At 54.1% G+C, this 113,278-nt stretch carries 112 protein-coding genes and 2 tRNA genes (2 of these 114 cut by a window edge); 72 read left to right on the top strand and 42 right to left on the bottom strand.

Translation table 11 applies throughout. From position 1 onward, the window contains the following. Positions 1-230 carry the start of an MDR family oxidoreductase gene (locus ACLJRE_RS03410; RefSeq protein WP_001148254.1) on the bottom strand. Its footprint begins 745 nt before the window's first position, so 230 of the gene's 975 nt are visible here — the first part of the coding sequence; it begins with the start codon at positions 228-230; the stop codon falls past the left edge of the window. Between the two features lie 203 nt (positions 231-433). Here ACLJRE_RS03410 and csrD point away from each other — a divergent pair, with 203 nt between their 5' ends. The 8 genes from csrD to tldD all read left to right on the top strand — a co-directional run bounded on the left by csrD (position 434) and on the right by tldD (position 12,895). Next, positions 434-2,374: an RNase E specificity factor CsrD gene (gene csrD, locus ACLJRE_RS03405; protein ID WP_001241381.1), complete on the top strand. Its 1,941-nt coding sequence runs from the start codon at positions 434-436 to the stop codon at positions 2,372-2,374. Positions 2,375-2,681: 307 nt separating this feature from the next. Continuing rightward, complete coding sequence (mreB, locus tag ACLJRE_RS03400) at positions 2,682-3,725, top strand: rod shape-determining protein MreB (protein ID WP_000913396.1); 1,044 nt, start codon at positions 2,682-2,684, stop codon at positions 3,723-3,725. 64 nt (positions 3,726-3,789) lie between these two features. Then, complete coding sequence (gene mreC / locus ACLJRE_RS03395) at positions 3,790-4,842, top strand: rod shape-determining protein MreC (RefSeq protein WP_000802538.1); 1,053 nt, start codon at positions 3,790-3,792, stop codon at positions 4,840-4,842. A gap of 2 nt (positions 4,843-4,844) precedes the next feature. Beyond that, positions 4,845-5,333, top strand: a complete 489-nt coding sequence (gene mreD / locus ACLJRE_RS03390) for a rod shape-determining protein MreD (RefSeq protein WP_000179403.1) — start codon at positions 4,845-4,847, stop codon at positions 5,331-5,333. 8 nt (positions 5,334-5,341) lie between these two features. Continuing rightward, positions 5,342-5,935, top strand: coding sequence for a Maf family protein (locus ACLJRE_RS03385; protein ID WP_000210306.1), 594 nt, complete (start codon positions 5,342-5,344; stop codon positions 5,933-5,935). Continuing rightward, positions 5,925-7,394, top strand: a complete 1,470-nt coding sequence (rng, locus tag ACLJRE_RS03380; protein WP_000123188.1) for a ribonuclease G — start codon at positions 5,925-5,927, stop codon at positions 7,392-7,394. The genes ACLJRE_RS03385 and rng overlap by 11 nt, the downstream gene beginning before the upstream one ends. Positions 7,395-7,504: 110 nt before the next feature. Beyond that, positions 7,505-11,305, top strand: coding sequence for an AsmA2 domain-containing protein YhdP (gene yhdP / locus ACLJRE_RS03375; protein WP_023212677.1), 3,801 nt, complete (start codon positions 7,505-7,507; stop codon positions 11,303-11,305). Positions 11,306-11,449: 144 nt separating this feature from the next. Then, positions 11,450-12,895 (top strand): metalloprotease TldD, encoded by a 1,446-nt coding sequence (tldD, locus tag ACLJRE_RS03370; RefSeq protein ID WP_023212678.1) that lies wholly within the window; start codon positions 11,450-11,452, stop codon positions 12,893-12,895. A 121-nt stretch (positions 12,896-13,016) separates the two neighbouring features. Here tldD and aaeR read toward each other — a convergent pair whose 3' ends face one another. Next, positions 13,017-13,946: an HTH-type transcriptional activator AaeR gene (gene aaeR / locus ACLJRE_RS03365; protein WP_000440300.1), complete on the bottom strand. Its 930-nt coding sequence runs from the start codon at positions 13,944-13,946 to the stop codon at positions 13,017-13,019. Positions 13,947-14,127: 181 nt separating this feature from the next. Here aaeR and aaeX point away from each other — a divergent pair, with 181 nt between their 5' ends. From aaeX to ACLJRE_RS03345, 4 genes are all read left to right on the top strand, one after another. Next, on the top strand, positions 14,128-14,331 hold the full coding sequence (aaeX, locus tag ACLJRE_RS03360; protein WP_000051840.1) for a p-hydroxybenzoic acid efflux pump operon protein AaeX: 204 nt from the start codon (positions 14,128-14,130) through the stop codon (positions 14,329-14,331). A gap of 7 nt (positions 14,332-14,338) precedes the next feature. Beyond that, positions 14,339-15,271, top strand: a complete 933-nt coding sequence (gene aaeA / locus ACLJRE_RS03355; RefSeq protein WP_000855138.1) for a p-hydroxybenzoic acid efflux pump subunit AaeA — start codon at positions 14,339-14,341, stop codon at positions 15,269-15,271. 5 nt (positions 15,272-15,276) lie between these two features. Then, entirely contained in the window at positions 15,277-17,244 is a 1,968-nt protein-coding gene (aaeB, locus tag ACLJRE_RS03350; protein WP_023212679.1) for a p-hydroxybenzoic acid efflux pump subunit AaeB, read from the top strand. Between the two features lie 171 nt (positions 17,245-17,415). After that, complete coding sequence (locus ACLJRE_RS03345; RefSeq protein ID WP_001103887.1) at positions 17,416-17,688, top strand: hypothetical protein; 273 nt, start codon at positions 17,416-17,418, stop codon at positions 17,686-17,688. 59 nt (positions 17,689-17,747) lie between these two features. Here the strand turns inward: ACLJRE_RS03345 and yhcN-B are convergent, their stop codons facing one another. The 3 genes from yhcN-B to argR form a co-directional block, all read right to left on the bottom strand. Beyond that, on the bottom strand, positions 17,748-18,014 hold the full coding sequence (gene yhcN-B / locus ACLJRE_RS03340; RefSeq protein ID WP_000853277.1) for a DUF1471 family stress response protein YhcN-B: 267 nt from the start codon (positions 18,012-18,014) through the stop codon (positions 17,748-17,750). A gap of 103 nt (positions 18,015-18,117) precedes the next feature. Continuing rightward, on the bottom strand, positions 18,118-18,381 hold the full coding sequence (gene yhcN, locus ACLJRE_RS03335) for a peroxide/acid stress response protein YhcN (protein WP_001022820.1): 264 nt from the start codon (positions 18,379-18,381) through the stop codon (positions 18,118-18,120). Positions 18,382-18,745: 364 nt separating this feature from the next. Continuing rightward, on the bottom strand, positions 18,746-19,216 hold the full coding sequence (gene argR, locus ACLJRE_RS03330) for a transcriptional regulator ArgR (RefSeq protein WP_001257852.1): 471 nt from the start codon (positions 19,214-19,216) through the stop codon (positions 18,746-18,748). A 414-nt stretch (positions 19,217-19,630) separates the two neighbouring features. Between argR and mdh the strand changes: the two genes are divergently transcribed. The 10 genes from mdh (at position 19,631) to ACLJRE_RS03280 (ending at position 29,254) form a co-directional block, all read left to right on the top strand. Continuing rightward, a complete protein-coding gene (gene mdh / locus ACLJRE_RS03325; protein WP_000861586.1) occupies positions 19,631-20,569 on the top strand; it encodes a malate dehydrogenase in 939 nt (312 codons plus the stop codon). A 119-nt stretch (positions 20,570-20,688) separates the two neighbouring features. Continuing rightward, a complete protein-coding gene (locus ACLJRE_RS03320) occupies positions 20,689-21,318 on the top strand; it encodes a GntR family transcriptional regulator (RefSeq protein ID WP_000723776.1) in 630 nt (209 codons plus the stop codon). Then, positions 21,305-21,970 (top strand): GntR family transcriptional regulator, encoded by a 666-nt coding sequence (locus ACLJRE_RS03315; RefSeq protein WP_001171581.1) that lies wholly within the window; start codon positions 21,305-21,307, stop codon positions 21,968-21,970. The genes ACLJRE_RS03320 and ACLJRE_RS03315 overlap by 14 nt, the downstream gene beginning before the upstream one ends. Positions 21,971-22,180: 210 nt before the next feature. Continuing rightward, entirely contained in the window at positions 22,181-23,449 is a 1,269-nt protein-coding gene (locus ACLJRE_RS03310) for an SLC13 family permease (protein ID WP_000433390.1), read from the top strand. Positions 23,450-23,481: 32 nt separating this feature from the next. Further along, positions 23,482-24,381 (top strand): L(+)-tartrate dehydratase subunit alpha, encoded by a 900-nt coding sequence (gene ttdA / locus ACLJRE_RS03305; RefSeq protein ID WP_023207399.1) that lies wholly within the window; start codon positions 23,482-23,484, stop codon positions 24,379-24,381. After that, the gene (gene ttdB / locus ACLJRE_RS03300) at positions 24,381-24,998 is read left to right on the top strand and encodes a L(+)-tartrate dehydratase subunit beta (RefSeq protein ID WP_000162405.1); all 618 of its coding nucleotides are present in this window, start codon (positions 24,381-24,383) and stop codon (positions 24,996-24,998) included. The genes ttdA and ttdB overlap by 1 nt, the downstream gene beginning before the upstream one ends. Positions 24,999-25,154: 156 nt before the next feature. Continuing rightward, a complete protein-coding gene (locus ACLJRE_RS03295) occupies positions 25,155-25,397 on the top strand; it encodes an oxaloacetate decarboxylase subunit gamma (RefSeq protein WP_023207397.1) in 243 nt (80 codons plus the stop codon). A 16-nt stretch (positions 25,398-25,413) separates the two neighbouring features. After that, positions 25,414-27,189, top strand: a complete 1,776-nt coding sequence (oadA, locus tag ACLJRE_RS03290; RefSeq protein WP_053296621.1) for a sodium-extruding oxaloacetate decarboxylase subunit alpha — start codon at positions 25,414-25,416, stop codon at positions 27,187-27,189. Between the two features lie 12 nt (positions 27,190-27,201). Further along, the gene (locus ACLJRE_RS03285; protein WP_000444883.1) at positions 27,202-28,503 is read left to right on the top strand and encodes an oxalacetate decarboxylase subunit beta; all 1,302 of its coding nucleotides are present in this window, start codon (positions 27,202-27,204) and stop codon (positions 28,501-28,503) included. A 19-nt stretch (positions 28,504-28,522) separates the two neighbouring features. Then, positions 28,523-29,254 carry a triphosphoribosyl-dephospho-CoA synthase gene (locus ACLJRE_RS03280; RefSeq protein ID WP_023212289.1) on the top strand — a complete coding sequence of 244 codons (732 nt, stop codon included), beginning with the start codon at positions 28,523-28,525 and terminating at the stop codon, positions 29,252-29,254. 33 nt (positions 29,255-29,287) lie between these two features. Here the strand turns inward: ACLJRE_RS03280 and degS are convergent, their stop codons facing one another. The 3 genes from degS to zapG form a co-directional block, all read right to left on the bottom strand. Beyond that, positions 29,288-30,358: an outer membrane-stress sensor serine endopeptidase DegS gene (gene degS / locus ACLJRE_RS03275; RefSeq protein ID WP_000497705.1), complete on the bottom strand. Its 1,071-nt coding sequence runs from the start codon at positions 30,356-30,358 to the stop codon at positions 29,288-29,290. 92 nt (positions 30,359-30,450) lie between these two features. Next, on the bottom strand, positions 30,451-31,818 hold the full coding sequence (gene degQ / locus ACLJRE_RS03270; RefSeq protein ID WP_023212288.1) for a serine endoprotease DegQ: 1,368 nt from the start codon (positions 31,816-31,818) through the stop codon (positions 30,451-30,453). A 156-nt stretch (positions 31,819-31,974) separates the two neighbouring features. Next, positions 31,975-32,373, bottom strand: coding sequence for a Z-ring associated protein ZapG (gene zapG, locus ACLJRE_RS03265; protein ID WP_001519074.1), 399 nt, complete (start codon positions 32,371-32,373; stop codon positions 31,975-31,977). A gap of 192 nt (positions 32,374-32,565) precedes the next feature. On the opposite strand from zapG, the gene zapE reads away from it, so the two are divergent. From zapE to rpsI, 3 genes are all read left to right on the top strand, one after another. Further along, positions 32,566-33,690, top strand: coding sequence for a cell division protein ZapE (gene zapE, locus ACLJRE_RS03260; RefSeq protein WP_023212287.1), 1,125 nt, complete (start codon positions 32,566-32,568; stop codon positions 33,688-33,690). Positions 33,691-33,991: 301 nt separating this feature from the next. Continuing rightward, entirely contained in the window at positions 33,992-34,420 is a 429-nt protein-coding gene (gene rplM / locus ACLJRE_RS03255) for a 50S ribosomal protein L13 (protein WP_000847559.1), read from the top strand. A gap of 15 nt (positions 34,421-34,435) precedes the next feature. Next, positions 34,436-34,828, top strand: a complete 393-nt coding sequence (gene rpsI / locus ACLJRE_RS03250; protein ID WP_000829815.1) for a 30S ribosomal protein S9 — start codon at positions 34,436-34,438, stop codon at positions 34,826-34,828. Between the two features lie 26 nt (positions 34,829-34,854). Here rpsI and ACLJRE_RS03245 read toward each other — a convergent pair whose 3' ends face one another. Continuing rightward, positions 34,855-35,028 (bottom strand): hypothetical protein, encoded by a 174-nt coding sequence (locus tag ACLJRE_RS03245; protein ID WP_001518027.1) that lies wholly within the window; start codon positions 35,026-35,028, stop codon positions 34,855-34,857. A gap of 114 nt (positions 35,029-35,142) precedes the next feature. On the opposite strand from ACLJRE_RS03245, the gene sspA reads away from it, so the two are divergent. The 8 genes from sspA to nanQ all read left to right on the top strand — a co-directional run bounded on the left by sspA (position 35,143) and on the right by nanQ (position 41,893). Further along, entirely contained in the window at positions 35,143-35,781 is a 639-nt protein-coding gene (sspA, locus tag ACLJRE_RS03240; RefSeq protein WP_000257298.1) for a stringent starvation protein SspA, read from the top strand. A gap of 5 nt (positions 35,782-35,786) precedes the next feature. Next, positions 35,787-36,287, top strand: coding sequence for a ClpXP protease specificity-enhancing factor (gene sspB / locus ACLJRE_RS03235; protein ID WP_000366112.1), 501 nt, complete (start codon positions 35,787-35,789; stop codon positions 36,285-36,287). 108 nt (positions 36,288-36,395) lie between these two features. Then, entirely contained in the window at positions 36,396-37,187 is a 792-nt protein-coding gene (gene nanR, locus ACLJRE_RS03230) for a transcriptional regulator NanR (RefSeq protein WP_000382923.1), read from the top strand. A gap of 134 nt (positions 37,188-37,321) precedes the next feature. Then, on the top strand, positions 37,322-38,215 hold the full coding sequence (gene nanA, locus ACLJRE_RS03225) for an N-acetylneuraminate lyase (protein ID WP_023212286.1): 894 nt from the start codon (positions 37,322-37,324) through the stop codon (positions 38,213-38,215). Between the two features lie 115 nt (positions 38,216-38,330). Next, positions 38,331-39,821, top strand: coding sequence for a sialic acid transporter NanT (gene nanT / locus ACLJRE_RS03220; protein WP_000108071.1), 1,491 nt, complete (start codon positions 38,331-38,333; stop codon positions 39,819-39,821). 46 nt (positions 39,822-39,867) lie between these two features. Further along, entirely contained in the window at positions 39,868-40,557 is a 690-nt protein-coding gene (locus tag ACLJRE_RS03215) for an N-acetylmannosamine-6-phosphate 2-epimerase (protein WP_023212285.1), read from the top strand. After that, a complete protein-coding gene (gene nanK / locus ACLJRE_RS03210; protein WP_000208968.1) occupies positions 40,554-41,429 on the top strand; it encodes an N-acetylmannosamine kinase in 876 nt (291 codons plus the stop codon). Before ACLJRE_RS03215 ends, nanK begins: the two co-directional genes overlap by 4 nt. Beyond that, complete coding sequence (gene nanQ, locus ACLJRE_RS03205) at positions 41,426-41,893, top strand: N-acetylneuraminate anomerase (RefSeq protein WP_000979901.1); 468 nt, start codon at positions 41,426-41,428, stop codon at positions 41,891-41,893. Before nanK ends, nanQ begins: the two co-directional genes overlap by 4 nt. A gap of 81 nt (positions 41,894-41,974) precedes the next feature. On the opposite strand, the gene ACLJRE_RS03200 is transcribed toward nanQ, so the two are convergent. The 5 genes from ACLJRE_RS03200 to gltB all read right to left on the bottom strand — a co-directional run bounded on the left by ACLJRE_RS03200 (position 41,975) and on the right by gltB (position 51,810). Continuing rightward, on the bottom strand, positions 41,975-43,255 hold the full coding sequence (locus ACLJRE_RS03200) for a cytosine deaminase (RefSeq protein ID WP_001180677.1): 1,281 nt from the start codon (positions 43,253-43,255) through the stop codon (positions 41,975-41,977). Beyond that, positions 43,242-44,495, bottom strand: coding sequence for a cytosine permease (gene codB / locus ACLJRE_RS03195; protein ID WP_001542969.1), 1,254 nt, complete (start codon positions 44,493-44,495; stop codon positions 43,242-43,244). The genes ACLJRE_RS03200 and codB overlap by 14 nt, the downstream gene beginning before the upstream one ends. A gap of 115 nt (positions 44,496-44,610) precedes the next feature. Continuing rightward, positions 44,611-45,714 (bottom strand): YhcG family protein, encoded by a 1,104-nt coding sequence (locus ACLJRE_RS03190; protein WP_000184316.1) that lies wholly within the window; start codon positions 45,712-45,714, stop codon positions 44,611-44,613. A gap of 207 nt (positions 45,715-45,921) precedes the next feature. After that, positions 45,922-47,340, bottom strand: coding sequence for a glutamate synthase subunit GltD (gene gltD / locus ACLJRE_RS03185; RefSeq protein ID WP_000081638.1), 1,419 nt, complete (start codon positions 47,338-47,340; stop codon positions 45,922-45,924). Positions 47,341-47,349: 9 nt separating this feature from the next. Then, positions 47,350-51,810, bottom strand: coding sequence for a glutamate synthase large subunit (gene gltB / locus ACLJRE_RS03180; protein WP_058108999.1), 4,461 nt, complete (start codon positions 51,808-51,810; stop codon positions 47,350-47,352). A gap of 671 nt (positions 51,811-52,481) precedes the next feature. On the opposite strand from gltB, the gene ACLJRE_RS03175 reads away from it, so the two are divergent. The 4 genes from ACLJRE_RS03175 to mtgA all read left to right on the top strand — a co-directional run bounded on the left by ACLJRE_RS03175 (position 52,482) and on the right by mtgA (position 57,446). Further along, positions 52,482-53,411: a TIGR01212 family radical SAM protein gene (locus ACLJRE_RS03175; protein WP_001176885.1), complete on the top strand. Its 930-nt coding sequence runs from the start codon at positions 52,482-52,484 to the stop codon at positions 53,409-53,411. Between the two features lie 93 nt (positions 53,412-53,504). Further along, positions 53,505-55,841 (top strand): aerobic respiration two-component sensor histidine kinase ArcB, encoded by a 2,337-nt coding sequence (gene arcB / locus ACLJRE_RS03170; RefSeq protein ID WP_000809819.1) that lies wholly within the window; start codon positions 53,505-53,507, stop codon positions 55,839-55,841. 226 nt (positions 55,842-56,067) lie between these two features. After that, a complete protein-coding gene (gene elbB, locus ACLJRE_RS03165; RefSeq protein WP_000719811.1) occupies positions 56,068-56,721 on the top strand; it encodes an isoprenoid biosynthesis glyoxalase ElbB in 654 nt (217 codons plus the stop codon). Further along, entirely contained in the window at positions 56,718-57,446 is a 729-nt protein-coding gene (gene mtgA, locus ACLJRE_RS03160; protein WP_000044650.1) for a monofunctional biosynthetic peptidoglycan transglycosylase, read from the top strand. Before elbB ends, mtgA begins: the two co-directional genes overlap by 4 nt. 74 nt (positions 57,447-57,520) lie before the next feature. Here the strand turns inward: mtgA and yrbL are convergent, their stop codons facing one another. From yrbL to ACLJRE_RS03100, 12 genes are all read right to left on the bottom strand, one after another. Continuing rightward, positions 57,521-58,153 (bottom strand): PhoP regulatory network protein YrbL, encoded by a 633-nt coding sequence (gene yrbL, locus ACLJRE_RS03155; RefSeq protein WP_000576804.1) that lies wholly within the window; start codon positions 58,151-58,153, stop codon positions 57,521-57,523. Between the two features lie 246 nt (positions 58,154-58,399). Then, positions 58,400-58,672 (bottom strand): PTS phosphocarrier protein NPr, encoded by a 273-nt coding sequence (npr, locus tag ACLJRE_RS03150; protein ID WP_000216797.1) that lies wholly within the window; start codon positions 58,670-58,672, stop codon positions 58,400-58,402. After that, entirely contained in the window at positions 58,669-59,523 is an 855-nt protein-coding gene (rapZ, locus tag ACLJRE_RS03145; RefSeq protein WP_000243749.1) for an RNase adapter RapZ, read from the bottom strand. The genes npr and rapZ overlap by 4 nt, the downstream gene beginning before the upstream one ends. A gap of 45 nt (positions 59,524-59,568) precedes the next feature. Beyond that, positions 59,569-60,060 (bottom strand): PTS IIA-like nitrogen regulatory protein PtsN, encoded by a 492-nt coding sequence (gene ptsN / locus ACLJRE_RS03140; protein WP_000609332.1) that lies wholly within the window; start codon positions 60,058-60,060, stop codon positions 59,569-59,571. Between the two features lie 117 nt (positions 60,061-60,177). Further along, positions 60,178-60,465, bottom strand: a complete 288-nt coding sequence (gene hpf / locus ACLJRE_RS03135; protein ID WP_001176589.1) for a ribosome hibernation promoting factor — start codon at positions 60,463-60,465, stop codon at positions 60,178-60,180. Between the two features lie 22 nt (positions 60,466-60,487). Then, positions 60,488-61,921 (bottom strand): RNA polymerase factor sigma-54, encoded by a 1,434-nt coding sequence (gene rpoN, locus ACLJRE_RS03130; protein WP_000809013.1) that lies wholly within the window; start codon positions 61,919-61,921, stop codon positions 60,488-60,490. A gap of 47 nt (positions 61,922-61,968) precedes the next feature. Further along, positions 61,969-62,694: an LPS export ABC transporter ATP-binding protein gene (gene lptB, locus ACLJRE_RS03125; protein ID WP_000224105.1), complete on the bottom strand. Its 726-nt coding sequence runs from the start codon at positions 62,692-62,694 to the stop codon at positions 61,969-61,971. A gap of 6 nt (positions 62,695-62,700) precedes the next feature. Further along, entirely contained in the window at positions 62,701-63,255 is a 555-nt protein-coding gene (gene lptA / locus ACLJRE_RS03120) for a lipopolysaccharide ABC transporter substrate-binding protein LptA (protein WP_000669770.1), read from the bottom strand. Continuing rightward, positions 63,224-63,799: an LPS export ABC transporter periplasmic protein LptC gene (gene lptC / locus ACLJRE_RS03115; RefSeq protein WP_000047845.1), complete on the bottom strand. Its 576-nt coding sequence runs from the start codon at positions 63,797-63,799 to the stop codon at positions 63,224-63,226. Before lptC ends, lptA begins: the two co-directional genes overlap by 32 nt. Further along, positions 63,796-64,362 (bottom strand): 3-deoxy-manno-octulosonate-8-phosphatase KdsC, encoded by a 567-nt coding sequence (kdsC, locus tag ACLJRE_RS03110; RefSeq protein ID WP_000030029.1) that lies wholly within the window; start codon positions 64,360-64,362, stop codon positions 63,796-63,798. Before kdsC ends, lptC begins: the two co-directional genes overlap by 4 nt. 20 nt (positions 64,363-64,382) lie before the next feature. Further along, entirely contained in the window at positions 64,383-65,369 is a 987-nt protein-coding gene (kdsD, locus tag ACLJRE_RS03105) for an arabinose-5-phosphate isomerase KdsD (RefSeq protein ID WP_000018617.1), read from the bottom strand. A 13-nt stretch (positions 65,370-65,382) separates the two neighbouring features. Then, the gene (locus ACLJRE_RS03100; RefSeq protein ID WP_000922742.1) at positions 65,383-66,360 is read right to left on the bottom strand and encodes a calcium/sodium antiporter; all 978 of its coding nucleotides are present in this window, start codon (positions 66,358-66,360) and stop codon (positions 65,383-65,385) included. A 212-nt stretch (positions 66,361-66,572) separates the two neighbouring features. Between ACLJRE_RS03100 and mlaF the strand changes: the two genes are divergently transcribed. From mlaF to murA, 7 genes are all read left to right on the top strand, one after another. Continuing rightward, the gene (gene mlaF, locus ACLJRE_RS03095; protein ID WP_000531566.1) at positions 66,573-67,385 is read left to right on the top strand and encodes a phospholipid ABC transporter ATP-binding protein MlaF; all 813 of its coding nucleotides are present in this window, start codon (positions 66,573-66,575) and stop codon (positions 67,383-67,385) included. A gap of 7 nt (positions 67,386-67,392) precedes the next feature. Further along, on the top strand, positions 67,393-68,175 hold the full coding sequence (gene mlaE, locus ACLJRE_RS03090) for a lipid asymmetry maintenance ABC transporter permease subunit MlaE (protein WP_000925786.1): 783 nt from the start codon (positions 67,393-67,395) through the stop codon (positions 68,173-68,175). A 4-nt stretch (positions 68,176-68,179) separates the two neighbouring features. Continuing rightward, complete coding sequence (gene mlaD, locus ACLJRE_RS03085; RefSeq protein ID WP_001193591.1) at positions 68,180-68,731, top strand: outer membrane lipid asymmetry maintenance protein MlaD; 552 nt, start codon at positions 68,180-68,182, stop codon at positions 68,729-68,731. A gap of 18 nt (positions 68,732-68,749) precedes the next feature. Continuing rightward, positions 68,750-69,385 (top strand): phospholipid-binding protein MlaC, encoded by a 636-nt coding sequence (gene mlaC / locus ACLJRE_RS03080; protein WP_000476475.1) that lies wholly within the window; start codon positions 68,750-68,752, stop codon positions 69,383-69,385. Next, positions 69,385-69,681: a lipid asymmetry maintenance protein MlaB gene (gene mlaB / locus ACLJRE_RS03075; protein WP_000188843.1), complete on the top strand. Its 297-nt coding sequence runs from the start codon at positions 69,385-69,387 to the stop codon at positions 69,679-69,681. The genes mlaC and mlaB overlap by 1 nt, the downstream gene beginning before the upstream one ends. A gap of 187 nt (positions 69,682-69,868) precedes the next feature. Next, complete coding sequence (ibaG, locus tag ACLJRE_RS03070; protein WP_001518349.1) at positions 69,869-70,123, top strand: BolA family iron metabolism protein IbaG; 255 nt, start codon at positions 69,869-69,871, stop codon at positions 70,121-70,123. A 53-nt stretch (positions 70,124-70,176) separates the two neighbouring features. After that, the gene (murA, locus tag ACLJRE_RS03065; protein WP_000357288.1) at positions 70,177-71,436 is read left to right on the top strand and encodes a UDP-N-acetylglucosamine 1-carboxyvinyltransferase; all 1,260 of its coding nucleotides are present in this window, start codon (positions 70,177-70,179) and stop codon (positions 71,434-71,436) included. A 57-nt stretch (positions 71,437-71,493) separates the two neighbouring features. Here the strand turns inward: murA and sfsB are convergent, their stop codons facing one another. Then, positions 71,494-71,781, bottom strand: a complete 288-nt coding sequence (sfsB, locus tag ACLJRE_RS03060) for a DNA-binding transcriptional regulator SfsB (RefSeq protein ID WP_000444168.1) — start codon at positions 71,779-71,781, stop codon at positions 71,494-71,496. A gap of 231 nt (positions 71,782-72,012) precedes the next feature. Next, entirely contained in the window at positions 72,013-72,984 is a 972-nt protein-coding gene (gene ispB, locus ACLJRE_RS03055) for an octaprenyl diphosphate synthase (protein ID WP_001047354.1), read from the bottom strand. Positions 72,985-73,241: 257 nt separating this feature from the next. On the opposite strand from ispB, the gene rplU reads away from it, so the two are divergent. The 4 genes from rplU (at position 73,242) to cgtA (ending at position 76,113) form a co-directional block, all read left to right on the top strand. Next, complete coding sequence (gene rplU, locus ACLJRE_RS03050; RefSeq protein ID WP_000271398.1) at positions 73,242-73,553, top strand: 50S ribosomal protein L21; 312 nt, start codon at positions 73,242-73,244, stop codon at positions 73,551-73,553. A gap of 19 nt (positions 73,554-73,572) precedes the next feature. After that, positions 73,573-73,830 carry a 50S ribosomal protein L27 gene (gene rpmA, locus ACLJRE_RS03045; RefSeq protein WP_000940593.1) on the top strand — a complete coding sequence of 86 codons (258 nt, stop codon included), beginning with the start codon at positions 73,573-73,575 and terminating at the stop codon, positions 73,828-73,830. A gap of 129 nt (positions 73,831-73,959) precedes the next feature. Then, the gene (locus ACLJRE_RS03040) at positions 73,960-74,925 is read left to right on the top strand and encodes a DMT family transporter (protein ID WP_000813052.1); all 966 of its coding nucleotides are present in this window, start codon (positions 73,960-73,962) and stop codon (positions 74,923-74,925) included. 15 nt (positions 74,926-74,940) lie between these two features. Further along, positions 74,941-76,113, top strand: coding sequence for an Obg family GTPase CgtA (cgtA, locus tag ACLJRE_RS03035; protein ID WP_000673556.1), 1,173 nt, complete (start codon positions 74,941-74,943; stop codon positions 76,111-76,113). Positions 76,114-76,243: 130 nt separating this feature from the next. Here cgtA and dacB read toward each other — a convergent pair whose 3' ends face one another. Continuing rightward, a complete protein-coding gene (gene dacB / locus ACLJRE_RS03030; protein WP_001212686.1) occupies positions 76,244-77,677 on the bottom strand; it encodes a serine-type D-Ala-D-Ala carboxypeptidase in 1,434 nt (477 codons plus the stop codon). Between the two features lie 247 nt (positions 77,678-77,924). Between dacB and greA the strand changes: the two genes are divergently transcribed. Then, positions 77,925-78,401 carry a transcription elongation factor GreA gene (gene greA, locus ACLJRE_RS03025; RefSeq protein ID WP_023212282.1) on the top strand — a complete coding sequence of 159 codons (477 nt, stop codon included), beginning with the start codon at positions 77,925-77,927 and terminating at the stop codon, positions 78,399-78,401. 155 nt (positions 78,402-78,556) lie between these two features. On the opposite strand, the gene yhbY is transcribed toward greA, so the two are convergent. After that, positions 78,557-78,850 (bottom strand): ribosome assembly RNA-binding protein YhbY, encoded by a 294-nt coding sequence (gene yhbY / locus ACLJRE_RS03020; RefSeq protein ID WP_001592995.1) that lies wholly within the window; start codon positions 78,848-78,850, stop codon positions 78,557-78,559. Between the two features lie 126 nt (positions 78,851-78,976). On the opposite strand from yhbY, the gene rlmE reads away from it, so the two are divergent. From rlmE to ACLJRE_RS02990, 6 genes are all read left to right on the top strand, one after another. Further along, entirely contained in the window at positions 78,977-79,603 is a 627-nt protein-coding gene (gene rlmE, locus ACLJRE_RS03015; RefSeq protein WP_000145974.1) for a 23S rRNA (uridine(2552)-2'-O)-methyltransferase RlmE, read from the top strand. 103 nt (positions 79,604-79,706) lie between these two features. Continuing rightward, the gene (ftsH, locus tag ACLJRE_RS03010; protein WP_001107481.1) at positions 79,707-81,641 is read left to right on the top strand and encodes an ATP-dependent zinc metalloprotease FtsH; all 1,935 of its coding nucleotides are present in this window, start codon (positions 79,707-79,709) and stop codon (positions 81,639-81,641) included. Between the two features lie 103 nt (positions 81,642-81,744). Continuing rightward, the gene (gene folP, locus ACLJRE_RS03005) at positions 81,745-82,593 is read left to right on the top strand and encodes a dihydropteroate synthase (protein WP_023212281.1); all 849 of its coding nucleotides are present in this window, start codon (positions 81,745-81,747) and stop codon (positions 82,591-82,593) included. Then, complete coding sequence (gene glmM / locus ACLJRE_RS03000; RefSeq protein ID WP_000071171.1) at positions 82,586-83,923, top strand: phosphoglucosamine mutase; 1,338 nt, start codon at positions 82,586-82,588, stop codon at positions 83,921-83,923. Before folP ends, glmM begins: the two co-directional genes overlap by 8 nt. Before the next feature lie 222 nt (positions 83,924-84,145). Continuing rightward, a complete protein-coding gene (gene secG, locus ACLJRE_RS02995) occupies positions 84,146-84,478 on the top strand; it encodes a preprotein translocase subunit SecG (protein ID WP_000272680.1) in 333 nt (110 codons plus the stop codon). A gap of 13 nt (positions 84,479-84,491) precedes the next feature. Next, positions 84,492-84,578: transfer RNA gene (locus ACLJRE_RS02990), tRNA-Leu, on the top strand. A gap of 196 nt (positions 84,579-84,774) precedes the next feature. Here ACLJRE_RS02990 and argG read toward each other — a convergent pair. After that, positions 84,775-86,118 carry an argininosuccinate synthase gene (gene argG, locus ACLJRE_RS02985; protein ID WP_001527949.1) on the bottom strand — a complete coding sequence of 448 codons (1,344 nt, stop codon included), beginning with the start codon at positions 86,116-86,118 and terminating at the stop codon, positions 84,775-84,777. A 343-nt stretch (positions 86,119-86,461) separates the two neighbouring features. On the opposite strand from argG, the gene ACLJRE_RS02980 reads away from it, so the two are divergent. From ACLJRE_RS02980 to mtr, 12 genes are all read left to right on the top strand, one after another. Then, positions 86,462-86,538 (top strand) — tRNA-Met (locus ACLJRE_RS02980). A 207-nt stretch (positions 86,539-86,745) separates the two neighbouring features. Beyond that, positions 86,746-87,198 (top strand): ribosome maturation factor RimP, encoded by a 453-nt coding sequence (rimP, locus tag ACLJRE_RS02975; RefSeq protein WP_000105461.1) that lies wholly within the window; start codon positions 86,746-86,748, stop codon positions 87,196-87,198. A 27-nt stretch (positions 87,199-87,225) separates the two neighbouring features. Then, complete coding sequence (gene nusA, locus ACLJRE_RS02970; RefSeq protein WP_001031038.1) at positions 87,226-88,728, top strand: transcription termination factor NusA; 1,503 nt, start codon at positions 87,226-87,228, stop codon at positions 88,726-88,728. Positions 88,729-88,752: 24 nt separating this feature from the next. Then, a complete protein-coding gene (infB, locus tag ACLJRE_RS02965; protein ID WP_000133064.1) occupies positions 88,753-91,431 on the top strand; it encodes a translation initiation factor IF-2 in 2,679 nt (892 codons plus the stop codon). 151 nt (positions 91,432-91,582) lie between these two features. Beyond that, the gene (gene rbfA, locus ACLJRE_RS02960) at positions 91,583-91,984 is read left to right on the top strand and encodes a 30S ribosome-binding factor RbfA (RefSeq protein ID WP_001040199.1); all 402 of its coding nucleotides are present in this window, start codon (positions 91,583-91,585) and stop codon (positions 91,982-91,984) included. Beyond that, positions 91,984-92,928 carry a tRNA pseudouridine(55) synthase TruB gene (truB, locus tag ACLJRE_RS02955; RefSeq protein ID WP_023212280.1) on the top strand — a complete coding sequence of 315 codons (945 nt, stop codon included), beginning with the start codon at positions 91,984-91,986 and terminating at the stop codon, positions 92,926-92,928. The genes rbfA and truB overlap by 1 nt, the downstream gene beginning before the upstream one ends. 150 nt (positions 92,929-93,078) lie before the next feature. Further along, positions 93,079-93,348: a 30S ribosomal protein S15 gene (gene rpsO / locus ACLJRE_RS02950; protein WP_000059465.1), complete on the top strand. Its 270-nt coding sequence runs from the start codon at positions 93,079-93,081 to the stop codon at positions 93,346-93,348. Between the two features lie 241 nt (positions 93,349-93,589). Further along, positions 93,590-95,725: a polyribonucleotide nucleotidyltransferase gene (gene pnp, locus ACLJRE_RS02945; protein ID WP_001670767.1), complete on the top strand. Its 2,136-nt coding sequence runs from the start codon at positions 93,590-93,592 to the stop codon at positions 95,723-95,725. 109 nt (positions 95,726-95,834) lie between these two features. After that, positions 95,835-96,719, top strand: a complete 885-nt coding sequence (nlpI, locus tag ACLJRE_RS02940; protein ID WP_000802069.1) for a lipoprotein NlpI — start codon at positions 95,835-95,837, stop codon at positions 96,717-96,719. 105 nt (positions 96,720-96,824) lie between these two features. Then, on the top strand, positions 96,825-96,905 hold the full coding sequence (gene yrbN / locus ACLJRE_RS02935; RefSeq protein ID WP_010723222.1) for a protein YrbN: 81 nt from the start codon (positions 96,825-96,827) through the stop codon (positions 96,903-96,905). Then, complete coding sequence (gene deaD, locus ACLJRE_RS02930) at positions 96,898-98,787, top strand: ATP-dependent RNA helicase DeaD (protein WP_000807248.1); 1,890 nt, start codon at positions 96,898-96,900, stop codon at positions 98,785-98,787. The genes yrbN and deaD overlap by 8 nt, the downstream gene beginning before the upstream one ends. A 153-nt stretch (positions 98,788-98,940) precedes the next feature. Beyond that, entirely contained in the window at positions 98,941-100,185 is a 1,245-nt protein-coding gene (gene mtr, locus ACLJRE_RS02925; RefSeq protein WP_000224374.1) for a tryptophan permease, read from the top strand. Between the two features lie 90 nt (positions 100,186-100,275). On the opposite strand, the gene ACLJRE_RS02920 is transcribed toward mtr, so the two are convergent. From ACLJRE_RS02920 to ACLJRE_RS02910, 3 genes are all read right to left on the bottom strand, one after another. Further along, on the bottom strand, positions 100,276-101,283 hold the full coding sequence (locus ACLJRE_RS02920; RefSeq protein WP_000130432.1) for a luciferase-like monooxygenase: 1,008 nt from the start codon (positions 101,281-101,283) through the stop codon (positions 100,276-100,278). A gap of 176 nt (positions 101,284-101,459) precedes the next feature. Then, positions 101,460-102,356: a U32 family peptidase gene (locus ACLJRE_RS02915; protein ID WP_001663052.1), complete on the bottom strand. Its 897-nt coding sequence runs from the start codon at positions 102,354-102,356 to the stop codon at positions 101,460-101,462. Beyond that, positions 102,347-103,342 carry a peptidase U32 family protein gene (locus tag ACLJRE_RS02910; RefSeq protein WP_000421309.1) on the bottom strand — a complete coding sequence of 332 codons (996 nt, stop codon included), beginning with the start codon at positions 103,340-103,342 and terminating at the stop codon, positions 102,347-102,349. The genes ACLJRE_RS02915 and ACLJRE_RS02910 overlap by 10 nt, the downstream gene beginning before the upstream one ends. A gap of 216 nt (positions 103,343-103,558) precedes the next feature. Here ACLJRE_RS02910 and ACLJRE_RS02905 point away from each other — a divergent pair, with 216 nt between their 5' ends. Beyond that, complete coding sequence (locus ACLJRE_RS02905; protein WP_000884721.1) at positions 103,559-104,083, top strand: SCP2 domain-containing protein; 525 nt, start codon at positions 103,559-103,561, stop codon at positions 104,081-104,083. Further along, positions 104,077-104,580, top strand: coding sequence for a GNAT family N-acetyltransferase (locus ACLJRE_RS02900; protein ID WP_000908562.1), 504 nt, complete (start codon positions 104,077-104,079; stop codon positions 104,578-104,580). Before ACLJRE_RS02905 ends, ACLJRE_RS02900 begins: the two co-directional genes overlap by 7 nt. Here ACLJRE_RS02900 and ACLJRE_RS02895 read toward each other — a convergent pair. Then, positions 104,567-104,884, bottom strand: a complete 318-nt coding sequence (locus tag ACLJRE_RS02895; protein ID WP_000928379.1) for a GIY-YIG nuclease family protein — start codon at positions 104,882-104,884, stop codon at positions 104,567-104,569. The genes ACLJRE_RS02900 and ACLJRE_RS02895 overlap by 14 nt on opposite strands. A gap of 37 nt (positions 104,885-104,921) precedes the next feature. On the opposite strand from ACLJRE_RS02895, the gene ACLJRE_RS02890 reads away from it, so the two are divergent. Next, positions 104,922-105,365 carry a YhbP family protein gene (locus tag ACLJRE_RS02890; protein ID WP_000380407.1) on the top strand — a complete coding sequence of 148 codons (444 nt, stop codon included), beginning with the start codon at positions 104,922-104,924 and terminating at the stop codon, positions 105,363-105,365. Here the strand turns inward: ACLJRE_RS02890 and yhbO are convergent. Further along, positions 105,345-105,863, bottom strand: a complete 519-nt coding sequence (yhbO, locus tag ACLJRE_RS02885; RefSeq protein WP_000037599.1) for a protein/nucleic acid deglycase — start codon at positions 105,861-105,863, stop codon at positions 105,345-105,347. The genes ACLJRE_RS02890 and yhbO overlap by 21 nt on opposite strands. Positions 105,864-105,993: 130 nt before the next feature. On the opposite strand from yhbO, the gene ACLJRE_RS02880 reads away from it, so the two are divergent. Then, positions 105,994-106,629: an NAD(P)H-binding protein gene (locus tag ACLJRE_RS02880; protein WP_001552025.1), complete on the top strand. Its 636-nt coding sequence runs from the start codon at positions 105,994-105,996 to the stop codon at positions 106,627-106,629. 66 nt (positions 106,630-106,695) lie between these two features. Here ACLJRE_RS02880 and dolP read toward each other — a convergent pair whose 3' ends face one another. From dolP to ACLJRE_RS02860, 4 genes are read right to left on the bottom strand one after another with little or no spacing between them, the layout of a single operon-like run. Further along, complete coding sequence (gene dolP / locus ACLJRE_RS02875; protein WP_000643280.1) at positions 106,696-107,271, bottom strand: division/outer membrane stress-associated lipid-binding lipoprotein; 576 nt, start codon at positions 107,269-107,271, stop codon at positions 106,696-106,698. A 9-nt stretch (positions 107,272-107,280) separates the two neighbouring features. Then, positions 107,281-107,871, bottom strand: coding sequence for a DnaA initiator-associating protein DiaA (gene diaA, locus ACLJRE_RS02870; RefSeq protein ID WP_000893481.1), 591 nt, complete (start codon positions 107,869-107,871; stop codon positions 107,281-107,283). Between the two features lie 21 nt (positions 107,872-107,892). Next, positions 107,893-108,288, bottom strand: coding sequence for a YraN family protein (locus ACLJRE_RS02865; RefSeq protein ID WP_000057285.1), 396 nt, complete (start codon positions 108,286-108,288; stop codon positions 107,893-107,895). After that, the gene (locus ACLJRE_RS02860) at positions 108,246-110,288 is read right to left on the bottom strand and encodes a penicillin-binding protein activator (protein ID WP_000249221.1); all 2,043 of its coding nucleotides are present in this window, start codon (positions 110,286-110,288) and stop codon (positions 108,246-108,248) included. The genes ACLJRE_RS02865 and ACLJRE_RS02860 overlap by 43 nt, the downstream gene beginning before the upstream one ends. A 63-nt stretch (positions 110,289-110,351) precedes the next feature. Between ACLJRE_RS02860 and rsmI the strand changes: the two genes are divergently transcribed. Beyond that, positions 110,352-111,215, top strand: coding sequence for a 16S rRNA (cytidine(1402)-2'-O)-methyltransferase (gene rsmI / locus ACLJRE_RS02855; RefSeq protein WP_410957307.1), 864 nt, complete (start codon positions 110,352-110,354; stop codon positions 111,213-111,215). A 157-nt stretch (positions 111,216-111,372) separates the two neighbouring features. Here the strand turns inward: rsmI and ACLJRE_RS02850 are convergent, their stop codons facing one another. Continuing rightward, positions 111,373-112,146 (bottom strand): DeoR/GlpR family DNA-binding transcription regulator, encoded by a 774-nt coding sequence (locus ACLJRE_RS02850; RefSeq protein ID WP_001083899.1) that lies wholly within the window; start codon positions 112,144-112,146, stop codon positions 111,373-111,375. Positions 112,147-112,256: 110 nt separating this feature from the next. Next, on the bottom strand, positions 112,257-113,278 hold the 3' portion of the coding sequence (gatD, locus tag ACLJRE_RS02845) for a galactitol-1-phosphate 5-dehydrogenase (RefSeq protein WP_023212279.1). Its footprint extends 22 nt past the window's final position; 1,022 of the gene's 1,044 nt are visible here — the last part of the coding sequence; the start codon falls outside the window, past its right edge — the gene reads right to left on this strand; it ends in the stop codon at positions 112,257-112,259.

Raw genomic sequence — 113,278 nt, 5'->3', positions numbered from 1 at the left:
AAGCGAGGATCTTCGCTTGCGTGAACGGTGCCGGCGAAATCAATACCAGGAATCATCGGAAAATGACGGATAATTTTCCCTGTTCCGGTGATAGCCAGAGCATCTTTATAATTCAGGCTGGACCAGTGGACATCCACCGTCACATCACCTGCCGGCAGTTGACTCTCTTCGAGATGTTGCACGGATGCGAGGGTTTTACCGTCCTGCTGTTCTAAGATCAACGCCTGCATAACCTGTCCTCACTTTACATGGTAGATTGGAAAAATAGCTACGAAGACTATACTCGCTAATTAAAACGTGATGCCGATGCAACGCAATAAATTGCCAGATAGATCCATTTTGGTAGTATGCCTGCTTCATTGCGCGCCGTGGCGAATTCCGCCTTCAGATTCGCTTTTTCATACTGTTTATAACCGTCGGAGTTAACTCAAGGATGCGATTAACGACGAAATTCTCAGCTTTTATCACGCTGCTCACGGGGTTAACGATCTTCGTGACTCTGATAGGTTGCTCGCTAAGCTTTTATAACGCCGTACAGTATAAGTATGTCAGCCGTGTGCAGGCGACGGCGACAGCCATTGATACGCACCTGGTGACCCATGATATTGTCTCGCTGACGCCGCAAATCGACGAGCTCATGATCGCTTCCGATATTGTGCGTGTCGATCTGTTGCAGGGGGAGCGCAGCGTCTACAGCCATTCTCGCGCCAGAGGTTATCGGCCAGCCGGCACCAGCGACATGTATCGCGAGCTGGTCGTACCGCTGATAAAACATCCAGGAATGTCGCTACGTCTGGTTTATCAGGACCCGATGGGTAACTATTTTCACTCACTGATCACCACGGCGCCGCTGACGCTGGCGATCGGTTTTATCGTTCTGATTTTGTTTTTATCGGTGCGCTGGTTGCAGCGGCAGCTTTCCGGGCAAGAGCTTCTGGAAATTCGCTCAACGCGTATTCTGAACGGCGAACGCGGGGCGAATGTCCGCGGTTCTGTTTACGAATGGCCAGCGCGCACCAGTAGCGCGCTTGATGTATTGCTTTCCGAAATTCAGTTTGCTCACGAACAGCGTAGTCGCCTGGACACCCTCATTCGCTCCTACGCCGCGCAGGACACCAAAACCGGGCTCGGTAACCGTCTATTTTTTGATAACCAACTGGCGACGCTGCTGGAAGATCAGGAAAAAGTGGGAGTGCATGGCGTGGTGATGATGATCCGCTTGCCAGACTTCAATCTTCTGCGCGACAGCCTGGGAGGCAATCAGGCGGAAGAGCAGATGTTTATGCTTATCAATCTGCTATCGACATTTATTATGCGTTACCCAGGTTCGCTGCTGGCGCGTTATCACCGCAGCGACTTTGCCGTGCTGCTACCGCATCGAACGCTGAAAGAAGCGGAAAGTATTGCCGGACAACTTTTAAAAGCTGTCGATGCGCTACCGGCTAACAAAATGCTCGATCGTGACGATATGGTACATATCGGCATTTGCGCCTGGCGCAGCGGACAGTCCACCGAGCAGGTGATGGAACATGCTGAAGCCGCGGCGCGGAATGCCGCCCTGCAGGGGGGAAATAGCTGGGCTATCTACGACGACACTCTGCCGGAAAAAGGGCGCGGCAATGTACGCTGGCGCACATTGATTGAGCAGATGCTGAACCGGGGCGGACCGCGACTTTATCAAAAACCAGCGGTCACGCGAGAAGGTCGTGTGCATCATCGGGAATTGATGTGTCGTATCTATGACGGTAAAGAAGAGGTGAGCTCGGCGGAGTATATGCCGATGGTGTTGCAATTTGGTTTATCGGAAGAGTATGACAGATTACAAATTAGCCGCCTGATTACGTTGCTGGGCTACTGGCCGGATGAAAATCTGGCAATGCAGTTGACGGTTGAGTCGCTGATTCGTCCGCGTTTTCAGCGCTGGTTGCGCGATACGTTAATGCAGTGTGAAAAATCACAGCGAAATCGCATAATTATTGAACTTGCGGAGGCAGATGTTTGTCAACACATCAGCCGGTTACAACCCATCCTTCGCTTAGTCAATGCGCTTGGCGTTCGGGTGGCGGTGACACAGGCGGGTTTGACGCTGGTTAGCACGAGCTGGATTAAAGCGCTCAATGTGGAATTACTCAAGCTGCATCCGAGTCTGGTCAGAAACATTGAGAAGCGAACGGAAAACCAGCTTCTGGTTCAAAGTCTGGTAGAGGCCTGCGCGGGTACGCCTACGCAGGTTTACGCGACGGGCGTCCGTTCGCGCGGCGAGTGGCAGACGCTGACAAAACGCGGCGTGGCTGGCGGGCAGGGTGATTTTTTTGCCTCCTCCCAACTACTTGACACAAACGTGAAAAAATATTCGCAAAGATACTCGGTTTAACCTGCCGTTTAATTTGTTTTCACGTAGAATAACGCGCGCTGCGCCTCATGGGGGTGTGCTTGTCTGCTCGCCAGATTGTTGCAGCAAATATGCAGGTGAATGACCTTTGACAGGTTGCAAACGAAGGCGAGGATTGCTGCTGATTTTTTCAGCCCTGAGGGACTCAGGCCGAGATTTGTAACAAAGGAAACGAACTGCACTAATTTTCACCGTAGCAGATGATTTTTGCGCCTTGTCGCTGCTGCGTGTGGTTGGTAAAGTAAGCGGATTTTGTTTTCCGCCCCAGCTTTCAGGATTATCCCTTAGTATGTTGAAAAAATTTCGTGGCATGTTTTCCAATGACCTGTCCATTGACCTGGGTACCGCGAATACCCTCATTTATGTAAAAGGACAAGGCATCGTATTGAATGAGCCTTCCGTTGTGGCCATTCGTCAGGATCGTGCCGGTTCGCCGAAAAGCGTGGCTGCAGTCGGTCATGATGCGAAGCAGATGCTGGGCCGTACGCCGGGCAATATCGCTGCGATCCGTCCGATGAAAGACGGCGTTATCGCTGACTTCTTTGTGACCGAAAAAATGCTCCAGCACTTTATTAAACAAGTGCATAGCAACAGCTTTATGCGCCCAAGCCCGCGCGTACTGGTATGCGTGCCGGTCGGCGCGACTCAGGTAGAACGCCGCGCGATTCGTGAATCCGCTCAGGGCGCAGGCGCCCGTGAAGTCTTTTTGATCGAAGAGCCGATGGCGGCCGCGATCGGCGCAGGTCTGCCAGTTTCTGAAGCAACCGGTTCAATGGTTGTGGATATCGGTGGTGGTACCACTGAAGTTGCCGTGATCTCCCTGAACGGCGTGGTTTACTCTTCTTCTGTCCGTATTGGTGGTGACCGCTTCGACGAAGCCATCATTAATTACGTTCGTCGTAACTACGGTTCTCTGATCGGTGAAGCTACCGCAGAACGTATTAAACACGAAATCGGTTCCGCTTATCCGGGCGACGAAGTCCGTGAGATCGAAGTGCGTGGCCGTAACCTGGCGGAAGGCGTTCCACGCGGCTTTACCCTGAACTCAAACGAGATTCTGGAAGCGTTGCAGGAACCGTTGACCGGTATCGTCAGCGCGGTAATGGTAGCGCTGGAACAGTGTCCGCCGGAGCTGGCGTCAGACATCTCCGAGCGCGGTATGGTGCTCACCGGCGGCGGCGCGCTGCTGCGTAACCTTGACCGTCTGTTAATGGAAGAGACGGGCATTCCTGTCGTGGTTGCTGAAGATCCGCTGACCTGTGTGGCGCGCGGCGGCGGCAAGGCGCTGGAAATGATCGATATGCACGGCGGCGACCTGTTCAGCGAAGAGTAGTTGGATACGGGCAGGATTATCCCTGGATTGTCCTGCCTCTCCGACGCGAGAATACGCATAGCCTATGAAGCCAATTTTTAGCCGTGGCCCGTCGCTACAGATTCGCCTTATTCTGGCGGTGCTGGTGGCGCTCGGCGTTATCATTGCCGACAGCCGCCTGGGGACGTTCAGTCAAATCCGAACGTACATGGACACTGCCGTCAGTCCTTTCTATTTTATTTCAAACGGCCCTCGTGAACTGCTCGACAGCGTGTCACAAACGCTGGCTTCTCGCGACCAGCTTGAGCTGGAAAACCGGGCGCTGCGCCAGGAATTACTGCTAAAAAACAGCGATCTGCTGATGCTGGGGCAGTACAAACAGGAGAACGCGCGGTTGCGCGAGCTGCTGGGGTCGCCGCTGCGTCAGGACGAGCAGAAAATGGTGACGCAGGTTATTTCAACGGTTAACGATCCTTACAGCGATCAGGTCGTTATCGATAAAGGCAGCGTTAATGGCGTATATGAAGGTCAACCGGTCATTAGCGACAAAGGTGTCGTAGGGCAGGTTGTCGCCGTGGCGAAACTGACCAGCCGCGTGTTGCTGATTTGCGATGCGACTCATGCGCTGCCGATTCAGGTACTGCGCAATGACATCCGCGTGATTGCCGCCGGTAACGGCTGTACTGACGATCTTCAGCTTGAACATCTGCCCGCCAATACCGATATTCGCGTCGGCGATGTGCTGGTAACGTCCGGACTTGGTGGGCGTTTCCCGGAAGGGTATCCGGTGGCGGTGGTCTCCTCCGTCAAGCTGGACACTCAGCGCGCCTATACCGTCATTCAGGCACGTCCAACCGCGGGTTTGCAGCGTTTACGCTATCTGCTGCTGTTGTGGGGAGCCGATCGTAACGGCGCCAATCCGATGACGCCGGAAGAGGTTCACCGCGTCGCCAATGAGCGCCTGATGCAGATGATGCCGCAGGTGTTGCCTTCTCCGGATGCGATGGGGCCGCCGGCACCAGTGCCGGATCCGGCGACGGGGATTACTCAGCCATCTGCGGGCCAGACTGCGCCGGTATCAACGCAACCATCGCCTTCGGGCGCGACCACGCCGCCTGCGCGTGCGCCGGGAGGGTAATGGTGGCGAGCTATCGTAGCCAGGGGCGCTGGGTTATCTGGCTCTCGTTTCTTATTGCGCTGTTGCTGCAAATCATGCCCTGGCCGGACGACATCATTGTTTTCCGGCCAAACTGGGTTTTGCTCATCTTACTGTACTGGATTCTGGCCCTGCCGCACCGCGTAAATGTGGGGACGGGATTTGTGATGGGTGCCATACTTGATCTCATCAGCGGTTCCACACTTGGCGTGCGCGCTCTGTCGATGAGTATTGTCGCCTACCTGGTCGCTCTGAAATTCCAGCTCTTCCGTAACCTGGCGCTCTGGCAGCAGGCGCTGGTGGTAATGTTGCTTTCACTGGCCGTGGACATTATTGTTTTCTGGGCCGAGTTTTTAGTGATCAACGTCTCTTTCAGACCGGAAGTGTTCTGGAGTAGTGTAGTCAATGGCGTGCTGTGGCCCTGGCTCTTTTTGCTGATGCGTAAAGTACGCCAGCAGTTTGCTGTGCAATAAAGGTCGATATGACAACTCTGTATCTTGCTTCCGGTTCCCCGCGTCGCCAGGAATTATTGACTCAACTTGGATTTTCATTCGAGCAGGTCGTGCCTGGTATTGAAGAGCAACGGCGTGCTCAGGAAAGCGCGCAGCAGTATGTTGTTCGGCTGGCGCGCGAAAAGGCGCAGGCTGGCGTGGCGCTGGTTCCCCGTGATCTGCCGGTGTTGGGCGCGGATACGATAGTCGTGTTAAATGGCGAGGTGCTGGAAAAGCCGCGCGACGCCGCTCATGCCGCAGAAATGCTGCGTTTGCTTTCCGGAAATACGCATCAGGTGATGACTGCTGTTGCGCTTGCGGACTCGCAGCAGACGCTGGATTGTCTGGTGGTAACGGAGGTGACTTTCCGCACGCTTTCTGCGCAGGATATTACTGGCTATGTCGCCAGCGGCGAGCCTTTAGATAAAGCAGGTGCATACGGTATTCAGGGGCGGGGTGGCTGTTTTGTCAGGAAGATAAATGGCAGCTATCACGCCGTGGTCGGCTTACCGCTGGTTGAAACGTATGAGTTGTTGAGTCATTTTAACGCACTGCGTGATAAAAGGGATAAACATGACGGCTGAATTGTTGGTAAACGTAACGCCATCGGAAACGCGCGTGGCGTACATTGATGGCGGTATTCTTCAGGAAATCCATATTGAGCGCGAAGCGCGACGCGGAATCGTAGGCAATATCTACAAAGGTCGTGTAAGTCGTGTACTTCCAGGTATGCAGGCGGCTTTTGTAGATATTGGGCTGGATAAAGCCGCATTTCTTCATGCTTCCGACATTATGCCGCATACCGAATGCGTGGCGGGCGACGAGCAAAAACAGTTTACCGTGCGCGATATCTCCGAACTGGTGCGTCAGGGACAGGATCTGATGGTGCAGGTAGTGAAAGATCCGCTCGGCACGAAAGGCGCGCGTTTGACCACGGACATCACGTTGCCCTCCCGTTACCTTGTTTTTATGCCCGGGGCGTCACACGTTGGCGTTTCCCAGCGTATCGAAAGCGAAAGTGAACGCGAGCGCCTGAAAAAGGTGGTGGCGGAATACTGCGACGAACAGGGCGGGTTTATTATCCGTACCGCGGCGGAAGGCGTGTGTGAAGAGGATCTCGCGTCTGACGCCGCCTATCTCAAGCGCGTCTGGACGAAAGTCATGGAGCGCAAAAAGCGTCCGCAAACGCGCTACCAGATGTATGGCGAACTGGCGCTGGCGCAGCGCGTGCTGCGCGATTTCGCCGATGCGCAGTTGGACCGAATTCGCGTCGACTCACGTCTGACCTATGAGTCGCTGCTGGAGTTTACCGCAGAATACATCCCGGAAATGACCAGTAAGCTGGAGCATTACAGTGGCCATCAGCCGATCTTCGATCTTTATGACGTGGAAAATGAAATCCAGCGCGCGCTGGAGCGTAAGGTTGAACTCAAGTCCGGCGGTTATCTGATTATCGACCAAACCGAAGCGATGACGACGGTAGATATCAATACCGGCGCGTTTGTCGGACACCGTAATCTCGACGACACCATTTTTAATACCAATATTGAAGCGACTCAGGCCATTGCCCGCCAGCTACGCCTGCGTAATCTGGGCGGCATTATCATTATCGATTTTATCGACATGAATAATGAAGATCATCGCCGCCGGGTGCTGCATTCGCTGGAACAGGCGTTAAGTAAGGATCGCGTGAAAACCAGTATTAACGGTTTTTCGCCGCTGGGGCTGGTGGAAATGACCCGTAAACGGACTCGTGAAAGCGTGGAACATGTGCTTTGTAACGAGTGTCCAACCTGTCATGGCCGCGGGACGGTAAAAACGGTGGAAACCGTCTGCTATGAGATCATGCGTGAAATTGTACGTGTTCATCACGCTTATGACTCCGATCGCTTCCTGGTTTATGCTTCTCCTGCGGTGGCGGAAGCGCTGAAAGGCGAAGAATCACACGCGCTGGCGGAAGTCGAAATCTTTGTCGGCAAACAGGTTAAAGTTCAGGTCGAACCGCTTTATAACCAGGAGCAGTTTGACGTCGTAATGATGTAATTGAGTAGTAGCACCAGCGCATGTAGGCCGGATAAGGCGCAAGCGCCGCCATCCGGCAATATACCTTCAAGGGGTGTGAGTCGTATTTTTTGGCAGACAAGGAGAGACGCGTGAGGCGATTGCCGGGGATTTTATTGCTCACTGGAGCCGCGCTCATCGTCATTGCAGCGCTGCTGGTTAGCGGGTTGCGCCTGGCGTTGCCTCATCTTGACGCCTGGCGTCCAGCTATCCTGAATAAAATTGAGTCTGTGACCGGCGTGCCGGTGGCCGCCAGCCAACTCTCCGCAAGCTGGCAAAATTTTGGCCCTACGCTGGAAGCGCATAATATTCATGCCGCCCTGAAAGATGGCGGCGAACTGTCGATAAAACGCGTTACGCTGGCGCTGGACGTCTGGCAAAGCCTGTTGCATATGCGCTGGCAGTTTCGCGACCTGACCTTCTGGCAACTCAATTTCCGCACCAACACGCCTCTTCAAAGCAGCGACGGCGAAGGCATCGAAACCAGCCGTTTAAGCGATCTTTTCCTGCGTCAGTTCGATCATTTCGATCTGCGCGATAGCCAAATCAGTTTTCTGACGCTTTCCGGACAACGCGCGGAGCTGGCGATCCCACAGCTTACCTGGCTAAACGGCAAAGAGCGGCACCGCGCCGAAGGCGAGGTCAGTCTCTCCAGCCTGACCGGGCAGCACGGTGTGATGCAGGTGCGGATGGATTTACGCGATGACGACGGTTTGCTGAATAATGGCAGAGTCTGGTTACAGGCCGACGATATTGACGTCAAGCCGTGGCTGGGCAAATGGATGCAGGATAATGTGGTGCTCCAGACGGCGCGTTTCAGTCTGGAAGGCTGGATGACGCTCAGCAAAGGCGAAATCGCCGGAGGAGACGTCTGGCTGAAACAGGGTGGCGCAAGCTGGCTGGGTGATAACACGACGCACACGCTGTCTGTCGATAACCTGACGGCGCAGATTAGCCGCGAGCAGCCGGGCTGGCAGTTTTATATTCCGGACACACGGATTACGCTTGATGGTAAACCCTGGCCGAGCGGAGCCTTAACCGTGGCCTGGCTCCCGCAGCAGGATGTCGGCGGCGAGAATCACACACGTAGCGATGAGCTACGCATTCGCGCCAGTAACCTTGAACTGGCGGGGCTGGAAGCATTACGTCCGCTGGCGGCTAAACTGTCGCCTGTGCTGGGCGAAATATGGCAGGCTACGCAGCCGAGCGGAAAGATCGCCACACTGGCGCTGGATATTCCGCTACAGGCGACCGAAAAAACGCGTTTTCAGGCATCGTGGGAAAATCTTGCCTGGAAACAGTGGAAGCTGTTGCCCGGCGCGGAACATTTTTCCGGTACGCTGGCGGGAAGCGTAGAAGACGGGCAGATGAAGGTTGCGATGCAGCAGGCTAAAATGCCCTATGAAACCGTTTTTCGCGCGCCGCTGGAAATTGAAAACGGCGTCGCGACGCTTAGCTGGTTGAAGAATGAGAACGGCTTTCAGCTTGATGGCCGCGACATTGACGTCAAAGCAAAGGCGGTACATGCGCGCGGCGGGTTCCGCTATCTGCAACCGACGGGCGACGAACCGTGGCTGGGCATTCTGGCCGGCATCAGTACCGACGATGGATCTCAGGCGTGGCGCTATTTTCCGGAAAACCTGATGGGCAAAGCGCTGGTCGATTACCTTAGCGGCGCGATTCAGGGCGGCGAGGCGGATAACGCCACGTTGGTTTACGGTGGTAACCCGCACCTCTTTCCCTATAAGCATAACGAAGGTCAGTTTGAAGTGCTGGTGCCGCTGCGCAATGCGACGTTTGCCTTTCAACCCGACTGGCCGGCGCTAAAAAATCTCAACATTGAACTGGATTTCCTGAACGACGGCCTGTGGATGCGTTCGGATAGCGTCGATTTGGGCGGGGTGAAGGCCAGCAAACTCGCGGCGGCGATTCCGGATTATTCCAAAGAGAAACTGCTCATTGATGCCGATATTAACGGGCCGGGAAAAGCCGTTGGGCCTTATTTTGACGAGACGCCGCTAAAAGACTCGCTTGGCTCGACGCTGGCGGAGCTCCAATTAGATGGCGATGTGAATGCTCGCTTACATCTTGATATTCCGCTGGATGGCGAACAGGTTACCGCTGAGGGCGATGTCTCGTTGCGTAATAACAGTCTGTTTATTAAGCCGCTAAACAGCACGCTCAAAAATCTGAACGGTAAATTCAGCTTTGTGAATGGCGCGCTAAAAAGCGGGCCGCTGACGGCAAACTGGTTTAATCAGCCGCTTAACCTGGATTTCAGTACGACGGAAGGGGCAAAAGCCTATCAGGTCGCCGTCAACCTGAACGGTAACTGGCAGCCAACGCGTATGGGCGTCTTACCGCCGCAACTGAATGACGCCCTGAGCGGCAGCGTGACGTGGAATGGTAAAGTCGGCATCGATCTTCCGTATCACGCTGACACCACTTATCACATCGAGCTGAACGGCGATCTGAGAAATGTGAGCAGTCACTTACCTTCTCCGCTAAATAAACCCGCAGGCGAAGCCATTCCGGTGAACATTCAGGCTGACGGCAACCTGAAAAGTTTTGCGCTAACGGGGAGCGCAGGGAGTAAAAATCACTTTAACAGCCGCTGGTTATTAAATCAGAAGCTGACGTTGGATCGGGCTATCTGGACGACGGACAGCCGGACGATTCCGCCATTACCTGCTCAACAAGGCGTTGAGCTCAATCTGCCGGCGCTGGATGGCGCGCAGTGGCTGGCGTTATTCCAGAAAGGCGCGGCGGATAACGTGAGCAGTTCGGCCGAGTTTCCTCAACGCGTCACGTTGCGTACTCCCGCGCTATCGCTGGGCGGCCAGCAGTGGAACAATTTGAGCGTCGTTTCAGCCCCCTCGCTGAACGGAACAAAAATTGAAGCGCAGGGCCGTGAGGTGAACGCCACGCTGCTCATGCGCAACCATGCGCCGTGGCTGGCGAACATTAAGTACCTTTACTACAACCCTGGCGTCGCAAAAACGCACGCCTCGTCACCCACGCCGACATCGCCGTTGGCTTCGGCGAACACGATTAGCTTCCGCGGCTGGCCGGACTTACAGCTTCGCTGCGAAGAGTGCTGGCTGTGGGGGCAAAAATATGGGCGTATTGATGGCGATTTCGCCATCAAAGGCAATACGCTGACTCTGGCGAATGGCCTGATCGATACCGGATTCGCCCGTTTGAAAGCGAACGGCGAGTGGGTGAATGCGCCGGGTAATGAACGAACCTCGCTGAAAGGTAGTCTGCATGGTAGTAACCTCGACACGGCAGCCGGGTTCTTCGGTATCTCGACGCCAATCCAGAACGCGTCTTTTAACGTAGATTACGATCTGCACTGGCGAAACCCGCCCTGGCAACCTGAGGAAGCCACGCTCAACGGGATTTTACGTACGCGTCTGGGCAAAGGCGAGTTTACTGATCTCAGTAGCGGTCATGCCGGACAGCTACTGCGGCTGCTCAGTTTTGATGCGTTGCTGCGTAAGCTGCGGTTTGACTTCAGAGATACCTTTAGCGAGGGCTTCTATTTCGACTCTATTCATAGTACCGCGTGGATTAAAGATGGCGTCCTGCATACTGACGATACGCTGGTGGATGGGCTGGAAGCGGATATTGCAATGAAAGGTTCTGTTGATCTGGTGCGTCGTCGTCTTGATATGGAGGCCGTTGTCGCGCCGGAAATTTCCGCCACCGTGGGCGTCGCTGCCGCGTTTGCCGTTAACCCGATTGTCGGCGCGGCGGTATTTGCCGCCAGTAAAGTGTTGGGGCCGCTATGGAGCAAGGTCTCCATTTTGCGTTATCGCATTACCGGTCCGGTCGATGCGCCGCAGATCAACGAAGTTCTGCGCCAACCGAGAAAAGAAAGCCAGCAATGATTTGACGGGGGCGAGGAATTGCCCCACTCTCAGTAAATAGTCATGCCGGACGGCGCTGCGTTTATCCGGTTTGTACAATCTAACAACGTAGTCCGGATAAGGCGTGAACCGCCATCCGGCAGAAATCAACGAGTAGCAAAAACGATGAGTCTGAACCTGGTAAGTGAACAATTGCTAGCGGCGAATGGCCTGAACCATCAGGATCTGTTCGCTATTTTGGGCCAACTGGCCGAACGCCGTCTTGATTATGGCGACCTCTATTTTCAGTCGAGCTATCACGAATCCTGGGTTTTAGAAGACCGCATCATTAAAGATGGTTCATATAATATCGACCAGGGCGTTGGCGTTCGCGCCATTAGCGGCGAAAAAACCGGTTTTGCTTATGCTGACCAGATAAGCCTCCTGGCGCTGGAGCAGAGTGCGCAGGCAGCGCGAACCATTGTACGCGAGAACGGCGAAGGCAAGGTAAAAACGCTCGCCGCCGTAGCGCATCAGCCGCTCTACACCACCCTTGATCCGCTGCAAAGTATGAGCCGCGAAGAGAAGCTGGATATCCTCAGACGCGTTGATGAAGCGGCGCGAGAAGCCGATAAACGCGTGCAGGAAGTTAACGCCAGCCTGACCGGCGTATATGAATTAATCCTCGTGGCGGCGACCGACGGGACGCTGGCGGCGGATGTCCGTCCACTGGTGCGGTTGTCCGTTAGCGTGCAGGTGGAAGAAGACGGTAAACGCGAGCGCGGCGCCAGCGGCGGCGGCGGTCGCTTTGGTTATGAGTATTTTCTTGCCGATCTCGACGGCGAGGTTCGCGCCGACGCGTGGGCGAAAGAAGCGGTACGCATGGCGCTGGTTAATCTCTCCGCGGTCGCTGCGCCAGCGGGGACGTTACCGGTGGTTCTGGGCGCCGGGTGGCCGGGCGTATTGCTGCACGAAGCGGTCGGGCACGGGCTGGAAGGTGATTTCAACCGTCGTGGGACGTCTGTGTTTAGCGGTCAGATCGGCGAGCAGGTTGCCTCCGCGCTTTGCACCGTAGTGGACGACGGCACAATGATGAACCGTCGCGGCTCCGTTGCTATCGATGATGAAGGTACGCCAGGCCAGTACAACGTATTGATTGAAAATGGCGTACTGAAAGGATACATGCAGGACAAGCTGAACGCGCGCCTGATGGGCGCTGCGCCGACCGGTAACGGGCGTCGCGAATCTTATGCGCATCTGCCGATGCCGCGTATGACGAATACCTATATGTTGGCGGGGCAGTCAACGCCGCAGGAAATTATCGAATCCGTTGAATACGGCATCTATGCGCCTAACTTTGGCGGTGGTCAGGTGGATATCACCTCCGGCAAGTTTGTGTTCTCTACCTCGGAAGCGTATCTGATTGAAAACGGCAAAGTCACGACGCCGGTGAAGGGCGCGACGTTGATTGGATCAGGCATTGAAACGATGCAACAGATCTCCATGGTCGGCAACGACCTTAAGCTGGATAACGGGGTGGGGGTTTGCGGTAAAGAGGGTCAAAGTCTGCCGGTAGGCGTAGGCCAGCCGACGCTGAAAGTCGATAACCTGACGGTTGGCGGCACCGCATAACTGTCCGCCTTATCAGGCCTGTGGTGTGTGCCGCCCAGGCCTGATAAGCGCAGCGCCATCAGGCAATGTCTGCGTCGGGTGGCATCTGGCTACAATCGTCTTCAGCAATTACCCGGTGTTTTTATTTTTCTTTCCCTCGCCCGTGCATCCCCTGAAACAGGTGTGCGACATCGACAAAATAGTCAGTTAACGCGTTAATCACTACCTGCACTTTAAGCGGCAGCTTATCTTTTTCGGTGTACAGCGCGTACACAGGACGGGGATCGGACTGATAGCGAGGCAGTAGGATCTCCAGATCGCCACGATTGATCTCATCGATCACCCACATCAGCGGCACATAGGCGATTCCGGTTCCGGCGGTCAGCCAGCGTACCAGCGTCATCGGATCGTTAGTGACGAACCGCCCCTGTGGAATCAGTCGGGTAGAAATTCCTTCCGGCGCGATAAGTTCAAACTCATTATCCGGGCGCACGCTATATTCCAGCCAGGAATGGCTACTGAGATCGGCGGGTTTTTCCGGGACGCCGTACTGAGCGAGGTAGGGCTTGGCGGCGCACACAACCATCGGCATCGCGCCAAGTCGACGGGAAAACAGGCTGGAGTCTTGCAGCGCGCCCACGCGGATCACCACGTCCAGCCCGTCGGCAATTAAATCCGGAGCCGGAATTCCTGTCACCAGATTGACCGCCAGACCGGGATACTCTTTTAATAATTTTGCGGTAAGCCCGGCCAGCACATTTTGCGCCATGGTTGAAGAACAGCCGATACGCAATGTACCGATAGGCGTGTTATTAAAAGCGTAAAGCTGCTCGTGAACATCCTGCACTTCATGCAGCATACGACGACAGCCCTGATAATAGATTTTTCCAGCCTCGGTGAGCCCAATGCTGCGTGTGCTGCGGTTGAGCAATTTAACCTGAAGCTCATCTTCCAGTTTCGCCACAGTCTGGCTGATGGACGATACGCTCATTTGCAGCTGTCTGGCTGCGGCGGTAAAAGAGCCAAACTCGACAACTTTGGCGAATACCGACATTCGTTTTAATCGTTCCATTATTCACTCTGGCTTAAAAGTGATTTAGATCACATAATATAGATAACAGCATAACAATTACGTTAATATACTATTATTCGAATAAGAGCTATGTCGCTCTCGCCTGGCGTCTCTTGCCCTTCTCTGCGGCGATGTAGCTTAACAATCTATCGCCTGCTCTCTCTCAGAAATCAAGGTCAACATGAGTCTGTTTCCCGTTATCGTGGTGTTTGGTCTTTCCTTCCCACCGATATTTTTCGAATTGCTTTTGTCACTGGCTATTTTTTGGCTGGTGCGTCGGATGCTTGTACCGACGGGTATCTATGATTTTGTCTGGCATCCGGCTCTGTTCAATACCGCGCTGTATTGTTGTCTGTTTTATTTAATATCGCGCCTGTTCGTTTGAGGTTGAAGTGAAAACACTAACAAGAAAACTCTCCCGTACGGCCATTACCCTCGTACTGGTTATTCTGGCCTTTATCGCCATTTTCCGCGCCTGGGTGTATTACACCGAATCTCCCTGGACGCGTGACGCGCGTTTTAGCGCCGATGTCGTCGCTATTGCCCCGGATGTCGCGGGCCTGATTACCCATGTAAACGTGCATGATAACCAACTGGTGAAAAAGGATCAGGTCCTGTTTACCATCGATCAGCCACGCTATCAAAAAGCGCTGGCGGAAGCGGAAGCTGATGTAGCCTATTATCAGGTCCTGGCGCAGGAAAAACGCCAGGAAGCCAGTCGCCGTAATCGCCTCGGCGTACAGGCGATGTCCCGGGAAGAGATCGATCAGGCGAACAATGTCTTGCAGACTGTACTGCATCAACTGGCTAAAGCCCAGGCGACGCGCGATCTGGCTAAACTCGATCTGGAACGCACCGTCATTCGCGCGCCTGCCGACGGCTGGGTGACTAACCTCAATGTTTATGCCGGTGAATTTATTACCCGCGGTTCCACAGCCGTCGCCCTGGTGAAAAAGAACTCTTTTTACGTGCAGGCCTATATGGAAGAGACCAAGCTGGAAGGCGTGCGTCCGGGATATCGTGCCGAAATCACGCCGCTTGGCAGCAACCGGGTATTAAAAGGTACTGTCGATAGCGTGGCGGCAGGGGTAACGAATGCCAGCAGTACCAGCGATGCGAAAGGGATGGCGACGATAGACTCTAACCTCGAATGGGTGCGTCTGGCCCAGCGTGTCCCGGTGCGTATCCGGCTCGACGAGCAGCAGGGGAATTTGTGGCCTGCCGGTACGACGGCAACCGTCGTGATCACCGGTAAGCAGGATCGTGACGCAAGCCAGGACTCCTTCTTCCGTAAACTGGCGCACCGGCTGCGCGAATTCGGTTAATCGTCATGGGCATTTTCTCCATTGCCAACCAGCACATTCGCTTTGCGGTAAAGCTGGCGTGCGCCATTGTGCTGGCATTATTTATCGGCTTCCATTTTCAACTGGAGACGCCGCGTTGGGCGGTGCTGACCGCCGCGATCGTGGCGGCAGGCCCGGCATTTGCCGCCGGCGGGGAACCCTATTCCGGCGCTATCCGTTATCGCGGAATGTTGCGTATTATCGGGACGTTTATTGGCTGTATCGCCGCGCTTATCATTATTATCTCTATGATCCGCGCGCCGCTATTGATGATTTTGGTGTGCTGTGTCTGGGCCGGTTTTTGTACCTGGATCTCCTCTTTAGTACGGATCGAAAACTCTTATGCGTGGGGACTGTCAGGTTATACTGCGCTGATCATTGTGATTACCATTCAGACGGAGCCGCTGCTCACGCCGCAATTTGCGCTTGAACGCTGTAGCGAAATCGTCATCGGCATTGGCTGCGCTATTTTAGCGGATCTGCTTTTCTCGCCGCGATCGATAAAGCAGGAGGTTGATCGCGAACTGGACAGTTTACTGGTAGCGCAATATCAGCTAATGCAACTTTGTATTAAGCACGGCGACAGCGAAGAAGTCGACAACGCCTGGGGCGATCTGGTGCGACGCACGGCGGCGCTGGAGGGGATGCGAAGTAATCTGAATATGGAATCTTCGCGCTGGGTACGCGCTAACCGCCGCCTGAAAGCGTTGAATACGCTTTCGCTCACGCTGATTACGCAATCCTGTGAAACTTATCTTATTCAAAACACGCGGCCGGAACTGATTACCGATACATTCCGGGAACTGTTCGAGACGCCGGTTGAAACGATACAGGACGTCCACAGGCAGTTAAAACGGATGCGGCGTGTCATTGTCTGGACCGGCGAGCGCGAAACGCCCGTCACGCTTTATAGCTGGGTAGGCGCTGCGACGCGCTATCTGCTGCTTAAACGCGGCGTGATCAGCAACACCAAAATCAGCGCGACGGAAGAAGAGATCCTGCAAGGCGAACCCGTGGTTAAAGTGGAATCCGCTGAACGTCACCATGCGATGGTGAACTTCTGGCGCACCACGCTTTCCTGCATTCTGGGAACGTTATTCTGGCTCTGGACCGGCTGGACATCGGGTAATGGCGCGATGGTGATGATTGCCGTGGTGACCTCGCTGGCGATGCGTTTACCCAATCCGCGCATGGTCTGCATTGATTTTATTTATGGCACTCTGGCGGCGTTGCCGCTGGGATTGCTCTATTTCCTGGTGATTATTCCCAATACGCAGCAAAGTATGCTGTTGTTATGTTTGAGCCTGGCGGTATTGGGGTTCTTTATCGGCATTGAGGTCCAGAAACGGCGTCTGGGGTCGATGGGGGCGCTGGCCAGTACGATTAACATTATTGTGTTGGATAATCCGATGACGTTCCATTTCAGCCAGTTCCTCGACAGCGCGTTGGGGCAAATTGTCGGCTGTATGCTGGCGTTTATCGTCATCCTGCTGGTGCGTGATAAATCCAAAGATCGAACCGGTCGCGTGCTGCTTAATCAGTTTGTTTCCGCTGCGGTCTCGGCAATGACGACCAACGTGGTACGTCGTAAAGAAAACCGTCTGCCTGCGTTATATCAGCAACTCTTTTTGCTGATGAATAAATTCCCAGGCGATTTGCCGAAGTTTCGCCTGGCGCTAACGATGATCATTGCTCATCAACGTCTGCGCGACGCGCCGATACCGGTTAATGAAGATCTGTCAGTGTTCCACCGCCAGCTTCGTCGTACTGCAGACCATGTTATTTCCGCCGGAAGCGATGATAAACGGCGACGCTACTTTGGTCAGTTGCTGGATGAGCTGGATATCTATCAGGAGAAATTACGTATCTGGGAGGCGCCGCCGCAGGTGACGGAACCGGTTAAACGCCTGACGGGCATGTTACATAAATACCAGAATGCGCTTACCGATAGCTAACCCACAAGAACCGATGCCAAAAGCGTCGGTTTTTTTATGACTATACTTATTTGAGATACAAAAACAGCGCAAGAGTGCTCCGGGGCTAAAAGCGTTTCTGGAAGTGAAACCTCTGCATAATGATGCTTAGTAGTAAAACAGACAATTGTCTGTCGGGGATGGTGGCTGGCTATGAATGTCTATACTTTTGATTTTAATGATATTAAAAACCAAAGCGATTTTTATCGCGAGTTTACGCAGACGTTTGGTCTTGCCAGTGAGAAAGTAAGCGATCTTGATACATTATGGGATGCGGTAATGAGCGATATCTTACCCCTACCGCTAGAGATTGAGTTCGTTCACCTGCCTGATAAACTGCGCAGGCGCTACGGGGCGCTGATTTTACTCTTTGATGAAGCGGAAGAAGAGCTGGAGGGGCGGCTACGGTTTAATGTCCGGCATTGAAAAAGCATAAAAAAGCCCCCGACAGGCGGGGGCAAGTCGTCGGGTTAGACGACGAGGGTTTACTTATACAACTCGGCGGTGGCGTGCCAGTTATCACCTTCTTTTAATTCGATGATGCGATAGCTATTAGCGCCTGCTTTTTCGGCTTTAGCGACGATCTCCTGGCGCATATCCATTGGCGTACTGCCAATCTGCGAGACGGAAATGGTGCCCATCGGTTGCAGATTCTGCGCCTGTTCCGCGTTGACCTGGTGTACTGCGGCATTTGCGCCGAAAGAGAGCAGAGTGGCCAGGCCGAGTGATGCGATAATGTATTTCGTTTTCATGGTCTTTTATTCCTTTATAGGGTCAACCTCGCGGATTAATGGGCTTTTCTTATGCGATATCTCCGCGAAGTAACGACACGTTATATGCGATGGCAGGTGAATTTTATTTGTACAGTTCGGCAGTGGCGTGCCAGTTGCTGCCGCTACGCGCTTCGGTAATGTGGTAGGCCGTAGCGCCTTGTTCATCCGCTTTTTTGCTCAGCATGGCGTTCATATCCATAGGCGATGAGCCGATAGCGCTGACTGAAACCGATCCGATTGCTTCACGATTTTGCGCTTGCTCTGCGCTGATAGGTTCTGCGGCGAAAGCGCCAAAAGAGAGAACGGACAGAACACTTAATGTTGCAACAGTGGTTTTGATATTCATGATTTTTACCTCGTCGAATTCCTTTACTGGGGTCTTTGTTTCGTGACCCTCATCACAAAATTAAGTATACACTAATCACGCGATTAATTAATACCACGCTAATTGTTTCTGCTTTTTAAAGACATTAAAAATTTTATTTTTTATAACGTTATGGAATTAAAATTGCTGTTTTTCGCCGCTGTCTTTTAAAAAATAAAAGAAAATCAATTGGTTAAGAAATTTGGCATTTTGTGCGTTTTTTTGATTTGTCATTCACGTGGTGAATGTTTAAGGGCATGATTTGCCAAATGATAGCCGTACAGGAAAGCGGCGAGGGGAGAGGACAAAAAGGTGCCTCCGCCGTACGACGACGGAGGAAGTGGGACTAGAGCTCTTGTTCAAAAAGTTCCAGAATGGCTTCGTACAGATCTCTTACGGAAAATCCGCTGGCAGGCGTAGTGAAGATAGTATCGTCGCCGGCAATCGTGCCGAGAATACCTTCTGCTTTCCCCAGTGAATCCAGCAGGCGCGCAATGAGTTGTGCCGCGCCGGGGCTGGTATGAATCACCACGACAGCGTCGTTATAGTCGATATCCAGCACCAGATTTTTCAACGGACTGGATGTTGTTGGGACGCCCAGTTCAGCCGGAAGACAGTACACCATTTCCATTTTTGCGTTACGTGTACGCACTGCGCCGAACTTAGTCAACATGCGCGAGACCTTGGACTGATTGATATTTTCAAAGCCCTGATCCTGCAACGCGAGGACGATTTCGCCCTGTGAGCTGAATTTTTCTTCTTTGAGGAGCGCTTTAAACGCTCTTACTAGTTCTTCTTGTTTAGCCGAGCTTCGCATAAGTCACCCGTAATATGGCGGTAGAAACAACATTATTGTGCATACAGATGAATTTTTATGCAAACAGTCTGCCTTGTTTAAGGCTGAAATAATGTTATGAAAGAGCGGAATTTTATCAAATTTCGTTATCAAGAAACATGCCTGTGTCACGCCTCGCAAATAAGATTAAAAGTAAATTAATTGTTATCAAAATGATGTTGTTTTGAGAGGATAGTAGGGTATATTGTCACCACCTGTAGGAACGTTGCTCTCTGGTTGCAGTCGATCCGGATTACGCAAATTAAATGCATAAAAGCCAAAATTGCGCGACTCCGCATTCTTGATGAGTGAGGATTGTAATCATTGAATTTGTGAATTAAGGTCGCCGCCGCGGAGCAATAGACACTTAGCTAATCATATAATAAGGAGTTTAGGATGAAAGTCGCAGTCCTCGGCGCTGCTGGTGGTATCGGTCAGGCGCTGGCATTACTTTTAAAAAACCAACTGCCTTCAGGTTCAGAACTCTCCCTGTACGACATCGCTCCAGTGACTCCCGGTGTGGCCGTTGATTTGAGCCATATCCCCACCGCTGTAAAAATCAAAGGTTTCTCCGGTGAAGACGCAACCCCGGCGCTTGAAGGCGCTGACGTAGTACTGATTTCTGCGGGTGTGGCGCGTAAGCCGGGTATGGACCGTTCCGACCTGTTTAACGTTAACGCCGGCATCGTGAAAAACCTGGTGCAGCAGATCGCTAAAACCTGCCCGAAAGCGTGCGTGGGCATTATCACCAACCCGGTGAACACCACCGTTGCGATTGCGGCGGAAGTGCTGAAAAAAGCAGGCGTATACGACAAAAACAAACTGTTTGGCGTCACCACGCTGGATATCATCCGCTCTAATACCTTTGTTGCAGAGCTGAAAGGTAAGCTGCCAACGGAAGTTGAAGTCCCGGTGATTGGCGGGCACTCCGGCGTGACGATTCTGCCGCTGCTGTCGCAGATTCCAGGCGTAAGTTTTACCGAACAAGAAGCGGCCGAGCTGACTAAACGTATTCAGAACGCCGGTACTGAAGTCGTCGAGGCGAAAGCCGGCGGCGGATCGGCAACCCTCTCTATGGGTCAGGCTGCCGCACGTTTCGGTCTTTCTCTGGTTCGCGCTCTGCAGGGCGAAAAAGGCGTGGTGGAATGCGCCTATGTGGAAGGCGACGGTCAGTATGCCCGTTTCTTCTCTCAGCCGCTGCTGCTGGGTAAAAACGGTGTAGAAGAGCGTAAATCCATCGGCACACTGAGCGCTTTTGAGCAACATTCGCTGGACGCTATGCTGGATACGCTGAAAAAAGATATTCAGTTGGGTGAAGATTTTATTAATAAATAAGCTGTTCCTGCCCGATGCCGGGGCTTTTGCTCCGGCTTCTTTGACTGTAAACAAGCCACGAAATCAAGTACTAAATCTGCTAAACTCCTCACGTCTTATCGGTTATTAACGAGAACGTCGTGAAAAAGATCCAAAGAACGCAAACCCGCGATCACATTACGCAAATGCTTCGCTATGAAATTCTTTCCGGCAATATAAAAGCGGGAGAAGAACTCGCGCAGGAAAGTATTGCGGAGCAGCTTGGTCTTTCACGAATGCCGGTTCGAGAAGCGCTACAGTCACTCGAACAGGAAGGTTTTTTAATCCGACTGCCCAACAGGCACATGCAGGTCGCGCATCTTGAGGCCGATCGCGTGAGTCATATTTTTCGCGTAATTGCCGCGATGGCCGCCGAAATGTTTTCGCTGATACCCAGCGAAGTAGGCGATGCCCTCCTGATACGTGCGCAAGCGCTGGCTGTCGCAGAAGACAAATCCTGCGAACTGGAGTGTCATGCGATGCTGATTTCTTATGTGAATAACCGCTATCTGGAAAAGGTGTATCAGCAGTTCCTGGACGGTTATGTCTCTTATGTTATTTTGCATCTGAAAAAAGATAATCAGGAGTCGGCGCAGCTTTTCGCTGAACTGGCTGACGTCATACGCCAGGGGCGGCGTGATGAGATTGGGCAAGTTATGCAGCGTTATTTCCTCTCTTTAGCAGAAATAATGCGTCAACATATGAAGGATTGGGAAAGTGCAGAAGCCTAAGTTAGGGAAGATTAAGCTTCTTTCAGCGAAAGAACAGGTCGCGGCGGTGCTGCGTAAAGCGATTCTTTCGAGGGAGTTAGTGGAAGGGCAGGAGATTACGTTAGAAGGCATTGCCGGAATGGTCGGCGTGTCCAGTATGCCAGTGCGCGAGGCGTTTCAGATTCTGGCGGCGGATGGGCTGATAAAAGTGCGCCCTAATAAAGGGGCGGTGGTGTTGGGCATCAATGAACAAACGATCCGTGAACACTATGAAATTCGCGCGCTGTTAGAAAGTGAGGCGGTGGCTAAAGCTTCTCGTCCCGGCACCGATATCTCGCGGATAGCCCAGGTGCATTATGCCGCTGAAAAGGCTCTCGCGGAAAATAACTCGGCGGAATACTCCGACCTGAATCAGGCATTTCATATGGAAATATGGAATGTTGCTGGCAACGAAAAAATGAAAATGTTGCTCTGTAATATGTGGAACGGCCTGTCGATGGGCCATAAGGTCACCGAAGAAGAGTATGCCGTGATTTCCATTCAGGAACATAAAAGTATTCTGCAAGCTCTTGAACTTCATGATGAAACATTGGCACGCCAGCGCATGCGCGAACACATTATTCGCTCGATGGAGAATATGCTGACCCGCTATGTTGGTGACCCTTCTGCCTGATCTTTTCGCCTGCGTGAGCATCGCAGGCGCTTCAACCAATTCTTCAATTCTATTAATCACGTCCAGTAACGATCTAACCACGATCTTGATGTAGATCCCACTCCTGCATCTTTCCTGAGAAACGATTTGACTTAGTTTTTGTATGGGAATAATTTCTCCCTGTCAATATTGGATACAATATCATATATCATTGATTGGATAATTATAAATATGGAACCCATTACCCTTACCCTATGTTTATTGGTGTTCGCTATCGTCATGTTTGTATGGGAAAAAGTGCCGCTGGCCGTCACTTCCATGATTGTCTGCGTGGCCTTAGTTATCACCGGCGTTCTGAATATCAAACAGGCCTTTGCTGGCTTTATCGACACTAACGTCATCCTCTTTGTCGCGATGTTTATCGTGGGCGGTGCGTTGTTCGAGACCGGTATGGCAAACAAAGTGGGCGGCGTCATCACGCGCTTCGCGAAAACAGAAAAACAGCTGATCTTCACCATTATGGTGGTGGTGGGTTTGATGTCTGGCGTCCTCTCTAACACCGGTACCGCTGCGGTTTTGATTCCGGTGGTGATCGGCGTGGCGGCAAAATCGGGCTTCTCGCGTTCTCGTCTACTGATGCCGCTGGTTTTCGCCGCTGCGTTGGGCGGTAACCTGTCGTTAATTGGCGCGCCGGGAAATCTTATCGCACAGTCTGCGCTACAGAATATTGGCGGCGGCTTTGGCTTTTTTGAATACGCAAAAATCGGTCTCCCGATGCTCATCTGCGGCATTCTCTACTTCCTGACTATTGGCTATCGCTTTCTGCCGAATAATGCGACCGGCGGTGAGGTGGGGAGCGTCGGGGAGCAACGTGACTACAGCCATGTTCCACAGTGGAAACAACGGCTCTCACTCGTGGTGTTGATCGCAACGATCCTCGGCATGATCTTTGAGAAGAAGATCGGTGTCAGCCTGGCCGTGACCGGTTGTATTGGCGCTCTTGTGCTGGTAGTAAGCGGCGTACTCACGGAAAAACAGGCCTATAAAGCCATTGATTCACAGACTATTTTTATCTTTGGCGGCACCCTGGCGCTGGCAAAAGCGCTGGAAATGACCGGGGCAGGCAAGCTGGTTGCGGACTATGTAATCGGCATGCTGGGGCAAAACTCCTCACCGTTCATGTTGCTGATCGCCGTTTTCGCCTTATCCGTTGTGATGACCAACTTTATGTCCAATACCGCAACGACAGCGCTGTTGGTGCCGGTGAGTTTGTCCATTGCCGCAGGTATGGGGGCCGACCCGCGTGCGGTTCTGATGGCGACGGTCATTGGCGGTTCCTGCGCCTACGCAACCCCTATCGGTATGCCTGCCAACATGATGGTGCTCTCTGCGGGTGGCTATAAATTTGTCGACTACGCTAAGGCCGGTATCCCCCTGATTATCGTTTCAACCATTGTCAGCTTGATCCTGCTGCCAATCCTTTTCCCTTTTCATCCGTAATTAACGGAAGCTGTTCTGACTAAGGAGCATTTATGAGCAAAAGTGAACAGATATCCCATATGACCGACGTTATGGCCAAGTTTGTGGGATATACCGGCAAAGTTTTGCCTGATGATGTCACTGCAAAACTGGAAGATTTGCATAAGAAAGAGACCAGTAAACTGGCCGACGTCATCTTTACTACCATGATTGAGAACCAGCGTCTGGCGAAAGAGCTGGATCGACCTTCCTGCCAGGACACCGGTGTCATTCAGTTTCTGGTGGAGTGCGGGACGAACTTTCCGCTGATTGGCGAGCTGGAAGCGTTGTTGCGTGAGGCGGTGATCAAAGCAACTGTAGATTCTCCGCTGCGCCACAACAGCGTAGAAACTTTTGATGAATACAACACCGGTAAAAACGTGGGTAAAGGTACGCCGACGGTCTTCTGGGAAATCGCTCCCAATTCCGATCAGTGCAGCATTTATACCTATATGGCGGGCGGTGGTTGTTCTCTGCCGGGGAAAGCGATGGTGCTGATGCCGGGGGCAGGCTATGAAGGTGTGACCCGCTTTGTACTGGATGTGATGACCAGCTACGGCCTCAACGCGTGTCCGCCGCTGCTGGTTGGCGTGGGCGTAGCGACCTCTGTTGAAACGGCGGCACTGCTATCGAAAAAAGCGCTGATGCGTCCGATCGGTTCGCATAACGAGAATGAGCGTGCAGCCTCGCTGGAAAAAATGCTGGAAGACGGCATTAACAAAATTGGCCTGGGGCCGCAGGGGATGTCCGGTAATACCTCCGTTATGGGCGTGAACATTGAAAACACCGCGCGTCATCCTTCTACCATCGGCGTGGCGGTAAACGTCGGCTGCTGGTCGCACCGTAAAGGGCATATCGTTTTCGATAAAGATTTGAATTACACCATTACGTCTCACAGCGGAGTGAATTTCTGATGACTAAAAAAATCCTGACTACGCCAATTAAAGATGAAGATTTAGCGGATATTAAGGCTGGCGATATTATTTATCTCAACGGTCATATTGTTACCTGCCGTGACGTAGCCCATCGCCGTTTAATTGAAGGTGGTCGCGAACTTCCGGTAGATGTTCGCGGCGGCGCTATTTTACACGCTGGCCCAATTGTCCGCCCAATTAAAGGCGAAGACGATAAGTTTGAAATGGTCTCCGTTGGACCAACCACCAGCATGCGTATGGAGAAATTCGAAAAAGAATTTATTGCGCAGACCGGCGTGAAATTAATTGTGGGTAAAGGCGGTATGGGTAAAGGTACCGAAGAGGGCTGTGCTGAACACAAAGCGCTGCACTGCGTATTCCCTGCCGGTTGTGCGGTTGTAGCCGCCGTGTGCGTGGAAGAAATTGAAGATGCCCAATGGCGCGATCTGGGGATGCCGGAAACGCTGTGGGTCTGCCGGGTTAAAGAGTTTGGCCCGCTGATTGTTTCTATTGATACCCATGGGAATAATCTGTTTGAACAGAACAAAATTATTTTTAATCAGCGTAAAGAGATCGTCGCTGATGAAATATGCCAGAACGTAAGTTTCATCAAATAAACCTGATTACGTAAATTGCACGATAATGGTGGCAATACGTTATGACGATAATAATAACCAAGGGCTCTGGCCGGGGGCGGCTCAGGGAAATCCACCCTTATTATTTCATCGTCATAAATAGCACCATTATCGTGCCTCCTGCCTGAAGGCTATTTTATGACTGATGCAGCTCTGCTATTAGGTGAAGGCTTCACCCTGATGTTCCTCGGCATGGGGTTCGTGCTGGCGTTTCTGTTCCTGCTGATTTTCGCCATCCGCGGCATGTCTGCCGTGATTACTCGCTTCTTCCCGGAACCCGTCGCAGCGCCCGCACCGCGCGCCGTTCCCGCCGTGGACGACTTCACCCGCTTAAAGCCGGTGATTGCCGCCGCCATTCACCATCACCGCCTTAACGCTTAATTTCCCGGAGGGATCCATGACCATTGCCATTACCGACGTCGTCCTGCGTGACGCCCACCAGTCCCTTTTCGCCACCCGCCTGCGCCTTGACGATATGCTGCCGATTGCCGCTCAGCTCGACGACGTGGGCTACGGCTCGCTGGAGTGCTGGGGCGGCGCCACCTTTGACGCCTGCATCCGCTTTCTCGGCGAAGACCCGTGGCTGCGCCTGCGCGAGCTCAAAAAAGCCATGCCCAAAACCCCGCTGCAGATGCTGCTGCGCGGCCAGAACCTGCTCGGTTATCGCCATTACGCCGATGACGTGGTGGAACGCTTCGTCGAACGCGCGGTGAAAAACGGCATGGACGTGTTCCGCGTCTTCGATGCCATGAACGACCCGCGCAATATGAAGGCGGCGCTCAGCGCGGTACGCAGCCACGGCGCGCACGCCCAGGGCACACTCTCCTACACCACCAGCCCGGCCCACACCCTGCAGACCTGGCTGGATTTAACCGAACAGCTGCTGGAAACCGGCGTCGACTCGATTGCCATCAAGGATATGTCCGGCATCCTGACGCCGATGGCCGCCTTTGAGCTGGTCAGTGAAATCAAAAAACGTTTTGAGGTGCGCCTGCACCTGCACTGTCACGCCACCACCGGGATGGCGGAGATGGCCCTGCTGAAGGCTATCGAGGCGGGCGTTGACGGCGTCGACACGGCGATTTCCTCCATGAGCGCCACCTACGGCCACCCGGCCACCGAGGCGCTGGTTGCCACGCTTGCCGGCACAAAATATGACACCGGGCTGGATATCCTGAAGCTGGAAAGCATCGCGGCGTACTTCCGCGAGGTGCGCAAAAAATACCACGCCTTTGAAGGCCAGCTGAAGGGCTACGACAGCCGCATTCTGGTGGCGCAGGTACCGGGCGGGATGCTGACCAACCTCGAAAGCCAGCTGAAGCAGCAGAATGCGGCGGACAAGCTGGACCAGGTGCTGGCGGAAATCCCCCGCGTGCGCGAGGACCTCGGTTTTATCCCGCTGGTGACCCCCACCTCGCAGATTGTCGGCACCCAGGCGGTGCTCAACGTCCTGACCGGCGAACGCTACAAAACCATTGCCAAAGAAACGGCGGGCATTCTGAAAGGCGAATACGGCCACACCCCGGTGCCGGTTAACGCCGCGTTACAGGCCCGCGTGCTGGAAGGGGCAGCCCCGGTGACCTGCCGTCCGGCGGATTTACTCAAACCGGAACTGGCTGAACTGGAAGCGGACGTCAGGCGCCAGGCGCAGGAGAAGGGCATCCAGCTTGCGGGAAACGCCATCGACGACGTGCTCACCGTGGCGCTGTTCCCGCAACCCGGCCTCAAATTCCTTGAGAACCGCCACAACCCGGCGGCGTTTGAGCCGGTGCCGCAGGCGGAAGCCGCGCAGCCTGCCGCTGCCCCGGCAAAAGCCGCAGCTTCCGGTATCTACACCGTGGAAGTGGAAGGCAAAGCCTTTGTGGTGAAGGTCAGCGACGGCGGCGATATCAGCCAGCTCACTGCGGCTGAACCGGCGGCCTCTTCCGCACCGGTTCAGGCCGCCGCCCCCGCAGGCGCAGGCACCCCGGTCACCGCCCCGCTGGCGGGGAATATCTGGAAGGTGATTGCCACCGAGGGCCAGACGGTGGCCGAAGGCGATGTGCTGCTGATTCTGGAGGCCATGAAGATGGAAACCGAAATCCGCGCCGCGCAGGCCGGGACGGTACGCGGTATCGCGGTGAAGTCCGGGGACGCGGTCTCTGTGGGCGACACCCTGATGACGCTGGCGTAACGGAGAACTGAAATGGAAAGTCTGAACGCCCTGCTTCAGGGCATGGGGCTGATGCACCTTGGCGCAGGCCAGGCCATCATGCTGCTGGTCAGCCTGCTGCTGCTGTGGCTGGCGATTGCGAAAAAGTTCGAGCCGTTACTGCTGCTGCCGATTGGCTTCGGCGGCCTGCTCTCCAATATCCCGGAAGCGGGCATGGCGCTGACCGCGCTGGAGAGCCTGCTGGCGCATCACGACGCCGGGCAGCTGGCGGTGATTGCCGCGAAGCTGAACTGCGCGCCGGACGTGCACGCCATTAAAGAGGCATTAGCGCTGGCGCTGCCGTCGGTGCAGAGCCAGATGGAGAACCTGGCGGTGGACATGGGCTATACGCCGGGGGTGCTGGCGCTGTTCTACAAAGTGGCGATTGGCTCCGGCGTCGCGCCGCTGGTCATCTTTATGGGCGTGGGGGCGATGACCGACTTCGGCCCGCTGCTGGCGAATCCGCGCACCCTGCTGCTCGGCGCGGCGGCGCAGTTCGGTATCTTCGCCACCGTGCTGGGGGCGCTGACGCTGAACTACTTCGGCCTTATCAGCTTCACCCTGCCGCAGGCGGCGGCCATCGGCATTATCGGCGGCGCGGACGGCCCGACGGCGATTTATCTGTCGGGCAAGCTGGCGCCGGAGCTGCTGGGGGCCATCGCGGTGGCGGCGTACTCGTATATGGCGCTGGTGCCGTTAATCCAGCCGCCGATTATGAAGGCGCTGACCACGGAGACGGAGCGGAAAATCCGCATGGTGCAGCTGCGCACCGTCAGCAAGCGGGAAAAAATCCTCTTCCCGGTGGTGCTGCTCATGCTGGTGGCCCTGCTGCTGCCGGACGCCGCGCCGCTGCTGGGGATGTTCTGCTTTGGCAACCTGATGCGCGAAAGTGGCGTGGTGGAGCGTCTGAGCGACACGGTACAGAACGGGCTGATTAATATCGTCACCATTTTCCTGGGGCTTTCCGTTGGCGCCAAGCTGGTGGCGGACAAGTTCCTGCAGCCGCAGACGCTGGGCATTCTGCTGCTGGGGGTGATTGCCTTTGGTATCGGGACGGCGGCCGGGGTGCTGATGGCGAAGCTGCTGAACCTGTGCAGTAAGAACAAAATCAACCCGCTTATCGGTTCGGCGGGGGTGTCGGCGGTGCCGATGGCTGCACGGGTGTCGAACAAAGTGGGGCTGGAATCGGACCCGCAGAACTTCCTGCTGATGCACGCGATGGGCCCGAACGTGGCCGGGGTGATTGGCTCGGCCATTGCGGCGGGCGTGATGCTCAAGTACGTGCTGGCGATGTAATCCAATCTAATCGGGAGCAGTGATTCTGCTCCCGCAAAATGAGGACACAGTAATGAGTGAAATGGTTGCGTTTCGGCAAGGTACATCCATGCCATCCAGAGAAACCATCTTGCATTATGTTGTTGAGACGGTGAATCAGATAACTGAGCTTGAGCCAGCGCTGCATTTGCTGCCGTGGTCTGGCGTCAACTCAGCAATATATGAGCAACGTTTTGCACGGTGTTACGACGAGGGGCTTTGTGCCGCACAGACGTCGGCACCGAATGTTCCGCAGGGGATTCTGCCATCGACCGATTGGGCTCAGGGTATCGGGTTACTCTGTTTTGCCGCAGGGTATATGAGCGCAGGCGAGCGGCCATTAACACACAATCAGTTATGCGATTTCGTCAAACAGGCGGCTGTTGGTTTATCGCCGATTGAGGGGGAGGCGGCGAGCGGTTTCTCGACGGTACGTAGTATTGCATTACCCGTATTCAGGCGATTACAACGCGATGGTCACGCGTCTCGGATCCTGCTGTTACAAACGTTGCTGCATCTGGTTGCCTGGAAAAGCGCATCGCAGTATGCGCGTCAACAGGCGCAACGACTGCTCTGGATGGGCGGCATTCTGGGGGAAGGAGGCGAGTCTGGCTTATTGGCACTCGATAAGGCGCTGCGTGAAGAGGCCGTCGGGGAGAAAAGTCTCCCCGCTCTGCTGATTTTCACGAGTTTCCTGGCACATTTTCCGGCAGGGCCAGTCTTTATTGACTAGCCGTCGAACGACGCGGGCAAAAGCCGCGTCGTTTTAGTTCGACGCCGGGTATTCCTGCACCGTCACCTGGAACGTGAGCTGCTTATCATCCCGCATTACCACGACCGGAATGACGGAGCCCGGACGGATTTCCGCCACCTGATCCATCGTCTCCAGTGCGGACACAGCGGGTTTATTATTGACCGAAATAATCAAATCATTAACCTGAATACCGGCAAGCGCGGCGGGGCCGTTTGGCGTCACTTCATTAACGACAATGCCCTGAATCGGGTCCATGCCGCTACCCTGCTGCGCGTGCAGCGGTGCGATTTCTCGTCCGCCAATACCGATATAGCCGCGAATCACGCGACCGTCGCGGATAAGCTTATCCATAATTTTCGTGGCTAGCTGGAAGGGAATCGCAAAACCAAGGCCTTCCGGCGTTTCGCCATCGTTACTCTTATCAAAAGAGAGGGTGTTGATCCCCATCAGTTCGCCTAACGAGTTGACCAGCGCGCCGCCGGAATTACCGTGGTTAATCGAGGCGTCGGTCTGGAGAAAATTCTGTCGCCCCGTCGGGTTCAGGCCGATACGACCCGTTGCGCTGATGATCCCCTGGGTGATGGTCTGTCCCAGATTATATGGGTTGCCGATAGCCAGTACGACGTCGCCAATATGCGGTGTACGCTTTGTATTAATCGGGATGGTAGGTAGCCCGCCAGTGGCGTTGATCTTCAGCACCGCCAGATCGGTAAGCGAATCGGAGCCAACCAGTAGCGCTTCAAAGACGCGGCCATCCTGTAGCGCGACGATAATCTGATCGGCATCGTTAATCACGTGCTTGTTGGTAATAATATAACCGCGTTGATCCATGATCACGCCGGAACCCAGCGTGCGGATCTCCAGTTGATTATGCGCGGTACTGTTCATACTGCGGTTATAGACATTGACGACGGCAGGCGCGGCGCGGCGAACCGCAAAATTATAACTGGCTGGCGTCTCATCGGTACTGTCGAATTGCGGGACGGCGATAGGATTAATTTTGCGCAAAGAAGGCATGACGGCCAACAGAATAGCGCCGACAATTAAACCTATTGCGACCGAACGTAAGAGCTTCACAAACATGATGGAGGCGTCGTTAAAAAAGGGAACGGCAGCAGCATACCATGAGTTAACCGGACATCACATCGCAGGCTGATGCCCGGTTTAAGACAGGATTAGCGCAGCAATAGATAAATGTTCTCGTTGCCGCGTACTACCTGAAGAGCAATGATGGACGGTTTTGCCGCCATCACTTTGCGCATTTCGGCGATAGAACTGATACGATCGCGGTTAACGCCGATGATAACATCATCTTTTTGCAAACCGGCCTGCGCGGCAGGACTGCTTTTTTCGACGCTATCAACCTTAACGCCTTTCGTCCCGTCTTTCAGCTGGCCGTCGCTCAACGTCGCGCCTTGCAACGCCGGGGCGATCATTTCGGCGCTGGCGGAAGAAGAGGTATTGGAATCCAGCGTGACTTCCACCTCCAGCGGCTTACCATCGCGCAGCAGGCCCAGCTTCACTTTCGTGCCCGGTTCGGTGGTGGCGATACGTGAACGCAGTTCGGCAAAGCTATTCAGCGGCTTACCGTTAAGACTGATAATCACGTCTCCGGATTTCACCCCGGCCTTCGCCGAACCTGAATTGGGTAAAACCTCGCTGACAAAAGCGCCACGCTGAACGTTCAGTTTGAATGCCTTAGCGATATCAGCGGTCATTTCAGTGCCTTTAATTCCCAGCAATCCGCGTTTGATTTCGCCGAACTGAATCAACTGCTGCGCCAGCGTCTGCGCCATATTGGAAGGAATAGCAAAGCCAATGCCAATACTCCCGCCACCTGGCGCGAGGATCGCGGTATTAATCCCGATCAGCTCGCCGTTCAGGTTAAGCAGCGCGCCGCCGGAGTTGCCGCGGTTAATAGAGGCATCGGTTTGAATAAAGTTCTCAAGCCCTTCCAGATTAAGCCCGCTGCGTCCCAGCGCTGAAATAATCCCGGAGGTGGCGGTTTGCCCAAGACCAAACGGATTACCGACCGCCACGGCGAAATCGCCGACGCGGAGTTTGTCGGAATCGGCGATGGCAATTTGCGTTAACTTGCTGGGATTCTGAATTTGTAACAGAGCGATATCGCTCTGGTCGTCGCCGCCGATCAGCTTCGCGTCGAATTCGCGTCCGTCATTCAGTTGAATGCTGATCTTTTGTGCCTGATTAATCACATGATTATTGGTTAATACATAGCCTTTCGCGGCATCGATAATCACCCCCGAACCGAGTCCTTCAAACGGCTGGGACGGCTGGTCTGGCAGATCCTCGCCAAAGAATTTTTTAAACTCCTCCGGCACTTTTTGGCTCTGGGCGGCGGTTCCCTCGACTTTTACGCTGACGACAGCAGGCAGCACTTTCTCCAGCATAGGGGCAAGGCTTGGCAGCGTCGCCTGGCCTGGCACCTGGCCTGGTATCGATGCAAGGGCTGGAAACGGCCCCGAAAGAGTTAACCCGACACTTAACGCTAATGCACTTAACAGCTGGGTGTGTTTTTTCATGGATGCTGCTCTCGTACCTTGGATGAACGGATAGACAATTCAAAACAGATTGATGTTATTGAATTTTCAGCTTGGTAACAATGATAATAGCTGGGACAGGAAAGATAGAGAGAGGGCGCAAGCGATGCGCCCGATAAATTTCTTAACGGCGTGCGATTAATCGCGCTTTGCGCCGCTACGTAACAGGCCAGACGCGCCTTCAGAATAATCACGTGGCATTTGCACTGGCGCCTGATCGTTGCTCGCCTCAGACTCCGCCAGACGGTTACGGAACGGATTCGACTCCGCAGACATTTCCGGCAGCAGGCTGCTGGAGCTTTTCGCCATATGCTGATACAGCTGGCGGTAATCATGCGCCATGGTATCCAGCAGTTCCGCGCTGCGGGCAAAGTGGCTAACCAGCTCTTCACGGTACTCTTCCAGCTCAGCTTTGTTTTTTTCCAGTTCGTACTGCAATGCCTGCTGTTGACGTAACTTACGATTACCAAAACGCATGGCCACGGCACCAATGATGATACCGACGACTAATCCAATTAGCGCATATTCCCAGGTCATGAACATCTCCCGTTGTCTTATGTTTCCGTAGGGTGTTGGCTCCAGGCTCCATGCCCGCGCCTGATTATGCCACTATAACCGCTAATTCCGTAGAAGTGGAATCCCGACAGCATATCGCGTAGTGTAGAACGGCCTTTTTTTCGTCAGCCGTGAACGACGGCACATCGATTTTCAAGGAATAACAATAACATTATGCAAAGCCTTTCCCCTACATCGCGTTATCTCCAGGCACTCAACGAAGGCACCCATCAGCCTGACGACGTACAGAAAGAGGCGGTCGACCGTCTGGAAACCCTTTATCAAGCGCTCACCGCGAAAAAATCGTCGGCTACGCCACCCGGCGGACTGATAGCGCGACTGGGGAAATTATTAGGCAAAAACGAACCGGACGCGCAAATACCGGTTCGCGGGCTGTATATGTGGGGGGGCGTGGGGCGCGGCAAAACATGGCTCATGGATCTCTTCTACCACAGCCTGCCGGGCGAGCGAAAACTACGCCTGCATTTTCATCGGTTTATGCTGCGCGTGCATGAAGAACTTACTGCGCTACAGGGACAGATCGATCCGTTAGACATTATTGCCGATCGGTTTAAAACCGAGACGGACGTACTGTGTTTCGATGAGTTTTTCGTCACCGATATTACCGACGCCATGCTGCTGGGCGGTTTAATGAAGGCGCTGTTTGCACGCGGCATTACGCTGGTCGCGACCTCCAATATTCCGCCGGATGAACTCTACCGCAACGGTTTGCAACGCGCCCGCTTCCTGCCGGCTATCGATGCCATTAAACAGCACTGCGATATTATGAATGTGGACGCCGGCGTCGATTACCGACTGCGGACGCTGACGCAGGCCCATTTATGGCTAACGCCGCTTAATGATGAAACCCGGCGGCAAATGGATAAACTGTGGCTGGCGTTAGCAGGGGCCGCGCGCGCGCGCGCTCCGACGCTGGAAATCAATCATCGCCCTTTATCCACCCTGGGCGTTGAAAACCAAACGCTAGCGGTCTCTTTCGCTACGCTGTGCGTCGAGGCCCGCAGCCAGCATGATTACATTGCGCTCTCAAGGTTATTTCACACGGTTCTGCTGTTTGACGTGCCGGTCATGACGCCGCTGATGGAGAACGAAGCGCGCCGCTTTATTGCGCTGGTGGATGAGTTTTACGAGCGCCACGTTAAGCTGGTGGTCAGCGCCGCCGCGCCGTTATATGAAATTTATCAGGGGGAGCGGCTCAAGTTTGAATTTCAGCGCTGTCTGTCACGCTTGCAAGAGATGCAGAGTGCGGAGTACCTCAAGCGGGAGCATATGCCGTAAGCCGGACAAGCGCAGCGCCCCGGCATTATGCGGTATTATATCTGTGCAACCTCCCCGACCGAGGGTGAACCAGGCCTGAACAAAACCCGCGGCAAATCGCAAAAAGGGGTCGATCTTTGACCTGGACTTCTCTATAATCCTGCGACCCCACGTTACAAGAGAGTTTTTTCCCAAACTTTCTCTGTGCCGGCCAAACATATCCGAGGGGGTAGGTTTACCGGACTTTGTCGTGTGAACCTCAACTATTTAAAACGTTTGGGTGTTCACCAACGTGTAACTTATTTATTTGGGTAAGCTTTTAATGAAAACTTTTACAGCTAAACCAGAAACCGTAAAACGCGACTGGTATGTTGTTGACGCGACCGGTAAAACTCTGGGCCGTCTGGCTACTGAACTGGCTCGTCGCCTGCGCGGTAAGCACAAAGCGGAATACACTCCGCACGTAGATACCGGTGATTACATCATCGTTCTGAACGCTGACAAAGTTGCTGTAACCGGCAACAAGCGTACTGACAAAGTGTACTATCACCACACCGGCCACATCGGTGGTATCAAACAAGCGACCTTTGAAGAGATGATTGCCCGCCGTCCTGAGCGTGTGATTGAAATCGCGGTTAAAGGCATGCTGCCAAAAGGCCCGCTGGGTCGTGCTATGTTCCGTAAACTGAAAGTTTACGCGGGCAACGAGCACAACCACGCGGCACAGCAACCGCAAGTTCTTGACATCTAATCGGGATTATAGGCAATGGCTGAAAATCAATACTACGGCACTGGTCGCCGCAAAAGTTCCGCAGCTCGCGTGTTCATCAAACCGGGCAACGGTAAAATCGTTATCAACCAACGTTCTCTGGAACAGTACTTCGGTCGTGAAACTGCCCGCATGGTAGTTCGTCAGCCGCTGGAACTGGTCGATATGGTTGAGAAACTGGATCTGTACATCACTGTTAAAGGTGGTGGTATCTCTGGTCAGGCTGGTGCGATCCGTCACGGTATCACCCGCGCTCTGATGGAGTACGACGAGTCCCTGCGTGGCGAACTGCGTAAAGCTGGCTTCGTTACTCGTGACGCTCGTCAGGTTGAACGTAAGAAAGTCGGCCTGCGTAAAGCACGTCGTCGTCCGCAGTTCTCCAAACGTTAATGGGTTTCTGCTTCGGCAGACAACTGTTAGCGAAAAAACCCGCTTCGGCGGGTTTTTTTATGGGCAATGCATTTATCTGTCACAATGAAATGCGGATTGTTGTCTCTTTTTCCCCAATTCCAGAATCGACTCACCACAAAGGTCACAAAATCTGGTAAACTATCATCCAATTTTCTGCCCAAATAGCGGGGAATGTTCATTTTTTGTCTCGTTTCTGAGCAATGATGGCTTTTTTCGCCCTGGGTGACATAACATCTGGCTGGTCACATTGTGGCTGGTAGCAGTAAAAATTCTGAATATACCTGGAGGTTTTCATGGCTGTCGCTGCCAACAAACGTTCGGTAATGACGCTGTTTTCTGGTCCTACTGACATCTATAGCCATCAGGTCCGCATTGTGTTGGCTGAAAAGGGTGTTAGTTTTGAGATCGAACATGTGGAAAAGGACAATCCACCTCAGGATCTGATTGACCTCAACCCGAATCAAAGCGTTCCGACACTGGTGGATCGTGAGCTGACCCTGTGGGAATCTCGCATCATTATGGAATATCTGGATGAGCGTTTCCCTCATCCGCCGCTGATGCCGGTTTATCCGGTCGCGCGCGGTGAAAGCCGTCTGTACATGCACCGTATTGAAAAAGACTGGTATACGCTGATGAACGTCATCGTAAACGGGTCTGCTTCCGAGGCCGACTCTGCGCGTAAACAACTGCGTGAAGAGCTGCTGGCGATTGCGCCGGTATTTGGTCAGAAACCGTATTTCCTGAGCGACGAATTCAGCCTGGTTGATTGCTACCTGGCGCCTCTCCTGTGGCGTTTACCGCAGTTGGGTATCGAATTCAGCGGCGCAGGGGCGAAAGAGCTGAAAGGCTATATGACCCGCGTCTTTGAACGTGATTCTTTCCTGGCTTCTTTAACCGAAGCTGAACGTGAAATGCGCCTCGGTCGGGGTTAACCTGTATGGATTTGTCACAGTTGACGCCGCGTCGTCCTTATCTGTTGCGTGCTTTCTACGAGTGGTTGCTGGATAACCAGTTGACTCCGCATCTGGTGGTGGATGTGATGCTGCCTGGCGTGCATGTCCCTATGGAATATGCGCGTGATGGGCAAATCGTCCTCAATATTGCGCCGCGGGCGGTAGGTAATCTGGAGCTGTCTAATGATGAAGTGCGTTTTAATGCGCGCTTCGGCGGCGTTCCCCGTCAGGTTTCTGTGCCTTTGGCTGCGGTGCTGGCGATTTACGCCCGTGAAAACGGCGCAGGCACCATGTTTGAGCCTGAAGCCGCCTATGATGAAGACGTTGTCAGCTTAAATGATGATGACAATACCGCAGGCGCGGAAAGCGAGACCGTGATGTCCGTCATTGATGGCGATAAGCCCGACCACGATGACGACAGTAGTCCTGATGACGAGCCGCCTCCGCCGCGTGGCGGACGTCCGGCGCTACGCGTAGTAAAATAATCAACAGGCCCGGAAGGGCCTGTTTTGTTTGGTCTCCTCGCGGGTTCACCCTGCTTTTGAAGCTGTGTTACGATAAGCTTGCTATTATTTGCCACCGACCACTCATGAATGGACGTTATGAACGCATTTGATTCGCAAGCAGAAGATTCACCGACATCCCTCGGGCGTAGTTTGCGCCGCCGTCCGCTGGCGCGTAAAAAACTGTCTGAAATGGTTGAGGAAGAGCTGGAGCAGATGATCCGCCGTCATGAGTTTGGCGAGGGAGAACAGCTACCGTCTGAACGTGAATTAATGGCCTTCTTCAATGTGGGACGTCCCTCTGTGCGTGAAGCGTTAGCTGCGCTGAAGCGTAAAGGCCTGGTGCAAATCAATAACGGCGAACGCGCCCGCGTCTCGCGCCCCTCTGCTGATACCATCATCAGCGAACTGTCGGGTATGGCGAAAGATTTTCTTACTCATCCTGGCGGCATCGCTCACTTTGAACAGCTACGGCTTTTCTTTGAATCCAGCCTGGTACGCTATGCGGCGGAACATGCCACCGACGAGCAGATCGCGTTGTTAACGAAAGCACTGGAAATTAATAGCCAGTCGCTGGATGACAACGCGCTGTTTATTCGTTCGGATGTCGAGTTTCACCGGGTGCTGGCTGAAATTCCCGGCAATCCGATCTTTATGGCTATTCATGTTGCTCTGCTGGACTGGCTAATCGCCGCTCGCCCAAGCGTTCCCGATCGTGAGCTGCATGAACATAATAACTTGAGTTATCAACAGCATATTGTGATTGTTGATGCCATTCGCCAGCGAGATCCCGATAAAGCGGATCGCGCTCTGCAAACCCACCTCAATAGCGTTTCCGCTACCTGGCACGCGCTCGGTAAAAAAAGTCAAAAAATGCGGTAGCGATCGCACCTCCGATCCCGGTTTAGTGAAGCAGATCGCACTATAAGCGTTCTGTATTATTTGCTGCTTATTTGATCTGGTATAACAGGTATAAAGGTAGGTAGTTAATATATTCATCATCCGTAGAGGTAGGTATGGCAAAAGCATTGCAAGGCGTAATGGCGGCGTTGTTGACCCCATTTGATCATCAGCAGCAACTGGATAGCGAAAGCCTGCGCCGTCTGGTGCGTTTTAACATCGGCCAGGGTATCGACGGGCTGTACGTTGGCGGTTCCACCGGGGAAGCATTCGTACAGAGCCTTGCTGAAAGAGAGCAGGTACTGGAGATTGTCGCCGAAGAGGCGAAGGGAAAAATCACGTTGATCGCCCATGTCGGGACGGTAAGCACCGCAGAAAGCCAGCAGCTTGCCAGCGCCGCAAAGCGTTACGGTTTTGATGCGGTCTCTGCGGTGACGCCTTTTTATTACCCTTTCAGTTTTGAAGAGCACTGTGACCATTATCGGGCAATCATTGATTCCGCAGATGGATTGCCGATGGTGGTATACAACATTCCGGCGTTAAGCGGTGTAAAACTTACCCTCGATCAGATCAATACGCTGGTGACATTACCGGGCGTGAGCGCGCTGAAGCAAACCTCCGACGATCTCTTCCAGATGGAGCAGATCCGCCGCGCGCATCCGGATCTGGTGCTGTACAACGGTTATGACGAAATCTTCGCTTCCGGCCTGCTGGCGGGCGCGGACGGCGGTATCGGCAGCACATACAACATTATGGGCTGGCGTTACCAGGGGATTGTGCAGGCATTACGTGAAGGCGATGTGGCGAAAGCGCAGCGTCTGCAAACCGAGTGCAATAAGGTTATTGATTTACTGATTAAAACCGGCGTATTCCGCGGCCTGAAAACGGTCCTGCATTATATGGACGTGCTATCGGTGCCGCTGTGTCGTAAACCGTTTGCGCCTGTTGATGAAAAATACCTGCCGGCGCTCAAGGCGCTGGCGCAACAACTGATGGAAGAAAAGGCGTAACAGCATAATGCCGGGGGCGCTACGCTTGCCCGGCCTACAACAGTGTGAGCGGTAGGCCGGATAAGGCGGAGCCGCCATTCGGCATAACGACAACAAAAATCGTCGGGAGAGTAAAATGAGTACTTCTACCCAGAACATCCCGTGGTATCGCCATCTCAACCGGGCGCAGTGGCGGGCATTTTCCGCTGCCTGGCTGGGATATCTGCTTGATGGTTTTGATTTTGTGTTGATTGCTCTTGTACTGACTGAGGTACAAAGCGAATTTGGGCTGACGACGGTACAGGCGGCAAGCCTGATTTCTGCGGCTTTTATCTCTCGCTGGTTCGGCGGGTTATTACTGGGCGCGATGGGCGATCGCTATGGGCGTCGTCTGGCGATGGTCAGCAGCATCATTCTGTTTTCGGTGGGAACCCTGGCATGCGGGTTTGCGCCCGGTTACACCACCATGTTCATCGCCCGACTGGTGATTGGTATGGGCATGGCGGGCGAATATGGTTCCAGCGCGACCTATGTGATTGAAAGCTGGCCAAAACATTTACGCAATAAAGCCAGCGGTTTTCTGATTTCCGGCTTCTCCGTCGGCGCGGTCGTTGCCGCGCAGGTGTACAGCCTGGTGGTGCCTGTCTGGGGCTGGCGCGCGCTGTTTTTCATTGGCATTTTGCCAATTATCTTCGCTCTCTGGCTGCGGAAAAACATTCCGGAAGCGGAAGACTGGAAAGAGAAACACGCGGGTAAAGCGCCGGTACGCACGATGGTCGACATTCTTTATCGGGGCGAGCATCGCATCATCAACATTTTAATGACTTTCGCCGCCGCCGCTGCGCTGTGGTTCTGTTTTGCCGGTAACCTACAAAATGCTGCGATTGTGGCGGGGCTGGGACTACTGTGCGCGGTTATCTTTATCAGCTTTATGGTGCAGAGCAGCGGTAAACGCTGGCCCACTGGCGTCATGCTGATGCTGGTGGTACTGTTTGCTTTCCTCTATTCCTGGCCGATTCAGGCGCTATTACCTACTTATCTGAAAACCGAGCTGGCCTACGATCCGCATACGGTGGCGAATGTCCTGTTCTTTAGCGGATTTGGCGCGGCGGTTGGTTGCTGCGTAGGCGGTTTTCTTGGCGACTGGCTGGGAACGCGTAAAGCCTATGTCTGTAGCCTGCTGGCCTCGCAAATCCTCATTATTCCGGTCTTTGCGATTGGCGGCACAAACGTCTGGGTTCTGGGTCTGCTACTGTTTTTCCAACAGATGTTGGGGCAGGGGATTGCCGGGATTCTGCCGAAACTGATCGGCGGTTACTTCGATACCGATCAGCGCGCGGCGGGGCTGGGCTTTACTTATAACGTCGGCGCGCTCGGCGGCGCGCTGGCGCCGATCCTGGGAGCACTGATCGCTCAACGTCTGGATCTGGGCACTGCGCTGGCATCGCTCTCTTTCAGCCTGACGTTTGTCGTGATCCTGCTTATTGGGCTTGATATGCCGTCTCGCGTACAGCGTTGGCTACGTCCGGAAGCGTTACGCACCCACGATGCTATCGACGACAAACCGTTCAGCGGAGCCGTACCGCTTGGCAGTGGTAAAGGTGCCTTTGTAAAAACGAAAAGTTAATCCGCTTGCCCGGTTTTAAACCGGGCAATATTTGTAAGGGAGTAGTATGTCGTTACTTGAACAACTGGATAAAAATATTGCCGCTTCTGGCGGCCTGATTGTCTCCTGCCAGCCCGTTCCGGGCAGTCCGCTGGATAAGCCGGAGATTGTAGCGGCAATGGCGTTGGCGGCGGAACAGGCGGGCGCGGTTGCGGTGCGTATTGAAGGCATAGACAACCTGCGTATGACCCGCTCGCTCGTTTCGGTACCCATTATCGGCATTATCAAACGCGATCTGGACGACTCTCCAGTGCGCATTACCCCTTTTCTCGACGATGTAGATGCGCTGGCACAGGCCGGAGCAGCTATTATCGCCGTTGATGGAACCGCTCGGCAACGGCCGGTAGCCGTTGAGGCGTTGTTGGCGCGCATTCATCACCACCATCTACTGGCGATGGCCGACTGCTCATCCGTGGACGATGGTCTCGCCTGTCAACGGTTGGGCGCGGACATTATCGGCACGACAATGTCCGGCTACACCACCCCCGATACGCCGGAGGAACCCGATCTGCCCTTAGTCAAAGCGTTGCATGACGCCGGATGCCGGGTAATAGCCGAAGGGCGCTATAACTCGGCAGCACTGGCGGCGGAGGCGATCCGTTATGGCGCATGGGCGGTGACGGTGGGGTCCGCCATTACCCGTCTGGAACATATCTGTGGATGGTATAACGACGCATTAAAAAAGGCGGCGTCATGACTACGTTAGCAATCGATATTGGCGGTACTAAACTTGCCGCCGCGCTCATCGACAAAAACTTGCGCATTAGCCAGCGTCGCGAGCTGCCGACCCCCGCAAGCAAAACGCCGGATGCGTTACGTGAAGCATTAAAGGCGCTGGTTGAACCACTACGGGCAGAGGCGCGTCAGGTAGCGATAGCTTCTACCGGGATCATTCAGGAAGGGATGCTGCTGGCGCTAAACCCCCATAATCTGGGCGGCTTGCTACACTTTCCGTTAGTACAAACACTGGAAACGATAGCAGGCCTGCCGACGCTGGCGGTGAACGACGCGCAGGCGGCGGCCTGGGCGGAGTATCACGCGCTCCCTGATGATATTCGCGATATGGTATTTATCACCGTTTCAACCGGCGTTGGCGGCGGCGTTGTCTGCGACGGCAAGCTCCTTACCGGAAAAGGCGGTCTGGCCGGGCACCTGGGACACACCCTGGCGGACCCACACGGGCCCGTATGCGGCTGTGGACGCGTTGGCTGCGTAGAGGCCATCGCCTCCGGACGAGGGATGGCCGCGGCGGCGCGGGACGATCTGGCGGGATGCGACGCCAAAACCCTATTTATTCGCGCTGGCGAAGGTCATCAGCAGGCGCAACATCTGGTAAGCCAATCCGCGCAGGTAATAGCGCGAATGATCGCCGATGTGAAAGCGATTACCGACTGCCAGTGTGTGGTCATTGGCGGCAGCGTAGGGTTAGCTGAGGGTTACCTGGAGCAGGTTCGCGCGTTTTTGATGCAAGAGCCTGCGCCTTATCACGTGGCGCTGAGCGCCGCTCGCTATCGGCATGACGCAGGATTATTAGGCGCTGCTTTGTTAGCTCAAGGAGACACATTATGATGATGGGGGAAGTACAGTCGTTGCCTTCTTGCGGGTTGCATCCGCGACTGCTGGATGCCTTGACTCTCGCGCTGGCGGCAAGGCCGCAGGAGAAAGCGCCGGGGCGCTATGAATTGCAGGGCGACAATATCTTTATGAATGTAATGCAGTTAACGACGCAAATGCCGGCCGAGAAGAAAGCGGAATTGCATGAACAATACATTGATATTCAGCTACTACTAACCGGCGTCGAGCGTATTGCGTTTGGGATGTCCGGTGCCGCTCGCCAGTGCGAGGAGATGCACGTTGAAGAGGATTACCAGCTTTGTAGTCAAATTGTCGACGAGCAGACTATTACGCTGCAAGCGGGGATGTTTGCTGTGTTTATGCCGGGAGAACCGCATAAACCGGGATGTGCAGTGGGTGAGCCGGATGACATCAAGAAAGTGGTAGTGAAAGTACGCGCCAGTCTGCTGGCGGCCTGAATCTCTTGCCGGAGCAGTCTTCCGAACGCAGCCCCTTACGGGCTGCGTGGTGAATGTGCCGGAGAGCGCGGGTATGACGGGTTAACGCTTAAACGTCACGGCTTCCGGCTGGGGCAGGTGCAGCGTCGTCTGGCTCGGCACCGTCTCGGCAATTACCCGCCCGTGGCGAATCGAGTAACGGGCAGGCGTCTGGCGACGTACCGCATCGAATCCATTCTCAGCGGGTAAGATAACCAGATTCGCGGCATTGCCGACGCTCAGACTGTAGTCCTGTAAATGCAGGGTTTTTGCGCTGTGGGTAGTGATCAGATTTAACCCATCGTTGATTTGCCCATACCCCATCAACTGGCAAACGTGTAACCCCATATGCAGCACCTGCAGCATATTTGCCGTGCCTAATGGATACCACGGATCGAAGACGTCATCATGGCCAAAGCAGACGTTGATCCCCGCTTCCAGCATCTCTTTCACTCGCGTGACGCCACGACGTTTCGGGTAAGTATCAAACCGCCCTTGCAGATGAATATTCACCAGCGGGTTGGCGACGAAGTTAATCCCCGACATTTTCAACAGGCGGAACAGGCGTGACGCATACGCGCCGTTGTACGAGTGCATAGCCGTGGTGTGGCTGGCGGTCACGCGCGACCCCATGCCATCACGATGCGCCAGCGCCGCGACCGTTTCGACAAAGCGAGACTGCTCGTCATCAATTTCGTCGCAGTGCACATCGATCAAGCGATCGTATTTCTGCGCCAGGGCGAAGGTTTTGTGCAGCGATTCAACGCCATATTCCCGCGTGAACTCAAAGTGCGGAATGGCGCCAATAACGTCAGCGCCCAAACGCACGGCTTCCTCTAACAGCGCTTCACCGTTGGGATAAGACAGAATACCTTCTTGCGGAAAGGCGACAATTTGCAGGTCTACCCACGGCGCAACCTCTTGCTTCACTTCCAGCATGGCTTTCAGCGCGGTGAGCGTAGGATCTGAAACGTCAACGTGAGTACGAACGTACTGGATGCCGTTAGCCATCTGCCATTTCAGGGTCTGCATCGCGCGCGCTTTCACATCTTCATGCGTGAGCATTGCTTTACGTTCTGCCCAGCGCTCAATCCCTTCAAACAGTGTGCCGGACTGGTTCCAGCTCGGTTCACCCGCCGTTTGCGTGGTATCCAGGTGGATATGTGGCTCAACAAACGGTGGAATAGCCAGACCGCCTTCGGCATCAAGCACTTCGCCCTGCGGTAACGATGCGGCTTCTTGAGGCTCAATCCGGCTAAAGCGCCCGTTTTCAATCGTAATCTGCCATAATCCTTCGTGTCCCTGCAGACGCGCCTGACGAATGGTGATGTTATTGTTCTGCATGGCTGACCTCTGGTGATTTAGCAAGGCTGCGGTTGAAAAGTGGATTCAGCAGGATATAGCTGAAGACGCCGCCGAGTACGGCGTTGACGGGCACAATACCAGGAACATAATGTCCGGCGGCGATGCCCAGCGCGACGGAAAGAATAGCAATCCAGTTAACGGGAATAAAGCGCACGGTGTTGAAGTCAGCATAGCGGCGGCGGTTCAACAGATAGTCGGCAATAATCACTCCGCCAATCGGTGGGATGGCAGATGACAGGAACGTCAGCCAGCCGACAAAATTATTATAAAGCCACAGCGCGCACACGGTACCGATAATCCCGTTCACCACCGACAGCGTGCGGCTGGAAAGACCGGTAATATTGGCGAAGCCCAGACCCGATGCGTACAGCGCGTTATCGTTGGTAGTCCAGATATTCAGGCCGAGCACCACAATCGCGGGCAGCAGCAGCCCCTGCGCTATCATCACGTCAGAGATATCCGCCTGACCGACGGCGGCAGCGCCTGCCGCGCCAAAGATAAACATCAGCGAGTTGCCGAGGAAAAAAGCGACCATCGCAATCAGTACGGCGCTTTTGGCATGACGCCCGAAGCGGACGAAGTCGGCGGTTAATGTACCGGCGCTGACAAACGAGCCCACCACCAGCGCCAGCGCGCTGGAAAAATCCAGCGGCGTCTGCGGCACTATCGTTTTTAAATGCTCCAGCCCACCCACGCCGCTGACCGCCAGCCAGACGGAGTAGCTGCCCAGAATCACGATCGCGGGTACGGCAATGATAGACAAAATGGTCAACGCCGAGATGCCGAAAAAAATGGTCAGGGTCATCAGCAGACCCGAAACGGCAATCAGAATATTGGCATCAATGCCCGTCGCTTTACTGACCGGAATAGCGAACATCGCTACGCCAACGCCAAACCAGCCTACCTGTGTGCCGCCAAGCAGCAAGGAGGGAAGCCATGAGCCTTTAACGCCAAAGGAGTAACGTGCAAGGAGGTGGGTGGAGAGTCCGGTTTTTGCGCCGATGTAACCAAGAAATGCAGTGTAGATACCGAGGAGGAGATTACCGAAGAGAACTGCGAGGAAGAAATCGTGATAGGTAAGACCGGTGCCGAGTGTCCCTCCGGTCCACATACTGGCGGAAAAAAACGTTAAACCCAACATGACAAACGTCAGTGGAATCACGCCCTTCCGCGCCGCCAGAGGGACGGGGCCCTGGCTATAATTGTTGTCCTGCGACACAACGCCTCCATGAATTTTGCCCAAAAAATCCGCCGCATAATATACAGTTCTCAGAATAAAGCAAACGTTTTCGTGTGATATTTTTTTGATAATCATTCATGACATTAATGGTTCGCTAGTTTTTCTCCGTTGTCCGTGAACCACCGCGAGTGAGTTGAGTTTCCAGCATGGTTTGCGAACGAATAAGTTCGTCTGTGAGTAATTTTTCGTCGGGCAACTGCACTTTGTACTCGCTCGCCATGATGGTGTTTGGCAGGCCAGTCAGCGCGTAATGCGCTTCCCCCGCGCCTTTCCCTGCGCACAAAACCAAGCCGACTGGCGGGTTTTCTCCAGGCATTGTCCAGTGCTCTTTGGCATAGTTCAGGTACATATTCATCTGCCCGGCATCCGCATAACCGAATTTGCCTACCTTCAGGTCAACGAGCAACAGGCAGCGCAAGCGACGATGGAAGAACAGCAGATCGACGCGGAACCAGCTATCGTCTATGCGTAGTCGGCGTTGACGGCCAACAAAAGCAAAATCGTCACCGAGCTCCAGCATAAAGTCCATCAGGTGGCTGAGCAGCGCGTCTTCGAGATCTGATTCGGAATACTCGTCCTTCAGGTTAAGAAATTCCAGAATGAACGGGTCGCGTATGGCTTGCTCCGGCAAAACGTTTGGCTCGGCGGGTGCAGGCTGCTGCAACATGGCGGATTTGTCGTGGGACAGTAGCGTTCGTTCGTAAAACTGCGTCGCGATTTGCCTGTCGAGCTGCCTAACTGACCAGCCGTTACGTAGCGTCTCTTTCTCGTAAAAAGTGCGGGCATTGGGATTTTTTACCGACAAGAGGCGGACATACGCCGACCAGGGGAGTGGGAAAGATTTAGCCAGTTGCGCCAAATGGAGAGATTCTCCAGACACTGTCTGGAGAATCTCAATTTTTTGAAAATAAAGATAAAACTTTTTAAATTGCCATAGATTACTGGCAGAAAAACCTCGTTTATATCTTTGGCTTAAATCCTGTGATAAACGATCAATTAGCTGTTCACCATAAGCAGCTCTGGCTTCACCGCCTTGTTCAAATTCAACAATGCGTCGACCCATTTCCCAATAGGTTGCTGTCATGATGGTGTTGATGCTGCGAACGGTTTGTGTCCGCGCTGTATCCAGCAGTTGAACAATTCCGTTATGAATTTGCTGATATTCATCAGACTGTGGCGCTAAAGTTGGATTCGTCATGTCATCCCTTACGTGATAGTTTCATTGTGAAATTAGAACGCTATCAATACGCTTCAGGCGTAAACGGATCAATCCATGAACGGATTTTACATGGCATTACATCTCGATTTACGAGCGGGTTTCCAGAATCGGCAGGAGAGATATTGAGGAGAGGAATATCGGCTCCCCAGCCATCAGCACAAGGCATCAACCGGGGAGCCGGAAGGGTTACACTTCGAGGTAGTTCATAATCCCGTCAGCCGCCTTACGGCCTTCGGCAATCGCCGTCACCACCAGATCGGAACCGCGCACGATGTCGCCACCGGCGAAGATTTTCGGGTTGCTGGTCTGGAAAGCATTATCGCTGCGTTCCGGCGCGATAATTCGTCCCTGCGAGTCCAGTTCCACGCTGTGTTTCGCCAGCCATTCCATGCTGTGTGGACGAAAACCAAACGCCATCACCACCGCATCAGCCGGAACCACATGCTCGGAACCGGCGACGATCTCCGCCCGCCGACGGCCTTTGGCATCCGGTTCGCCCATTTCAGTGCGCACCATTTTTACGCCGCTCACTTTGCCGTTGGCATTGACTTCAATGCCCAGCGGTTGAACGTTAAACTGAAATTCGACACCTTCCTCGCGCGCATTCTTCACTTCGCGTCTGGAGCCCGGCATGTTCTCTTCATCACGACGATAAGCACAGGTTACGTGCGTTGCGCCCTGACGAATGGAGGTACGTACGCAGTCCATTGCGGTATCGCCGCCGCCCAGCACCACCACGCGTTTGCCTTCCATGCTGACATATGGTTCGTCGCTGGTTTCGCCAAACCCCATGATCTGCTTCGTATTGGCGATCAGGAACGGCAGAGCGTCGAATACGCCGTCCGCATTTTCATTTTCCAGCCCGCCGCGCATCGACTGATAGGTGCCGACGCCAAGGAATACCGCATCGTAATCTTTCAGCAGATCTTCAAGCTGTACATCACGACCCACTTCGGTATTAAGTTTGAACTCAATACCCATGCCGGTGAAGATCTCGCGACGGCGGGTCATCACCTCTTTTTCCAGTTTGAAAGCTGGAATACCGAAGGTCAGCAGGCCGCCGATTTCCGGATGGCGATCAAAGACCACCGCCTTCACGCCGTTGCGGGTCAGCACGTCGGCGCACGCCAGCCCTGCCGGACCTGCGCCGATAATCGCTACCCGTTTGTCCGTCTGGCGTACGCCGGTCATATCCGGGCGCCAGCCCATCTCAAACGCTTTATCGTTGATATAGCGCTCAATGTTACCGATGGTCACCGCGCCGAACTCATCGTGCAGCGTACAGGAGCCTTCGCACAGGCGGTCCTGCGGGCAGACGCGGCCACACACTTCCGGCAGGGTGTTGGTCTGGTGCGATAGCTCAGCCGCCTCAAAAATACGCCCTTCGTTAGCCAGTTTCAGCCAGTTCGGGATGTAGTTATGTACCGGACATTTCCACTCGCAGTAGGGGTTCCCGCAGGACAAACAGCGATCCGCCTGGGCTTTCGCCTGACCTTCAGAAAACGGTTCGTAGATTTCAACAAACTCGATCTTACGGATCTTCAGCGGTTTCTTCGGCGGATCAACGCGCTGCAGGTCGATAAATTGATAAACATTCTGGCTCATTTCAATTCCTTACTGCGCCTGCACGCGCAATTCTGCCGCACTACGACTACGGTGGCCCAACAGGGCTTTGACATCGCTGGACTTGGGCTTCACTAACGCGAATTGGGTTGAGAAGCTTGACCACCTGGACAGGATCTCTTCGCCGCGTTGCGAACCAGTATGCTGCACGTGCTCGGTGATCAGGCCGCGCAGATGCTCTTCGTGGATAGCCAGCGAATCAACGTCCAGTACTTCTACCAGTTCCGGGTTCACGCGTTTACGGAATTCGCCATCTTCGTCCAGCACATAGGCGAAGCCGCCGGTCATCCCCGCGCCGAAGTTAACGCCGGTTTTACCCAGCACGCAGACGATGCCGCCGGTCATGTATTCACAGCCGTTGTCGCCGATGCCCTCTACTACGGTAATCGCCCCGGAGTTACGCACGCCGAAACGTTCGCCCGCGCGGCCCGCCGCGTACAGACGGCCACCGGTCGCTCCATACAGGCAGGTGTTGCCGATAATGCTGGCCTTATGACTGAGGAAGGCGGAACCTACCGGCGGTCTGATGGCGATCAAACCGCCTGCCATACCTTTACCGACATAGTCGTTGGCATCGCCAGTCAGATATAACTCCACGCCGCCCGCGTTCCACACGCCAAAGCTCTGGCCTGCGGTACCGCTGAAGTGCGCTTTAATCGGATCGGAAGCCAGCCCCTGATCGCCGTGGGTCTGTGCGATGTAGCCGGAAAGCGACGCGCCGACGGAACGATCGGTGTTGCGGATGTCGAACCAGAAGGTTTTGCTCTGGCGCGCATCGATAAACGGTTTCGCCTGCTGCAACAGTTGCGCATTCAGCACGCCGTTATCAAACGGCGGGTTATTCTCGGTGCAGTACAGCGCTTTACCCGGATGAGGTTCAGCGGTTTCCAGTAGACGAGACAGCGCCAGCTTCTGCTGTTTCGCCGTAAAGCCCTCCAGCTCTTTCAGCAGGTCGGTGCGGCCAATCAAATCCACCAGGCGAGTCACGCCAAGCGAAGCCATCAGCTCGCGCACTTCGCGGGCGATAAATTCAAAGTAGTTGGTCACTTTGAACGGCAGGCCGTGATAGTGGTTCTTACGCAGTTTTTCATCCTGCGTCGCTACGCCGGTTGCGCAGTTGTTCAGATGGCAAATGCGCAGGTATTTACAGCCCAGCGCCACCATCGGGCCGGTGCCGAAGCCGAAACTTTCCGCACCAAGAATCGCCGCTTTAATGATGTCGACGCCGGTTTTCAGACCGCCGTCCACCTGCAGACGAATCTTGTGACGCAGGCCGTTAGCGACCAGCGCCTGCTGGGTTTCAACAAGTCCGAGTTCCCACGGACAGCCCGCATATTTCACCGAAGAGAGCGGGCTGGCGCCGGTACCGCCGTCGTAACCAGCGATAGTGATCAGATCCGCATAGGCTTTCGCCACGCCGGTCGCGATGGTGCCAACGCCCGGTTCGGACACCAGCTTCACGGAGATCATCGCCTTCGGGTTGACCTGCTTGAGGTCGAAAATGAGCTGCGCTAAGTCCTCGATAGAGTAGATATCGTGGTGCGGCGGCGGGGAGATCAGCGTCACGCCCGGCACTGAATAACGCAGTTTAGCGATATACGGAGTGACTTTATCCCCCGGCAACTGACCGCCTTCACCCGGTTTCGCGCCCTGCGCGACTTTAATCTGGATCACATCGGCATTGACCAGGTAGGCCGGCGTCACGCCAAAGCGACCAGAGGCCACCTGTTTGATACGCGACACTTTATTGGTGCCGTAGCGCGCAGGGTCTTCACCGCCTTCGCCGGAGTTGGAGTTGCCGCCGAGGCTGTTCATCGCTTCCGCCAGCGCTTCGTGCGCTTCCGGACTTAATGCGCCGATAGACATGGCTGCGGTATCAAAGCGTTTAAACAGCTCACTGGCGGGCTCAACCTCGTCGATAGTCACCGCCTCGCCGTCTGGATGTATCGCCAGCAGATCGCGCAGCGTTGCCGCCGGACGCTCATTGACCAGTTTGGCGTATTCCTGATAATCACTGTACTCGCCGCTCTGTACCGCCTGTTGCAGGGTACGCACGACATCCGGGTTATAGGCGTGATATTCGCCGCCGTGGACGTACTTCAACAGGCCGCCAGGGCTAATGGGTTTGCGCGCCAGCCAGGCGCGTTTGGAGAGATTCAGCAGATCCTGCTGGAAGTCATCAAAGCTCGCGCCGCCGATACGGCTGACCACGCCCTGGAAGCACAGGTTTACCACATCATCGTGCAGCCCGACCGCTTCAAACAGTTTGGAGCAGCGGTAAGAGGCAATGGTCGAAATGCCCATTTTGGACATAATCTTGTACAGCCCCTTGTTGATGCCGTTGCGGTAGTTCTGCATCACGGTACGGTAGTTTTTAGCGATGGCCTGGGTATCAATCAGACGCCCCAGCGTTTCGTAGGCCAGGTACGGATAGATGGCCGTTGCGCCAAAGCCGAGCAGTACCGCAAAGTGATGCGGATCGCGGGCGCTTCCGGTTTCTACGATGATGTTGGCGTCGCAGCGCAGGCTTTGTTCCACCAGACGCGTTTGCACCGCGCCCACCGCCATCGGCGCGGGGACCGGCAGGCGATTCTTACCGATATTGCGATCCGAGAGGACCAGCAGCACGGTGCCGTTGCGCACCATCTGTTCCGCTTTATCGCACAGCGCTTTAACCGTCGCGTCCAGTGTGGTTTCGGTGATATCAAAGGTAATATCAAGCCAGTCGGCGCGGTAGTGATGCTCGCTCATGGTGGTGAGCTGTTTGAAATCGGAGTACAGCAGAATTGGCGATTTAAAACTCAGGCGATGGGCCTGACCTTCCGCTTCGCAGAAGACGTTCATTTCGCGACCGATGCTGGTGGCGAGCGACATGACGTGCGCTTCACGCAGCGGGTCGATAGGCGGGTTAGTGACCTGCGCGAACTGTTGGCGGAAGTAGTCGTAAATAATACGCGGCTGGCTGGAGAGCACGGCAAAGGGGGTATCGTCGCCCATTGAGCCGACGGCTTCCTGGCCGTTTTCGCCCAACACGCGGATAACCGAGTCCAGCTCTTCGGCGCTGTAGTTAAACTGTTTCTGATAGCTGGCGAGCAGGTCATCGTCCAGTTCGCGGCTACCGACTTCTTCATCTGGCAACTCTTCAAACGGCACCAGACGGCGAACATTCTTTTCCATCCACGCTTTATACGGATGGCGGCTTTTTAGATCGTCATCGGTTTCCGCGGAATGCAGAATACGTCCGCCGCGGGTGTCGATCACCATCAGCTCGCCTGGGCCGACGCGGCCTTTCTCGACCACTTCATCCGGCTGATAGTCCCAGATACCGACTTCGGAGGCGCAGGTGATCAGCTTGTCTTTGGTAATGACATAGCGTGCCGGGCGCAGGCCGTTACGGTCAAGGTTACAGGCGGCGAAGCGCCCGTCGGACATTACGATGCCTGCCGGACCGTCCCACGGCTCCATATGCATGGAGTTAAAGTCAAAGAAGGCGCGCAGATCCTGGTCCATATCGGGGTTGTTCTGCCAGGCGGGCGGCACCAACAGGCGCATGGCGCGGATAATGTCCATCCCGCCTGCCAGCAGCAGTTCCAGCATGTTGTCCAGCGAGCTGGAATCCGAACCGGTTTCGTTAACAAACGGCGCAGCGGACTGTAAATCCGGGATCAGCGGCGTCTGGAATTTATAGGTACGGGCGCGCGCCCACTGGCGGTTGCCAGTGATAGTGTTAATCTCGCCGTTATGCGCCAGGTAGCGGAACGGCTGCGCCAGCGGCCAACGCGGCACGGTGTTAGTGGAAAAGCGCTGGTGGAACAGGCAGATGGCCGATTCCAGACGCAGATCCGCAAGATCCAGGTAGAAGCGCGGCAGATCCGCCGGCATACACAGACCTTTATAAATGTTGACCAGATTCGACAGGCTGCATACGTAGAAATCTTTGTCGTCCTGCAGACGTTTTTCAATGCGTCGGCGGGCGATAAACAGACGGCGCTCCATATCGCGCGGACGCCAGCCCGCCGGAGCGTTGACAAAAATCTGCTCAATACGCGGCAGGGAGGAGAGGGCGATTTCACCGAGCACGCCTTCATTGGTTGGCACATCGCGCCAGCCGACAATCGACAGGGTTTCCTGTTGTAATTCTTCTTCGACAATATGGCGTGACGCGGCGGCCAGTTCAGGATCTTTATTCAAAAAGATCATCCCGACGGCGTAGTTTTTGGCTAAGCGCCAGCCGCGCTCTTCGGCCACGATGCGAAAGAAACGGTCAGGTTTTTGTAACAGCAAGCCGCAACCGTCGCCGGTTTTACCGTCGGCAAGGATCGCGCCACGGTGCTGCATCCGGGCCAGCGCGTGTATGGCGGTACGCACTACCTTGTGGCTAGGTTCGCCTTCTATGTGGGCGATCAGGCCGAAACCACAGTTATCCTTCTCAAGGGATTTATCGTACAACATATCAGTGAACCTCCCCAGGCTCTACGGGACGCTCTCTCAACCGACGGCGCGCGGGCACAGCAAGAGCATGGCGACGGGGCTGGCGCATCATACGCTTACCTCGCATTCGCCCTCTTTGTGTCCTTTGCGCATTGGTAAATACGGTTAAGAGGGAATCTCAATTACTGCATAAATATGATGAGCAGACGGCTCATCCAGAAAGCTTCCAGCGGATCCCCAACTTATCGGGAATCCACACCCAGGTCAAATGGCAAACTGATTTATGCAAAAGTGTGCTGTAGCACAGATAACTTTTTGAATCTGTTGAAATTAAAAGGTTTTTTATAGAAGGGCTGCTAATACGGAGCGGCAGAAAGCCTGTGATCTGTCTCACTATAAGATCCGCTCGCCAGGCATTATCTGACCTTGCTTTTTCAAAAATCTTGGCATTTTATGCTGTTTTAAGCGTGAGCAGTATTGAATGCTACTGTTTTTATCGATGACCCAGCAAACGCTGAAAAAAGAGGGGAATATCAGGAAAAATCATCAGCGGGATTATGAATGAAATATCGTTTATTTTGCTTGATTATGCAATGGATAAAAGCCTTCCGGGACGATTGATCCAGGTCATCGCCAAAGGAGACTAAAAATGGCAGGCTTTGGCCTCTTTTTAAGAGGCGGTCTATCAGATTATGCAGTTACAGAAATTAGTCAATATGTTTGGTGGGGATCTTTTACGTCGGTATGGGCAAAAGGTTCATAAGCTGACGCTTCATGGCGGTTTTAGCTGCCCTAATCGCGACGGTACCATCGGGCGTGGCGGTTGCACCTTCTGTAATGTCGCCTCTTTTGCCGATGAGGCGCAGCAGCATCATTCGATTGCCGAGCAGCTTGCGCATCAGGCGCATCTGGTGAACCGCGCTAAACGCTATCTGGCCTATTTCCAGGCCTACACCAGCACCTTTGCGGAAGTGCAGGTGCTGCGTTCCATGTATCAACAGGCGGTCAGCCAGGCCAGTATCGTCGGGTTATGTGTCGGTACGCGTCCGGATTGCGTCCCGCAGGCAGTAGTAGATTTACTGTGTGAATATAAAGATCAAGGCTACGAGGTGTGGCTGGAACTGGGATTGCAAACCGCGCACGATAAAACCCTGCGCCGAATTAACCGCGGGCATGACTTCGCCTGCTATCAGCGTACCACCCGGATTGCCCGGGAGCGCGGGCTGAAAGTGTGCGCGCATCTGATTGTGGGGCTGCCGGGAGAAGGGCAGGCAGAATGCCTGCAAACCATGGAGCGTGTGGTGGAGACGGGCGTAGACGGTATTAAACTGCATCCGCTACATATTGTGAAAGGCAGTACGATGGCCAAAGCCTGGGAAGCGGGGCGGCTGAACGGCATCGAACTGGACGACTACACGCTAACGGCAGGTGAGATGATTCGTCATACGCCGCCGGAGATAATTTATCACCGGATTTCAGCCAGCGCTCGCCGTCCGACGCTGCTTGCCCCGCTGTGGTGTGAGAATCGCTGGACGGGGATGGTTGAGCTGGACAAATACCTGAATGAGCATGGCGTACAGGGCTCTGCGCTGGCCCGTCCCTGGATACCACCTGTAGCGTAGCGTGATGAGGGGCGCTACGCATATTTCGCACAATATTCAACGCGGTTCCCATAATTGGGTATTATGTGCGAAGTTGTGGTGAAGGAATCCTCTATGAAGCAAATTCGTATGCTGGCGCAATACTATGTCGACCTGATGATGAAATTGGGTCTGGTGCGCTTTTCCATGCTCCTGGCGTTGGCATTGGTGGTGCTGGCGATTGTCGTGCAGATGGCGGTGACCATGGTGCTGCATGGTCAGGTTGAAAGTATCGACGTTATTCGTTCCATCTTTTTTGGCCTGTTAATTACGCCCTGGGCGGTCTATTTCTTATCCGTTGTTGTTGAACAACTGGAAGAGTCAAGGCAGCGACTGTCGCGTCTGGTGCAAAAGCTGGAGGAGATGCGCGAGCGCGATCTCAAGCTTAACGTACAGTTGAAGGACAATATTGCCCAGCTTAATCAGGAAATTGCCGATCGCGAAAAAGCGGAAGCGGAGCTGCAAGAGACATTTGAACAGCTAAAAGTAGAAATTAAAGAGCGTGAAGAGGCGCAAATCCAGCTAGAACAGCAATCCTCTTTTCTGCGCTCCTTTCTGGACGCCTCGCCGGATTTGGTTTTTTATCGTAATGAGGATAAAGAGTTTTCCGGCTGTAACCGCGCAATGGAATTGCTAACCGGCAAGAGCGAAAAACAGCTGGTGCATTTGAAGCCGGAAGATGTGTACTCTCCCGAAGCGGCGGAGAAAGTCATTGAAACCGACGAAAAAGTATTCCGCCATAACGTCTCCCTGACCTATGAACAGTGGCTGGATTATCCGGACGGACGAAAGGCCTGCTTTGAAATTCGTAAAGTGCCTTATTACGACCGTGTCGGTAAACGTCATGGCCTGATGGGATTTGGTCGTGATATTACCGAACGTAAGCGTTATCAGGACGCGCTGGAACGCGCCAGCCGCGACAAGACCACGTTTATCTCTACCATCAGTCATGAGCTGCGCACCCCGCTTAACGGCATCGTCGGTTTAAGCCGCATCCTGCTGGATACCGATCTCACCGCCGAACAGGAAAAATACCTTAAAACAATCCATGTCTCCGCCGTGACGTTAGGCAATATTTTCAATGACATCATTGATATGGATAAGATGGAGCGGCGTAAGGTTCAGCTTGATAACCAACCGGTTGATTTCACCAGCTTTATGGCCGATCTGGAAAACCTTTCCGGTTTGCAGGCGCAGCAAAAAGGGCTACGTTTTGTGCTTGAGCCGACGCTGCCGCTGCCGCACAAAGTCATTACCGACGGAACGCGTCTGCGCCAGATTTTATGGAATTTGATCAGCAATGCGGTGAAGTTTACTCAGCAGGGCCAGGTGACGGTGCGGGCGCGCTATGATGAAGGCGACATGCTGCACTTTGAAGTGGAAGATTCCGGGATCGGCATTCCGCAGGATGAGCAGGATAAAATTTTCGCCATGTATTATCAGGTGAAAGACAGTCATGGCGGTAAGCCGGCGACGGGTACCGGTATCGGGCTGGCGGTCTCCCGTCGGCTGGCGAAAAATATGGGCGGCGATATTACCGTCTCCAGTCTGCCGGGCAAAGGATCGACCTTTACGCTAACGGTTCATGCGCCAGCGGTGGCGGAAGAGGTGGAGGACGCCTTTGATGAAGACGACATGCCGCTGCCCGCGCTGCATGTTCTGCTGGTCGAAGATATTGAACTGAACGTGATCGTAGCGCGTTCGGTACTGGAAAAACTGGGGAACAGCGTGGATGTCGCGATGACCGGCAAGGCGGCGCTGGAGATGTTCGCGCCGGGCGAATATGACCTGGTCTTACTGGATATTCAGCTACCGGATATGACGGGTCTGGATATCGCCAGAGAACTGACCCGTCGCCACACGCGGGAAGATTTACCGCCGCTGGTAGCGCTTACGGCTAACGTTCTGAAAGATAAAAAAGAGTATCTGGACGCTGGTATGGACGATGTGCTGAGTAAGCCGCTGTCGGTGCCGGCCTTAACCGCGATGATTAAAAAATTCTGGGATGCCACCGATAAAGAGGAGAGTACCGTGACGCCTGAAGAGAGCGATAAAGCGCAAGCGCTGCTGGATATCCCGATGCTGGAACAATACATCGAGTTGGTTGGGCCTAAATTGATCACCGACGGCCTCGCGGTGTTTGAAAAAATGATGCCTGGCTATTTAAGCGTGCTGGAGTCCAATCTGACGGCGCGTGACAAAAAAGGCGTCGTTGAGGAAGGGCATAAGATTAAAGGCGCCGCCGGTTCGGTAGGGCTGCGTCATCTGCAACAGCTTGGCCAGCAAATCCAGTCGCCGGATCTTCCCGCCTGGGAAGATAATGTCGCGGAATGGATTGAAGAGATGAAGCAGGAGTGGCAGCACGATGTCGCGGTGCTGAAAGCCTGGGTGGCAAACGCGGAAAAAAAATGACCCCGGTTTGACCGGGGTGCGCGAATACTGCGCCAACACCAGGGAAATCGTGGCTGCGCCGTGCTTATTATGATGATGTCAAAGGCGCAGTCCTGTTTTCAGGCCGCACGCAGTTAAGATAGCAAATCCTAAATGATTTGTTACATGAATCATTTAAATGTGTGAAGCGTAGCATTTTAATCAAAATTATTAATGGGCTTGAGTCGGTTGCAGGAGGATGTTCACCATGAAAAAAATTGGCGTAGTGCTCAGCGGATGCGGCGTCTATGACGGCGCCGAAATTCATGAGGCCGTTCTGACGCTGTTGGCCATTGCCCGCAGCGGCGCGCAGGCTGTCTGCTTCGCGCCGGATAAACCACAAGCGGATGTTATTAATCACCTGACCGGCGAAGCGATGGCGGAAACGCGTAACGTCCTGATTGAGGCGGCGCGTATTACGCGGGGCGATATTCGTCCCCTGTCCCAGGCTCAGCCAGAGGAGCTGGATGCGCTCATTGTGCCTGGCGGTTTCGGCGCGGCGAAGAACCTGAGTAATTTCGCCAGCCAGGGGAGCGAATGCCGGGTGGATAGCGATGTCGTCGCGCTGGCGAAGGCCATGCACCAGTCCGGCAAGCCGCTGGGATTCATCTGTATCGCGCCCGCAATGTTGCCGAAAATCTTTGACTTCCCGCTACGTCTGACAATAGGGACGGATATTGATACCGCTGAAGTACTTGAAGAGATGGGGGCCGAACACGTACCTTGCCCGGTTGATGATATCGTTGTGGATGAGGATAACAAGGTCGTGACCACCCCTGCCTATATGCTGGCGCAGGATATCGCCCAGGCGGCAAGCGGCATTGATAAATTAGTGTCGCGCGTGCTGGTTCTGGCGGAATGAGCAAACGACGCATCGCGCCGTTAACGTTTTTGCGCCGTCTACTTTTACGTATCCTTGCTGCGCTCGCCGTCTTTTGGGGCGGCGGCATTGCGCTGTTTAGCGTGGTTCCGGTGCCTTTTTCGGCGGTGATGGCGGAACGGCAGATTAGCGCCTGGCTCGGCGGAGAGTTCGGTTATGTGGCGCATTCTGACTGGGTCAGTATGGCGGATATCTCGCCGTGGATGGGGCTGGCGGTAATTGCGGCGGAAGACCAGAAGTTCCCTGAGCACTGGGGCTTTGATGTTCCGGCGATTGAAAAAGCGCTGGCGCATAATGAGCGGAATGAGAGCCGTATTCGCGGCGCCTCTACGCTTTCGCAGCAAACGGCGAAAAATCTCTTTTTATGGGATGGACGTAGTTGGGTGCGCAAAGGTCTGGAGGCTGGGCTAACGCTGGGCATTGAAACTGTCTGGAGCAAAAAGCGCATCCTCACGGTTTATCTGAATATCGCGGAGTTTGGCGATGGTATTTTTGGCGTGGAGGCTGCGGCACAACGGTATTTTCATAAACCTGCCAGCCGCTTAAATATGTCCGAAGCCGCGTTGCTGGCGGCCGTGCTGCCTAACCCGATTCGCTATAAGGCGAATGCGCCTTCCGGCTATGTGCGTAGCCGGCAGGCGTGGATTATGCGCCAGATGCGCCAACTGGGCGGGGAATCTTTTATGACGCGCAACCAGCTTAATTAATTTTGTCGAATGGCGGCGCGAACGCCTTATCCGGCCTGCGATCTGTGTCGTCCAGGCCTGATAAGCACAGGCCATTAAGCTTCGTGAGAAGTAAGCGCCAGCCGTTTCTTGTCTTTTGGCTGCGCGTCCCTCTCCAGGGCAACGGCCAGTGCAGGCTGGGCGATAAACCGCTGCCACAATCTCTCCAGTTTGCGTTCACAGCACCATGTTGACCAGGTCGCCAGCGGGATAAAGGTACTTTCCCCCAGATTGTCGCAAACCACCGGAACCACTTCTGACTCGCTGATACGCTGGCACAGGATGTTTTGCGGCTTCAGCGACATCGTCACAATATGGTTATCCAGCAGGTAACGTTTCAGTTTTTTCAGTAGCCGCCGCAGGACAGCGACATCCTCTTCATAACGACATTGCGCGGCGAACTCGGTCAGGGTAATAGAGGGCGCGCCGTTGAAATCGGTAATCATGTCGTAGACATAGCCGGTGCCGCAATCGGTTTCTACCGTGCCGTAATAACGGGGGATAGCGCTCCAGTCCGTCAGGTAGCGGGACAGATGCGCATAGTAGTTCAGTTCACGCCGAATCTCTTTATCACCGCCGTGGTTACGGTTGTAAATGACTTTTATGCAACGCCGGGCATTATCCGGATGCGTATAGCATTTACGATGTCGACCGGTGCCCAGCGGAGTCTGTTTGGATAAGAAGATCATGGCAAGTCCTGGAAAAATTTATTCACATAAATTTAGTATGGACAAAGAACTTAAATAAAACCTAAACGAAATTTTTTAAGGTTTTCTTAATGTTTTTATGCATAGGTAAAGCGCACGAAATGTACAAATCTTACGAAAGGGTGGGGCTGCGGGATAAGTGGCAGGCAGGCGTAACACGCCCGGTTTTGGGGTGACTGTCATCAAATACCGGGACGGCGTTGGGGAAAATAGGGTATATGAGGAGGTTTAGTCTTCGTCAAAGCCGGAATTGAACAGCGCAATAACCGCCGCCAGCGCTTCAACTTCTTGCGGGCCGGTGGCTTCAATTTCGATCTGACGCCCTTTGGCGGAGTCGAGCATTAACAGAGCGATGACGCTGTTCGCTTCCGCTTCTGTGCCTTCGTCATTGCGTAATAGCACCTCGGCGTCAAAACCCTGCATCAGTTCGAAAAGCTTCATGGCAGGCCGGGCATGCATGCCCAGCTTATTGGTGACTTCAACAGTTTGCTTTACGGTCATGTTTTGCGTTTTTCCAGCGTGCGATGGCGAGACTGGACATTTTTACCGCGCGAGCGGAAGTAGTCTGCCAGCTGTTCTGCAATATACACCGAACGGTGTTTCCCGCCGGTACAACCGATAGCGACGGTAAGGTAGCTGCGGTTGTTGGTCTCCAGCATCGGTAACCATAGCTCAAGATAGCTGCGAGTCTGATAGATAAAATTGTGAACTTCTGTGTGTCGGTCAAGAAACGCGGCTACCGGCTTATCAAGCCCGGTCATGGGGCGCAGTTTTGGATCCCAGTGCGGGTTGGGCAGAAAGCGGACATCAAACACATAGTCCGCATCAATCGGGATACCATGTTTAAAGCCGAAGGACTCAAATACCATCGTCAGTTCGCGCTCGCGTTTGCCCAACAGCCGGGTACGCAGCATCTCCGCCAGCTCATGGACGGACATTTCTGAAGTGTCGACGATCAGATCCGCACGTGAGCGTAACGGCTCCAGCAAGTCACTCTCTTTATCGATCGCACTCTCTAAAGAAAGGTTTTTGCTGGAAAGTGGATGCAAACGGCGCGTGTCGCTGTAGCGGCGAATCAAGGTATTGCGGTCGGCATCAAGAAACAGCAATTGCGGCGAGAAAGCGCCAGGCAGATTATTCATCGCCTGTTCAAAAATCTCAGGTGATTCAGGCATATTGCGCACATCAATGCTGACGGCGGCGGAAATCTGGCGATCGGCCAGCGTTCGCGCCAGATCGGGCAACAGCACGACGGGGAGGTTATCCACGCAGTAAAATCCCATATCTTCCAGCGCGCGCAGAGCGACAGATTTACCTGATCCGGAACGCCCGCTGACGATCATCAGTACCATGTACCGTTTCTCCTCACAACGACAGAAAGAAATGCCATTGAGTTGTTATGCCTCATTCTGCTCACCTTCGGTGTCAGTAATGATTTGATACAGCTCTTCATCATTCAGCGCCGCGCGCAGGCGGCGGCAGATCGTTTTATCCGCCAGACGTTTCGCTACCAGCGACAGCGTGTGCAGATGCGTTTTAGTTTGATCGGCGGGCACCAGCAGGGCGAAGAGGAGATCGACCGGCTGGTTATCGATGGCGTCGAACGCGATCGGCGTTTCGAGCTGAACGAACACGCCGACGGCGCGTAAGGTATCTTCTTCCAGTTTCCCGTGCGGGATGGCGATACCATTACCAATACCGGTACTGCCCATTTTTTCGCGTGTCAGAATGGCTTCAAACACGACCTGAGGAGGTAAACTGAGCTGTTTTGCCGCCAGTTCGCTGATGATTTCCAGCGCGCGTTTCTTACTCTGACAATGAACGCCGCTACGCGTACACTCCTGGTTAAGTACACTGCTCAGTTGTAGAGTCGTATCGTTATTTATCATAATTTCACCTAAGAACCTGTCCTGTCAGGTTGATGGCCAGGTTCGGAGCGCTAACTGTACAAATGGCCCGTTGTGTCACACAACAGGCCGTCCTGCACTGGCTAACTGCCCGGACAATTAGTGTTGTTTCAGTTTATCTTTATGCCTGGTTAACTGCCTTGCCAGTTTATCAATCAAGCCGTCAATGGCGGCATACATATCCTGGCCTTCCGCGCTGGCGTGAATTTCGCCGCCGTTAACGTGTAGCGTCGCATCCGAGATATGCGTGACCTTCTCCACTTTCAACACCACGTATACCTGATTAATCCGCTCAAAATACTGTTCAAGTTTGGCGAATTTCGTCGTCACAAATTCACGCAGGGCTTCAGTAATTTCGACATTATGTCCGGTGATATTGAGCTGCATAGTGTCTTCCTTATCGGTTGGGTCAAACCAGCTGTTTGCGTTGGTTTGACGGCGGAATGGATAAAGACTCTCGGTACTTCGCAACAGTGCGGCGCGCCACCATGATACCTTGTTCTGACAGCAGAGAGGTTAACTTGCTGTCGCTCAGTGGTTTCGCGGGGTTTTCCGCCGCAATTAACTTCTTCACCAGCGCGCGAATCGCGGTGGAAGAGGCTTCGCCTCCGCCTTCGGTATTGACGTGGCTGGAAAAGAAATATTTGAGTTCAAAAATACCGCGCGGGCTGTGCAAATACTTCTGCGTGGTCACGCGGGATATGGTGGATTCGTGCATCTCGACGGCCTGGGCGATATCCGCCAGTACCATCGGTTTCATATATTCTTCGCCCTGTTCAAAAAAGGCTTGCTGTTGCTCGACGATGCAGCGACTGACACGCAGCAGCGTGTCGTTGCGGCTTTCAAGGCTTTTTATCAGCCACTTCGCATCCTGTAAATTACTGCGGATGAACTGGCTGTCGGCATCGTTGCGCGCGCTGTTGCACATGGCGGCATAGTGCTGGTTAATCTGTAAACGGGGAATACTGTCGCTATTAAGCTCCACCGTCCAGCGACCGTTATGCTTGCGTACCAGCACATCCGGGATAACGTACTCCGGCTCACCGGTCTGGATCGATTGACCGGGTCTGGGATCGAGCGACTGAATCAGGTTTACCGCCTCTTTCAGCACCTCTTCTTTTAGTCGGGTAACGCGCATCAACGTGCGGAAATCGTGGTTGGCCAGCAGATCAAGGTGATCGCAGATAATAAGCCGCGCCTCTTCCAGCCACGGCGTGGATTTGTCGAATTGTGAAAGCTGGATCAGCAGACAGTCGCGAAGATCTTTTGCCGCGACGCCTACCGGATCAAAACGCTGAATGCGCTTCAGAACGGCTTCAACCTCATCGAGATCCACCTCTACATCGCCCATGCTTTCGCGAATTTCGTCCAGGGATACGGTGAGATAACCGGTATCATCTACCGCGTCGACAATGGATGTCGCAATAGCGCGATCGGTGTCCGAGAAGGGCGTTAGCTCAACCTGCCACATCAGATAATCCTGCAACGACTGCGTCGTTTCGCCCTGATAGACGGGCAGCTCATCGTCGATATAATCGCCGCTGGGGCCGGACGGCGTCCCGGCGGTGTAAATTTCATCCCAACTGGCGTCAAGCGGCAGCTCTTCCGGCATCTCTTTTTGTTCGAACGCGTCGGCGGTATCGAGAGGATCGTTATCCTGAGGTTGCTGAGTGTCGATTTCGTCATGAAGATCGGTTTGCTCAAGCAGCGGGTTATTTTCCAGCGCTTGCTGGAGTTCCTGCTGAAGTTCCAGCGTAGACAACTGCAACAGACGGATGGCCTGTTGTAGCTGAGGCGTCATCGCCAGTTGTTGGCTAAGCCTGAGTTGCAAACCTTGCTTCATATTCAGAGTCGTTTTCTCCCGCTAGAGCAGCATAGCCCTCTACCCTATCAGAGTCTGAAGTCTTCCCCAAGATATACACGCTTAACGTGTTCGTCTTGCAGGATTTCTGTCGGCGTACCGTGGGCAATAAGGTGGCCCTGGCTCACGATATAGGCGCGTTCACAGACTGCCAGCGTCTCACGGACGTTATGGTCGGTGATCAGCACGCCGAGCCCGCTATCGCGCAGATGCTCGATAATGCGTTTGATGTCGATAACGGAAATCGGGTCAACGCCGGCAAACGGTTCATCCAGCAGGATAAATTTGGGATTAGCGGCCAACGCGCGGGCTATTTCTACACGACGGCGTTCACCACCGGACAGCGCCTGTCCCATACTGTCGCGCAGATGCTCAATATGAAACTCTTCCATCAGCTCGTTGGCGCGGTCTTCTCGCTGTTCTGCGGTCAAATCTTCACGAATTTGCAGTACCGCCATCAGGTTATCAAATACGCTGAGACGGCGGAAAATAGAGGCTTCCTGCGGCAAATAGCCGATACCGCGGCGCGCGCGCGCGTGCAGCGGCAGCAGACTGATATCTTCATCATCGATGATGATATTGCCCGCGTCACGCGGCACGATACCGACGACCATATAAAAGGTGGTGGTTTTACCCGCGCCGTTTGGACCGAGCAGCCCGACAATCTCCCCGGAGTTAACGGTCAGACTGACATCTTCCACTACGCGACGGCCTTTATAGGCCTTCGCCAGATTCTTTGCAGTTAATGTTGCCATAACGAATTAGTTACTCTTCTTTTGCGCCGGAGTCTGGCCTTTGTTTTTGTCTTGCAACTGCGACGGCACCAGAACGGTGGTGACGCGTTTGCCTTTCTCGCTGAAGGCCTGCATTTTCTGCTCTTTCACCAGGTAGGTGATTTTGTCGCCGGTAATGTTGCTGTCAAGCTGCTCCAGATAAGCGTTGCCGGTCAGCACCACAAAATCTTTCGCCAGCTCGTAATGCATATGGGAAGCGTGGCCTTTCACCGGCTTACCGTTGTCCTGCATCTGGTAGAAGGTGGCCGGATTGCCGTAACCGTCGATCACCTCTTTCCCCTGTTCGCCGCCAGGGCGGGTAACCACGACTTTATCGGCGTTGATCTTAATCGTGCCCTGGGTCATCACCACGTTGCCCGTAAAGGTCACGACGTTGCCTTGCATATCCAGCGACTGTTGATCCGAGTCAATATGAATAGGCTGTTCGGTATCGCCCGTGACGGCGAAAGCCGGAATGCTGGCGGCCAGCAGCGAGCCGGCAAGCATAAGATTAAGGCTGAGTTTGTTTGTTTTGAATTTCATAAGAGGTTCTAACCTTTTCAATCAGCTCGGCGTTCTTGCTGCGTAAGTTACCGCGCATTTTCAGTCCGCTGGAGTTAAATGTTGTGCCGTATAACGTCACCAGATCGTTCGAGGTAACATCCTGCGTCACCAGATTAATCTGCGCGTTATCGGTGGTAATTCTGCGTAATTGAGCGTCAGGCACCAGGGCGTTGACTTCAACATGGCCATACAGATAGAGCATCCGATCGTTAGTCAATTTGGCTTTATCGGCCTTGATCGACCATGTCGGCACTTTATCCTTATCAAAGGTGGTTAATACCGGTTGCGTAAACCATGAGACCGCCTGATCGGAAAAATATTCAACGTGCTGCGCGATCAGACGATAGCTCAACGCGCCTTCCGGACTGTACACGACGGTATCCGTATGCTCGCTTTTATACGTGGGATCGTTGCTGTTGACCATCACGGCAGCAGGATCGTCTTTATCCGCCAGATTGATACCAATCAGTACCAGAATGGCCAGCGACAGTAGAATGATAACCCAACGTCTGGTTTTACTCATATCGATTGCCCTTTGGCCTCATCCAGCTTGCCCTGCGCCAGCAGCAGCAAATCGCACACCTCACGTACCGCGCCGCGCCCGCCGGCAATGTGCGTCACATAGTCAGCGCGGGGGATCAGCAGCGGATGCGCATCCGCAACGGCAACGCTTAATCCCACTTTTTCCATCACCGGCCAGTCAATCAGATCATCGCCGACATAGGCAACATTTTCCGGCGCAATGGCCAGTTTTTCCAGCAGATCGCTAAAGGCGATCAGCTTATTCGACTGTCCCTGATAAAGATGGACAATCCCCAGCGTGGCGCAGCGATCTTCTACAAGTTTAGCCTTTCGTCCGGTAATAATGGCAACCTCGATATTGGAGGTCAAAGCACAGCGAATACCATAGCCGTCACGAACGTTGAAAGCCTTCAGCTCTTCGCCGTTATTGCCCATATAAATCAGGCCGTCAGACAATACGCCATCCACGTCCAGGATGAGCAGGCGGATATTCTCCGCTTTGGTCATGACATGGGTGCTGACGGGGCCATAACAGGTCGCAAGCGACGCACCTGCTTTACTCATCGTTAATTATCCTTGAGTTTCTACACGACGCCTGCACGCAGGAGATCATGCATATGTAACACACCGAGTAACTGGTCGCCATCAGCAACCAGTACGGAGGTGATATGGCGGGACTGCATTAAATTCAGCGCATCGACAGCGAGAATACCGGGACGCACGCGAATGCCCCCTGGCGTCATCACCTCGGCGATCCCCAACTGGCGCATATCGCCGCCCATATCGAACACGCGACGTAAATCGCCGTCGGTGAAGATACCGTCAATCTTCATGGATTCATCGCAAATGACGGTCATACCGAGATTTTTACGCGTAATTTCTAGCAGCGCATCACGCAGGGTGGCATGTTTATTAACATGCGGGATCTCATCGCCAGTATGCATAATATCGCTTACGCGCAGCAGTAGCTTACGTCCCAGCGCGCCGCCAGGATGCGACAGAGCGAAATCTTCGGCGGTAAAGCCGCGCGCTTTTAACAACGCCACGGCGAGCGCATCGCCCATCACCAGCGTTGCGGTGGTACTACTGGTAGGCGCCAGGCCTAACGGACACGCTTCTTTGGGCACTTTAACACACAGATGCACATCTGCCGCACGCGCCATGCTGCTTTCCGGTCGCCCGGTAATGCAAATTAACGGCACGTGCAGCCGTTTAAGCACCGGTATTAGCGCCGCGATCTCGCTGGATTCGCCGGAGTTGGAGATAGCGATAACCACATCCTGCGGCGTAACCATCCCCAAATCGCCGTGCGCGGCTTCGCCCGGATGTACAAAAAAGGAAGAGGTGCCGGTACTGGCGAACGTGGCGGCCATTTTCCGTCCGATATGACCGGATTTTCCCATCCCCATGACCACCACTTTTCCGGTGCAGTTGAACATTTTTTCACAGGCCAGCGTGAAATGCTGGTTGATATATTGATCAAGCTCCGCCAGGCCTTCACGTTCAATTTCCAGGACCTCTTTGCCTGCCTGCTGAAAGTCAAACCCCGGTTGCAACGCTAAATGCGACATAATCCGTTTCCAGTTATCCAACAAGAAGTGGCGATAGCCAATAGAGCATCGCCAGCCATACGATAAACCCGCCGGTCAGCAGTATACCTGCGCCCCGACCAATCTGACGCGGATGCCGCCAGCAAAGTAAAGCGAAAACCACGCTAACCAGCAACATCACGCTATAATCACGCCCAAACGCCAGCGGGTTGATCTCTCCCGGCGCGATCAGCGCAGGCAGTCCCAGCACGATGGCGAGATTAAAAATATTGGCGCCAATGAGATTACCAACGGCAATATCATTTTCGCCTTTTCGCACGCCGGCAATCGCCGTCGCCAGCTCTGGCAGACTGGTGCCGACGGCGATGACTGTCAGACCGAGCGTTAATTCACTCATGGCGAAATAGTTCGCCAGCACCGTAGCGTTATCGATTACCATGCGCGTCGCCATCGGCATGATGACCAGCGCAATGCCCAGCCATAAGAACGCGACGGGGAGCCCGCCTTCGCGCGGCAGCTCCGCCAGTTGTTCGCGGGTGAGGCTGTCATTCCCCTGGCGTTCGGCCAGACGCGCGATTTTAACAATGAATAACAGCCATAGCACAGCCAGAAGCAGGAGAAAGATACCATCACTGCGGCTTAACTGTCCGTCATGCAGTACGGAACCGGCTACCACGCTAACAAATAACATTAATGGCAATTCGCGACGTAGAACATCGGAATGCACGGTAAATGGACGAACCAGCGCCGCCAGCCCTAAGATCAGCAAAATATTGGTGATGTTAGAACCGAGCGCCGCGCCGACGGCCAAATCGAGCTGACCGTGTAGCGATGCGGCGACCGACACAATAATTTCCGGCAGCGAGGTGCCGATACTCACGACCGTCATCCCGATGATCAGCGGGGGAATACCGAATGTACGGCATAAAATAGAGGCCGCAAACACCAGACGATCGGCGCCGTAGGCCACCAGAAGCAAACCAATTATGAGTAGCGCCATCGCTAAAAGCATCTAAAGTCCTTTCTTCAGGTATACTCGCCGGTCCCCTGGAAGGGATATCTGGAAGCCGTAACGAAGTCCTAATTTTGACTTTATGCGGCTAAAAAGTAAAACGAATGCCAGCTTTCGCTAACCCTGTCAGTTAATATTCTGTAATTATGTCGAACCCATGGTTAAATTCAGCGCCATGGTTACCTCAACAAGGCAATACGAAGGATGAATCAATGGGTCAGTCTGCGGCCAATTTAGTCGATATGCGCGACGTCAGCTTTTCCCGTGGCGAACGCTGCATTTTCGATAATATTTCCCTGACGGTGCCGCGCGGGAAGATCACGGCGATCATGGGGCCGTCGGGCATCGGTAAAACCACGCTGTTGCGCCTGATTGGCGGACAGATCCCGCCGGATAAGGGCGAGATCTTATTTGATGGCGAGAATGTGCCGGCCATGTCCCGTTCGCGGCTCTACACCGTCCGCAAACGTATGAGTATGCTGTTTCAGTCGGGAGCGCTGTTTACCGACATGAACGTGTTTGACAATGTGGCCTATCCGCTACGGGAGCACACCAATTTACCCGCGCCGCTGCTAAAAAGCGTTGTGATGATGAAACTGGAAGCTGTCGGGCTGCGCGGCGCGGCAAAACTGATGCCTTCCGAGCTCTCCGGTGGGATGGCGCGTCGCGCCGCGTTGGCGCGCGCCATCGCTCTGGAACCGGATCTCATCATGTTCGATGAGCCGTTTGTCGGCCAGGACCCGATTACCATGGGCGTTCTGGTGAAGCTGATTTCAGAATTGAACAGCGCGCTGGGCGTGACCTGCGTGGTGGTCTCGCATGATGTGCCAGAGGTGCTCAGTATTGCGGATCACGCCTGGATCATGGCGGACAAAAAAATCGTCGCTCACGGTAGCGCTCAGGCGTTGCAGGAGAATACGGACCCGCGCGTGCGTCAGTTCCTTGACGGCATTGCCGACGGGCCGGTTCCGTTCCGCTATCCGGCGGGCGACTATCACCTTGATTTACTCGAAACAGGGAGTTAAGCCACTCATGCTGTTAAATGCGCTGGCAGCACTCGGACACAGCGGGATCAAAACCGTCAGGACGTTCGGGCGCGCCGGGTTAATGTTATTCAATGCGATTATCGGTAAGCCGGAGTTTCGCAAACATGCGCCGCTGCTGGTGCGCCAGCTTTATAATGTGGGCGTCTTGTCGATGCTTATCATTATTGTCTCCGGCGTATTCATCGGTATGGTGCTGGGGCTGCAAGGCTATCTGGTTCTGACTACTTACAGCGCGGAGACCAGTCTTGGCATGTTAGTGGCGCTTTCGCTGCTGCGCGAGCTGGGGCCGGTGGTCGCGGCGTTGCTGTTTGCCGGGCGGGCCGGGTCGGCGTTGACGGCGGAAATCGGCCTGATGCGGGCGACGGAGCAGCTCTCCAGTATGGAGATGATGGCGGTCGATCCATTGCGCCGGGTGATTTCGCCGCGCTTCTGGGCGGGCGTGATTTCGTTGCCGCTACTGACCATTATCTTTGTGGCGGTCGGTATCTGGGGCGGCTCGCTGGTCGGCGTAAGCTGGAAGGGAATCGACGCCGGGTTCTTCTGGTCCGCGATGCAGAATGCCGTCGACTGGCGTATGGACCTGGTGAACTGTCTGATAAAGAGCGTGGTGTTCGCCATTACGGTAACATGGATTGCGTTATTCAACGGTTATGACGCAATACCGACTTCTGCCGGGATTAGCCGGGCAACGACGCGTACCGTGGTTCACGCATCGTTGGCCGTTCTGGGGCTGGATTTTGTGCTGACCGCACTGATGTTTGGGAATTGAGTTCATGCAAACGAAAAAAAATGAAATTTGGGTAGGCGTTTTTTTGCTGGTAGCGTTGCTGGCGGCGCTGTTTGTTTGCCTGAAGGCGGCAAATGTGACCTCTATGCGCACGGAGCCGACCTATAAGGTTTATGCGACCTTCGATAACATCGGCGGTCTGAAAGTGCGCTCCCCGGTACGCATCGGCGGGGTGGTTGTCGGGCGGGTTGAAGATATCTCGCTTGATCCGAAAACATACCTGCCGCGCGTAACGCTCGACATCGAAGAGCGTTATAACCATATTCCCGATACCAGCTCGTTGAGTATTCGAACTTCCGGACTGCTGGGGGAGCAATATCTGGCATTAAACGTCGGTTTTGAAGATCCTGAGCTGGGAACGTCTATCCTCAAAGATGGGAGTACGATTCAGGACACCAAGTCTGCAATGGTGCTGGAAGATATGATTGGCCAGTTCCTTTATAACAGCAAAGGCGACGACAATAAGAATTCTGGCGATGCGCCAGCCGCAACGGAAGGCCATACTGAAGCCACAACGCCCGCGGGCGAAACGAAATAATCTCAGGAGAATTGAGGCATGTTTAAACGACTGATGATGGTGGCCCTGCTGGTCATTGCGCCATTAAGCGCAGCAACGGCAGCGGATCAGAGCAATCCTTATAAACTGATGAACGAGGCGGCGCAGAAAACTTTTGATCGCCTAAAAAACGAACAGCCGAAAATTCGTGCCAATCCGGATTACCTGCGCGACGTTGTTGATCAGGAACTTCTGCCGTACGTGCAGGTAAAATATGCCGGCGCGCTGGTGCTGGGGCGCTACTACAAAGAGGCGACCCCGGCGCAGCGTGAAGCCTATTTTGCAGCGTTTCGCGAATACCTGAAACAGGCCTACGGTCAGGCGCTGGCGATGTACCACGGCCAGACTTACCAGATAGCGCCTGAGCAACCGCTGGGCGATGCGACCATTGTGCCTATCCGTGTAACGATTATCGATCCCAACGGTCGTCCGCCGGTACGCCTGGATTTCCAGTGGCGCAAAAACACTCAGACCGGCAACTGGCAGGCGTATGACATGATTGCGGAAGGCGTCAGCATGATCACCACCAAGCAAAATGAGTGGAGCGACCTGCTGCGTACTAAAGGTATCGACGGCCTGACCGCACAACTGAAATCTATCTCTCAACAGAAAATTACTTTGGACGAGAAACAGTAATGACGCCGCAACTCACCTGGACGCGTGAGGCGGACACTCTGGTGCTGGCGGGAGAGCTGGATCAGGACGTGTTGGCGCCGCTATGGGACGCGCGCGTAGAAGCGATGAATGGCGTTACCCGTATCGACCTGAGCCAGATCTCCAGGGTGGATACAGGGGGACTGGCGCTGCTGGCGCACCTTGTGAACCAGGCAAAAAAGCAGGGCAATGCCGTGTCGCTGTCTGGCGTTAACGACAAGGTTTACGCGCTGGCGCAATTATATAACTTGCCCGAAGACGTACTTCCCCGTATGTAATGAATGCCGGATGGTTTATCCGGCCTACACTTCGCATGATCCCCGTAGGCCGGATAAGTTGCGTTAGCAGCACCATCCGGCACTTTTACCGCGCTGATTTATCAGCGTAATCTTTTGCTTATTTAAGACGGCGCGACTTTGCTCTAAGATGTTGGGCTGTTTTCACTATTTGACGAATAAAGAACCCATGGAAAATCATGAAATTCAGAGTGTGCTGATGAATGCCCTCTCCCTCCAGGAAGTCCACGTCTCCGGCGATGGCAGTCACTTTCAGGTTATTGCCGTGGGCGAGATGTTTGACGGCATGAGCCGGGTCAAGAAACAGCAAACGGTCTATGGGCCGCTAATGGAGTACATTGCGGACAACCGTATCCATGCCGTATCGATCAAAGCATATACCCCGGCGGAATGGGCGCGCGATCGTAAACTTAACGGATTTTAAGCTACGGGTAACCTGCCGGTAGCGGAGATGAATGCTTAACTGAGAATACAATAATGGATAAATTTCGTGTACAGGGGCCAACGACGCTCCAGGGCGAAGTCACAATTTCCGGCGCCAAAAACGCCGCGCTGCCGATCCTGTTCGCCGCTCTGCTGGCAGAAGAACCGGTAGAGATCCAAAACGTTCCAAAACTGAAAGACGTGGATACGTCGATGAAGCTCCTGAGCCAATTAGGTGCGAAAGTGGAACGCAATGGATCGGTACACATTGACGCCAGCCAGGTGAACGTGTTCTGCGCGCCTTATGATCTGGTTAAGACCATGCGCGCCTCGATATGGGCGCTGGGGCCGCTGGTTGCCCGTTTTGGTCAGGGACAAGTCTCTCTGCCGGGGGGCTGTACTATCGGCGCGCGTCCGGTTGATCTGCATATTACCGGTCTGGAACAACTGGGTGCGACCATCAAGCTGGAAGAGGGCTACGTAAAGGCCTCCGTCGAAGGACGTCTTAAAGGGGCGCATATCGTGATGGATAAGGTCAGCGTCGGCGCGACCGTCACCATTATGTGCGCCGCTACGCTGGCGGAAGGGACGACCATCATTGAAAACGCCGCGCGCGAGCCGGAAATTGTCGACACCGCTAACTTCCTGGTTACGCTGGGGGCGAAGATCGCCGGGCAGGGCACCGATCGTATTACGATCGAGGGCGTAGAGCGTCTGGGCGGCGGCGTTTATCGTGTGCTGCCGGATCGTATCGAAACGGGGACTTTCCTGGTGGCGGCAGCGATCTCTCGCGGCAAAATCCTCTGCCGTAACGCGCAACCGGACACTCTGGACGCGGTACTGGCGAAACTGCGCGATGCTGGCGCGGATATCGAAGTGGGCGAGGACTGGATTAGTCTGGACATGCACGGCAAACGACCGAAGGCGGTCAATGTCCGTACCGCGCCGCACCCGGCATTCCCGACCGATATGCAGGCGCAGTTCACGTTGCTGAACCTGGTGGCGGAAGGGACGGGCTTTATCACTGAAACCGTCTTTGAAAACCGTTTTATGCACGTGCCTGAACTCAGCCGCATGGGCGCGCGTGCGGAAATTGAAAGCAATACCGTCATATGCCATGGCGTAGAAACGCTCTCTGGCGCCCAGGTCATGGCGACAGATCTGCGGGCATCTGCGAGCCTGGTGCTGGCGGGCTGTATTGCGGAAGGCACGACGATTGTGGATCGCATTTATCACATCGATCGCGGTTATGAGCGCATCGAAGACAAACTGCGCGCGCTAGGCGCGAATATTGAACGCGTGAAAGGCGAATAACCTTCTGTACGCTGAATAACCCCCGCGAACGCGATGCGGGGGTTGTTTTACAGGCTCTTACTCTACATTCTGTTTGTTTTTATTACGCGCTCTCATAAGCCGCGTTCTGTCGATAAACTCATGCGTGCGCGGATCGTGATAACGCGATGGCCAAATAACCCAGGGTTCCGTTCCCAATGCTTTCGCGATAATCAACTCTCCTTTCGGCCACGGGCGCGTTAATGCATTGGCCAGCGTGGATGAACTCAATCCATTCCGACGTGACTCAGCGGCCATTGAAGTCCCTTTTTTACGTAGTCCGGCAATGATATCGGCCGGATGCCAGTCAATAAGCTTGCTTTCCATACATCCATCACTCCTTAGGTTAATCACTTACGGTTTTAACAACCCGACGACGTTCGATACTATAACGCTTCGTGAAGGAATGTTCTAAAAAGTTCATGTAAGTGTCGGCAATATTCAGAATATGCCAGGGGAAGTCCTGGGTGAGTATGTGAAAGACAGGCGATAGGGTATCTGGAGTTTATTAGAACTTAATGGGATATCCCGCGCAGTGCGCGGGATAAGAGAACGGCATTAACGATCGCGCTGCACCGCGATGTGTGCGAGACCGATTAGCGCCTCACGCCATGGAGTATCCGGCAATATCTGCAACGCGGATATCGCTTTGTCGGCTTCTTCTTCCGCTCGCTGACGCGTCCATTCCAGCGAGCCGCAGGTGGTCATCGCTTCCAGAACCGGTTCCAGAAGATGACGACCATTACCTTGTTCAATAGCGGTACGGATCATCGCTGACTGTTCTGGCGTACCGTGGCGCATGGCGTGAAGCAACGGTAAGGTGGGTTTGCCCTCATTGAGGTCATCACCCACATTTTTACCGAGATGCTCGCCGTCGGCGCTGTAATCCAGCAGATCGTCAATGAGCTGGAAAGCCGTACCAAGGTAGCGGCCATAGTCCTGCAACCCTTTCTCTTGCTCAGGCGTACAACCGGCAAGAATACCGGAGCACTGGGCGGCGGCTTCGAACAGACGGGCCGTTTTACTGTAAATCACCCGCATGTAATTTTCTTCGGTAATGTCCGGGTCATTCACGTTCATCAATTGCAGCACTTCGCCTTCTGCAATCACGTTGACCGCTTCCGACATCACTTCCAGCACTTTTAACGAGCCGAGGCTGGTCATCATCTGGAAGGCGCGGGTATAGATAAAGTCGCCGACCAGCACGCTGGCGGCATTACCGAAGGCGGCATTTGCCGTTGCCTTGCCGCGACGCATATCGGATTCATCCACCACATCATCATGCAGCAGCGTCGCCGTGTGGATAAACTCGATCAGAGCGGCGATAGTCACGTGCGCGTTACCCTGATAACCCACCGCACGCGCGGCAAGAACGGCAATCATCGGACGAATGCGTTTCCCGCCGCCGCTAATAATGTAATATCCTAGCTGATTAATCAGTTGAACGTCGGAATTAAGCTGTTCAAGGATTGTCGCATTGACACCCGCCATATCTTGCGCGGTTAACTCGTTGATTTTTTCTAAATTCATCGCAAAAGCCGGGCTTATCGCCCCGATTATCCCATGTCTGAATGAGGTAACGTAGGGTTTATGGTTAGAAATATACCCTGATTGTACTGAAAAAACGCCGCAGATAAACGTTACCGTATGCGTTGTGTTTTTTTTCTTCATGTATTGATGGTAGCACTTGTCAAAGCCGTGCAATTTGCGTAATATTCGCGCCCTATTGTGAATATTTATAGCGCGCTCTGAATCATTGAAAGGTGTGCGCGGAAGCGGAGTTTTTTATGTACGCGGTTTTCCAAAGTGGTGGTAAACAACACCGAGTAAGCGAAGGTCAGACCGTTCGCCTGGAAAAGCTGGACATCGCAACTGGCGAAACTATCGAGTTCGCTGAAGTTCTGATGGTCGCAAACGGTGAAGAAGTCAAAATCGGCGTTCCTTTCGTTGATGGCGGCGTAATCAAAGCTGAAGTTGTTGCCCACGGTCGTGGCGAGAAAGTTAAAATCGTTAAGTTTCGTCGCCGTAAACACTACCGTAAGCAGCAGGGCCATCGTCAGTGGTTCACTGATGTGAAAATTACCGGCATCAGCGCTTAAGATTAGGGGAGCAGATTAAATGGCACATAAAAAGGCTGGCGGCTCGACTCGTAACGGTCGCGATTCTGAAGCTAAACGTCTGGGCGTAAAACGCTTTGGCGGTGAAGCAGTTCTGGCAGGCAGCATCATCGTTCGTCAACGTGGTACTAAATTCCACGCTGGCACCAACGTTGGTTGCGGTCGTGACCACACTCTGTTTGCTAAAGCAGACGGTAAAGTGAAATTCGAAGTTAAAGGCCCGAAAAACCGTAAATACATCAGCATCGTTGCTGAGTAAGTTTTTTGTGGTCCGGTAACGGATGAAAGCCCCGCACCTGTTGCGGGGCTTTTTACATTCGATGGCCGACTAAAATATACCCGTGTGGCTGTGCGAATGCCGTTAACGGGTCTTTGCAGGGAACACGGCATGAAGCAGCAGGCAGGCATTGGCATTCTTTTAGCGCTCACTACCGCGATGTGCTGGGGAGCGTTGCCAATAGCAATGAAGCAAGTGCTGGAGGTGATGGAGCCTTCAACCATTGTCTTCTACCGCTTCTTAATGGCCAGTATTGGCCTCGGGGCGATACTGGCAGTAAAAAGAAAGCTGCCGCCGCTGCGTATTTTTCGTAAGCCGCGCTGGTTGGTGTTATTGGCGATAGCGACCTGCGGACTGTTCGGTAATTTCATTTTGTTCAGTTCTTCCCTGCAATATTTAAGCCCAACCGCGTCGCAGGTTATCGGTCAGCTCTCGCCGGTTGGCATGATGGTCGCCAGCGTCTTTATTCTGAAAGAAAAGATGCGCGGTACGCAGGTGATTGGCGCGCTGATGTTATTGAGCGGGCTGGTGATGTTTTTTAACACCAGTCTGATCGAGATTTTTACCCGACTGACCGACTACACCTGGGGCGTTATTTTTGGCGTAGGCGCGGCGATGGTGTGGGTGAGCTATGGCGTGGCGCAAAAAGTATTATTGCGACGTCTGGCCTCGCAGCAGATCCTGTTTTTACTGTACACTTTATGTACGATAGCGCTCTTGCCGCTGGCAAAACCGATGGTGATAGCGCAACTGAGCGACTGGCAGCTCGCCTGTTTGATTTTCTGCGGGCTAAATACGCTGGTAGGATATGGCGCCCTGGCGGAAGCGATGGCGCGTTGGCAGGCGGCGCAGGTGAGCGCGATAATCACGCTTACACCGCTATTTACCCTGCTGTTTTCAGATCTTTTATCTATGGCCTGGCCCGATTTCTTCGCCAGACCGATGTTAAACCTTTTAGGTTATCTCGGTGCGTTTGTCGTGGTTGCGGGCGCAATGTATTCCGCCATTGGTCATCGTATTTGGGGCGGTTTACGCAAGCATGAAACGGTGGTTTCGCAACCCCGCTCAGGCGAATGATTTACGGAGAATAAAATGAAGTTTGTTGATGAAGCATCGATTCTGGTCGTTGCAGGCGATGGCGGTAATGGCTGTGTGAGCTTCCGCCGCGAAAAATATATCCCGAAAGGCGGCCCGGACGGCGGTGATGGCGGCGACGGCGGCGACGTCTGGATGGAAGCCGATGAAAACCTGAATACGCTGATCGATTACCGCTTTGAAAAATCGTTCCGCGCTGAACGTGGTCAGAATGGCGCGAGCCGCGACTGTACCGGTAAACGCGGTAAAGACGTGACCATCAAAGTGCCGGTCGGTACGCGCGTTATCGACCAGGGAACCGGTGAAACGATGGGCGACATGACCAAACACGGTCAGCGTCTGTTGGTCGCGAAGGGCGGCTGGCATGGGTTAGGCAATACCCGTTTTAAATCCTCGGTTAACCGTACGCCGCGCCAGAAAACCAATGGTACGCCGGGCGATAAGCGCGACCTGCTGCTGGAACTGATGCTGCTGGCGGATGTCGGGATGCTGGGGATGCCAAACGCCGGTAAATCAACGTTCATTCGTGCGGTATCGGCAGCAAAACCGAAAGTCGCGGACTATCCGTTTACCACGCTGGTGCCGAGCCTGGGCGTGGTACGAATGGACAGCGAAAAGAGTTTTGTGGTGGCTGACATTCCGGGGTTGATCGAAGGCGCGGCGGAAGGCGCGGGCCTGGGGATTCGCTTCCTGAAGCACCTCGAACGTTGCCGCGTACTGCTGCACCTCATTGATATCGATCCGATCGACGGTTCCGATCCGGTGGAAAACGCCCGTATCATTATTGGCGAACTGGAAAAATACAGCCAGGATCTGGCGGCTAAACCGCGCTGGTTAGTGTTCAACAAGATCGATCTGATGGATAAAACCGAAGCGGAAGAGAAAGCGAAAGCGATCGCCGAAGCGTTGGGCTGGGAAGGGAAATACTATCTGATTTCCGCCGCCAGTCAGCTGGGGGTGAAAGATCTCTGCTGGGATGTGATGACCTTTATCATCGAGAATCCGATCGCGCAGGCTGAAGAAGCAAAACAGCCGGAAAAAGTCGAGTTCATGTGGGACGATTATCATCGCCAGCAGTTGGCTGAAGTGGAAGAAGACGCAGACGATGACTGGGATGACGACTGGGATGAAGACGACGAAGAAGGCGTCGAGTTCATCTACAAACGTTAATCTCGTAGCCGGATGGCGCTAACGCTTATCCGGCCTACAAAAGCCAACGGGCCGCATTTGCGGCCCGTTTTATTATGTTCTTTGTAGGCCGGATAAGACGCGTTAGCGCCGCCATCCGGCAATAATGCACTCAGTTATTCTGATAAATATCCTTGTATAACCGACTCTCGAAGCGTACCAGCGGGATTCGGCGATTACGCTGGTCAGCAGGTGGAACCGCGTAGCCGGACAAATACTGTACAAATGCCATCCGTTGCCCGCTTGCGGTGGTAATAAAGCCCGCCAGGTTGTACACGCCCTGCAGTGACCCGGTTTTCGCCGAAACCTTACCGTCTACGCCCGCCTGATGCAGGCCGGCGCGGTATTGCAATGAACCATCATAGCCCGCCAGCGGCAGCATAGAGATAAAGTTCAGCTCGTTATCGTGTTGGGCGATATATTGCAGCACCTGCATCATCGTGGCGGGAGCGATCAGGTTATGGCGAGAAAGACCGGAACCGTCGGCAATAATGGTATTGCCGATATCAATTCCCGCCTGTTGGCGTAGGATCTGGCGAACGGCATCCGATCCCGCCCGCCAGGTGCCAGGCACGTTAAACCTGACATGACCAATCATCCGAAAAACAGTATCGGCGATCATGTTGTCTGACTTTTTCAGCATAATCTTAAGCAGATCGTGCAGTGGCGCCGACTGTTTACTGGCGACGATCGTTCCGGGCTCGTTAACCTGCGTCTGGCGCAGCAGCGTGCCGCGGTAAGTTATCCCGGCCTCTTTCAGTTCCTGCTTGAGGATCGCGCCCGCGTAGCTGGCGCCGTCCTGAATAGCAAAGGCCAGCGGCAGCGGGTCGGCGCGCTGTGGTAAACAGCCGGTAAGCGTATAACGGTTCAAATCGCCAGGCACAACATCCAGCTCGCAATACTGCGCGTCTGCCGAACCGCGCGGCAGAGTCCGTACCTGGCTGAACATCGTTACCGGATAATAAGAGGCCACGCGAATAAAGGCTAAATCGTTTGGTTTTTGCGCGCTATAAAGCGACACAGAAAAACAGTTGCGGTCAACAATGGCGGCGGCGGGAGGCGCGCTGAAACACTGCGTCAGGTCGTTCCACGGCCAGCCTGGCGCTTTATCGTGGCTGGCGAAAATCGACGTGTCGATAAGCACATTGCCGTCGATTTGCGTGACGCCTGACTTTTTCAGCGTCGCGACCATATTGCGAATATCCTGACGTCTTAGCGTTGGATCGCCACCGAATCGCGCAATTACGTCACCTTTCAGGATGCCGTTATCGACGTTGCCTTTAGTCTCCAGCGTGGTCGTAAAACGGAAATCCGGGCCGAGTTGAATCAGCGCCGCCAGCGCGGTAATCACCTTTTGGGTACTGGCGGGAAGCGCCATCTGCTGACTATGATAATCAATAGCCGGCGCGGGCGCGCCAATCTTTTGCACCATCAGCGCGAGGTTGGCGCCGGCCGGAAGCTGTTTGATGTATTCGTCAATATTCGCGGCCTGAACGCTGAACGCTATACTGGTGGTCAATCCGATGATAAATCTGGAAAATCGCATAATCTCGCGCTAACACCCTGGAAACAAGCCGTCATACTACGGCGCAACGCCCTAAAAAGTAAACGATGACCCATAGGGAACTCCAGGGTAAAATGGTTATCAAAGAGGAAATTGTAGCTGACCTGGGACTGCGCGCCCGGGTTGGTGTTTTTTTGCTTCTGACCCTGGTATGGCATATGCCGGGGCTGGCTTAGCAGCCGGGGTAGAGTTCATTGCCCCCTACAGGAATGTTCAAGAGGTATAACAAATGCAAGCTATTCCGATGACCTTACGCGGAGCCGAAAAACTGCGCGAAGAGCTGGATTTTCTGAAATCTGTGCGCCGTCCTGAAATCATCGCCGCTATCGCCGAAGCGCGCGAACATGGCGATTTAAAAGAAAACGCGGAGTATCATGCTGCACGCGAACAGCAGGGTTTCTGCGAAGGGCGCATTAAAGATATCGAAGCAAAACTGTCGAATGCGCAGGTGATTGATGTCACTAAAATGCCGAACAATGGTCGCGTGATTTTCGGCGCTACCGTCACGGTGCTGAACATGGACACCGACGAAGAGCAGACCTATCGTATTGTTGGCGATGATGAGGCGGATTTTAAGCAAAATCTCATTTCGGTAAACTCGCCAATCGCTCGCGGCCTGATCGGCAAAGAGCAGGATGACGTCGTGGTGATCAAAACGCCTGGCGGCGATGTGGAATACGAAGTGCTTAAAGTGGAATACCTTTAAGCAGTACTCAATACGCAAATTGTTGGTGTATTGTAAAGAAAGGAAAAAGGCCGCATAGCGGCCTTTTATCAACGGAGAGAGCGTGGCATTTTGCTCTCCTGCTCGTGGAAAACCCCTCGTTTTACACAGATTTTGTGTTCGACTTTAGGATATCCTTAACGCGGCAGCGAGATTTTACGCTCTTTAGTTGGGCGATACAGCACCAGCGTTTTACCGATGACCTGTACGTTACAGGCGCCGGTTTCGCGCACGATAGCGTCCACGATCAAGGTTTTTGTTTCGCGATCTTCCGAGGCGATTTTCACCTTGATAAGTTCATGGTGCTCTAACGCTTGTTCAATCTCGGCCAGTACCCCTTCGGTCAAACCATTATTGCCAAGCATAACAACAGGCTTGAGCGGATGTGCCAGACCTTTTAGGTGCTGTTTTTGTTTAGTACTCAGATTCATCGTATATTTTTGCTTACGTTGGGATTGAAAACGGGTCATTCTACCGCCATCTCCCTTATATCGCCAAATAGGCGTGTAGAAATTTACGCCATTGGCTACGATGAACTGCCCCGACGGGAAAGTTAAATGACAGGTAAAAAGCGTTCTGCCAGCTCAAGCCGCTGGCTTCAGGAACACTTTAGCGATAAATATGTTCAACAGGCGCAGAAAAAGGGGCTACGCTCCCGTGCCTGGTTTAAACTTGATGAAATACAGCAAAGTGACAAACTTTTTAAGCCGGGAATGACGGTAGTCGATCTCGGCGCTGCGCCAGGAGGCTGGTCACAGTATGTGGTCACGCAGATTGGCGGCAAAGGCCGCATCATCGCTTGTGATCTTTTACCTATGGATCCTATCGTTGGTGTGGACTTTCTTCAGGGCGATTTTCGTGATGAACTTGTCATGAAAGCGTTACTGGAACGCGTGGGTGACAGTAAAGTACAAGTTGTCATGTCGGATATGGCACCAAACATGAGCGGAACACCGGCGGTGGATATCCCCCGCGCCATGTATCTGGTGGAGCTGGCGTTAGAGATGTGCCGCGATGTGCTGGCGCCAGGCGGAAGTTTTGTAGTGAAGGTGTTCCAGGGCGAAGGTTTCGATGAGTATCTAAGGGAAATTCGCTCCCTGTTTACGAAGGTTAAAGTTCGTAAGCCGGACTCTTCGCGTGCGCGTTCGCGTGAAGTGTACATTGTAGCGACCGGGCGAAAGTGATAACCGGCAGATTTCAGACGTAAGGTTTGAAAGAAACTGGATATAGAGTATCCTGACGCTGTTTTTAACACAGTTGTAATAAGAGGTTAATCCCTTGAGTGACATGGCGAAAAACCTAATACTCTGGCTGGTCATTGCCGTTGTGCTGATGTCAGTATTCCAGAGCTTTGGGCCCAGCGAGTCTAATGGCCGTAAGGTGGATTACTCTACCTTCCTGCAAGAGGTCAATCAGGACCAGGTTCGCGAAGCGCGTATCAACGGACGTGAGATCAACGTTACCAAGAAAGATAGTAACCGTTACACGACTTACATTCCGATTAATGATCCGAAGCTGCTTGATAACCTGCTGACTAAAAACGTCAAGGTTGTTGGCGAACCACCTGAAGAGCCAAGCCTGCTGGCTTCTATCTTCATTTCCTGGTTCCCGATGCTGTTGCTGATCGGCGTCTGGATCTTCTTCATGCGTCAGATGCAGGGCGGCGGTGGCAAAGGCGCCATGTCGTTCGGTAAGAGCAAGGCGCGTATGCTGACGGAAGATCAGATCAAAACCACGTTTGCTGACGTCGCGGGCTGTGACGAAGCGAAAGAAGAAGTGGCGGAACTGGTTGAATACCTGCGTGAACCGAGCCGTTTCCAGAAGCTGGGCGGTAAAATTCCGAAAGGCGTCCTGATGGTCGGCCCGCCGGGTACCGGTAAAACCCTGCTGGCAAAAGCCATTGCGGGTGAAGCGAAGGTGCCATTCTTTACGATTTCCGGTTCTGACTTTGTGGAAATGTTCGTCGGTGTCGGCGCGTCTCGTGTGCGTGACATGTTCGAACAGGCCAAAAAAGCGGCGCCGTGCATTATCTTCATCGATGAAATCGACGCCGTAGGCCGCCAGCGTGGCGCAGGTCTTGGCGGTGGTCACGATGAACGTGAGCAGACGTTGAACCAGATGCTGGTTGAGATGGACGGCTTCGAAGGTAACGAAGGTATCATCGTTATCGCCGCAACTAACCGTCCGGACGTCCTTGACCCGGCGCTGCTGCGTCCTGGTCGTTTCGACCGTCAGGTGGTGGTAGGCCTGCCGGATGTTCGCGGTCGTGAGCAGATTCTGAAGGTGCATATGCGTCGCGTACCGTTAGCGACGGATATTGATGCGGCGATCATTGCGCGCGGTACGCCGGGCTTCTCCGGTGCGGACCTGGCGAACCTGGTCAACGAAGCGGCGCTGTTTGCGGCTCGTGGTAACAAGCGCGTTGTGTCGATGGTTGAGTTCGAGAAAGCGAAAGACAAAATCATGATGGGTGCCGAACGTCGCTCCATGGTGATGACGGAAGCGCAGAAAGAGTCGACCGCGTACCACGAAGCGGGCCACGCGATTATCGGTCGCCTGGTGCCGGAACACGATCCGGTGCACAAAGTGACGATTATCCCGCGCGGTCGTGCGCTGGGCGTGACCTTCTTCCTGCCTGAAGGCGACGCAATCAGCGCTAGCCGTCAGAAGCTGGAAAGCCAAATCAGCACGCTGTACGGCGGTCGTCTGGCGGAAGAGATTATCTACGGCGTTGAGCATGTTTCTACCGGGGCGTCGAACGACATTAAAGTCGCGACTAACCTGGCGCGTAACATGGTCACCCAGTGGGGCTTCTCGGAGAAACTCGGTCCGTTGCTGTATGCGGAAGAAGAGGGCGAAGTGTTCCTCGGCCGTAGCGTCGCAAAAGCGAAACATATGTCTGATGAAACTGCGCGTATCATCGACCAGGAAGTGAAAGCGCTGATTGAACGTAACTACAATCGCGCTCGTCAGATCCTGACTGACAATATGGATATTCTGCACGCGATGAAAGATGCGCTGATGAAATATGAAACCATCGATGCGCCGCAGATTGATGACCTGATGGCGCGTCGTGAAGTGCGTCCGCCTGCGGGCTGGGAAGATCCAAACGGCACCAATAACTCTGACAGCAATGGTACGCCTCAGGCGCCGCGTCCGGTTGATGAACCACGCACGCCGAACCCGGGCAACACGATGTCAGAGCAGCTGGGCGACAAATAAGCGTTTGTTGTACAACATTATGTTTAGCGCTCACCGAAACCCTGGGGCTTGCCCCGGGGTTTTTCTTTTTTAACTCACCATAAATAAAACAGGGATTTTGACCATGAAACTCTTCGCTCAGGGCGCCACGCTCGATCTCACTCATCCGCATATTATGGGTATCCTGAACGTAACGCCGGATTCGTTCTCCGACGGCGGCGCGCATAACACGCTGATTGAGGCGGTGAAACATGCGAATTTAATGGTGAATGCCGGGGCGACAATTATTGATGTGGGGGGGGAATCAACGCGACCAGGCGCGGCGGAAGTGAGCGTGGAAGAAGAGCTGGATCGCGTTATTCCGGTACTGGAAGCAATCGCGCAACGTTTTGAAGTGTGGATTTCTGTGGATACCTCTAAACCCGAGGTGATCCGTGAAGCGGCAAGGGCGGGCGCGCATATTATCAATGATGTCCGTTCGCTCTCCGAACCCGGCGCGTTGGAAGCGGCAGCGGAAACCGGCTTGCCGGTCAGTCTTATGCACATGCAGGGCAACCCCAAAACCATGCAGGAGGCGCCGAAATATGACGATGTCTTTGCCGAGGTGAATCGCTACTTTATTGAGCAAATAGCACGTTGTGAGAAGGCCGGCATCGCAAAAGAGAAATTGTTGCTCGACCCCGGATTCGGTTTCGGTAAAAATCTCTCTCACAATTATACCTTACTGGCGCGACTGGGTGAGTTTCATCATTTTAACCTGCCGCTGCTGGTGGGAATGTCACGTAAAACGATGGTTGGTCAGTTACTTAACGTGGGACCATCAGACCGTCTGAACGGCAGCCTTGCGTGCGCGGTAATTGCCGCGATGCAGGGCGCGCAGATCATTCGCGTCCATGACGTCAAAGAAACCGTAGAGGCGATGCGGGTGGTGGAAGCCACTCTGTCTGCAAAGGGAAACAAACGCTATGAGTAATCGTAAATATTTCGGTACCGATGGGATTCGCGGACGTGTAGGCAATGCCCCCATTACACCTGATTTCGTGCTTAAACTGGGTTGGGCTGCCGGAAAAGTGCTGGCGCGTCATGGCTCGCGTAAAATCATTATCGGTAAAGATACGCGTATTTCCGGCTATATGCTGGAGTCCGCGCTGGAGGCGGGCCTTGCCGCTGCGGGGCTGTCGGCCTCGTTTACCGGACCTATGCCAACGCCAGCCGTCGCCTATCTGACGCGGACTTTCCGCGCGGAGGCGGGTATCGTTATCTCGGCTTCGCATAACCCGTTCTATGATAACGGCATTAAATTCTTCTCTATCGACGGTACGAAACTGCCTGACGATGTGGAAGAAGCCATCGAAGCCGAAATGGAAAAAGAGATCACCTGCGTAGACTCCGCCGAGCTGGGGAAAGCGAGCCGCATCGTCGACGCCGCCGGACGCTATATTGAGTTCTGTAAAGGCACCTTCCCGAACGAACTGAGCCTCAACGGTCTGAAAGTGGTTGTGGATTGCGCCAACGGCGCTACCTACCATATCGCACCGAATGTGCTGCGCGAGCTGGGCGCGACCGTTATCGCCATCGGCTGTGAGCCAAACGGCGTCAACATTAACGAAGAAGTGGGCGCGACCGACGTGCGCGCGTTGCAGGCGCGCGTGTTGGCGGAGAAGGCGGACCTCGGCATTGCGCTTGACGGCGACGGCGACCGGGTCATCATGGTTGACCATGAAGGCAATAAAGTCGATGGCGATCAGATCATGTATATCATCGCGCGCGAAGGGCTGCGCCAGGGGCAACTGCGCGGCGGCGCGGTGGGGACGCTGATGAGCAATATGGGGCTGGAGCTGGCGCTCAAGCAGCTTGGCATTCCGTTTGCCCGGGCGAAAGTGGGCGACCGCTACGTGCTGGAAAAATTGCAGGAAAAAGGCTGGCGCATCGGCGCGGAAAACTCTGGTCACGTTATTCTGCTGGATAAAACGACCACTGGCGACGGTATTGTAGCGGGGCTACAAGTTCTGGCGGCGATGGTGCGTAATCATATGAGTCTGCACGATCTGTGCAGCGGTATGAAAATGTTCCCGCAGATTCTGGTTAACGTGCGTTACACCGCCGGTAGCGGCGATCCGCTGGAAAATGAAGCGGTGAAAACGGTAACGGCGGACGTAGAAGCCACGCTCGGCAATCGTGGGCGGGTACTGCTACGTAAATCCGGTACCGAACCGCTGATTCGCGTGATGGTGGAAGGCGAGGATGAAGCGCAGGTTACGGCATTCGCCCATCGTATCGCGGATGCGGTAAAAGCCGTTTAAGCGTTTAAGTGACTAAAAAGGCGGCGGTTGCCGCCTTACGGCCCGCAAAAAACAACGCTTTTGCTGTTTTTTTCCGCAGTTGATACAATGCGCTTAAATTGCCCTTGCGAAGGTCATTCGCTTTGGTTAGTATTCACACCCGCTTCAGTGGGAAACAGTAAAAATCCCGCTTTATTGGTAGAAGCATTGGTACGCGGCAACTCCGCAAGGAACAGGTTGATTATGTACGAAGCTCTTTTAGTTGTTTTCCTTATTGTGGCAATTGGCCTTGTAGGCCTGATCATGCTGCAGCAAGGTAAAGGCGCTGATATGGGAGCCTCCTTCGGAGCAGGCGCTTCCGCTACGCTATTTGGTTCAAGTGGTTCTGGTAACTTCATGACCCGAATGACGGCGGTATTGGCGACGCTGTTCTTCATCATCAGTCTGGTGTTGGGTAATATCAATAGCAATAAAACCAATAAAGGAAGCGAGTGGGAAAATCTGAGCGCGCCGGCGAAGACCGAGCAGACTCAACCTGCTGCACCGGCCCAGCCGACCAGCGATATCCCGCGCTAATAGCAGTATCCGTGCCGAGGTGGTGGAATTGGTAGACACGCTACCTTGAGGTGGTAGTGCCCAATAGGGCTTACGGGTTCAAGTCCCGTCCTCGGTACCAATATTCCAGAAAAAAGACGCTGAAAAGCGTCTTTTTTTTCGTCTGTTATTTGTGGTTGTCTGTAGGTCGGATAAGACGTTACGCCGCCATCCGACATTATTACAACCCATGATGGCGCTACGTTTATCAGGCCAACAGACACCTTATATTCCGCGCATAAAAAAGGCCACTTTCGCGGCCTTAAAATGATAAATGTTTACTTCGCTTTGTTTTCCAGATTCTCAACCTGCGGCAGACCGGTCGCGGAAGAGGCGGTTAACAGACCCGCTTTCGCGTAGCCGAACAGTTTCTCGCGGGTATCGGTAATGTCCAGATTACGCATCGTCAACTGACCGATACGATCGTCCGGTGAGAATACGGACTCGCCTTTCTCCATGGTCAAACGTTCTGGCTTATAGGTCAGGTTGTCTGACACGGTGTTCAGGATGGAGTAGTCGTTGCCGCGACGCAACTCGAGTGTGACCTCACCGGTAATCTGGCTGGCGACCCAGCGTTGCAGGCCGTCACGCAGCATCAGCGCCTGAGAGTCGAACCAGCGGCCCTGATACAGCAGTTTACCCAGCTGACGACCATGTGAATGATACTGTTCAATGGTGTCTTCGTTGTGAATACCGGTCAACAGACGCTCGTAAGCGATGTGCAGCAGCGCCATTCCGGGGGCTTCATAAATACCGCGGCTTTTTGCTTCAATGATGCGGTTTTCAATTTGGTCGCTCATGCCCAGGCCGTGACGGCCACCGATGCGGTTCGCTTCCAGCATCATCTCAACATCATCGCTGAAGGTTTTACCGTTCAGGGCAACAGGGTGACCCTGCTCGAAGCGGACGGTCACAACTTCTGCCGGGATCTTCACGCTTTCGTCCCAGAACTTCACGCCCATAATCGGGTTGACGATCTTGACGCTGGAGTTAAGAAACTCCAGATCTTTCGCTTCATGCGTGGCGCCGAGCATGTTGGAGTCGGTGGAGTAGGCTTTTTCGACTGACATCTTATAGTCGAAACCGCAGGCAATCATAAATTCAGACATCTCATGGCGACCACCCAGCTCATCGATAAAGTCGGTATCCAGCCACGGTTTGTAAATCTGCAGCTCGGCGTTGGTCAGCAAGCCGTAACGATAGAAACGTTCAATATCGTTGCCTTTATAGGTGCTGCCGTCGCCCCAGATATTCACGCCGTCTTCTTTCATCGCGGCGACCAGCATCGTGCCGGTCACGGCACGGCCCAGCGGCGTGGTATTGAAATAGGTCAGTCCGCCAGTCGTATTATGAAAAGCGCCGCACTGAATCGCTGCGATCCCTTCTGCAACCAACTGCTTGCGGCAATCAATCAGGCGAGCATTCTCTGCGCCATACTCCATTGCGCGACGAGGAATGGCGTCATAGTCATCCTCATCCGGTTGTCCCAGATTCGCAGTATAGGCATATGGGACAGCTCCTTTTTGTCGCATCCACAGCAGCGCGGCGCTGGTGTCCAGGCCGCCGGAAAAAGCGATACCAATACGTTGACCTGCTGGAAGATGCTTAAGAATCGTCGTCATAGAATAGAACCCTGCTTGATTGACTGATAATGAGATCGGTTTCTGCTTTAGTGCATTTTTATGCAAAATAAATGAGTTTTCATTTAATCATCTTTTAGCAGAGACAGGAAGCGTTTAGTGAAGGTTTACTGAAATAACGTTGTGAAATACGTGTATAAGCCGGAGAGATGGGATGAGTATAACGAAGAGTGATATTCATTCATCTGCATGTTGGGAATAGGGTTGACATAACTCATGCCTGGTCACTATACTGTGCGCAGATTTTACGTCCCGTCCTCGGTACCAAATCCCAGCAGTATTTGCATTTTTTACCCAAAACGAGTAGAATTTGCCACGTTTCAGGCGCGGGGTGGAGCAGCCTGGTAGCTCGTCGGGCTCATAACCCGAAGGTCGTCGGTTCAAATCCGGCCCCCGCAACCACTTTCCCTTAGAGTTCTTTTTCAAATATACTGTGAAGATTATGTCCTTCGTAGCTGGATTTGAAAAAAATTCTTTCGGAAGGTACACCAGACCGCCGTTGCGGTTATAGGGTTCAGTTATCTAAAGCCCCGATTTATCGGGGTTTTTTGTTATCTGACTACAGAATAACTGGGCTTTAGGCCCTTTTTTTATGTCTTGGGGGTGGGCTTGTCCACATTAGAGCAAAAATTAACAGAGATGATTACAGCGCCAGTTGAAGCCTTAGGCTACGAGCTGGTCGGCATCGAATTTATTCGCGGTCGCACATCCACACTGCGCATCTATATTGATAGTGAAGATGGCATCAATGTTGATGATTGTGCTGATGTGAGCCACCAGGTAAGCGCGGTGCTGGACGTTGAAGATCCTATCTCCGTGGCTTACAACCTTGAAGTCTCGTCACCGGGTCTCGACCGTCCTATGTTCACTGCCGATCATTATGCGCGTTTCCAGGGTGAAGAAGTCGCGCTGGTTCTTCGCATGGCGGTACAGAACCGTCGCAAGTGGCAGGGCATTATCAAAGCGGTGGACGGTGAAATGATTACCGTCACAGTCGAAGGCAAAGATGAAGTGTTCGCGCTGAGTAATATCCAGAAGGCGAACCTGGTTCCCCACTTTTAACAGTCTGGATGAGGTGAAAAGCCCGCGATGAACAAAGAAATTTTGGCTGTTGTTGAAGCCGTCTCCAACGAAAAAGCGCTGCCACGCGAAAAAATTTTTGAAGCGCTGGAAAGTGCGCTGGCGACAGCAACAAAGAAAAAATATGAGCAGGAGATCGATGTTCGTGTAGAAATCGATCGTAAAAGCGGTGATTTTGATACTTTCCGCCGTTGGTTGATCGTTGAAGAAGTGACCATGCCGACGAAGGAAATTACGCTGGAAGCGGCGCGCTTTGAAGACGAAAGTCTGAATGTCGGCGACTATGTTGAAGATCAGATTGAATCTGTCACCTTTGACCGTATCACCACGCAGACTGCGAAACAGGTTATCGTGCAGAAAGTGCGTGAAGCCGAACGGGCGATGGTTGTCGATCAGTTCCGCGACCAGGAAGGCGAAATCGTCACTGGCGTGGTGAAGAAAGTAAACCGCGACAATATCTCTCTGGAAATTAAATCTGAAGGGATGGCCGGTAACGCTGAAGCGGTGATTCTGCGTGAAGATATGCTGCCGCGCGAAAACTTCCGTCCTGGCGACCGTATTCGCGGCGTGCTGTATGCTGTTCGCCCGGAAGCGCGTGGCGCGCAGCTGTTCGTCACCCGTTCCAAGCCGGAAATGCTGATCGAACTGTTCCGCATCGAAGTGCCGGAAATCGGCGAAGAAGTGATTGAAATTAAAGCGGCGGCTCGCGATCCGGGTTCTCGTGCGAAAATCGCAGTGAAAACTAACGATAAACGTATCGATCCGGTCGGCGCTTGCGTGGGGATGCGTGGCGCGCGCGTTCAGGCGGTCTCTACCGAACTGGGCGGTGAGCGTATCGATATCGTGCTGTGGGATGATAACCCGGCGCAGTTCGTCATTAATGCGATGGCGCCGGCAGACGTCGCGTCTATCGTGGTGGACGAAGATAAACATACCATGGATATCGCCGTTGAAGCCGGTAATCTGGCGCAGGCGATCGGACGTAATGGTCAGAACGTCCGCCTGGCTTCGCAATTGAGCGGCTGGGAACTCAACGTAATGACCGTTGATGACTTGCAGGCTAAACATCAGGCTGAAGCACATGCCGCTATCGAGATCTTTACTAAATATCTTGATATTGATGAAGAGTTCGCGACCGTTCTGGTAGAAGAAGGTTTCTCCACGCTCGAAGAACTGGCCTATGTGCCAATGAAAGAACTGCTGGAAATTGACGGCCTTGATGAGCCGACCGTTGAAGCACTGCGCGAGCGTGCTAAAAACGCACTGGCCACTCTGGCGCAGGACCAGGAAGCAAGCCTCGGTGATAACAAACCGGCTGACGATCTGCTGAATCTGGAAGGATTAGATCGCGATATGGCTTTCAAACTGGCGGCTCGTGGTGTTTGTACGCTGGAAGATCTCGCCGACCAGGGCATTGATGATCTGGCTGATATCGAAGGGTTGACCGACGAAAAAGCCGGTGAGCTGATTATGGCTGCCCGTAATATTTGCTGGTTCGGCGACGAAGCGTAATAAACTGTAGCAGGAAGGAACAGCATGACAGATGTAACCCTAAAAGCGCTGGCCGCAGAGAGACAGGTTTCCGTGGATCGCCTGGTACAGCAGTTTGCTGATGCAGGTATCCGGAAATCTGCTGACGACTCTGTGTCCGCACAAGAAAAACAGACTTTACTGGCGCACCTGAACCGCGAAGCGGTTTCTGGTCCCGATAAACTGACGCTGCAGCGTAAGACGCGCAGCACCCTGAATATTCCAGGTACCGGTGGAAAAAGTAAATCGGTACAAATCGAAGTCCGCAAGAAGCGCACCTTTGTGAAACGCGATCCGCAAGAGGCTGAACGCCTGGCCGCGGAAGAGCAGGCGCAGCGTGAAGCGGAAGAGCAAGCCCGTCGTGAGGCAGAAGAACAGGCCAAACGCGAGGCGCAACAAAAAGCTGAACGCGAGGCCGCAGAACAAGCTAAGCGTGAAGCCGCTGAAAAAGCGAAACGTGAAGCTGCGGAAAAAGACAAAGTGAGCAATCAACAGACTGACGATATGACCAAAACCGCCCAGGCCGAAAAAGCCCGCCGTGAGAATGAAGCTGCAGAGCTGAAGCGTAAAGCGGAAGAAGAAGCACGTCGCAAACTCGAAGAAGAAGCGCGTCGTGTAGCAGAAGAAGCTCGCCGCATGGCGGAAGAAAACAAATGGACCGCAACGCCTGAGCCAGTAGAAGACACCAGTGACTATCATGTCACCACTTCTCAGCACGCGCGCCAGGCCGAAGACGAAAACGATCGTGAAGTTGAAGGCGGTCGTGGTCGTGGCCGTAATGCAAAAGCGGCGCGTCCGGCGAAAAAAGGCAAACATGCCGAATCCAAAGCCGATCGCGAAGAAGCGCGTGCTGCGGTTCGCGGCGGTAAAGGCGGCAAGCGTAAAGGGTCTTCTTTACAGCAAGGCTTCCAGAAGCCCGCTCAGGCCGTTAACCGCGACGTGGTGATCGGTGAAACCATCACCGTTGGCGAACTGGCGAACAAGATGGCGGTGAAAGGTTCTCAGGTCATCAAAGCGATGATGAAGCTGGGCGCCATGGCCACCATCAACCAGGTCATCGACCAGGAAACCGCACAGCTGGTTGCCGAAGAGATGGGCCACAAAGTTATCCTGCGTCGTGAAAACGAACTGGAAGAAGCGGTAATGAGCGACCGTGATACCGGCGCTGCGGCTGAACCGCGCGCACCGGTTGTGACCATCATGGGTCACGTTGACCACGGTAAAACCTCTCTGCTGGACTACATTCGTTCCACGAAAGTAGCCTCTGGCGAAGCGGGCGGCATTACCCAGCACATCGGTGCTTACCACGTTGAAACTGACAACGGGATGATCACCTTCCTGGACACCCCGGGCCACGCCGCATTTACTTCTATGCGTGCTCGCGGTGCCCAGGCAACGGATATCGTGGTTCTGGTGGTAGCGGCAGACGACGGCGTGATGCCGCAGACTATCGAAGCTATCCAGCACGCGAAAGCGGCAGGTGTGCCGGTCGTGGTTGCGGTGAACAAAATCGATAAGCCGGAAGCCGATCCGGATCGCGTTAAGAACGAACTGTCCCAGTACGGCATTCTGCCGGAAGAGTGGGGCGGCGAGAGCCAGTTCGTTCACGTGTCTGCGAAAGCAGGTACCGGTATTGACGAACTGCTTGACGCTATCCTGCTGCAGGCCGAAGTTCTGGAACTGAAAGCCGTTCGTAAAGGTATGGCGAGCGGTGCGGTGATCGAATCCTTCCTGGATAAAGGTCGTGGTCCGGTGGCTACCGTTCTGGTACGCGAAGGTACGCTGCATAAGGGCGATATCGTGCTGTGTGGCTTCGAATACGGCCGCGTGCGTGCGATGCGTAACGAACTGGGTCAGGAAGTGCTGGAAGCGGGTCCGTCCATTCCGGTGGAAATCCTCGGCCTGTCCGGCGTTCCGGCTGCCGGTGACGAAGTGACCGTAGTTCGCGACGAGAAGAAAGCGCGTGAAGTGGCTCTGTATCGTCAGGGTAAATTCCGTGAAGTTAAACTGGCTCGTCAGCAGAAATCTAAACTCGAGAACATGTTCGCCAACATGACCGAAGGCGAAGTTCACGAAGTGAACATCGTGCTGAAGGCTGACGTACAGGGTTCTGTGGAAGCGATTTCCGACTCTTTGCTGAAACTGTCTACCGACGAAGTGAAAGTGAAGATCATCGGTTCTGGCGTAGGTGGTATCACCGAAACCGACGCGACCCTGGCTGCGGCGTCCAACGCCATTCTGGTGGGCTTCAACGTTCGTGCGGATGCCTCTGCGCGTAAAGTGATCGAATCTGAGAGCCTGGATCTGCGTTACTACTCCGTCATCTATAACCTGATCGACGAAGTGAAAGCGGCGATGAGCGGCATGCTGTCTCCGGAACTGAAACAGCAGATCATCGGTCTGGCTGAAGTGCGCGATGTGTTCAAATCGCCGAAATTCGGCGCGATCGCGGGCTGTATGGTTACCGAAGGTACGATTAAACGCCATAACCCAATCCGCGTTCTGCGTGACAACGTGGTTATCTATGAAGGCGAGCTGGAATCCTTGCGCCGCTTCAAAGATGACGTTAACGAAGTCCGTAACGGCATGGAATGTGGTATCGGCGTGAAGAACTACAACGACGTTCGCGTTGGCGATATGATTGAAGTGTTCGAGATTATCGAGATCCAACGTACCATCGCTTAAGGTTGGTTGGGTGTAGGCCGGATAAGGCGTTTACGCCGCCATCCGGCAATGTTATGCCTGATGGCGCTAGCGCTTATCAGGCCTACAGCCTGAATACCGTATTAATTTCAAAAAGGGGCTGATAGCCCCTTTTTTGTCTGGAGAATTTATTATGGCGAAAGAATTTGGTCGCCCGCAGCGCGTGGCCCAGGAGATGCAAAAAGAGATCGCAATCATCCTGCAGCGCGAAATTAAAGACCCGCGCTTGGGTATGATGACTACCGTCTCCGGTGTCGAAATGTCCCGTGACCTGGCCTATGCCAAAGTGTTTGTCACCTTTTTGAACGACAAAGATGAAGACGCAGTAAAAGCGGGCATCAAAGCGTTGCAGGAAGCGTCTGGTTTCATCCGCAGCTTGCTGGGTAAAGCGATGCGTCTGCGCATCGTACCGGAACTGACCTTCTTCTACGACAACTCGCTGGTGGAAGGGATGCGTATGTCCAACCTGGTGACTAACGTGGTGAAACATGACGAAGAACGTCGTGTGAACCCGGACGACAGCAAGGAGGACTGATGAGTCGTCCTCGTCGTCGTGGCCGCGACATTCACGGCGTGCTGCTGCTGGATAAGCCGCAGGGTATGTCCAGCAATGACGTGCTGCAGAAAGTTAAGCGCATCTACAATGCCAACCGCGCCGGGCATACCGGCGCGCTGGACCCGCTGGCGACCGGCATGTTGCCGATTTGCCTCGGCGAAGCGACAAAATTTTCGCAGTACCTGCTGGATTCTGACAAACGCTATCGTGTTATTGCCCGTCTGGGGCAGCGCACGGATACCTCTGACGCCGATGGTCAAATCGTGCAGGAGCGTCCGGTGACTTTCAGCGCTGAGCAGCTTGCGAGCGCGCTGGAGACCTTTCGTGGGGATATCGAACAGATTCCCTCGATGTATTCGGCGCTGAAGTATCAGGGCAAGAAGCTGTACGAATATGCCCGCCAGGGTATCGAAGTGCCGCGCGAAGCCCGCCCGATTACCGTCTATGAGCTGCTGTTTATTCGCCATGAAGGTAACGAGCTGGAGCTGGAAGTTCACTGCTCCAAAGGCACCTATATTCGTACCATTATTGATGATTTAGGTGAGAAACTGGGCTGTGGCGCGCACGTAACGTACCTGCGTCGTCTGACGGTCAGCAAGTATCCGGTGGATCGTATGGTGACGCTGGAGCACTTGCGCGAGCTGGTAGCACAGGCGGAACAGCAGGGCGTTCCGGCGGCGCAGTTGCTCGATCCATTATTGATGCCAATGGACAGTCCAGCTTCGGACTATCCGGTTGTTAATCTACCGTTAACATCTTCGGTATACTTCAAGAATGGCAACCCGGTTCGTACCACGGGCGCGCCGTTGAAGGGACTGGTTCGTGTGACGGAAGGTGAAGACGGTAAATTTATCGGTATGGGCGAAATTGACGACGAAGGCCGTGTCGCGCCTCGTCGGCTGGTAGTAGAGTACCCAGCGTAATGTCGCTTCGTCTTGCGATAAGAGAGCGCTGCGAGTAGAATACCGCCGCTTAACGTCGCGTAAATTATTTAACAGTTTACGCGGCGTACACTGGGATCGCTGAATTAGAGATCGGCGTCCTCTCATTCTTAAATACTTTGGAGTTTTAAAATGTCTCTAAGTACTGAAGCTACAGCTAAAATCGTTTCTGAGTTCGGTCGTGACGCAAACGACACCGGTTCTACCGATGTTCAGGTTGCTCTGTTGACTGCACAGATTAACCACCTGCAGGGTCACTTTGCAGAGCATAAAAAAGATCACCACAGCCGTCGTGGTCTGCTGCGTATGGTTTCTCAGCGTCGTAAACTGCTCGACTACCTGAAACGTAAAGATGTTGCACGCTACACCGCGCTGATTGAGCGTCTGGGTCTGCGTCGCTAATTCTTTCGAGTTTCAGAAAGAGGGGGCCTTCATGGCCCCTTTTTTCCAGCAGATGGCAGCAATTCGCTGGAAACTAATGTATTGTTGCTATGAATGATCTTCCGTTGCAGAGGTTCGCGCGGCTAATGAGAGGCTTTACCCATATCAGGGTTAGGGTTGTCATTAGTCGCGAGGATGCGCAGAAGATCGGGTATTAACGACGGCGCGTATTATGCCGTCAAAAATTGGAAAGGATATTATTTTGCTTAATCCGATCGTTCGTAAATTCCAGTACGGTCAGCATACCGTTACGCTGGAAACTGGCATGATGGCGCGTCAGGCCACTGCCGCTGTTATGGTAAGCATGGATGACACCGCCGTATTCGTTACCGTTGTCGGCCAGAAAAAAGCCAAGCCAGGCCAGGACTTCTTCCCACTGACCGTTAACTATCAGGAGCGTACCTACGCTGCTGGTCGTATCCCGGGCAGCTTCTTCCGTCGTGAAGGCCGTCCAAGCGAAGGCGAAACCCTGATCGCGCGTCTGATTGACCGCCCGGTTCGTCCGCTGTTCCCGGAAGGCTTCGTTAACGAAGTGCAGGTTATCGCGACCGTCGTTTCCGTTAACCCGCAGGTTAACCCAGACATCGTTGCCATGATCGGCGCATCCGCTGCGCTGTCCCTGTCCGGCATTCCGTTCAACGGCCCAATCGGCGCGGCGCGCGTAGGTTATATCAATGACCAGTACGTGCTGAACCCGACCCAGGACGAGCTGAAAGAAAGCAAGCTGGACCTGGTGGTTGCCGGTACCGAAGCGGCTGTGCTGATGGTGGAATCCGAAGCTGAACTGCTGAGCGAAGACACTATGCTGGGCGCGGTGGTATTCGGTCACGAGCAGCAGCAGGTTGTTATCCAGGCGATCAACGATCTGGTGAAAGAAGCCGGTAAACCACGTTGGGACTGGCAGCCGGAAGCCGTCAACGACGCGTTGAACGCGCGTGTTGCTGCGCTTGCTGAATCTCGTCTGAGCGACGCGTACCGCATCACCGATAAACAAGAACGCTATGCTCAGGTTGACGTAATCAAATCCGAAACCATTGAGCAGCTTATTGCAGAAGATGAAACTCTGGATGCTAACGAGCTGGGCGAAATCCTGCACGCTATTGAGAAAAACGTGGTGCGTAGCCGCGTACTGGCAGGCGAGCCGCGTATTGATGGCCGTGAAAAAGACATGATCCGTGGTCTGGACGTGCGCACTGGCGTGCTGCCGCGTACTCACGGTTCCGCTCTGTTTACCCGTGGTGAAACGCAGGCGCTGGTTACCGCGACTCTGGGTACTGCTCGTGACGCGCAGGTGCTTGATGAACTGATGGGCGAGCGCACTGATAGCTTCCTGTTCCACTACAACTTCCCTCCGTACTCCGTAGGCGAAACCGGCATGGTCGGTTCTCCGAAGCGTCGTGAAATTGGTCACGGTCGTCTGGCGAAGCGCGGCGTGCTGGCAGTGATGCCGGACATGGATAAATTCCCGTACACCGTTCGCGTGGTGTCTGAAATCACCGAATCCAACGGTTCTTCCTCTATGGCTTCCGTGTGCGGCGCTTCTCTGGCGCTGATGGACGCTGGCGTGCCAATTAAAGCCGCCGTAGCAGGTATCGCTATGGGTCTGGTGAAAGAAGGCGACAACTACGTTGTACTGTCTGACATTCTGGGCGACGAAGATCACCTGGGCGATATGGACTTCAAAGTGGCGGGTTCCCGCGACGGTATCTCTGCGCTGCAGATGGATATCAAAATTGAAGGTATCACCAAAGAGATCATGCAGGTTGCGTTGAACCAGGCTAAAGGCGCGCGTCTGCACATCCTGGGCGTGATGGAACAGGCGATCAACGCGCCGCGCGGCGATATCTCTGAATTTGCGCCGCGTATCCATACCATCAAGATCAGCACGGACAAGATCAAAGACGTGATCGGTAAAGGTGGTTCTGTGATCCGCGCGCTGACTGAAGAGACCGGCACCACCATCGAAATCGAAGATGACGGTACTGTGAAGATCGCGGCGACCGACGGCGAAAAAGCGAAATATGCTATCCGTCGTATCGAAGAGATCACCGCAGAGATCGAAGTCGGCCGTATCTACAATGGTAAAGTGACCCGTATCGTTGACTTTGGCGCGTTTGTTGCCATCGGCGGCGGTAAAGAAGGTCTGGTTCACATCTCTCAAATCGCGGATAAGCGTGTAGAGAAAGTGACCGACTATCTGCAGATGGGTCAGGAAGTCCCGGTTAAGGTTCTGGAAGTTGACCGCCAGGGCCGTGTACGTCTGAGCATTAAAGAAGCAACCGAGCAGTCTCAACCTGCGGCTGCGCCGGAAGCTCCGGCGAGCGAACAGGCCGAGTAAGGTAGCCTTTTGCCCTCCGCACTGCGGAGGGCTTTAGACCTGGCTGGACGCCTTGTTGAGCCACCGGGGAACAGGACGTTCATTCAATCGTTGTCTTCGGGAGTGGGAAATGAAGCCTTTTTTGCGCTGGTGTTTCGTTGCGACAGCACTTACGCTTGCAGGATGCAGTAATTCCGCCTGGCGTAAAAGTGAAGTCCTCGCAGTACCATTGCAACCGACTTTACAGCAGGAAGTGATTCTGGCGCGTATGGAACAGATTCTTGCCAGTCGGGCTTTAACCGATGACGAACGCGCACAGCTTTTATATGAGCGCGGAGTGTTGTATGATAGTCTTGGTTTGAGGGCATTAGCGCGAAATGATTTTTCACAAGCGCTGGCAATCAGACCGGATATGCCTGAAGTATTCAATTACTTAGGCATTTATTTAACGCAGGCAGGCAATTTTGATGCTGCCTATGAAGCGTTTGATTCTGTACTAGAGCTTGATCCAACTTACAACTACGCGCACTTAAACCGCGGTATCGCATTGTATTACGGCGGCCGTGATAAGTTAGCGCAAGATGATCTGCTGGCGTTTTATCAAGACGATCCCAATGATCCTTACCGCAGCCTGTGGCTGTATCTTGTTGAGCAGAAGCTTAATGAGAAGCAGGCGAAAGAAGCGTTAAAAGCACGCTTCGAAAAATCGGATAAAGAGCAATGGGGATGGAACATTGTCGAGTTCTACCTGGGCGACATTAGCGAAGCAACGCTGATGGAAAGGCTCAAGGCGGACGCAACGGATAACACCTCGCTCGCTGAGCATCTCAGTGAAACCAACTTCTATTTAGGTAAGTATTACCTAAGTCTGGGGGATTTGGACAGCGCCACGGCTCTGTTCAAACTGGCGGTGGCCAACAACGTTCATAACTTTGTTGAGCACCGATACGCATTGTTGGAATTATCGCTCCTGGGCCAGGACCAAGATGACCTGGCAGAATCGGACCAGCAATAGCTGACGAACATATCAGCCCGTAATCTTTTTGATTGCCATCACCTTCGCGGGTGAGGGCGTTGTTGTTCGTTAATACACCTACTTTGAGCCGGTTCACACTTTTCAATGAAAATTGCAGATCAATTTCATGATGAGTTATGTAGACTGGCCGCCATTAATTTTGAGGCACACGTACTACATGGCTGAATTCGAAACCACTTTTGCAGATCTGGGGCTGAAGGCTCCTATCCTTGAAGCCCTTACCGATCTGGGTTACGAAAAACCATCTCCAATCCAGGCAGAGTGCATTCCGCATCTGCTGGGCGGTCGCGACGTGCTGGGCATGGCCCAGACCGGTAGCGGCAAAACCGCAGCGTTCTCTTTACCGCTGCTCAACAATCTTGATCCTGAGCTGAAGGCACCTCAGATTCTGGTGCTGGCGCCAACCCGCGAACTGGCGGTACAGGTGGCCGAAGCCATGACGGATTTCTCTAAACACATGCGCGGCGTAAACGTGGTTGCCCTGTACGGCGGTCAGCGTTATGACGTGCAGTTACGCGCCCTGCGTCAGGGGCCGCAGATCGTTGTCGGTACGCCGGGACGTCTGCTTGATCACTTAAAACGCGGCACCCTCGACCTCTCTAAACTGAGTGGTCTGGTGCTGGATGAAGCCGACGAAATGCTGCGTATGGGCTTCATCGAAGACGTTGAAACTATTATGGCGCAGATCCCGGAAGGTCATCAGACCGCTCTGTTCTCCGCCACTATGCCGGAAGCGATTCGTCGCATTACCCGCCGCTTTATGAAAGAGCCGCAGGAAGTGCGCATTCAGTCCAGCGTGACTACCCGTCCTGACATCAGCCAGAGCTACTGGACTGTCTGGGGTATGCGTAAAAACGAAGCGCTGGTGCGTTTCCTGGAAGCGGAAGACTTTGATGCGGCGATTATCTTCGTACGTACCAAAAACGCGACCCTGGAAGTAGCAGAAGCGCTGGAACGTAGCGGCTACAACAGCGCCGCGTTGAATGGCGATATGAACCAGGCGCTGCGTGAGCAGACTCTGGAACGCCTGAAAGATGGTCGTCTGGACATCCTGATCGCCACCGACGTTGCGGCACGTGGTCTGGACGTTGAACGTATCAGCCTGGTGGTGAACTACGATATCCCGATGGACTCCGAGTCCTACGTTCACCGTATCGGTCGTACCGGCCGTGCGGGTCGCGCCGGTCGCGCGCTGCTGTTCGTTGAGAACCGCGAGCGTCGTCTGCTGCGCAACATCGAACGCACCATGAAGCTGACCATTCCGGAAGTGGAACTGCCGAACGCAGAACTGCTGGGTAAACGCCGTCTGGAAAAATTCGCCGCGAAAGTTCAGCAGCAACTGGAAAGCAGCGATCTGGATCAGTACCGTGCGCTGCTGGCGAAAATCCAGCCGTCTGCTGAAGGCGAAGAGCTGGATCTCGAAACGCTGGCCGCCGCACTGCTGAAAATGGCGCAGGGCGAGCGTCCGCTGATCCTGCCGCCGGATGCGCCGATGCGTCCTAAGCGTGAATTCCGTGACCGTGACGACCGTGGTCCGCGCGATCGTAATGACCGTGGTCCGCGTGGCGACCGTGAAGAACGTCCGCGTCGTGAACGTCGTGACGTTGGCGATATGCAGTTATACCGCATTGAAGTGGGCCGTGATGACGGCGTTGAAGTTCGTCATATCGTGGGCGCTATCGCTAACGAAGGCGACATCAGCAGCCGTTACATTGGTAACATTAAGCTGTTCGCGTCTCACTCCACCATCGAGCTGCCGAAAGGTATGCCGGGCGAAGTGTTGCAGCACTTCACGCGTACCCGCATTCTGAACAAGCCGATGAATATGCAGTTGTTGGGTGATGCTGTTCCGCACGCGGGCGGCGAACGTCGCGGCGGTGGTCGTAGCTTCAGTGGCGAACGTCGTGAAGGCGGTCGTAATTTCAGCGGCGAACGTCGTGAAGGTGGTCGTGGTGATGGTCGTCGCTTCAGCGGCGAGCGTCGTGAAAGCCGTGGTCCGCGTCGTGATGACTCTACCGGTCGCCGTCGTTTCGGCGGCGATGCGTAACTCACGCTGACCTGCGCATTCACAGCGTAAAGTAAAATATACAGCCCCGATCGTCACAATCGGGGCTTTTTTTATTTCTTTTGTACTCGTGTACTGGTACAGTGCAGCGTATTGAGAGATAGTCACACTATAAATGACTGGAGAGAGAGCTGAATGGCAACACTTACCACCACCCAAACGTCACCTTCGCTGCTTGGCGGCGTGGTGATTATCGGCGGCACCATCATTGGCGCGGGGATGTTCTCCCTGCCGGTGGTCATGTCCGGGGCGTGGTTCTTCTGGTCGATGGCGGCGCTGGTCTTTACCTGGTTTTGTATGCTGCACTCCGGGCTAATGATCCTCGAAGCCAACCTTAACTACCGCATTGGTTCGAGTTTCGACACCATCACCAAAGATCTGTTGGGGAAAGGCTGGAACATTGTCAACGGCATCTCTATTGCCTTTGTGCTCTACATCCTGACTTACGCCTATATCTCGGCGAGCGGCTCAATTCTGCATCATACCTTTGCTGAGATGTCGCTGAACGTTCCGGCGCGAGCGGCAGGTTTTGCCTTTGCGCTGCTGGTGGCGTTTGTCGTGTGGCTGAGTACGAAGGCGGTCAGTCGGATGACGGCGATTGTGCTGGGCGCGAAAGTGATTACTTTCTTCCTGACCTTCGGCAGCCTGTTAGGACACGTTCAGCCTGCCACGTTGTTTAACGTGGCTGAAAGCCACGCGTCATATACGCCGTACCTGCTGATGACGCTGCCATTTTGTCTGGCCTCTTTTGGTTATCACGGTAACGTACCGAGCCTGATGAAATATTACGGCAAAGATCCGCGCACCATCGTGAAATGCCTGATTTATGGAACGTTACTGGCGCTGGCGCTCTATTCCGTCTGGCTGCTGGGGACGATGGGCAACATCCCGCGTCCAGAATTTATCGGCATTGCACAGAAAGGCGGCAATATTGATGTGCTGGTACAGGCGTTAAGCGGCGTGCTGAACAGCCGCAGTCTGGATCTGCTGCTGGTGGTGTTCTCTAACTTTGCGGTCGCCAGTTCCTTCCTCGGCGTGACGCTGGGGCTGTTTGACTATCTGGCGGATCTGTTTGGTTTTGATGACTCGGCAATGGGGCGTTTTAAAACCGCACTGCTGACGTTTGTGCCGCCAATTGTCGGTGGCCTGCTGTGGCCGAACGGTTTTCTGTACGCCATTGGCTATGCAGGTTTAGCTGCAACTATCTGGGCGGCCATTGTGCCTGCGCTGTTAGCACGTAAATCTCGCGAACGTTTCGGCAGCCCGAAATTCCGCGTCTGGGGCGGCACGCCGATGATTGTACTGATTCTGGTCTTCGGTGTCGGCAACGCGGTTATCCATATTCTGTCGAGCTTTAATTTGCTGCCGGTGTACCAGTAACGTTATTGTGCCGGATGGCGGTTGCACCTTATCCGGCCTACTTGATGCTGTAGGCCCGGTAAGCGAAGCGCCTCCGGGCAAAACAACGCACTACCCCAACAATTCCTGCTTCACATCCATCGCCAAATCAAACGAATGCAGCCGCGCCTGGTGGTCGAAAATCTGCCCGTTGACCATAATTTCATCCGCCTGGGTTTCCCGCAGGATGGATTCCAGCCCGTGGCGGACTTTCGCTTTATCGCCGACCAGCGACATACTCAGCGCCTGCTGCACGCCATACTGTTCGGATGGCGACCAGAAGGTCTCCATATTCTCAATCGGCGGCGGCAGTTGGCCGGTTTCCCCACGGCGTAGCTTCACAAAAGCCTGCTGCATGGAGGTAAACAGGAATTCGGCGTCGCGGTTGCTGTCGGCGGCGATAATATTGATACACACCATCGCGTACGGTTTTTCCAGCCGCGCTGAAGGTTTGAACTGGGTACGGTACAGATGCAGCGCCTGGAACAACATATCCGGCGCGAAATGCGAAGCAAAGGCGAACGGTAGGCCAAGCTGGGCCGCCAACTGTGCGCTATACAGGCTGGAGCCCAACAGCCAGACCGGGATCTTCTCGCCGTAGCCGGGAACCGGGCGCACATGCGGATTAGGGTCGCGAGCGTCGAACCAGTCCACCAGCTCTGCGACATCGCGTGGAAAGTTATCGATATCGCCGCTCATATGGCGACGCAGCGCGCGCATCGTCGGCTGATCGCTACCCGGCGCGCGTCCCAACCCTAAGTCGATACGTCCCGGGTAGAGCGTATTCAGCGTGCCGAACTGCTCGGCAATCACCAGCGGTGAATGGTTAGGCAGCATCACGCCGCCGGAGCCAAGATGTAATGTTGTGGTATTGGCCGCCAGATAACCAATCAATACCGAGGTCGCCGCGCTGGCGATACCGGTCATGTTGTGATGTTCCGCCAGCCAGTAGCGGTGATAGCCGCGCTTTTCAGCCAGCCGTGCGAGATCAAGCGAGTGCGTGAAGGCTTCTTTTGCCGAAGATCCTTCAGGGATCGGTGCCAGATCCAGCACCGAGAACGGAATAGTTTTGTCAGTCATAACGGCTCACTTTGTTACCGGTTAATCTTTTAATACTGCATTAAAGATTAGCGAATGTTGTTAACAAAGTGAGCTTTATGAGACTGACGGCAAAACAATGCCCGATAGCGCTGCGCTTATCGGGCCTACGGGAGCGCTATTTGTAGGCCCGATAAGGTCTTTATGCCGCCATCCGGCTAGGCCTGTAGCTCCAGCCCGGCCAGCCGCTTCCAGTAGCCGTTGCAGTCACTATGGGAGGCAAGCGGTAATGGCGCACCGCCGTTTTCGTTAGCGCGAAAGGCATCAAGCATGGCAAATGTCTCCGTACCCAACGGCGACAGCCGCACGATATCGACCAATCCCTGCATCGACGTCAGTTCGTTGCCAAGGTTATAGACATAGCCGCTCATGGTCTGAATACCGTTAAGCACAAACACCTGCTGATTCTCTTGCGAGAGCACGTCACGACCGTTTGGATACTTGATACAGCAGGTTTCGCACTCATCTTTCGGGCGGTCTTCCGAACGGGCGGTAAAGCAGCGAGCGGAGTAGGCCAGCGGCAGATGCCCGTAGCTCAACACTTCCACTTCAAACTGATTGCGGATGCCCAGTTCATCGCACTGATTAAGCAAATTCACCAGCCAGTCGCGGGACAGCTCCACCGGCATACACCAGCGTACCATGCCTTCTTTCAGCAACCGGCGCAGCGTGACCGCGTTGTAGCAATTCAGCGCATGGCCGGCGACAAACGGCAGTTTGCGCTCGGCGCACAGATTCACCACGCCAAGATCGCTGGCTTCCAGCAGAAAATCGCCGTTGTCCACATAGCGTTTCAGCTCGCTTAATTCAGATGACGCCTGTACCAGCGCCAGGGTGGAGAGCGCCACCTGCTTACCGCTGGCGGCGAGGGATTTCGCCATTTCCAGCCAGTCGCCGACTTTGGTCGCGCGACGCTTGCTGCACACCGCTTCGCCCAGATAAATGACATCAGCGCTGCTTTTTGCGGCCTGCTGATAAAAATCTTCCAGCGTCTCTTTCGGCCAGTAATAAAGCACCGGTCCTAAGGAATATTTCATAGCTCCTCTCACTGCCATTTACGGTGATATGCGCCAAGCGTGGTTTGAGTGCCTTCGGACATCGCGCCGAGCGTCTCCATCCAGTCGCGCTGTGGAACGAAGTTTTGCGGGGCGGCTTTGCAGCGATCGATCGCCTGGCGCCACACTTTCGCCACCTGGCTGACATAGGCCGGGCTGCGCTGACGGCCTTCGATCTTCACCGAAGCGATGTTCGCCGCCATGAGCTCCGGCAGCAGTTCCAGCGTGTTCAGGCTGGTTGGCTCCTCCAGCGCGTGATAGCGCTCGCCGTCCACTAAATAGCGGCCTTTACACAGCGTTGGGTAGCCCGCGTTTTCGCCATCCTGGTAACGGTCAATCAGGACATCATTCAGGCGCGATTCCAGCCCCTGCGGCGTTTGCTGCCAGCGAACAAAGCGGGCGGGCGAGCAGGCGCCGACGGTATTGGGCGACTCCCCCGTCAGGTAAGAAGAAAGATAGCAGCGACCTTCCGCCATAATGCACAAGCTGCCAAACGCGAATACCTCCAGCGGCACCGGCGTGACGCGGGCCAGTTGTTTTACCTGGTGAATCGACAGTACACGTGGCAGTACCACGCGGTGGACATCAAAGTTGCGGTGATAAAAGCGAATCGCCTCTTCGTTGGTTGCCGAGGCCTGAACGGAAACATGGCGCTCAATATGCGGGTAACGCTCTGCGGCATATTCCAGCATAGCGAGGTCGGCGAGAATCAGCGCGTCGGCGCCAAGCTGCGCCGCCATATCCACGGCGCGCTGCCAGCGAGCATAGCCGTCCGGATGCGCAAAAGTATTAATGGCGATGTGTAATTTGCGGCGATGCTGGTGAACAAAACTCACCGCTTCCTGCAATTTTTTTTCGGTAAAGTTAAGGCCGGCAAAATGACGGGCATTGGTATCGTCTTTTAACCCGATATAAACGGCGTCAGCGCCGTTTTCGATGGCCGCCTTCAGCGCCGGGAGATTTCCGGCAGGGCAGAGCAGCTCCATAATTTATCCTGAGGGTTACGTCTGAGACGCAAAATTGTTAACGAACAGGGATTTTAGTTAACCTTGCTGCGACAATTTTTGATTTAAGGCAGTTAAAGGCGTATTGGTAACACCAATAATGGGGTAGAAAATCAGACCCAATTGTTGATTTACGCCGCCATGTGATTTATTGGATATGGCAAAATAACAGGACTATTGAAACAGGGAGTAAAGCTCGTGTTAGATAAACTGCGTTCACGCTTAGTCCATGCTGGCCCGTCTCTGATGAGTGTACCGGTTAAACTGACGCCCTTTGCGCTAAAGCGCCAGGTTCTGGAACAGGTTCTGAGCTGGCAGTTTCGTCAGGCGCTGGCCGATGGAGAGCTGGAATTCCTCGAAGGTCGTTGGTTAAGCATTCATGTTCGTGACATCGACTTAAAATGGTATACCACAGTTGAAAATGAAAAGCTGATCGTTAGCCAGCAGGCGGATGCCGACGTCAGTTTTAGCGCCGACGCCAGCGATCTGCTAATGATAGCTGCCCGTAAACAGGACCCGGATACGCTCTTTTTCCAGCGTCGACTGGTCATTGAAGGCGATACTGAGTTAGGGTTGTATGTGAAGAATCTGATGGACGCCATCGAACTGGAGCAGATGCCGAAAGCGTTACGCGTTATGCTGCTGCAACTGGCGGATTTTGTTGAGGCGGGTATGAAAAACTCGCCGGAAACCAAACAGACCTCGGTAGGTGAACCATGCTAATTCGAGTAGAAATTCCTATTGATGCGCCTGGTATTGATGCGCTGTTACGCCGTTCATTCGAAAGCGATGCGGAAGCGAAGCTGGTTCACGATTTGCGTGAAGATGGTTTTCTGACGCTCGGACTGGTGGCCACGGATGATGAAGGCCAGGTGGTGGGCTATGTCGCCTTTAGTCCGGTTGATGTGCAGGGCGAAGATTTACAGTGGGTCGGCATGGCGCCGCTGGCGGTCGATGAAAAGTATCGCGGGCAAGGGCTGGCGCGCCAGTTAGTGTATGAAGGGCTGGATTCGCTCAACGAGTTCGGCTACGCGGCGGTCGTGACGTTGGGCGACCCGGCGTTATATAGCCGCTTCGGTTTTGAACTGGCCGCGCATTACGATCTTCACTGCCGTTGGCCCGGTACGGAAAGCGCTTTCCAGGTACACCGTTTGGCTGAGGATGCGCTGGAAGGCGTGACGGGGCTGGTGGAGTATCACGACCACTTCAATCGTTTTTAAGCACCGGCGTTTGCAGGCTGGACAGCAGCGCCTCAAACGCTTCGCGTTCCGTCACAAGGCGCTCCTTCTGGCGCTTTGTGAGCTGTTTGATGCGATACTCTATGCGCAGGGCCAGCGAGCGATCGCCGACCTGCGCCGCAAACGCCAGCGTTAACTCGCCTTTTCCCCGTAATGCTTTTGCGCCTTTTCCCGTTTGATGCTGCCTGTAACGACGCGCCACATCGGTGGTTATTCCGGTGTAAAGCGCATTGTCTGCGGTACGAATCAGATACAGATACCAGGGTGTCATTGTCGCCATCAGCATGATAATTTTCAGGTTCCCAGTATAAGCGAGAATAAAGATGGACACACTTACCGCTATTGGCCGTTGGCTGGCGAAACAACACGTGGTGACCTGGTGCGTACACCATGAGGGAGAGCTGTGGTGCGCCAATGCGTTTTATTTGTTCGATGCGCAAAACGTCGCGCTGTATCTGTTAACGGATGATAAAACCCGCCATGCGCAAATGTCCGGCGCGTGCGCGCCAGTTGCGGGAACGGTCAATGGTCAGCCGAAAACGGTGACGCGCATTCGCGGCGTACAGTTTAAAGGGGTAATTCGCCGTCTGGAGGGGCAGGAGAGCGACGCCGCGCGTAAAGCTTACCTTCGTCGCTTCCCGGTCGCCAGGGTGCTGCCAGCGCCGGTATGGGAAATCCGGCTGGATGAAATTAAATTCACCGACAACACGCTGGGGTTTGGTAAAAAACTGCACTGGTTACGCGACTCACGCGCCCAGCAGGCGTAGCGCCTCGCGGTTAAATGCCGGCAGGTCGTCAGGCGTGCGGCTGGTCACCAGCTGATCTTTATCGACGACGACTTCCTGATCGTAAAATTCCGCGCCCGCATTCTTCACATCGATAATAATCGGTTTCACCGCCGTGAGTTTGCGGCCACGAATGACATCGGCGCTGATCAACAACTGTGGGCCGTGGCAAATGGCAAAAACCGGTTTACCGCTGTTAACGAAATCGCGGGTAAAATCCACGAAACGGCTGTCGCCGCGCAGGTAGTCCGGCGAATGACCTCCCGGCAATAGCAAGGCGTCGAACTCGTCGGGGCGAACGTCATCAATAGCCTTATCAATGGTGACGCTGGCCTCGCCTTTTTTTCCTTTCACCGTTTTACCCGCCTCTTTTTCGATGGTGATGACCTCATGGCCAGCCTGACGGAATTCTGCTGCCGGCGAGGTAAATTCTGAATCTTCAAATTCATCGGTAATCAAAACGGCAATTTTCTTACTCATGCGTTTCCTCCGCAGTGGTGGCGTCGGGTAAGGCAAATTTTCCACAATGATGGATACTTACCTCGTAGACTATTAAGCCTGGTCGATAGGGCCGAGAGTGCAAGGTGGACAAATCTGTAAAGGAGCGAGGATGAGTCAGGTACTGATTACCGGCGCGACCGGACTGGTCGGCGGACATCTGCTGAGAATGTTAATCAACACGCCGCAGGTGAGCGCTATCGCCGCGCCGACGCGTCGTCCGCTGACGGATATTGTCGGCGTTTATAACCCTCACGATCCGCAGCTTACCGACGCGTTAGCTCAGGTGACCGACCCGGTAGATATTGTTTTTTGCTGCCTGGGCACGACCCGGCGTGAAGCGGGAAGTAAAGCGGCGTTTATTCATGCGGATTATACGCTGGTGGTTGATACCGCGCTGACCGGGCGTCGACTGGGCGCGCAGCACATGTTGGTGGTCAGCGCAATGGGAGCAAACGCGCACTCTCCGTTTTTCTACAATCGGGTGAAAGGAGAAATGGAGGAGGCGTTAATCGCGCAAGATTGGCCTCGTTTGACGATTGCCCGGCCTTCTATGCTGCTCGGCGACAGAACAACGCGGCGGGTGAATGAAACGCTTTTCGCTCCGCTATTCCGGCTGCTGCCCGGAAACTGGAAATCGATTGATGCGCGGGATGTGGCGCGGGCCATGCTGGCGGAAGCGCTGGCGCCAGCACAAGAAGGCGTGACGATTCTGACCTCATCGCAACTGCGGGAAAAAGCGGGGTAGCGAAGCCGGATGATTTACCGGATGGCGACGCGGTTTACACATTTTTATCGCCACCCGGCACACCGGTTACTTAATATACGTAAAGGCGGTGGTCACGCGTTTCACGCCGCTCACCCGGCTGGCGATGTCCGCTGCCGCTTTACCTTCACGTTCAGTTACCAGGCCCAGCAGGAATACTTCGCCATTTTCGGTGGTGACTTTCACATTTGACGATTTTACCTGATCGCTGGTCAGTAGCTGTGAGCGAACTTTCGTGGTGATCCAGGTATCGTTAGAGGCGGTCCCCAGGCCGATAGGCTGACCCTGGCGAATCTCGTTATAGACCTCGGTGGTGCCTTCAACGCCCATCGCTATCTGTTTCGCGCGTGCGGAGAGTTCGCTGTTTGGCGACTGGCCCACTAACAAAACTTTGCCCTGATAAGCCGTGACATTGATGCGCGTCTCTTTTTTGATTTGCTCATCTTTCGACAGCGCGCTGCTGACACGCAGTTCCAGCGTTCCGTCATCCACCTGGGTGCCCACGCTACGCGGGTCGGTTGCGGCTTTGGTGCCGACGGCTGCCGTACCCACTACCGCGGCGGCGACGCAACCTTGCAATAGCAACGCAGAAATAAGGACTGCGAGCGGCGAAAATGCCTTCATGTGTACTCCTTAATCATCCTGGTGAGGAAAAAGCGTGTTATCGATCAAATCGCACAGGCAGTTTACCGTCAGCATATGCATTTCCTGAATGCGCGCGCTGTGATGTGAAGGGATACGAATTTCAACATCCTGCGGCCCTAATAGTCCGGCCAGCTCACCCCCGTCATACCCGGTTAGCGCCACAATGGTCATGTCACGTGTGACGGCTGCTTCAACGGCTTTTACGATATCGCGACTATTACCACGCGTAGAGATCGCCAATAAAACATCGCCTGCATGTCCCAGCGCCCGGACTTGTTTTGCATAAACTTCATCGTGCAGGCGATCGTTAGCGATCGCAGTTAAGACCACATTATCGGTATTTAGTGCAATGGCGGGTAAACTGGGTCGCTCCGTTTCAAAGCGGTTAATCATGCTGGCAGCAAAATGCTGTGCGTTGGCCGCGGACGTCCCGTTTCCACAACAGAGGATTTTGTTGCCGTTAAGCAGGGAATGAACCAGCGTCATGGCGGCGCGGGAAATGGCATCCGGAAGCGCTTCCGCCGCAGCAATTTGAGTTTGAATGCTTTCTGTAAAGCAAACTTTGATTCTTTCGAGCACGCTAATCCTTAAAATCTTCAATTATGAGTGGTCGTTAAACGCATCCCGAAACCACTCAATCTCATTTCCGGTGAAGGCTAACACATCGAACCGACAATCCACAGTATCAAAACTCCCATTCTGGCGGGCGAGCCACAAGCGGGCAGTATGTAATAATTTGTGTTGCTTGCTGCGGGTCACACTAGCCGCCGCGCCGCCATAAAGCCCGGAGCGCCGATAGCGGACCTCAACAAAAACCGTCGTTTTTCCGTCACGCATGATCAGATCGATTTCGCCGCCGCGCTCGCGCACGTTGGCGGCGATAAACCGCAGTCCTTTGCTTTCCAGCCAGCGACGCGCGGCAGCTTCCCACGCGTCGCCAGCCTGTTTACGCGTTAGCTGGCGGGAACAATCTCCCCTTGCTGGTATTTGAGCCATGATAACTTCCTGTTAATTACACAATCCGGGCTGGCAGTTAATGCGCCGGTATTACCATTGATCTCAAACCCCTGCACCTGACGCATCTGCGAAAAGTGGTTCGCCAGCGTCCAGGCATCCACGCCCATGGCGTACATCCGCGCCAGAGAATAGTCGTTATGTACAGCGCTCAGCGCCTGCTGCATCAACGGCATATTGCCGCCTGCCAGCATAGGAATTTCACTGTATTGTAAACCTTCCATCTCCAGACGGAAGTCGGGGCCGGAGGTGCCTTGCGCGCTGCGGGAGCTGGCATACAGCGTCGCGCCGCTCTGGGTGCCGTTACGCATGGCGATCATCGGTTTGATAAAGCCAATCTCTTCCGGCGTAGCCAGAATATAGACCGCGTCTACGCGTCCGCCGCCGGTGATTTGCGCGTCGGTCGGCGGCGCAGGGATAGTCAGACCGCCAATGGTGACGCCCGGCTGCGCAGGCACGCTGGCGGCGACCGGACTGCCCGTCAACGCGATACCCGCGCCGCCGTTCACGCCCATTTTGAGCTCGGCTACGGAGCCGAATTTTTGCTGTAATACGATGCCGCCGCCCAGTTTTTGCCACTCCTGGGTGAAGGCGTTCGCCACGCGATCGCCAAGCGCGCTGCGTGGGATCAACAGCAGCGGCGACTGCTTGCCCTGGTCATAAATATGATGCGCCGCGTCACGGGCTTCATCTTCAGGAGAGAGCGCGAAATAGCAGATATTAGGGAAGCTACGTACAGTTTCCGGCTGGTTGAGCGCCAGCACGTTGAGCGGCGTGTTGCTTTTCATCAGCGCTTCCACATTGTTTTTCAACAGCGGCCCGACCACGATACTGGCGCCGTCTTGCTGAACCTGAGCGAGCACCTGATCCAACGGCTGGGAAGAGGTATCGTAGATTTTTAATTCAGCGGAGGGATCCGCCGGCGCGCTTGCTGTAGCAGGGGGAGTTTGTGGCGCGCTGACTGGCGTAGCGGACTGGGATGGAGCGTCATCAGTCAGATCGCTCACCGAGGCCTGCGACGGACTGGCGACGCCGTTGGTCATTTGTGGTTGCGTCTCCTCCACGCCAGGTTCGACCGGCGCGTCAGGCGCGGCGGCAGGCTGCATTTCCACCGCCTGGGTGCCGAGGTTTTTCGCGGCTTCGAAACCTTGCTGGATGGTACGGCCAAACACGGCAGCCTGACCGTTCAGCGGCAGCAGCAGAGCGATTTTGCTGGTGGAAGCTGGTTTAAAACGTTGTACATTGACGAGCTGCGTCGGCAGCATTTTCGCCCCCGGATTTTGCGGGTAGCGTTTTTGCCAGTCGGCGATCCCGGCTTTCAGCATGTCCGGATCGTTGCGGTTGTCAAACCAGACGCGTTGCAGATCCAGCCAGCCCTGAAGCACATTTTCATCGGCGTTGATAACCAGCGTCCTGGCCTGATCCGGCGTCATGGCGGAGAGCGCCTGCCAGGTGGCGTCGATATTTTTTTGTTTCTCTTTCGCCGCCAGTAGCGGTTCCTGGGCGATTAACGCCCGCAATAGGGTAAGCGACGGGCGTCCCTGGCTGGCAACGATCTGCGCCTGCCAGTAACGCGCTTGCTGATGTGGCGCAAAGTCGGCGGGTTTTAGTTTATCCAGCAAGGCCTGCGCGCCTGCGACATCTTTTTGCGCCAGTTTGATTTCTACCGCTAATAAAGACTGTTCGCGACGCTGGGCATCATTCAGATTTTGCGGGAGTTGGTTGAACAGGTCGACGGCCTGCTGGCTTTTTCCTTCTTTCAGCAGTGCATGAATGGCGAGTAATTGCCAGTTGGTCTTGCTATCATCTGCGCTTTGCTGCATCTGATGCAGGTAAAAGGCGGAGTCAGCTTGCGCTGAACCCTGCATATAGGCTGCGCTTTGATCTGGCGCCTGGGTGCCGCACCCGGCGAAAAGTAGCGCAGCCAGGACGACAGGCAGCGCGCGCGCGGCGTTCAAACGAGAAAATGTTGAGGGTACCATACTGTATCCAGTGATATTTTTTTACGCAATGCTCAATATTAAATCGGCAATACGGACGACACAATGAAACAAAACGAATCGGCGGATAATTCTCAGGGCCAACTCTTTATTGTACCTACTCCTATCGGGAATTTGGCTGATATTACTCAACGCGCGCTGGAAGTTTTACAAGCCGTTGATTTAATTGCCGCTGAAGACACTCGTCATACCGGTTTATTGCTGCAACATTTTGGGATTAATGCCCGGTTGTTTGCGCTGCACGACCATAACGAACAACAAAAAGCGGAAACGCTGGTCGCGAAGCTAAAAGAAGGGCAGAACATTGCGCTGGTTTCCGACGCCGGTACGCCGCTAATTAATGACCCCGGCTATCACCTGGTACGTACCTGCCGTGAAGCGGGGATTCGCGTGGTGCCGCTACCGGGGCCGTGTGCGGCGATTGCCGCCCTGAGCGCCGCTGGCCTGCCATCCGACCGTTTCTGCTATAAAGGCTTTTTACCGGCGAAATCCAAAGGCCGCCGTGATGCGCTAAAAGCCATTGAAGCGGAGCCGCGAACGCTGATTTTTTATGAGTCAACCCACCGCCTGTTAGATAGCCTGGAAGATATCGTCGCGGTATTGGGAGAATCCCGCTATGTGGTGCTGGCGCGTGAGCTGACCAAAACCTGGGAAACCATTCACGGCGCGCCGGTCGGCGAGCTGCTGGCGTGGGTCAAAGAAGATGAAAACCGTCGCAAAGGCGAAATGGTGCTGATTGTCGAAGGGCATAAAGCGCAAGAAGACGACCTGCCCGCCGACGCGCTGCGCACGCTGGCGCTGCTACAGGCAGAACTGCCGCTGAAAAAAGCGGCGGCGCTGGCAGCAGAAATTCACAGCGTGAAGAAAAATGCGCTGTATAAATATGCGCTGGGGCAGCAGGAAGAGTAAAAGCGAGCGCCCGGGAACCGCCTTTTATCGCCATCGCGTTAATACTCAATCAGGTGATTGATGTGGGTAAAGTGATGGGGGCATTGGGCGGTGATAGCGGGCCGGGCCTTTCCTTCGGGCTTACTCTCGCGATCAGCAACGCATAACCGACTCCTTTTTAGACGATCATTAGTTCCACGCCTGTTTTCGCTAATGCCGCTTTATCCTGTTTGCTGATGGTGTCATCGGTTATCACACAATCGATCTTGTCCATCGGCAATACCTGGTTAAAGCCGCGACGGTTAAATTTGGTCGCGTCCAGTACCGCGATAACTTTGTGTGCCGCCGCCGCCATGACGCCGCTAATGGAATAACCTTCGTTAAACGTGGTAATACCGTTTGTCGCATCAATGCCATCCGCCCCGACAAACATGACATCGGCGCTGATGCCGTGTAGCGATCGTTCCGCAATCGTGCCGTGCATTGAGTGGGTTTTATGCCGTACCGTACCGCCGCAGACCACCAGCGTGAGATCTTTATTTTCTGATAGCGTAAAAGCGGCAGGCAAGCTGTTAGTGATCACCGTAATATTGCTTTTTCGCGCGAGCGCTTCCGCAATCAGTAATGTTGTGCTCCCGCTATCCAGAATGATGGTCATTCCTTCTTCAACCATTGCCGCAGCCGCCTGGGCAATCCGCTTTTTCGGATCGCTGGCGAGTTGATACCGATCTTCCAGAATGACTTCCTGATTGTCGCCTTCCGCCAGATGACTTCCCGGTTTTGCCGCGCCGCCATGAAAACGGGTGACAAGGCCTTTCTCTTCCAGCAGACGCAGGTCAGCACGGATAGTCACTTCAGAAATACCAAAGGTATTTGAAAGGTCCATCACCAGCACGCTGCCTTGCGTATTAATCAGGTCGACAATTTTATTTCTTCGCTCAAATGAGTTCATATTGATTTGCCTGATAATTAACTGTAACTAGTTTAAACGAAGGATTGCGAAAGGTGAACGCTAAATTTCGAAAGGAAATGTGAGCCAGCGCAGGTTGCTGGCTCGTACCATCAGGAAAGTTGAAGTAGGATTTTGCCCTGCATGGGCGCGCCATTAAGCGCTTTGACTGCTTCTGCAAAGCTTTCCGCATCGCCGCGATGGGCAATGAGAGGGGTCAGTTGAAGACGTTTTTCAGCCAACAGGCGCGCTGCGGTTTCCCATTCTTCTCCTGGCCATGGCGCGGAGTAGTTCATCCAACTGCCGAGGAGCGTGAGCTCTTTACGCAAAATTAGCCCGAATGTACGCGTTGTCAGGGTGAGATCGTGATGTAACGTCCCCACCAGCGCCAGTTGCGCGCGCGGCCCGGCGATATCGATAGCCAGCGAGACGGTCTGGGGAGTTCCTGCCGTTTCGAGAACCAGTTGATCAAACTGAATGTCGGACAACGCGGTCTGGATGTCGTCGGCGGTCATTTCCCGGCTATTACAGGTATGCGTTGCGCCGAGCGCTTTCGCCAGTTCCAGTTTCTGCGGATTGATATCAATCGCCGTTACGCTTCGCGCGCCCAGTTCCCGCGCGCACTGTAAGGCCAGCAGGCCAATTGTCCCGGCACCAACGATAATTACGTTTTTCCCCTCGCAGCCCTGCGCCAGATGAAAGGCGTGTAAGCCCACGGTAATCGGTTCGATAAACGCGCCATCTTCAATCGGCATATCAGACGGCAAGCGGAAAAGATTGGTCCGTTTGACCACCACATATTCCGCATTACCGCCTTCGCTGCGCGATCCTACAAACTGATACTGTTTGCATAAAGAAAAGTAACCGCGTTCGCATTGCGGACAGTGAAAGCAGGGAAGAAGCGGGACACAAGCGACGGCATCGCCAGGCTGCATATCCGTTACGCCTGTGCCGTAGGATTCAACGTAGCCGCTGAATTCATGACCTAACGTAATAGGATAATAATGGGCGCCCTGCGCGAAAATACGCGGGATATCCGATCCGCAAAGCCCTGAGCTAACGACTTTGACCAACACATCGTCCTCGGCTTGCAGTTGTGGTAAGGGGCGTTCTTCAACGCGCACGTCTCCCTCAG

Origin of the sequence: Salmonella sp. SAL04157 (assembly GCF_046551635.1) — a bacterium.
In the GTDB taxonomy this organism is placed as follows: domain Bacteria; phylum Pseudomonadota; class Gammaproteobacteria; order Enterobacterales; family Enterobacteriaceae; genus Salmonella; species Salmonella enterica.
The sequence above is the reverse complement of the archived record's forward strand: the minus strand, read 5'-3'. Positions and strand labels throughout refer to the sequence as shown.

Coding starts and splice junctions, on each gene's coding strand:
- csrD (WP_001241381.1), top strand. CDS start 434: ATGCGATTAACGACGAAATTCTCAGCTTTTATCACGCTGCTCACGGGG.
- mreB (WP_000913396.1), top strand. CDS start 2,682: ATGTTGAAAAAATTTCGTGGCATGTTTTCCAATGACCTGTCCATTGAC.
- mreC (WP_000802538.1), top strand. CDS start 3,790: ATGAAGCCAATTTTTAGCCGTGGCCCGTCGCTACAGATTCGCCTTATT.
- ACLJRE_RS03385 (WP_000210306.1), top strand. CDS start 5,342: ATGACAACTCTGTATCTTGCTTCCGGTTCCCCGCGTCGCCAGGAATTA.
- rng (WP_000123188.1), top strand. CDS start 5,925: ATGACGGCTGAATTGTTGGTAAACGTAACGCCATCGGAAACGCGCGTG.
- tldD (WP_023212678.1), top strand. CDS start 11,450: ATGAGTCTGAACCTGGTAAGTGAACAATTGCTAGCGGCGAATGGCCTG.
- aaeR (WP_000440300.1), bottom strand. CDS start 13,946: ATGGAACGATTAAAACGAATGTCGGTATTCGCCAAAGTTGTCGAGTTT.
- aaeX (WP_000051840.1), top strand. CDS start 14,128: ATGAGTCTGTTTCCCGTTATCGTGGTGTTTGGTCTTTCCTTCCCACCG.
- aaeB (WP_023212679.1), top strand. CDS start 15,277: ATGGGCATTTTCTCCATTGCCAACCAGCACATTCGCTTTGCGGTAAAG.
- ACLJRE_RS03345 (WP_001103887.1), top strand. CDS start 17,416: ATGAATGTCTATACTTTTGATTTTAATGATATTAAAAACCAAAGCGAT.
- yhcN-B (WP_000853277.1), bottom strand. CDS start 18,014: ATGAAAACGAAATACATTATCGCATCACTCGGCCTGGCCACTCTGCTC.
- yhcN (WP_001022820.1), bottom strand. CDS start 18,381: ATGAATATCAAAACCACTGTTGCAACATTAAGTGTTCTGTCCGTTCTC.
- argR (WP_001257852.1), bottom strand. CDS start 19,216: ATGCGAAGCTCGGCTAAACAAGAAGAACTAGTAAGAGCGTTTAAAGCG.
- mdh (WP_000861586.1), top strand. CDS start 19,631: ATGAAAGTCGCAGTCCTCGGCGCTGCTGGTGGTATCGGTCAGGCGCTG.
- ACLJRE_RS03310 (WP_000433390.1), top strand. CDS start 22,181: ATGGAACCCATTACCCTTACCCTATGTTTATTGGTGTTCGCTATCGTC.
- ttdA (WP_023207399.1), top strand. CDS start 23,482: ATGAGCAAAAGTGAACAGATATCCCATATGACCGACGTTATGGCCAAG.
- ttdB (WP_000162405.1), top strand. CDS start 24,381: ATGACTAAAAAAATCCTGACTACGCCAATTAAAGATGAAGATTTAGCG.
- ACLJRE_RS03295 (WP_023207397.1), top strand. CDS start 25,155: ATGACTGATGCAGCTCTGCTATTAGGTGAAGGCTTCACCCTGATGTTC.
- oadA (WP_053296621.1), top strand. CDS start 25,414: ATGACCATTGCCATTACCGACGTCGTCCTGCGTGACGCCCACCAGTCC.
- ACLJRE_RS03285 (WP_000444883.1), top strand. CDS start 27,202: ATGGAAAGTCTGAACGCCCTGCTTCAGGGCATGGGGCTGATGCACCTT.
- degS (WP_000497705.1), bottom strand. CDS start 30,358: ATGTTTGTGAAGCTCTTACGTTCGGTCGCAATAGGTTTAATTGTCGGC.
- degQ (WP_023212288.1), bottom strand. CDS start 31,818: ATGAAAAAACACACCCAGCTGTTAAGTGCATTAGCGTTAAGTGTCGGG.
- zapG (WP_001519074.1), bottom strand. CDS start 32,373: ATGACCTGGGAATATGCGCTAATTGGATTAGTCGTCGGTATCATCATT.
- zapE (WP_023212287.1), top strand. CDS start 32,566: ATGCAAAGCCTTTCCCCTACATCGCGTTATCTCCAGGCACTCAACGAA.
- rplM (WP_000847559.1), top strand. CDS start 33,992: ATGAAAACTTTTACAGCTAAACCAGAAACCGTAAAACGCGACTGGTAT.
- rpsI (WP_000829815.1), top strand. CDS start 34,436: ATGGCTGAAAATCAATACTACGGCACTGGTCGCCGCAAAAGTTCCGCA.
- ACLJRE_RS03245 (WP_001518027.1), bottom strand. CDS start 35,028: ATGAACATTCCCCGCTATTTGGGCAGAAAATTGGATGATAGTTTACCA.
- sspA (WP_000257298.1), top strand. CDS start 35,143: ATGGCTGTCGCTGCCAACAAACGTTCGGTAATGACGCTGTTTTCTGGT.
- sspB (WP_000366112.1), top strand. CDS start 35,787: ATGGATTTGTCACAGTTGACGCCGCGTCGTCCTTATCTGTTGCGTGCT.
- nanR (WP_000382923.1), top strand. CDS start 36,396: ATGGACGTTATGAACGCATTTGATTCGCAAGCAGAAGATTCACCGACA.
- nanA (WP_023212286.1), top strand. CDS start 37,322: ATGGCAAAAGCATTGCAAGGCGTAATGGCGGCGTTGTTGACCCCATTT.
- nanT (WP_000108071.1), top strand. CDS start 38,331: ATGAGTACTTCTACCCAGAACATCCCGTGGTATCGCCATCTCAACCGG.
- ACLJRE_RS03215 (WP_023212285.1), top strand. CDS start 39,868: ATGTCGTTACTTGAACAACTGGATAAAAATATTGCCGCTTCTGGCGGC.
- nanK (WP_000208968.1), top strand. CDS start 40,554: ATGACTACGTTAGCAATCGATATTGGCGGTACTAAACTTGCCGCCGCG.
- nanQ (WP_000979901.1), top strand. CDS start 41,426: ATGATGATGGGGGAAGTACAGTCGTTGCCTTCTTGCGGGTTGCATCCG.
- ACLJRE_RS03200 (WP_001180677.1), bottom strand. CDS start 43,255: ATGCAGAACAATAACATCACCATTCGTCAGGCGCGTCTGCAGGGACAC.
- ACLJRE_RS03190 (WP_000184316.1), bottom strand. CDS start 45,714: ATGACGAATCCAACTTTAGCGCCACAGTCTGATGAATATCAGCAAATT.
- gltD (WP_000081638.1), bottom strand. CDS start 47,340: ATGAGCCAGAATGTTTATCAATTTATCGACCTGCAGCGCGTTGATCCG.
- gltB (WP_058108999.1), bottom strand. CDS start 51,810: ATGTTGTACGATAAATCCCTTGAGAAGGATAACTGTGGTTTCGGCCTG.
- ACLJRE_RS03175 (WP_001176885.1), top strand. CDS start 52,482: ATGCAGTTACAGAAATTAGTCAATATGTTTGGTGGGGATCTTTTACGT.
- arcB (WP_000809819.1), top strand. CDS start 53,505: ATGAAGCAAATTCGTATGCTGGCGCAATACTATGTCGACCTGATGATG.
- elbB (WP_000719811.1), top strand. CDS start 56,068: ATGAAAAAAATTGGCGTAGTGCTCAGCGGATGCGGCGTCTATGACGGC.
- mtgA (WP_000044650.1), top strand. CDS start 56,718: ATGAGCAAACGACGCATCGCGCCGTTAACGTTTTTGCGCCGTCTACTT.
- yrbL (WP_000576804.1), bottom strand. CDS start 58,153: ATGATCTTCTTATCCAAACAGACTCCGCTGGGCACCGGTCGACATCGT.
- npr (WP_000216797.1), bottom strand. CDS start 58,672: ATGACCGTAAAGCAAACTGTTGAAGTCACCAATAAGCTGGGCATGCAT.
- rapZ (WP_000243749.1), bottom strand. CDS start 59,523: ATGGTACTGATGATCGTCAGCGGGCGTTCCGGATCAGGTAAATCTGTC.
- ptsN (WP_000609332.1), bottom strand. CDS start 60,060: ATGATAAATAACGATACGACTCTACAACTGAGCAGTGTACTTAACCAG.
- hpf (WP_001176589.1), bottom strand. CDS start 60,465: ATGCAGCTCAATATCACCGGACATAATGTCGAAATTACTGAAGCCCTG.
- rpoN (WP_000809013.1), bottom strand. CDS start 61,921: ATGAAGCAAGGTTTGCAACTCAGGCTTAGCCAACAACTGGCGATGACG.
- lptB (WP_000224105.1), bottom strand. CDS start 62,694: ATGGCAACATTAACTGCAAAGAATCTGGCGAAGGCCTATAAAGGCCGT.
- lptA (WP_000669770.1), bottom strand. CDS start 63,255: ATGAAATTCAAAACAAACAAACTCAGCCTTAATCTTATGCTTGCCGGC.
- lptC (WP_000047845.1), bottom strand. CDS start 63,799: ATGAGTAAAACCAGACGTTGGGTTATCATTCTACTGTCGCTGGCCATT.
- kdsC (WP_000030029.1), bottom strand. CDS start 64,362: ATGAGTAAAGCAGGTGCGTCGCTTGCGACCTGTTATGGCCCCGTCAGC.
- kdsD (WP_000018617.1), bottom strand. CDS start 65,369: ATGTCGCATTTAGCGTTGCAACCGGGGTTTGACTTTCAGCAGGCAGGC.
- ACLJRE_RS03100 (WP_000922742.1), bottom strand. CDS start 66,360: ATGCTTTTAGCGATGGCGCTACTCATAATTGGTTTGCTTCTGGTGGCC.
- mlaF (WP_000531566.1), top strand. CDS start 66,573: ATGGGTCAGTCTGCGGCCAATTTAGTCGATATGCGCGACGTCAGCTTT.
- mlaE (WP_000925786.1), top strand. CDS start 67,393: ATGCTGTTAAATGCGCTGGCAGCACTCGGACACAGCGGGATCAAAACC.
- mlaD (WP_001193591.1), top strand. CDS start 68,180: ATGCAAACGAAAAAAAATGAAATTTGGGTAGGCGTTTTTTTGCTGGTA.
- mlaC (WP_000476475.1), top strand. CDS start 68,750: ATGTTTAAACGACTGATGATGGTGGCCCTGCTGGTCATTGCGCCATTA.
- mlaB (WP_000188843.1), top strand. CDS start 69,385: ATGACGCCGCAACTCACCTGGACGCGTGAGGCGGACACTCTGGTGCTG.
- ibaG (WP_001518349.1), top strand. CDS start 69,869: ATGGAAAATCATGAAATTCAGAGTGTGCTGATGAATGCCCTCTCCCTC.
- murA (WP_000357288.1), top strand. CDS start 70,177: ATGGATAAATTTCGTGTACAGGGGCCAACGACGCTCCAGGGCGAAGTC.
- sfsB (WP_000444168.1), bottom strand. CDS start 71,781: ATGGAAAGCAAGCTTATTGACTGGCATCCGGCCGATATCATTGCCGGA.
- ispB (WP_001047354.1), bottom strand. CDS start 72,984: ATGAATTTAGAAAAAATCAACGAGTTAACCGCGCAAGATATGGCGGGT.
- rplU (WP_000271398.1), top strand. CDS start 73,242: ATGTACGCGGTTTTCCAAAGTGGTGGTAAACAACACCGAGTAAGCGAA.
- rpmA (WP_000940593.1), top strand. CDS start 73,573: ATGGCACATAAAAAGGCTGGCGGCTCGACTCGTAACGGTCGCGATTCT.
- ACLJRE_RS03040 (WP_000813052.1), top strand. CDS start 73,960: ATGAAGCAGCAGGCAGGCATTGGCATTCTTTTAGCGCTCACTACCGCG.
- cgtA (WP_000673556.1), top strand. CDS start 74,941: ATGAAGTTTGTTGATGAAGCATCGATTCTGGTCGTTGCAGGCGATGGC.
- dacB (WP_001212686.1), bottom strand. CDS start 77,677: ATGCGATTTTCCAGATTTATCATCGGATTGACCACCAGTATAGCGTTC.
- greA (WP_023212282.1), top strand. CDS start 77,925: ATGCAAGCTATTCCGATGACCTTACGCGGAGCCGAAAAACTGCGCGAA.
- yhbY (WP_001592995.1), bottom strand. CDS start 78,850: ATGAATCTGAGTACTAAACAAAAACAGCACCTAAAAGGTCTGGCACAT.
- rlmE (WP_000145974.1), top strand. CDS start 78,977: ATGACAGGTAAAAAGCGTTCTGCCAGCTCAAGCCGCTGGCTTCAGGAA.
- ftsH (WP_001107481.1), top strand. CDS start 79,707: ATGGCGAAAAACCTAATACTCTGGCTGGTCATTGCCGTTGTGCTGATG.
- folP (WP_023212281.1), top strand. CDS start 81,745: ATGAAACTCTTCGCTCAGGGCGCCACGCTCGATCTCACTCATCCGCAT.
- glmM (WP_000071171.1), top strand. CDS start 82,586: ATGAGTAATCGTAAATATTTCGGTACCGATGGGATTCGCGGACGTGTA.
- secG (WP_000272680.1), top strand. CDS start 84,146: ATGTACGAAGCTCTTTTAGTTGTTTTCCTTATTGTGGCAATTGGCCTT.
- argG (WP_001527949.1), bottom strand. CDS start 86,118: ATGACGACGATTCTTAAGCATCTTCCAGCAGGTCAACGTATTGGTATC.
- nusA (WP_001031038.1), top strand. CDS start 87,226: ATGAACAAAGAAATTTTGGCTGTTGTTGAAGCCGTCTCCAACGAAAAA.
- infB (WP_000133064.1), top strand. CDS start 88,753: ATGACAGATGTAACCCTAAAAGCGCTGGCCGCAGAGAGACAGGTTTCC.
- rbfA (WP_001040199.1), top strand. CDS start 91,583: ATGGCGAAAGAATTTGGTCGCCCGCAGCGCGTGGCCCAGGAGATGCAA.
- truB (WP_023212280.1), top strand. CDS start 91,984: ATGAGTCGTCCTCGTCGTCGTGGCCGCGACATTCACGGCGTGCTGCTG.
- rpsO (WP_000059465.1), top strand. CDS start 93,079: ATGTCTCTAAGTACTGAAGCTACAGCTAAAATCGTTTCTGAGTTCGGT.
- nlpI (WP_000802069.1), top strand. CDS start 95,835: ATGAAGCCTTTTTTGCGCTGGTGTTTCGTTGCGACAGCACTTACGCTT.
- yrbN (WP_010723222.1), top strand. CDS start 96,825: ATGAAAATTGCAGATCAATTTCATGATGAGTTATGTAGACTGGCCGCC.
- deaD (WP_000807248.1), top strand. CDS start 96,898: ATGGCTGAATTCGAAACCACTTTTGCAGATCTGGGGCTGAAGGCTCCT.
- mtr (WP_000224374.1), top strand. CDS start 98,941: ATGGCAACACTTACCACCACCCAAACGTCACCTTCGCTGCTTGGCGGC.
- ACLJRE_RS02920 (WP_000130432.1), bottom strand. CDS start 101,283: ATGACTGACAAAACTATTCCGTTCTCGGTGCTGGATCTGGCACCGATC.
- ACLJRE_RS02915 (WP_001663052.1), bottom strand. CDS start 102,356: ATGGCAGTGAGAGGAGCTATGAAATATTCCTTAGGACCGGTGCTTTAT.
- ACLJRE_RS02910 (WP_000421309.1), bottom strand. CDS start 103,342: ATGGAGCTGCTCTGCCCTGCCGGAAATCTCCCGGCGCTGAAGGCGGCC.
- ACLJRE_RS02900 (WP_000908562.1), top strand. CDS start 104,077: ATGCTAATTCGAGTAGAAATTCCTATTGATGCGCCTGGTATTGATGCG.
- ACLJRE_RS02895 (WP_000928379.1), bottom strand. CDS start 104,884: ATGCTGATGGCGACAATGACACCCTGGTATCTGTATCTGATTCGTACC.
- ACLJRE_RS02890 (WP_000380407.1), top strand. CDS start 104,922: ATGGACACACTTACCGCTATTGGCCGTTGGCTGGCGAAACAACACGTG.
- yhbO (WP_000037599.1), bottom strand. CDS start 105,863: ATGAGTAAGAAAATTGCCGTTTTGATTACCGATGAATTTGAAGATTCA.
- ACLJRE_RS02880 (WP_001552025.1), top strand. CDS start 105,994: ATGAGTCAGGTACTGATTACCGGCGCGACCGGACTGGTCGGCGGACAT.
- dolP (WP_000643280.1), bottom strand. CDS start 107,271: ATGAAGGCATTTTCGCCGCTCGCAGTCCTTATTTCTGCGTTGCTATTG.
- ACLJRE_RS02865 (WP_000057285.1), bottom strand. CDS start 108,288: ATGGCTCAAATACCAGCAAGGGGAGATTGTTCCCGCCAGCTAACGCGT.
- ACLJRE_RS02860 (WP_000249221.1), bottom strand. CDS start 110,288: ATGGTACCCTCAACATTTTCTCGTTTGAACGCCGCGCGCGCGCTGCCT.
- rsmI (WP_410957307.1), top strand. CDS start 110,352: ATGAAACAAAACGAATCGGCGGATAATTCTCAGGGCCAACTCTTTATT.
- ACLJRE_RS02850 (WP_001083899.1), bottom strand. CDS start 112,146: ATGAACTCATTTGAGCGAAGAAATAAAATTGTCGACCTGATTAATACG.